The 84,943-nt window shown below is 30.8% G+C and carries 76 protein-coding genes, 3 tRNA genes and 1 other RNA gene (1 of these 80 only partly in view); 41 read left to right on the top strand and 39 right to left on the bottom strand.

Annotated features, from left to right (window positions below; genetic code table 11):
* A partial coding sequence (locus M890_RS0104030; protein ID WP_198018192.1) for an Ig-like domain-containing protein occupies positions 1–3,833 on the bottom strand: 3,833 nt, incomplete at its 3' end.
* A 385-nt stretch (positions 3,834–4,218) separates the two neighbouring features.
* Between M890_RS0104030 and M890_RS0104025 the strand changes: the two genes are divergently transcribed.
* The 4 genes from M890_RS0104025 (at position 4,219) to M890_RS0104010 (ending at position 8,346) form a co-directional block, all read left to right on the top strand.
* Complete coding sequence (locus M890_RS0104025; protein ID WP_028282296.1) at positions 4,219–4,707, top strand: SixA phosphatase family protein; 489 nt, start codon at positions 4,219–4,221, stop codon at positions 4,705–4,707.
* 40 nt (positions 4,708–4,747) lie between these two features.
* Positions 4,748–6,808 carry a polyphosphate kinase 1 gene (ppk1, locus tag M890_RS0104020; protein WP_028282295.1) on the top strand — a complete coding sequence of 687 codons (2,061 nt, stop codon included), beginning with the start codon at positions 4,748–4,750 and terminating at the stop codon, positions 6,806–6,808.
* Positions 6,801–7,712, top strand: a complete 912-nt coding sequence (locus tag M890_RS0104015; RefSeq protein WP_028282294.1) for a Ppx/GppA phosphatase family protein — start codon at positions 6,801–6,803, stop codon at positions 7,710–7,712. Before ppk1 ends, M890_RS0104015 begins: the two co-directional genes overlap by 8 nt.
* 97 nt (positions 7,713–7,809) lie before the next feature.
* On the top strand, positions 7,810–8,346 hold the full coding sequence (locus M890_RS0104010) for a porin family protein (protein ID WP_028282293.1): 537 nt from the start codon (positions 7,810–7,812) through the stop codon (positions 8,344–8,346).
* 74 nt (positions 8,347–8,420) lie between these two features.
* Here the strand turns inward: M890_RS0104010 and miaE are convergent, their stop codons facing one another.
* Genes miaE through dnaX form a run of 3 tightly spaced genes read right to left on the bottom strand, consistent with a single transcriptional unit; the run spans position 8,421 to position 11,287 of the window.
* On the bottom strand, positions 8,421–9,002 hold the full coding sequence (gene miaE / locus M890_RS0104005; protein ID WP_028282292.1) for a MiaE family protein: 582 nt from the start codon (positions 9,000–9,002) through the stop codon (positions 8,421–8,423).
* Positions 9,003–9,017: 15 nt separating this feature from the next.
* Positions 9,018–9,554: a hypothetical protein gene (locus M890_RS0104000; RefSeq protein WP_028282291.1), complete on the bottom strand. Its 537-nt coding sequence runs from the start codon at positions 9,552–9,554 to the stop codon at positions 9,018–9,020.
* A 2-nt stretch (positions 9,555–9,556) separates the two neighbouring features.
* Entirely contained in the window at positions 9,557–11,287 is a 1,731-nt protein-coding gene (gene dnaX, locus M890_RS0103995; RefSeq protein WP_028282290.1) for a DNA polymerase III subunit gamma/tau, read from the bottom strand.
* Between the two features lie 159 nt (positions 11,288–11,446).
* On the opposite strand from dnaX, the gene rnpB reads away from it, so the two are divergent.
* Positions 11,447–11,754, top strand: an RNA gene (gene rnpB, locus M890_RS16355) — RNase P RNA component class A.
* Between the two features lie 36 nt (positions 11,755–11,790).
* On the opposite strand, the gene rsmD is transcribed toward rnpB, so the two are convergent.
* The 3 genes from rsmD to M890_RS0103980 are packed head-to-tail and all read right to left on the bottom strand — an operon-like array spanning position 11,791 to position 13,893.
* Complete coding sequence (rsmD, locus tag M890_RS0103990) at positions 11,791–12,348, bottom strand: 16S rRNA (guanine(966)-N(2))-methyltransferase RsmD (protein WP_028282289.1); 558 nt, start codon at positions 12,346–12,348, stop codon at positions 11,791–11,793.
* Positions 12,348–13,169, bottom strand: a complete 822-nt coding sequence (locus M890_RS0103985; RefSeq protein ID WP_028282288.1) for a DUF3822 family protein — start codon at positions 13,167–13,169, stop codon at positions 12,348–12,350. The genes rsmD and M890_RS0103985 overlap by 1 nt, the downstream gene beginning before the upstream one ends.
* Entirely contained in the window at positions 13,153–13,893 is a 741-nt protein-coding gene (locus M890_RS0103980) for a hypothetical protein (RefSeq protein WP_051437435.1), read from the bottom strand. The genes M890_RS0103985 and M890_RS0103980 overlap by 17 nt, the downstream gene beginning before the upstream one ends.
* Before the next feature lie 122 nt (positions 13,894–14,015).
* Between M890_RS0103980 and M890_RS0103975 the strand changes: the two genes are divergently transcribed.
* Genes M890_RS0103975 through M890_RS0103950 form a run of 6 tightly spaced genes read left to right on the top strand, consistent with a single transcriptional unit; the run spans position 14,016 to position 19,187 of the window.
* Positions 14,016–15,446 (top strand): ATP-dependent DNA helicase, encoded by a 1,431-nt coding sequence (locus M890_RS0103975; protein WP_028282286.1) that lies wholly within the window; start codon positions 14,016–14,018, stop codon positions 15,444–15,446.
* Between the two features lie 35 nt (positions 15,447–15,481).
* The gene (gene kdsB, locus M890_RS0103970; RefSeq protein ID WP_036597076.1) at positions 15,482–16,210 is read left to right on the top strand and encodes a 3-deoxy-manno-octulosonate cytidylyltransferase; all 729 of its coding nucleotides are present in this window, start codon (positions 15,482–15,484) and stop codon (positions 16,208–16,210) included.
* On the top strand, positions 16,201–16,905 hold the full coding sequence (locus M890_RS0103965; protein ID WP_028282284.1) for an HAD family hydrolase: 705 nt from the start codon (positions 16,201–16,203) through the stop codon (positions 16,903–16,905). The genes kdsB and M890_RS0103965 overlap by 10 nt, the downstream gene beginning before the upstream one ends.
* A gap of 3 nt (positions 16,906–16,908) precedes the next feature.
* Positions 16,909–17,526, top strand: a complete 618-nt coding sequence (locus M890_RS0103960; RefSeq protein WP_028282283.1) for a CatA-like O-acetyltransferase — start codon at positions 16,909–16,911, stop codon at positions 17,524–17,526.
* 28 nt (positions 17,527–17,554) lie between these two features.
* Complete coding sequence (locus tag M890_RS0103955; protein WP_036597074.1) at positions 17,555–18,637, top strand: iron-containing alcohol dehydrogenase family protein; 1,083 nt, start codon at positions 17,555–17,557, stop codon at positions 18,635–18,637.
* A 1-nt stretch (position 18,638) separates the two neighbouring features.
* Entirely contained in the window at positions 18,639–19,187 is a 549-nt protein-coding gene (locus M890_RS0103950) for a 1-acyl-sn-glycerol-3-phosphate acyltransferase (protein WP_028282281.1), read from the top strand.
* Between the two features lie 183 nt (positions 19,188–19,370).
* Here the strand turns inward: M890_RS0103950 and M890_RS0103945 are convergent, their stop codons facing one another.
* Positions 19,371–20,825, bottom strand: coding sequence for a hypothetical protein (locus M890_RS0103945; RefSeq protein ID WP_028282280.1), 1,455 nt, complete (start codon positions 20,823–20,825; stop codon positions 19,371–19,373).
* A gap of 93 nt (positions 20,826–20,918) precedes the next feature.
* On the opposite strand from M890_RS0103945, the gene M890_RS0103940 reads away from it, so the two are divergent.
* Both M890_RS0103940 and M890_RS0103935 read left to right on the top strand, forming a co-directional pair.
* A complete protein-coding gene (locus M890_RS0103940; RefSeq protein WP_028282279.1) occupies positions 20,919–21,680 on the top strand; it encodes an MBL fold metallo-hydrolase in 762 nt (253 codons plus the stop codon).
* 13 nt (positions 21,681–21,693) lie between these two features.
* The gene (locus M890_RS0103935; RefSeq protein WP_028282278.1) at positions 21,694–22,191 is read left to right on the top strand and encodes a hypothetical protein; all 498 of its coding nucleotides are present in this window, start codon (positions 21,694–21,696) and stop codon (positions 22,189–22,191) included.
* An 83-nt stretch (positions 22,192–22,274) separates the two neighbouring features.
* Here M890_RS0103935 and M890_RS0103930 read toward each other — a convergent pair whose 3' ends face one another.
* The 4 genes from M890_RS0103930 to M890_RS0103915 are packed head-to-tail and all read right to left on the bottom strand — an operon-like array spanning position 22,275 to position 26,434.
* The gene (locus tag M890_RS0103930; RefSeq protein ID WP_028282277.1) at positions 22,275–22,922 is read right to left on the bottom strand and encodes an alpha/beta hydrolase; all 648 of its coding nucleotides are present in this window, start codon (positions 22,920–22,922) and stop codon (positions 22,275–22,277) included.
* Positions 22,922–23,254, bottom strand: a complete 333-nt coding sequence (locus M890_RS0103925; RefSeq protein WP_028282276.1) for a hypothetical protein — start codon at positions 23,252–23,254, stop codon at positions 22,922–22,924. The genes M890_RS0103930 and M890_RS0103925 overlap by 1 nt, the downstream gene beginning before the upstream one ends.
* 4 nt (positions 23,255–23,258) lie before the next feature.
* Positions 23,259–24,509: a dihydroorotase gene (locus M890_RS0103920; RefSeq protein WP_028282275.1), complete on the bottom strand. Its 1,251-nt coding sequence runs from the start codon at positions 24,507–24,509 to the stop codon at positions 23,259–23,261.
* On the bottom strand, positions 24,506–26,434 hold the full coding sequence (locus M890_RS0103915) for a vWA domain-containing protein (protein WP_028282274.1): 1,929 nt from the start codon (positions 26,432–26,434) through the stop codon (positions 24,506–24,508). Before M890_RS0103915 ends, M890_RS0103920 begins: the two co-directional genes overlap by 4 nt.
* A gap of 151 nt (positions 26,435–26,585) precedes the next feature.
* Here M890_RS0103915 and M890_RS0103910 point away from each other — a divergent pair, with 151 nt between their 5' ends.
* Together M890_RS0103910 and M890_RS0103905 are read left to right on the top strand one after the other, a co-directional pair.
* Positions 26,586–28,475, top strand: a complete 1,890-nt coding sequence (locus tag M890_RS0103910; RefSeq protein WP_028282273.1) for a M61 family metallopeptidase — start codon at positions 26,586–26,588, stop codon at positions 28,473–28,475.
* Positions 28,476–28,576: 101 nt separating this feature from the next.
* Positions 28,577–28,900 carry a DUF6799 domain-containing protein gene (locus M890_RS0103905; RefSeq protein WP_028282272.1) on the top strand — a complete coding sequence of 108 codons (324 nt, stop codon included), beginning with the start codon at positions 28,577–28,579 and terminating at the stop codon, positions 28,898–28,900.
* Between the two features lie 49 nt (positions 28,901–28,949).
* On the opposite strand, the gene M890_RS0103900 is transcribed toward M890_RS0103905, so the two are convergent.
* The 6 genes from M890_RS0103900 to M890_RS0103875 all read right to left on the bottom strand — a co-directional run bounded on the left by M890_RS0103900 (position 28,950) and on the right by M890_RS0103875 (position 35,376).
* Positions 28,950–30,146: a sensor histidine kinase gene (locus M890_RS0103900; protein ID WP_028282271.1), complete on the bottom strand. Its 1,197-nt coding sequence runs from the start codon at positions 30,144–30,146 to the stop codon at positions 28,950–28,952.
* A gap of 67 nt (positions 30,147–30,213) precedes the next feature.
* Positions 30,214–30,978: a TIGR02757 family protein gene (locus M890_RS0103895; RefSeq protein ID WP_028282270.1), complete on the bottom strand. Its 765-nt coding sequence runs from the start codon at positions 30,976–30,978 to the stop codon at positions 30,214–30,216.
* Positions 30,979–30,981: 3 nt separating this feature from the next.
* A complete protein-coding gene (locus tag M890_RS0103890) occupies positions 30,982–31,461 on the bottom strand; it encodes a hypothetical protein (RefSeq protein ID WP_157243252.1) in 480 nt (159 codons plus the stop codon).
* Positions 31,462–31,653: 192 nt separating this feature from the next.
* Positions 31,654–32,199 (bottom strand): CPBP family intramembrane glutamic endopeptidase, encoded by a 546-nt coding sequence (locus M890_RS0103885; protein ID WP_028282268.1) that lies wholly within the window; start codon positions 32,197–32,199, stop codon positions 31,654–31,656.
* A 3-nt stretch (positions 32,200–32,202) separates the two neighbouring features.
* Complete coding sequence (locus M890_RS0103880; RefSeq protein ID WP_028282267.1) at positions 32,203–32,862, bottom strand: ABC transporter ATP-binding protein; 660 nt, start codon at positions 32,860–32,862, stop codon at positions 32,203–32,205.
* A 60-nt stretch (positions 32,863–32,922) separates the two neighbouring features.
* Positions 32,923–35,376 carry a DUF5916 domain-containing protein gene (locus M890_RS0103875; protein WP_028282266.1) on the bottom strand — a complete coding sequence of 818 codons (2,454 nt, stop codon included), beginning with the start codon at positions 35,374–35,376 and terminating at the stop codon, positions 32,923–32,925.
* Positions 35,377–35,551: 175 nt separating this feature from the next.
* On the opposite strand from M890_RS0103875, the gene msrA reads away from it, so the two are divergent.
* From msrA to M890_RS0103860, 3 genes are read left to right on the top strand one after another with little or no spacing between them, the layout of a single operon-like run.
* Positions 35,552–36,118 carry a peptide-methionine (S)-S-oxide reductase MsrA gene (gene msrA / locus M890_RS0103870; protein ID WP_028282265.1) on the top strand — a complete coding sequence of 189 codons (567 nt, stop codon included), beginning with the start codon at positions 35,552–35,554 and terminating at the stop codon, positions 36,116–36,118.
* A complete protein-coding gene (gene folE, locus M890_RS0103865; RefSeq protein ID WP_028282264.1) occupies positions 36,108–36,704 on the top strand; it encodes a GTP cyclohydrolase I FolE in 597 nt (198 codons plus the stop codon). Before msrA ends, folE begins: the two co-directional genes overlap by 11 nt.
* A 53-nt stretch (positions 36,705–36,757) precedes the next feature.
* Positions 36,758–37,060 carry a hypothetical protein gene (locus M890_RS0103860; RefSeq protein ID WP_028282263.1) on the top strand — a complete coding sequence of 101 codons (303 nt, stop codon included), beginning with the start codon at positions 36,758–36,760 and terminating at the stop codon, positions 37,058–37,060.
* A gap of 30 nt (positions 37,061–37,090) precedes the next feature.
* Here the strand turns inward: M890_RS0103860 and M890_RS0103855 are convergent, their stop codons facing one another.
* From M890_RS0103855 to M890_RS0103845, 3 genes are all read right to left on the bottom strand, one after another.
* Entirely contained in the window at positions 37,091–37,858 is a 768-nt protein-coding gene (locus tag M890_RS0103855; RefSeq protein WP_028282262.1) for a CDP-alcohol phosphatidyltransferase family protein, read from the bottom strand.
* 41 nt (positions 37,859–37,899) lie between these two features.
* Positions 37,900–38,367 (bottom strand): DMP19 family protein, encoded by a 468-nt coding sequence (locus M890_RS0103850; protein ID WP_028282261.1) that lies wholly within the window; start codon positions 38,365–38,367, stop codon positions 37,900–37,902.
* An 84-nt stretch (positions 38,368–38,451) separates the two neighbouring features.
* Positions 38,452–38,853, bottom strand: a complete 402-nt coding sequence (locus M890_RS0103845; protein ID WP_028282260.1) for a hypothetical protein — start codon at positions 38,851–38,853, stop codon at positions 38,452–38,454.
* Positions 38,854–39,020: 167 nt separating this feature from the next.
* On the opposite strand from M890_RS0103845, the gene M890_RS0103840 reads away from it, so the two are divergent.
* Positions 39,021–39,665 (top strand): SDR family oxidoreductase, encoded by a 645-nt coding sequence (locus tag M890_RS0103840; protein WP_028282259.1) that lies wholly within the window; start codon positions 39,021–39,023, stop codon positions 39,663–39,665.
* 65 nt (positions 39,666–39,730) lie between these two features.
* On the opposite strand, the gene M890_RS0103835 is transcribed toward M890_RS0103840, so the two are convergent.
* The 4 genes from M890_RS0103835 to thrA all read right to left on the bottom strand — a co-directional run bounded on the left by M890_RS0103835 (position 39,731) and on the right by thrA (position 44,963).
* On the bottom strand, positions 39,731–40,111 hold the full coding sequence (locus tag M890_RS0103835) for a VOC family protein (protein WP_036597071.1): 381 nt from the start codon (positions 40,109–40,111) through the stop codon (positions 39,731–39,733).
* A gap of 46 nt (positions 40,112–40,157) precedes the next feature.
* Positions 40,158–41,450 (bottom strand): threonine synthase, encoded by a 1,293-nt coding sequence (gene thrC, locus M890_RS0103830; protein WP_028282257.1) that lies wholly within the window; start codon positions 41,448–41,450, stop codon positions 40,158–40,160.
* Positions 41,451–41,532: 82 nt separating this feature from the next.
* Positions 41,533–42,456: a homoserine kinase gene (locus M890_RS0103825; protein WP_028282256.1), complete on the bottom strand. Its 924-nt coding sequence runs from the start codon at positions 42,454–42,456 to the stop codon at positions 41,533–41,535.
* Between the two features lie 65 nt (positions 42,457–42,521).
* Positions 42,522–44,963: a bifunctional aspartate kinase/homoserine dehydrogenase I gene (gene thrA / locus M890_RS0103820; protein ID WP_028282255.1), complete on the bottom strand. Its 2,442-nt coding sequence runs from the start codon at positions 44,961–44,963 to the stop codon at positions 42,522–42,524.
* Between the two features lie 224 nt (positions 44,964–45,187).
* Here thrA and M890_RS0103815 point away from each other — a divergent pair, with 224 nt between their 5' ends.
* Complete coding sequence (locus M890_RS0103815) at positions 45,188–46,744, top strand: bifunctional ADP-dependent NAD(P)H-hydrate dehydratase/NAD(P)H-hydrate epimerase (protein ID WP_028282254.1); 1,557 nt, start codon at positions 45,188–45,190, stop codon at positions 46,742–46,744.
* Positions 46,745–46,806: 62 nt separating this feature from the next.
* On the opposite strand, the gene M890_RS0103810 is transcribed toward M890_RS0103815, so the two are convergent.
* Positions 46,807–47,859, bottom strand: a complete 1,053-nt coding sequence (locus M890_RS0103810; protein ID WP_028282253.1) for a TlpA family protein disulfide reductase — start codon at positions 47,857–47,859, stop codon at positions 46,807–46,809.
* A 126-nt stretch (positions 47,860–47,985) separates the two neighbouring features.
* On the opposite strand from M890_RS0103810, the gene hutH reads away from it, so the two are divergent.
* Entirely contained in the window at positions 47,986–49,494 is a 1,509-nt protein-coding gene (hutH, locus tag M890_RS0103805; protein ID WP_028282252.1) for a histidine ammonia-lyase, read from the top strand.
* Here hutH and M890_RS0103800 read toward each other — a convergent pair.
* Positions 49,486–49,869, bottom strand: a complete 384-nt coding sequence (locus tag M890_RS0103800; protein ID WP_028282251.1) for a hypothetical protein — start codon at positions 49,867–49,869, stop codon at positions 49,486–49,488. The two genes, hutH and M890_RS0103800, sit on opposite strands and share 9 nt — an antisense overlap.
* A 73-nt stretch (positions 49,870–49,942) precedes the next feature.
* Positions 49,943–52,498 (bottom strand): ATP-dependent Clp protease ATP-binding subunit, encoded by a 2,556-nt coding sequence (locus tag M890_RS0103795; protein WP_028282250.1) that lies wholly within the window; start codon positions 52,496–52,498, stop codon positions 49,943–49,945.
* A gap of 260 nt (positions 52,499–52,758) precedes the next feature.
* On the opposite strand from M890_RS0103795, the gene gyrA reads away from it, so the two are divergent.
* Positions 52,759–55,311: a DNA gyrase subunit A gene (gene gyrA / locus M890_RS0103790; RefSeq protein WP_028282249.1), complete on the top strand. Its 2,553-nt coding sequence runs from the start codon at positions 52,759–52,761 to the stop codon at positions 55,309–55,311.
* A gap of 31 nt (positions 55,312–55,342) precedes the next feature.
* On the top strand, positions 55,343–56,578 hold the full coding sequence (locus M890_RS0103785) for a tetratricopeptide repeat protein (protein WP_028282248.1): 1,236 nt from the start codon (positions 55,343–55,345) through the stop codon (positions 56,576–56,578).
* Positions 56,579–56,635: 57 nt separating this feature from the next.
* Here M890_RS0103785 and M890_RS0103780 read toward each other — a convergent pair whose 3' ends face one another.
* Complete coding sequence (locus tag M890_RS0103780) at positions 56,636–57,385, bottom strand: C40 family peptidase (protein WP_028282247.1); 750 nt, start codon at positions 57,383–57,385, stop codon at positions 56,636–56,638.
* A gap of 9 nt (positions 57,386–57,394) precedes the next feature.
* The gene (locus M890_RS0103775; RefSeq protein ID WP_028282246.1) at positions 57,395–58,573 is read right to left on the bottom strand and encodes an acetyl-CoA C-acyltransferase; all 1,179 of its coding nucleotides are present in this window, start codon (positions 58,571–58,573) and stop codon (positions 57,395–57,397) included.
* Positions 58,574–58,699: 126 nt separating this feature from the next.
* Here M890_RS0103775 and M890_RS0103770 point away from each other — a divergent pair, with 126 nt between their 5' ends.
* The 5 genes from M890_RS0103770 to M890_RS0103750 all read left to right on the top strand — a co-directional run bounded on the left by M890_RS0103770 (position 58,700) and on the right by M890_RS0103750 (position 62,026).
* A complete protein-coding gene (locus M890_RS0103770; protein WP_028282245.1) occupies positions 58,700–60,742 on the top strand; it encodes an HD family phosphohydrolase in 2,043 nt (680 codons plus the stop codon).
* A gap of 97 nt (positions 60,743–60,839) precedes the next feature.
* Positions 60,840–60,928, top strand: a tRNA-Ser gene (locus tag M890_RS0103765).
* Positions 60,929–60,967: 39 nt separating this feature from the next.
* Positions 60,968–61,042: transfer RNA gene (locus M890_RS0103760), tRNA-Pro, on the top strand.
* A gap of 13 nt (positions 61,043–61,055) precedes the next feature.
* Positions 61,056–61,129: transfer RNA gene (locus tag M890_RS0103755), tRNA-Arg, on the top strand.
* Positions 61,130–61,603: 474 nt separating this feature from the next.
* Positions 61,604–62,026, top strand: coding sequence for a hypothetical protein (locus M890_RS0103750; protein WP_028282244.1), 423 nt, complete (start codon positions 61,604–61,606; stop codon positions 62,024–62,026).
* On the opposite strand, the gene M890_RS0103745 is transcribed toward M890_RS0103750, so the two are convergent.
* The 7 genes from M890_RS0103745 to tsaD form a co-directional block, all read right to left on the bottom strand.
* Positions 62,023–63,213 (bottom strand): THUMP-like domain-containing protein, encoded by a 1,191-nt coding sequence (locus M890_RS0103745; RefSeq protein WP_036597067.1) that lies wholly within the window; start codon positions 63,211–63,213, stop codon positions 62,023–62,025. The genes M890_RS0103750 and M890_RS0103745 overlap by 4 nt on opposite strands.
* Positions 63,206–64,300 carry an AI-2E family transporter gene (locus tag M890_RS0103740; protein WP_028282242.1) on the bottom strand — a complete coding sequence of 365 codons (1,095 nt, stop codon included), beginning with the start codon at positions 64,298–64,300 and terminating at the stop codon, positions 63,206–63,208. Before M890_RS0103740 ends, M890_RS0103745 begins: the two co-directional genes overlap by 8 nt.
* Before the next feature lie 26 nt (positions 64,301–64,326).
* On the bottom strand, positions 64,327–64,833 hold the full coding sequence (locus M890_RS0103735; protein WP_028282241.1) for a TrmH family RNA methyltransferase: 507 nt from the start codon (positions 64,831–64,833) through the stop codon (positions 64,327–64,329).
* A 127-nt stretch (positions 64,834–64,960) separates the two neighbouring features.
* Positions 64,961–65,602, bottom strand: coding sequence for a DUF4159 domain-containing protein (locus M890_RS0103730; RefSeq protein ID WP_028282240.1), 642 nt, complete (start codon positions 65,600–65,602; stop codon positions 64,961–64,963).
* A gap of 3 nt (positions 65,603–65,605) precedes the next feature.
* Positions 65,606–66,310 (bottom strand): 16S rRNA (uracil(1498)-N(3))-methyltransferase, encoded by a 705-nt coding sequence (locus M890_RS0103725; RefSeq protein WP_028282239.1) that lies wholly within the window; start codon positions 66,308–66,310, stop codon positions 65,606–65,608.
* Between the two features lie 6 nt (positions 66,311–66,316).
* Positions 66,317–66,946 carry a peptidylprolyl isomerase gene (locus tag M890_RS0103720; protein WP_028282238.1) on the bottom strand — a complete coding sequence of 210 codons (630 nt, stop codon included), beginning with the start codon at positions 66,944–66,946 and terminating at the stop codon, positions 66,317–66,319.
* An 84-nt stretch (positions 66,947–67,030) separates the two neighbouring features.
* On the bottom strand, positions 67,031–68,053 hold the full coding sequence (gene tsaD, locus M890_RS0103715) for a tRNA (adenosine(37)-N6)-threonylcarbamoyltransferase complex transferase subunit TsaD (protein ID WP_028282237.1): 1,023 nt from the start codon (positions 68,051–68,053) through the stop codon (positions 67,031–67,033).
* Positions 68,054–68,214: 161 nt separating this feature from the next.
* Between tsaD and M890_RS0103710 the strand changes: the two genes are divergently transcribed.
* The 5 genes from M890_RS0103710 (at position 68,215) to M890_RS0103690 (ending at position 76,119) form a co-directional block, all read left to right on the top strand.
* Positions 68,215–72,624, top strand: a complete 4,410-nt coding sequence (locus M890_RS0103710) for a translocation/assembly module TamB domain-containing protein (RefSeq protein ID WP_232219123.1) — start codon at positions 68,215–68,217, stop codon at positions 72,622–72,624.
* 157 nt (positions 72,625–72,781) lie between these two features.
* A complete protein-coding gene (pfkA, locus tag M890_RS0103705) occupies positions 72,782–73,768 on the top strand; it encodes a 6-phosphofructokinase (protein WP_028282235.1) in 987 nt (328 codons plus the stop codon).
* Positions 73,769–73,798: 30 nt separating this feature from the next.
* Positions 73,799–74,800 carry a type I glyceraldehyde-3-phosphate dehydrogenase gene (gene gap / locus M890_RS0103700; RefSeq protein WP_028282234.1) on the top strand — a complete coding sequence of 334 codons (1,002 nt, stop codon included), beginning with the start codon at positions 73,799–73,801 and terminating at the stop codon, positions 74,798–74,800.
* 92 nt (positions 74,801–74,892) lie between these two features.
* Entirely contained in the window at positions 74,893–75,756 is an 864-nt protein-coding gene (locus M890_RS0103695; protein ID WP_028282233.1) for an N-acetylglucosamine kinase, read from the top strand.
* Complete coding sequence (locus M890_RS0103690; RefSeq protein WP_028282232.1) at positions 75,757–76,119, top strand: methylglyoxal synthase; 363 nt, start codon at positions 75,757–75,759, stop codon at positions 76,117–76,119. It begins immediately after the preceding gene.
* Here the strand turns inward: M890_RS0103690 and M890_RS0103685 are convergent.
* The gene (locus M890_RS0103685; protein ID WP_028282231.1) at positions 76,112–76,492 is read right to left on the bottom strand and encodes a Rid family detoxifying hydrolase; all 381 of its coding nucleotides are present in this window, start codon (positions 76,490–76,492) and stop codon (positions 76,112–76,114) included. The genes M890_RS0103690 and M890_RS0103685 overlap by 8 nt on opposite strands.
* A gap of 33 nt (positions 76,493–76,525) precedes the next feature.
* Positions 76,526–79,300, bottom strand: coding sequence for a putative LPS assembly protein LptD (locus tag M890_RS0103680; RefSeq protein ID WP_028282230.1), 2,775 nt, complete (start codon positions 79,298–79,300; stop codon positions 76,526–76,528).
* Between the two features lie 87 nt (positions 79,301–79,387).
* Between M890_RS0103680 and M890_RS0103675 the strand changes: the two genes are divergently transcribed.
* From M890_RS0103675 to serB, 8 genes are all read left to right on the top strand, one after another.
* Complete coding sequence (locus M890_RS0103675) at positions 79,388–80,500, top strand: N-acetylmuramoyl-L-alanine amidase family protein (RefSeq protein WP_028282229.1); 1,113 nt, start codon at positions 79,388–79,390, stop codon at positions 80,498–80,500.
* A 54-nt stretch (positions 80,501–80,554) separates the two neighbouring features.
* Positions 80,555–81,502, top strand: coding sequence for an MlaD family protein (locus M890_RS0103670; RefSeq protein ID WP_028282228.1), 948 nt, complete (start codon positions 80,555–80,557; stop codon positions 81,500–81,502).
* 30 nt (positions 81,503–81,532) lie between these two features.
* Positions 81,533–82,846, top strand: a complete 1,314-nt coding sequence (locus tag M890_RS0103665; protein WP_028282227.1) for a 4Fe-4S dicluster domain-containing protein — start codon at positions 81,533–81,535, stop codon at positions 82,844–82,846.
* A gap of 107 nt (positions 82,847–82,953) precedes the next feature.
* On the top strand, positions 82,954–83,136 hold the full coding sequence (locus M890_RS0103660; protein ID WP_028282226.1) for a hypothetical protein: 183 nt from the start codon (positions 82,954–82,956) through the stop codon (positions 83,134–83,136).
* 9 nt (positions 83,137–83,145) lie between these two features.
* The gene (locus M890_RS0103655; protein ID WP_232219122.1) at positions 83,146–83,463 is read left to right on the top strand and encodes a hypothetical protein; all 318 of its coding nucleotides are present in this window, start codon (positions 83,146–83,148) and stop codon (positions 83,461–83,463) included.
* Positions 83,464–83,471: 8 nt separating this feature from the next.
* Positions 83,472–84,263, top strand: coding sequence for a (Fe-S)-binding protein (locus M890_RS0103650; RefSeq protein WP_028282224.1), 792 nt, complete (start codon positions 83,472–83,474; stop codon positions 84,261–84,263).
* Entirely contained in the window at positions 84,263–84,454 is a 192-nt protein-coding gene (locus M890_RS0103645) for a hypothetical protein (protein ID WP_036597063.1), read from the top strand. The genes M890_RS0103650 and M890_RS0103645 overlap by 1 nt, the downstream gene beginning before the upstream one ends.
* A gap of 31 nt (positions 84,455–84,485) precedes the next feature.
* A protein-coding gene (gene serB / locus M890_RS0103640) for a phosphoserine phosphatase SerB (protein ID WP_028282222.1) crosses the window boundary here: on the top strand, positions 84,486–84,943 show its beginning. 766 nt of this gene lie beyond the right edge of the window; the window shows 458 of its 1,224 coding nt (coding positions 1–458); it begins with the start codon at positions 84,486–84,488; the stop codon falls past the right edge of the window.

The raw sequence follows: 84,943 nt of genomic DNA, 5'->3' as shown, positions 1-84,943 counted from the left end.
CCTTCAGGAGTTGTAGCAGTATCAGCATTAGCAATAGGAGCTTCGTTTTCAGGACCACTTTCCGGTAAAACTTCGATATAAACAGTAGCAGTATCACAAGCCTCAGGATTACCATCATCACAGATAGTGTAAGTAAAGGTATCTTCACCAGTAAAACCAGCGTTAGGCGTATAGGTGTAATTACCAGCAGCATCAATAGTTACCGTACCATTAGATGGATTAGTATTAGCAGTTACTGTTTGGTTATCGCCTTCAAAATCTTCATCGTTAGTTAACACATTACCAGAGACTGGTTGTCCAACAAATGTGTTGTTTATGTCAGTGATGGCATCGGTACAATTAGAAAGAATTTCTGCTAATAAAGTAGTAGAACATTCATTAGCGTCTAATACTATTATAGAGTAATTGCCAGCTGCTAAATCATTTATAGTAGCGTTTGATGTATATGTTGTACCTCCATCAATAGAATACGTATAAGGTAATGAACCTCCAGAAACAGAAATAGTTATAGTACCAGTAGCTTCAGTAGAACATAAAATATTAGTTACAGAATCAATTGAGGCAGTTAAGACAGGTTGGTTAACTGTAATAACTTGAGTATGAGTTGTTGCTAAATTACAAGTATCTGTGGCAATCCATTCTCTTGTTATTGTTTGGTTACCAGTACAAATGTCTCCAACAATTTCCTCATTAAATGTAACTATGGCATCACCACAATTATCAGTCGCTGTTAAAATATGAGCATCAGGAATATTATTTCCATCTACTGTTGTATTAGTTGGTAAAGCCTCGACAAAAGTTGGAGGAGTAGTATCTTGAACATTTATTGTTAATGTTCTGATAGTTTCATTTCCACAATCATCAGTTGCTGTCCAAGTTCTTTCTAAAGTGTAAGTGTTTGGACAATCACCATCAGTTCTTATTTCGTTAAAAGTTACTGTTGCATTACTACAACTATCAGTAGCAGTAAGTACTTCAGGATCTTCTAAATCACTACATTCCAGTGTTATTTCATCAGTTATTGTACTAGGGTTAGTGTAATTGGAAATACAAGTAAACTCTATATTATGCTGTCTTAAATTACCTGATATATTAGCTTTTCTAGCAACAATCCCTACTCTAAATTTAAATGAGGCAGTATTTGTGTTTCTAGTAGTAATATTGGCTTGAGGATATATATTAGTAACACCTGTATACTCAGTTGTCCCTGCAGTTGCTACAATCCAAGGACCTTCTTCAGTAATAGTTAAATCTGTTGGATCATTTACCGTGTAGCTATTTGTAAATTGTGTCCAATTTACTTCACCAAAATTTGCATTTCCATCAATATCACTAAAAGTCGTATAAAATTCTGGTAAAGGTGTTGGTTGATTAGTTGTATTATCAATAAAATCTATTTGATATTCAGTGTAAGCTCTATCACCAATATTAGTTAAATTAAATGCGGTTTGAGGTCTAAATGAGTCTACACTACCATTACCATTATCATCTAATAAAGGTACTGTTGTATTTACTGTAGCAAGTATTGTTACTACAGCATCTACACCTGGAGATACGTTAGTAAATCTAAATTTTTCACCTTGTAAAAAGGTGTTGTTATTTCCATCTCCTAAAATTTCAGTATAATTTGAGAAACTTAAAACAGGCACACCAACGCAAGAGGGTTGATCATTATTATTGTCATTAGGAAAACCATCAAAAGTTGGACCAACAGTATCTTCAATTGTGAAAGTTGCTGTAGTTGAAGATGAATTTCCACAAGCGTCAGAAGCGGTAAAGGTAACCGTAGTAGATCCTGTTGTACCACAATCATCGCTAAAGTTATTATAATTATTTGACCATGTTACAGCACCACAATTATCGGTAGCAGTAGCACTACCATTGGTAGCTAACCAATTATTAAATGCAGCCTGACTATTTTGATCACATTGTACTGTAAAGTCAAAAGCATTTGTATCTATAACTGGAGCTGTAGTATCTTTGACTGTAATTATTTGAACATAATTAGCAATTGTACGTCCACAAGAATCAGTAAAATTCCAAGTATTAGTATAAGTACCTAAAGTTGGACAATTATTAGAAGGAACAAAATTACCTGAAGTTTTGATTGGAGTTAAACCTGGACACGATGATACAGGTGCTAACGCTTGTGCATTATTTAAAGCTGTTGGATTGTTACATTCTATTTCTCTGTCTAAAGCAGAAGCAGCAGTTACCCATGTTGCAGGAGCAGGTGCATTGATAGTTACAATTGTATTTAAAGAATTACCAATACCACACCCATTAACTCCATTATGACTACCACTAGTTAAATTTTTAGGATTTATTTGTCCAATGTAAGTGGCTACCAAATTAGAGTCAAACGTACCAGAACAATTATTTTGTAAATAATAACAATTATCGTTAACAGTTAAATTATAACTTAAACTAATAGATTGATTTGCTTCCAAAACTCCATTTGGAACCATAAAAGTTAAAATTCTGCTAGTGTTATTGTAAGTGTAAGTAATACCAGATGATAAACCCGTAATTGGAAGATTAAGTTCTGCTCCATTAGGTATTACTGTTGTTAATGATACACCATTAGCATTATCATTTCCAACGTTAGTTACATTTGCTGTATAGGTTATAGTTTGTGGACTATTTGTTGGTGTAATTAATGTTGGTGAAGCTGTAAAAATTGTCTGTAATTCTGGTTGATATATTTCAACAGAAAAACCTAAAACAAACAAACCATAGGTTTCTTGATTAGACGTTAATCTAAGAGTAGTAGAAGTCTGGTTATTAGTTAATAACGAATTACCAGGATTACTTAAAGGGAAAACAGCAGCATCAAAACCTAGGGTATTAGTACTTGCTGGATTCCTGTCAGTAAAATTATTTGCTCCATTACTTGGTCCTACAGTAATTCTACTATTAAAAAAGTTGTTAGAATCTCTTAATGGTGCAGATATATCAACAAATGTATTTGATGAATTTAATATTTGTAATCGGTCTCCAGTCAAAGATCTATCTCCTTCAAGCGCTCCAATAATAATGTCAGATTTTACATTACCATTTGGTACAGTTTGAAATCCAGAAATATTAATATCAAAATTATTTTGGCTACTAGTAACGTTAGCGTAACCATCAAAAAGTGTTATGTTTCTGGCTTTTAATTTGTCACTTTTATAGACCATTATCACCTGCCATCCACCAGATGTACCAGTGTTTGTGTTTTCATGTGATACTAAAAATCCAGTTTTAGCTTCTACATTGGCAACTTGATATTTACCAAAAGGGTTTCCTAAATTTTTAACACTATTAGTTATGTCCTTAACGCATACGTAAGGATCATTATTTATATGTGGATTTTGATTTTTACCTCTATATATTACCTCGTCTGCATTTATGGTAGTATATGTGGTTTGACCTGGAAGCATTAATTTTACATTGTTGTAATTCCAGTTTGGTTGATTTTCGGTTTCAATTCCAGCAACATCAATGCCTTTATCTGCAGCTGCCCAATACAATAGGACTTTTTCAATCTGTAAACAACTATCGTTTGGATATGGGTTGGTTAGATTGGCACTACTAGAGTTAAATGTACTAGCATCACTATCTATGTCAACATAAACGTTGTTCACAAAATCATGATTGTCCTGCTCTCCATTATAACTTCCTGTAGAAGTTCTGGACAACATGTTGTTACCAACCATCTTTACATCTCCATTAATAGAGGCGCTGTAACGAGGTGTAAACACTTTTTTTACTTGAGCTTGCAGACTAAAGCCAATTAAAAGGGATACTATAAATAATAACCTTTTTGTGTAATTTGTTTTCAATATTTTCAAAACTTATTAGTTTAATACTCTGTTTTTTAATCAAATAAAAATTTAAGGCAAGAAAATAGTAACCAATAAACTTATATTGGCATTATAGTTAAAAAGAGAATCGTTTGTTCTCATAACATAATTTTATTTTACTGCGTTAAATTTCATATTTTTAACTATTCATAAAAGCTAAAAAATTGCTACAGTTTAAGGGAGGTTTATCAAAAATGATAATTGTAGGTTTTTTATATTTACTCTATATTCAGGGATCAAAATTAATTAATAGCATAACAAAAGAAACACGATTTAAATATCAAATCAAATAAAAGTGTTATAGCACCTATAAAACCGATAAATGGTATTTTAAAAAACAATAAACGAATATTAAAGCACTTTAACGATAGTCATGAGCAAAATTATACAATTTATTAGACATGCCAAATCTTCATGGCAATTTAATGTTACAGATCACGATAGGCCATTAAAAAAAAGAGGTGTCAAAGATGCCAAATTGGTTTCTAATCATTTAAAAACTAATTTTTTAAAGCCAAATTTAATTTTATCTAGTACTGCAAACAGAGCAAAATCGACAGCAATGCTATTCGTCGATAATTTAAAGTTAAAAAACATTCATTTTGAGCAAAAAAAAGCACTCTATGACTTTTCTGGAGACTCAGTTTTAGAGGTCATAAAAAACTGTGATGATACTGTTGATGTTTTAATGATTTTTGGACACAACTATGCGTTGACTAATTTATGTAATTCTCTAGGAAATACAACCATTGACAACGTAACAACATCAGGTTTTGTGCAACTAGAATTTGAACAAAATTCTTGGAAAAACATAAAAAAAGGAATAACCACAAAAATTGTCTTCCCAAAACATTTAAAATAGACAATCTATTTAGATATATTTGTAGTAAATTTTGCTTTAAATGACTAACCATATTATAGATAATAAATACATAAACAGAGAGTTAAGTTGGCTACAGTTTAACCATCGAGTTTTACAAGAAGCAGCTGACGAGTCTGTACCTTTGATTGAACGATTACGTTTTTTAGGGATTTTTTCTAATAATTTAGACGAATTTTTTAAGGTTAGATACGCAACAGTTAAACGTATCGATTATGCTGGTAGAGCTGGAAAAAGCCAACTTGGTGGTATAAAAGCTTCTGACTTGTTGGAGATTATTACTAACATAGTTATAAAACATCAAACCGAAAGTTTAAAGATTTTAAGTGATATTCAAAAAAAGCTGGAAGCAGAAAATATCTTCATATTAAGAGAATCTAAAATTACAAAATCTCAAAAACAATACCTTAGAAAGTATTTTATTGAAAAAGTTAGTCCTGCATTAGTAACAATAGTTTTAAATACCGAAATTAAGTTACCTAATCTAAAGGATAGCGCAGCCTATCTTGCAGTTAATATGCATTTAAAAGATGGCGAAAATCAATACGCTTTAATAGAGATTTCTAAAAATATGGACCGTTTTATCGTGTTACCAAAAGTTGGTGATACTGATAATGTAATCTTGTTAGATGATTTACTTAGGCTGTTTTTAAACGATATTTTTAACATTTTTGAGTATAATAAAATTACTGCTCACATGATTAAAATCACTAGAGATGCTGAGTTAGATTTGGACAGTGATTTGTCCAAAAGTTACATGGAAAAAATCAGTGATGGAGTAAAAGAAAGACAAGAAGGTGAGCCAGTACGATTTGTTTATGATAAAACCATAGACAAAAAAACATTAGAGTTTTTAATGGACAAAATGGGTATTGATAATACGGATAGTATTATACCAGGTGGACGTTATCATAACCGAAGAGATTACATGGATTTTCCTAGTTTAGGACGTACTAATTTATTGTATGATAAAATAGTACCATTACCAGTTAAAGGTCTAAGTTTAGAGGGTAGTATCTTTGAAACAATAGCCAAAAAAGACTACTTACAATACGCTCCATATCATACATTTTCTTACGTTGTCAAGTTTTTAAGAGAGGCAGCTTTAGACCCTCAAGTTAGAGCTATTAAAATTACTATATATAGATTAGCACAAATTTCTCATGTAGCAAGTTCCTTAATAAACGCTGCTAAAAATGGTAAAAAAGTAATGGTCTCTATGGAGATTCGAGCACGTTTTGATGAGGAGGCTAATATTGCTTACGCAGAACAAATGCAACGTGAAGGTGTACAGTTAATCTTTGGTGTACAAGGTCTTAAAGTACATAGTAAAATGTGTATCATTGAAAGAGAAGAGGATAAAAAAATAAAGCGCTATGGCTTTATAAGTACAGGTAATTTTAATGAGTCTACAGCTAAAATATATACAGATTATACATTATTTACAGCTAATCAAAAAATATTAAAAGACGTCAATAAAGTGTTTAACTTTTTTGAAGTTAATTATAAAATATATAGATTTAAGCATATAATAACATCACCTCATTATACAAGAAACAAGTTTTTTAATCTTATTGATAGAGAAATTAACAATGTAAAAGAGGGTAAACCTGGTTACATTAAACTTAAAATGAATAGTATATCTAACTATCCAATGATAGATAAATTATACGAAGCAAGTCAAGCTGGAGTTAAAATACAAATGATTGTTCGTGGTATTTGTTGTTTGGTTCCAGGAGTAAAAGGAATAAGTGAAAATATAGAAGTAATAAGTATTGTCGATAAGTTTTTAGAGCATACAAGACTATACGTGTTTTGTAATAACAACAATCCATTGGTATATATATCGTCCGCAGACTTTATGACCAGAAATATAGAAAATAGGGTAGAAGTAAGCTGTCCTATTTATGATAATGATATCAAGGAGGAATTGATAGATACATTTCATATTTGTTGGAACGATAATGTTAAGGCTAGAATATTAAATAAAGCACAAAACAATACCTATAAACGTAACGATAAACCTAAATACAGATCTCAATTTGAAGCTTACACGTATTTAAAAAATAAATTAGATGCTTAAAATTCAAAAATATGCTGCTATAGACATTGGATCTAATGCTGTTAGATTATTAATATCTAATATTGTTGAAGAAAAAGGCAGTGACACAAGGTTTAAAAAAAGTTCGTTAGTAAGGGTTCCAGTACGTTTAGGTGCGGATGTTTTTATAAATGAAGAAATATCTGAAAACAACGTACATCGTATGCTGCAAACCATGCAAGCATTTAAATTGTTAATGGAAACTCATGGTGTAGTAAAGTATAAGGCTTGTGCTACATCTGCAATGCGAGAAGCAAATAACGGTAAAGATGTTGCAAAATTAATTAAGAAAAAAACCGGAATTCAAATTGATATTATTGAAGGTGAAGAAGAAGCAGCCATTATAGCAGCTACAGATTTACAATCTTATATTGATGTCAATAAAAACTATTTATATGTAGATGTAGGAGGTGGTAGTACTGAGTTTTCAGTTATAGTTAAAGGTGAAAAAATAGCCTCTAAATCATTTAAAATAGGTACAGTTAGACTATTAAATGATATGGTTAAAAAAGATGCTTGGATTGAGCTTGAACAATGGATAAAACAACAAACCACATCATACGATAAGATAGAGGTAATTGGCTCAGGTGGTAATATTAACAAGATATTTAAAGTGTCTGGTAAAGCTATGGGTAAACCGTTATCTTACTTTTATTTGACGTCTTATTACAATATGTTGCAAACCTATTCATATGAAGAACGTATCTCTATTTTAGATTTAAATCAAGATAGAGCAGATGTTATCATACCTGCTACACGTATTTATTTATCAGCAATGAAGTGGAGTGGAGCAAAGGATATTTACGTACCAAAAATTGGATTGGCAGACGGAATCATAAAAAGCATGTATAATGACACAGTTTCTAGCCATACAAAGTTAAAATAGTACACTTTATCTATTTATTACTTTCTATTACTTAAAAAAAAATTATATTTACTCTTACATAACTTAACTCAAAAAAACCAACTAAACTTTTCAAAATATGAAAAAAACTATTTTACTATTAACGTTTGTATTAGCATCTTTTTACGGATTTTCTCAAGACGCTTTGTATGGTGTAAGAGCTGGATACAATATTTCTAATTTAGATTTTGATCCTGAAGTTCCAACAGGTGTTGAAAATGCACATAGAAATGGATTTTTTATAGGATTTTTTGGAGAGTATAGTCTTTCTAAATCTTTTTCTTTTGCACCAGAAGTACAATTCTCTGCAGAAGGAGCAAAAGACCAAGAGCTACGTATTAACTACATTCAAGTACCATTATTTTTTAAATATAAAATTGGACAAAGTTTATCTATTGGTGTAGGTCCTCAAGCTAGTTTAAAAGGTCACTCTTATGAAGATGGATTACAAAACTTAGGTTTTTCTGCTTTAGGAGGATTAGAATATATGATTTCTGACGAGTTCTTTATTGACTTCAGATATTCTTACGGATTAACTAATGTTATTGATGATAACGCGATTGGTTTAGAAGCTAAAAACACAAATATGCAAATAGGTTTAGGAGTTAAATTCTAATTCCTGTATTAACAATATAAAAAAAGCCAATTCTATTAGAATTGGCTTTTTTTTATAGCTTTTAATTAATCATGTTAACCATGAATAGTTTCTTTTTTACTTAGATTAACCATTATTTCAGCTTCAAACTCAAGTAAATCATTCCACTTTTTATCGACTTCTTTACGGTCACCATATTGTCTTGCAAAACCTAAAAACATGGTGTAATGATTAGCTTCACTGACCATTAATTTACGGTAAAATTCTGCTAAAGATTTATCTTCCAATTCTTCAGACAACAATCTAAAGCGTTCGCAACTTCTAGCTTCAATTAAAGCAGCATAAAGTAATCTGTGGACTAATTGTGTTGTTCTACTTCCTCCTTTAGGAAAAAAGGTTATAAGCTGTAATACATAATCATCTTTACGGTCACGACCTAAAACCCATCCATTTTTTAAAATTAAATCATGGACCATTTTAAAATGGCTAATTTCTTCTTTAACTAAAGCAACCATTTCTTGAACCAAATCTGTATATTCAGGAAAACTAACTATTAACGATATTGCTGTACTTGTTGCTTTTTGCTCACAATAAGCATGATCTGTTAAAATATCTTCTATGTTTTTTTCTACAATATTAACCCATCTTGGATCGGTTGGTAATTTTAGTCCTAGCATAATATTATTAGTGTATTAACTTTGTCGTTTTATAGTATAATCGCCTGAGGTATTAATGGCTATACGGTAAGTATTACAGTCTTTTGTGTTTGGTATACAATGTGAGGCTATTAATTGTAGCGTGTTAGTTTGTAAAGATTTTAATTCATCTATATAAATTTCAGTATTTACATAATTGCTTTTGTTTTCTAATAAAAAGTCTTCGTTAATGTTATTTTTAAAAATAATTTTATCATTATTAAAAACTTCAATTTCCGAGATTACTTCTCTATAATACTGTTTAGACTTTATAGAATTTACTGAGGTGTATCCTAAAACAGAATGATTCATATCTGTATAGTTTTTAATTTTAACCCTAAAACCATTGCTTAAAATAGTATCAGTTGTTGTTTCAGTATAGTTCTCTGGAAAAAAGGTTACTTGTTTTTTAAACGTTTGGAATAGATTACTTTCTGATTGTTTTTGAGCATTTGTTTTTTTTACACGATCGCGTCCATCACAACTTAAAAAAGCAACAAGTACAGTAAATATTAAGACAACTAATTTATTCATGATTAAACATCTAAGTCAAAGATTTTACGTAATAGCTCTAAGTTAGGGTTTTTTTCTTTAAGCTTTTCGTATTTTTCAATTGGTGTATAAGCGTATTTGGTATCTAACTCTTCATTTACAGTTATATCCAAAGCAATGTCGTAGTTTTTTAAGTTTTTTCTTAAATAAGACATTAAGTCAAAGGATTGTCTTTCGACTTCAACTTTATTTGTTGAGTTTGGAAACGTCAATTTAATTGAAAAACCATCCTCTGCTAAAGTTGGTTTATCAATGGATAAGATTGAGGCTAGATTAAATTTACCTTCTTTTTCTATTTGGCTAACAAAAGCATTCCAAACCTCTGTTAATTCATCTTGGTTAAAAGGTTCTCTTGGTAAATTTTCTTCATCTACAACAACATCTAATTGTTTTATTTGATGTTCCTTTTTAGCTCTTATACTTTTTAAAGATAAACCAGAGGTCCTTTTTTTATTAGAAGCAAGCCCTTTGTCTAAAACAATTTTTGGTTTAGCAGGTTGTGGAGGGTTTTGTATTTCTGGCTTAGCAGTTGTACTATTTTGTTGAGTGGTTGCTGTGCTTTCAACTTGAACAGGTTTAACAACTTTAATAGGCTTAATGCCTATTTTTTTAAAGTATGAAGGTGGTATTATGAACCGACTACTATTTTTTTTTTCTCCATCAAAAGTGATAGAGGCAAGTTGCATAAGTGTTAGTTCTACCAACAATCGTTGGTTTTTACTGCTTTTATATTTCAAGTCGCAGTCATTGGCTAGATTAATCCCTTTGATTAGAAAGTCTTGTTCCGCTTTTTTAGACTGCTCTAAATATTTATTTTTAGTATCCTCACCAACTTCTAACAACTCAATAGTTGATGGATTTTTACAAACTAATAAATCTCTAAAATGAGAAGCTAATCCAGCTATGTAATGATGTCCATCAAACCCTTTTGCTAGCGTTTGATTAAATTGAATTAAAAGTTCTGGAATTTTATTTTCTAAAATGTAATCTGTACTTTCAAAATAGGTTTCGTAATCTAAAACATTTAGATTTTCTGTAACCGATTGTCGTGTTAAGTCTTTACCAGAAAAACTTACAACTCTATCAAAAATGGATAAAGCATCACGCATAGCTCCATCTGCTTTTTGAGCGATAATATGTAAAGCATCATCTTCAGCATTTATACCTTGCTCTTCAGCGATGTATTTTAAATAATTTTTAGCATCCTTAACAGTTATACGTTTGAAATCAAAAATTTGACAACGAGATAATATCGTTGGTATAATTTTATGCTTTTCGGTAGTTGCTAAAATAAAAATACAATGTTTTGGTGGCTCTTCTAATGTCTTTAAAAAAGCATTAAAAGCAGCTTGAGATAACATGTGGACCTCGTCAATAATATAGACTTTATATTTTCCAACTTGTGGTGGAATCCTAACTTGGTCTGTTAAGTTTCTGATATCGTCAACAGAGTTGTTTGAAGCAGCATCTAATTCAAAAATATTAAATGCGTAATCCTCTTCACCTGTTTCATTACCATCACTATTTATCATTTTAGCCAAAATACGAGCGCAACTAGTTTTACCAACACCTCTTGGTCCTGTAAAAAGTAAGGCTTGTGCTAAGTGATTGTTTTCAATAGCATTTAGTAAAGTGTTTGTAATAGCAGTCTGACCTACAACATCCTTAAAGGTTTGTGGTCTGTATTTTCTGGCTGATACTACAAAATGCTCCATGACTAAATTTTGAACAACAAATTTAAAAAATAGCAGGTTAAAAAGGAAGTCTTAACCTTGATTTTATTTATAGTTATCAACAAATTTAAAATTTTGGTAATGGTTAAAAGTATTTAAGGTTTCTAGTATTAAAAATGTATAATTTGTTGTAATTTTGCAGTAGTAAATCGCCTTATCGCTTTAAATTTATTTTAAAGAGGAAAGTCCGGACACCATAGTGTAATCATAGTGGCTAACAGCCATCCATCGAGAGGTGAGGAAAAGTGCAACAGAAAGTATGTACAGGTCATGCTGTAGTGAAACCAGGTAAACTCTATGAGGTGCAATACCATGTATACTAACGTTTGAGCGTACACGCGCGATTGTTAGAGGGTAGGTAGCTAAAGCGTGTTGGTAACAGCAAGCTCAGATAAATGATAAGGGCTCTTTAGGGAGTACAAAATCCGGCTTATAGATTTACTTATCTATAAAAAAAACCATCTATTTCTAGATGGTTTTTTTGTTTATTCTTCTTCATCTGAAGTTTCATTTTCAAAAAAGCTAAATACATTTCCTCCATAGCTTTTGGAACGTACAAACTGCTTTAAATTTGATAAGTCTGTATGCTTGGAATGTTCTATAATTAATAATCCTTCGGACTCTAAAAGGTTGTTTTCAAAAACAAGCTCTGGGATTTTAGAAAATGCTTCTTCTGTAAAATCGTATGGTGGATCTGCAAAAATGATTGTATGTTGTTGTTTTGTTTTTTCTAAAAATTTAAAAACATCACTTTTTATGGTTTGTATATCCATTTCAAAACTCTCCGCAGTATCGTTAATAAATTTTATACAACCATGGTCTTGGTCTACACACAAAATATCTTGGGTACCTCTAGAAGCAAACTCGTAACTTATGTTACCTGTTCCAGCAAATAAGTCTAGTACAGAAATATCATCAAAGTAAAATTGATTATTTAATATATTAAACAATGCTTCCTTAGCCATATCTGTTGTAGGCCTTACAGGTAGCTTTTTAGGTGCTGTAATTCGTCTTCCTTTAAATTGTCCTGATACAATGCGCATTATAAGCTTTTTAGTAAGGTGAAATATGAGTAGTTTGTCGTTGGTGTTTTTGTAAAATTATAGGTATCCATTCTATTTCCAAAAGAAACGTTTCGGATGTATTTATAAGTAATGCTATATAAATCATCTTCTTTATTAATTAATCCTAGCAAAACTAGTTGTAGCGTTTCTGGATTAAGCTGTAGTTGTTCTAAAGTAAATAAAAGATAATAAATGTAATCTTCTTTTGTGTGATATTCAAAGGTGTTGTAAAGTAGTAATGCACCTTGTTTAATGGCTATAATTTCAAAATTATTGGTATCTATGTTAACATAAACTTTTGTTATGCTAGAGTGTTTTTCAATAACTAATAGTTGCTCTATTAAAACTGTAGAAAAGTGTTTGTAAGTAAAACTACCATACTTGTCAAAGATATAGTTATTTACGTTAGTAAACGGAACGTAAATATTGACACTTTCATTGGTAATAATCTCATCAAAAGTAATAAAGTCGGTTTTTAAAATTTTGGTATTAAATTTTAAATAATCTGCTAAATACTCTTCTTTAAATAATGCTTTTGGTACTAAGGTTGACCAATCATTAACATGTATTATGTTTATAGAGGAGAAGCTATTGTTTAAAATATCTTCCGTATTAAAAAGATGTATTACTGCGTCTAGAAGTTCTGTTGGTGTTTTTTTTATTCCAAACACCTTAGATTTTAACTCTATTATAGTCTTTGTATCTGGATTTAAGACACAAAAAGAAAGTCCACTCAAACTAATTTGAATGGACAGTTCTAGGTTGGTTAAATGATTATATTCCTTATTCGTTTGAGCCATAAGTTTTAGGCCAGTTTCCGATTGTTTTAGCAGAACTCATAGATCCTACACGTAAAGCATCACCATTAACACCTTCAACAGATATTACTTGGTTTTCTTTAAGTACTAAATTTTTATCTTGGTCAAAAAGGATGTCATCTTTTTTAACAAAAGCTTCAAAAACAGGGATTTTATTACCATTTTCATCTTCAATCTCTCCTGCGTCCATTGTAAACTTAGTACCTTCTTTACCTACAGGTACATTCATCATTTGTTTATATCTGTCTGTACCTTTAAATAATCTTTCTTTAACAGATTCAAATCCAATAGTATCCGTAATAACAATATCTTTATAAGACGTTACACCACCATAAGCTTTAGTTCTTTCTTCATCAACTACACTAGAATCTCTTCTTTCAATGATTGTAAATTTACCATTTTCGATAAATTTAATTAAAGAGTCGTAACTTTTAGTAAACTTACCAGTTACAGTTCTGTGAGCTAATTGAGAATCTCTAATATCAATTAAACGGTTAATAGCTGCAGCATATCTTTTTTCTTTTAATTGATTGAATTTAATCTCACCATAAACAGAATTAAAAGTTAAATAGCCTAAGAAGATAATAAGGCCCCAAAGAGCAATTGTAATAATAGGTTTTGCTTTTGTTGGAACAAATTTATCAATAAGCCAAACAATTAAAATGGTTAATAGGATTGCTCCAATTATAATAAGTGCTAATTTCATAGTGATTTATTAAATTTAATTAAGGTCTGTGACAAATCTACAATTTTTTTTTATTCGTAAAAACCATTGTTGGTAAAAATGATTTATATATTTGATAAAAAGTTTTCAATCCACACTATTTAATGACCAGTTCGCAATTTTATTCCCTTATAAAACAGCATTTTCCGTTTAATCCGACGTCAAAACAAGATATTTTACTTTTACAACTTTCTGAGTTTATTTTAAATGATAAAGAAAATGGCGTCTTTTTATTAAAAGGGTATGCTGGTACTGGTAAAACTACCATTATTGGTACGATTGTGACCAATTTATGGCAAGCAAAAAAAAGTGCTGTTTTAATGGCTCCAACTGGACGAGCAGCAAAAGTTATCTCTAATTATTCTAAAAAAGAAGCCTTTACCATCCATAAAAAGATATATTTTCCTAAAAAGGAAAAAGGTGGTGGCGTAAAATTTGTTTTACAACCAAATAAGCATAAAGACACCATTTTTATAGTTGATGAGGCATCTATGATACCAGATTCACCTAGTGATTCTAAACTCTTCGAAAATGGTTCGTTATTAGACGACTTAATGCAATATGTTTATCAAGGTCATAGGTGTAAATTACTATTAATAGGTGATACTGCACAGTTGCCTCCAGTAAAATTAGATTTAAGTCCTGCGTTAGACGAGAACACCTTAAGTTTAAACTACAACAAATCTGTTACAAAAATGGAGTTGGATGAAGTAGTTAGACAAGGTGAAGACTCAGGAATATTAGAAAATGCAACCTTGTTAAGAGAGACCATTGCTGGAAGTTTTCATGACAGTTTTAAATTTAATTTAAAATCTTTTAAGGATATTGTTAGGTTAGTGGATGGTTATGAGATTATGGATGCTATAAATGACTCCTACAGTAATTTAGGATATGAAGAAACTAGTATTATAGTTAGAAGTAACAAACGTGCTAACCTATACAACCAACAAATACGTAGTCGTATTTTATTTAATGAAAACGAATTATCTGCAGGAGATTTTTTAATGGCTGTTAAAAACAATTACTTTTGGCTTAAGCCAACCTCTGAAGCTGGTTTTATTGCAAATGGTGATATTATTGAAGTTCTTGAAATTTTTAGCATAAAAGAATTATATGGTTTTAGATTTGCTGAAGTAAAAGTTAGAATGGTGGATTATCCTAAAATGATACCTTTTGAAACCGTTTTAATGTTAGATACCATAGAGGCAGAAACCCCATCTTTACCTTACGAAGACTCCAATAGATTATATCAAGAGGTCCAAAAAGACTATGAAGATGAAAGTAGTAACTATAAAAAATTTATGAAAATTAAAGGTAATAATTACTTTAATGCACTTCAAGTTAAATTCTCTTATGCTATTACATGTCATAAATCTCAAGGTGGACAATGGAATACCGTTTTTGTGGAACAACCTTATTTACCCAACGGAATTGATAAAGATTACTTAAGATGGCTATATACAGCTATAACTAGAGCAAAAGAAAAATTATATTTAATAGGTTTTAAAGACGATTTTTTTGAAGAAGACCATTAAATTATTATATTTTTATACTCCAATTTGATTCTTAGATGAAAATAATAGCAATGATTCCTGCACGATACAGTGCGACGCGATTTCCTGGTAAATTAATGAAAGATTTAAACGGAAAACCTGTAATTACGCGTACCTATGAAGCTACAGTAAACACAAATTTGTTTGATGACGTTATCGTAGTGACTGATAGTGATATCATTTATGACGAAATTTCTAAAATTGGAGGACATGTCATGATGAGCCAAAAAGAGCATGAGTGTGGTAGTGACCGCATTGCAGAAGCTGTTGAAGATTTAGATATTGATATAGTTATTAACGTGCAAGGCGACGAGCCTTTTACAGAAGTGGAATCGCTTAAAAAATTAATTCAAGTTTTTAAAGAAGATAAAGAACAACACGTTGATTTAGCATCATTAATGGTGCATATTACAGATTGGGATGAAATTAAAAACCCAAATACCGTTAAAGTAATTGTTGACCAAAATAATTTTGCACTATACTTTTCAAGAAGTCCTATACCTTATCCAAGGGACGAAACAATATCTGTTAATTATTACAAACATAAAGGCGTATATGCTTTTAGAAAACAAGCCATTTTAGATTTTTATAAGCTACCAATGCTTAGCCTTGAAGCTTCAGAGAAAATAGAATGTATAAGATATTTAGAATACGGTAAACGTATTAAAATGGTTGAAACCAATGTACAAGGTGTAGAGATTGATACACCAGAAGACCTAGAAAGAGCAAAAAAATTATGGAAATAGATTACAGTCAAATAAAGGTTATTGGTTTTGATGCTGATGATACTTTATGGATTAACGAAACCTATTTTAGAGACGCAGAGTTAGAGTTTGCAAAATTACTAAGTCCATTTGAAACTGCTAACAAAATAGACCAAGAACTATTTAAAATGGAGATGAAAAATCTTCCAGTGTATGGCTATGGTGTTAAAGGCTTTGTTTTGTCAATGGTTGAAATGGCTTTAGAATTATCCAATAATACAGTATCAAATCAAACAATAGCTAGTATTTTAGATATTGGTAAAACAATGATTAATAAAGAGGTCGAGCTTCTGGAAGGCGTTGAGCAAGTACTACAACAATTATCTAAAAAATATAAATTGATAGTCGCTACAAAAGGCGATTTACTGGATCAAGAACGTAAACTTGAAAAATCAGGATTATTAGATTATTTTCATCACATTGAAGTATTAAGCGATAAAAAAGAAGCAAATTATTCAAAATTATTAAACCATTTAGATATTAAACCATCTGAGTTTTTAATGATAGGTAATTCTTTAAAATCAGACATATTACCATTAATTAATATAAAAGCAAGTGCAATTCATGTACCATTTCATACCACATGGTTGCATGAGCAGGTGGATGTAAATAACAACCAATCAAAACAATATAAGACAATTAAAAGTCTGTTAGACTTACCAAAACTATTACAATAATTAGTGAAGACTTTAGATATAAATACTTGGAACAGAAAAGAACATTTTCAACACTTTTCAAAGCTAAAAGATCCCTATTTTGGAGTGACTATACCTTTTCAAGTAGATAACGCTTACCAGTATGCAAAAGATAATAAGGTCAGTTTTTTTGGCGTATATCTTCATGCGTGTATGCAAGCAATTAATGCTGTAGATAATTTAAAATATAGAGTAGTAGAAGATACCATTCAAATACATGATATTATACATGCGTCTGCTACCATTATGAGAAGCGATAAGACATTTGGATTTTCATTTATAAATTACACTGAAAATTTAGAAGGATTTTTAAACAACTTATCTAACGAAGTATATAGAATAGAAAATAGTGCTTCACTTTTTCCTCCTGTTAACGGTTTAAACTGTGTACACTGTTCTGCTATACCTTGGCTTAATTTTTCTGGTCATAAAGAACCCGTTTCTGGAGACATGGAATCTGTACCTAAATTAGCATTTAGTAAAGCTGTTAGACAGGATAATAAGTTAATCATGAATGTTGCTATTAATGTAAATCATGCCTTAGTTGATGGATATCACCTAGCATTATTTTCAGAAATGTTTCAAAAAAACTTAAATAAGTAATAAATTTACAAATTAAGACGAAAAGTCAATGAGTTATAAAAATTTTCCAATGGTGTCCAAAGTAATTTTTGGACGAGGTAGTTTTAATCAATTAAGCGATATTATAGAGCCTAAGCGGTTAAATACTAGTGCGCCATTTATCTTTTTTGTAGATGATATTTTTAAAGGAGATGCCTGGTTAACTTCCAGAATACCATTATCCTATCAGGACAAGGTTGTTTATGTATCTACAATAGAAGAGCCCAAAACAGAACAGATTGACCAATACGTTGAGGATATTATTTTAAATTTTAAAGAGCGACCATCTGGTATTATTGGTATTGGAGGTGGATCTTTATTAGATATCGCTAAAGCAGTAGCTATTATGTTAAATAATGATGGCGAAAGTAAAGATTATCAAGGTTGGGATTTAGTTAAAAATCCAGCGGTTTATCATGTTGGGATTCCAACAATATCAGGTACAGGAGCAGAAGTTTCAAGAACAACTATATTAACAGGACCAGAACGAAAATTAGGAATCAATAGTGATTATACACCATTTGATCAAGTTTTATTAGATCCAGAATTAACTAAGGATGTACCTAAAGACCAATGGTTTTACACAGGAATGGACTGTTATGTGCATTGTATTGAGTCTCTAAGCGGAACGTACCTTAATGCATTTAGTCAGACTTATGGCGAGAAAGCTTTAGAGTTATGTCAAGAGATATTTTTAAGTGATGATTTATCAGAACAAGAATCTCAGGATAAATTAATGATGGCTAGTTGGCATGGTGGTATGAGTATTGCTTACTCTCAAGTTGGTGTTGCACATGCTATGAGTTATGGTTTAGGATATCTTTTAGGAGTTAAACATGGTATTGGTAATTGTATTGTTTTTGACCATCTTGAAGCGTATTATCCAGAAGGTGTAGCTGAATTTAAAAAAATGAAAGCCAAACATAATATAACTTTACCTCAAGGGATTTGTGCAGATTTATCTGACAAGGATTTTGATACAATGATTAAAGTTGCTTTAAGTTTAGAACCACTTTGGGAAAATGCAATTGGTAAAAACTGGAAAAAAACAATTACACACGACACGCTAAAAGCGTTATACCAAAAAATGTAATATGTACTGGTTAGCTAAACTTATATATTTTAAAATATTAGGATGGAAAGTTGTTGGTAACACCAACTTCTCCAAGGATACTATAAAAAAAGCAGTAATTATCTCTGCACCTCATACTAGTAACATAGATTTTATAATTGGTATTTTATTAAGAAAGGTTACACAAGTAAAAACTAACTTTATTGGTAAACAAGAATTATTTACATGGCCATTTGGGTATTACTTTAGAGCAGTAGGAGGTGTACCTGTAGATAGAAAAAATAAAGAAAACAAAGTACAGACAATTGCTAAATTATTTGAAAACAAAGACGAGTTTAGATTAACATTGGCACCTGAAGGAACAAGAAGTAAGGTTGACGAATGGCGAACAGGATTCTACTATATAGCTAAGCAAGCAAACGTACCAATTATAATGTTTACTTTAGATTTTGGAAATAAACAAAATACTGTGTCAGAACCTTTTTATCCAACAGACAACATAGAAGAAGACTTTAAGTATATGAAAGCTTTTTTTAAAGATGTAAAAGGTAAAATTGAAAAAAACATATAGTTTTTATAAAAAAAACAATCAATTTTTAATTTTTGGTATAACATTTGAATTGTATTACAATGTAGTACATAATGAAACATAAAGTAAACTGTAAGTCCCTAAAAAGAAACATTTACGACTACAAAGCAAAAGCGACTTTAATAAATAATTAAAGTCGCTTTTTTTTATGTAAAATTATAGTAATTAATTTTTCTGATGTATTTCTTCAGTTTCGCAACCAAATAGACTTTGTTGCATAATTAATTTAGAAACGCCTTCTGGTAACATGCTTTGCCAACCTTCTTCACCATCACAAATCATACGTAAAACAGTTCTAGAAAATACATTTAATGTGTTTGGGTCGTAATCTGTAATATCTACAACTTTTCCATTGTATTTAAAGAATTTATACAATTCTTTCATTCTTGGATGTACTTTTAAGTTGTCGCTTGTAGTTAATGATCCATCTTCATCACGCATTGGATATAGATATACACGTAAGTCTTTGAAAAATAATTTTCCAAACGCTTCTAATATACCACCACTTAAGTGTCTATAATATTTTTCGTCAAATATGTCTACTAAGTTGTTAACTCCCATTGCTAATCCCATTCTGCTCTTAGAGTATTGAGAGAAGTACTCGACTAATTTATAATATTCCTGGAAGTTAGATATTAAAACCGTATGACCTAAGGAGCAAAGTAGTCTTGCACGATCCATAAAATCCTGCTCATCAATTTCACCTTCAGCTCTTAAATTAGATAAGGTAATTTCAAAAATAACTTGCGTGTTGTCCTCATCAACTTTGTTTTCTTTAATAAACATCTCCAATGACTTTTCGTACATGTCAATGTTTACTTTAGTTACAGGTCTAAAACTACCACGTAAGGCTAATATATTTTTTTTGTAAAGGACTCTAGCAGGTAAAACGTTATTTCCGTCAGGAGCAAACATGACAGCATCTGTCATTCCATTTTTAACAAGTTGTAAACTCATTAATCTGTTATCTACATCTTTAAATACTGGACCAGAAAAATTAATAGTATCAATTTCTATTTGGTCTTTATCTAAATGGTCATATAAATAACGTAATAATTTTCTTGGTTCATTATACTTGTAAAATGCACCATATATAAGGTTAGTCCCTAAAATCCCTAGGGTTTCTTGCTGTAATCTAGCATCGTTTTCTTTAAATCGAAGGTGTAATACAATCTCATTATATTCTTCTTCTGAAGGATCTATTTGGTATTTAATTCCTACCCATCCATGTCCTTTATATTTTTTTGCAAAATCTATTGTAGCAACAGTATTTGCAAAACTAAAAAACATTTTGTTTGGATTTTTTTTACGGTCAATTCGCTCTTCAATAAGTTTTATTTCATGAGAAACCATTTTACGTAAACGCGCTTCCGTGACGTAGCGTCTATCATTTTCAATACCATAAATAGCATCACTAAAATCTTTGTCATAAGCAGACATTGCTTTTGCAATAGTCCCAGACGCACCTCCAGCTCTAAAAAAGTGTCGTACAGTTTCTTGTCCTGCACCTATCTCGGCAAACGTACCGTAAATATTTTCGTTTAAGTTAATACGAAGTGCTTTGTCTTTTAAAGAGGGAATATTTTCAAATTCTTTATCTCCTTTTAGCGTAATTTCCATATAAAAATCCCTATGATGTTAAGTTTTACAAAGGTACCAAATAACTATATCAAACAAAAAAAATAACTTATTTTTGTGAGAAATCGTCAGCAATTGAAAGTAACATTTTTAGGCACAGGAACATCACAAGGCATTCCAGTAATTGGAAGCACACATCCAGTATGTTTAAGCAACAATCCTAAAGACAAACGTTTACGAGTTTCGGTAATGGTAGAATGGGAGGATAGTACGTTTGTAATAGACTGTGGGCCAGATTTTAGACAACAAATGTTACGTGCTAATCCCGAAAAAATTGATGCGCTTTTATTTACGCATGAACATGCAGATCATACAGCTGGTTTGGATGACATAAGACCGTTTTGCTTTAAACAAGGCGAATTACCAATATATGCACATCAACGTGTAATTGAGCAACTTAAAATAAGATTTGAATATGTTTTTGCTACAGAAAACAGATATCCTGGCGCACCAACTGTTGCCATTAATATAATTGAAAATAAGCCATTTACCATTAATAATCTTCCTATTATACCTATTGATAGTTTACATTATAAACTACAGGTTTTTGGTTTTAGGTTTGACAAATTTGCTTATTTAACAGATATTAAAACCATTACTAAAACTGAATTAGATAAACTTAAAAATTTAGAGGTGTTGGTAATTAATGCTTTAAGAGAAAAGGAACATATTTCGCATTTAAATTTAGAACAAGCCTTAGAGATTATTAATATTATAAAACCTAAAAAGGCCTATTTAACTCATATTAGTCACCTATTAGGATTTCATGACGAAGTACAACAAAAGCTACCAAAAAATGTATTTTTGGCTTACGATCAATTAGAAATTACTATTTAAAATATTTATTAAAATGAAGAACAAAATCTTTATGTACCTGTTTATTTTTACATCACTAATTGTGGTGTTTCAATATGTAAATTCAAAAAAAATATTGGATGACAGTGCAAAACGAATGGAAATGCTAAAGGAAAAAACAGTTGTTTTACAAGATTCCTTAAATCTTCAAAACGAAGAATTATCAGATTTAACTTTATTTGATTTAAGATACAGTCAAGAAGCTCAGGATTACTTTTACAATAAAAAATTGGATACTGATGCTATGATTCCGTTTATCAAAAACGAATTATATAAATTAAATGAAGCAGATGGTGACCATCCGTTAATCCCATTTGCTGCTTCTGAAGGTAAAAAAATGCAGTTCAATACTATTAAGATGTTAAATCATAGATGGATTATTGCAGATTTTTCTGATGGTAGTTATTGGGGAGAATTACTTATAAAATACTTTGTTACTGCAGATCAAAAAGTTGACTTTGAAGTCTTAGATTATCTACTTTATACTAGATAAAATTATTTTGATTACTAAAAAAAAGCCCAAATTAAATACTAATTTAATTTGGGCTTTTTAAGTTTAAGATAAATATCTTGATGTTATATTAATTGTTGTAACCAGTCTTTAAATTCGTAAAAATTTTGAGGTGCCACACCATGTCCAACAGGAAACTCGCTAAATTGGTGCTTAATATTTAAAGTAGCTAAAAATTTAGGCGCTTGTCTTGCCCAATCTACAGGTATCACTTGGTCCACAGTACCATGTGAACAATAAAAGTTTAAATGTTTGTAGTTAGAAGCATCTTTAACTGTAAATAAATCTTGATTAACATAACCACTTAAAGCTATAATGTTATTTACTTTTTCAGGATAAGTTAATGCAACAGCATAACTTAAAATACAACCTTGACTAAATCCTAGTAATGATACATTGTTTTTATCTACTGGATAATTAGCTATAGCTTGATCTATAAAAGTTGCTATTAGGTCTCTAGACTGTTTTGCTTGCTCATTATCACTCCATTTACCTTGGTCTGCGTCAAAGTTAATAGCATACCATGCATTACCATAGGGTTGCATAGGATAAGGCGCTCTAACAGATATTATAAAAAGCTCTTCTGGTAATTCTGCTGCAAAGCTAAACAAGTCATTCTCGTCACTTCCATAACCATGAAACAAGATAAGTAATGGCGCATTATCCTTTAAAGTTGATGGTCTAGTTATATGATGTAAGTTAAATTTTTCCATTAGTTGCCAAGTCCTTTAAATAGTTTTTGAAAAATTGGTCCAACAAAAGGTATAGGTTTCATTGTTCCGTTTATGGCAGTTATAACACCTAAAAATAAAAGTGCTCCCATACTTACCCAAAAAGCAATTGAGATTTGCATATTATCAAATTGACTAACAAAGTAGCCAATAATCATCCATAGTAGACATAAGCCTAAACCTTGTCGGTTATGAAAGCTTGTAAAGTCGTTTTTCTTTTCGCCATTCATTATTATTGCTATGACACTACCAATTATGGTTAGGTAGCTTAAAACAGCTAATGATTTGCCTTCTTCAATTGTTTGTTGATTCATTGTATTATAATACTATTTTGTTATTTGCAATTATTCCGTAGGCTTTACCTTTTAATTCTAGTCCTAAAAAAGCACTATTTTTAGATTTTGAAACAATATCTGTTTCCGCGAAAGCGTATTTTATATCTGGATTAAAAAGGGTTAAATTAGCCATTTGTCCTTCTTCAATACTAGTGTTACTTTGTCCAAATCTACTTTTGCCTTTTGTTAGTAATTGAATGGTTTTTTTTGTAGTAAATAAGGTGTTTAAAGCACCAAAAGCACTTTCTAATCCTATGGTACCAAATGATGCATGATCAAATTCTACTTTTTTATCTTCAATGGTCATTGGATTATGATCGCTTGTAACCATATCTATCGTACCATCTTTTAAACCTTCAATTAAAGCCTCTATATCTTTTTGTATCCTTAGTGGAGGATTTACTTTATAGTTAGTGTCAAACTCTTCCAAAACAGCATCTGTTAAACATAAATTGTGGATGGCTACACTGCAGGTCACGTCTAGCTTTTTTTGTTTAGCTTCTCTGATTAATGCTACACTTTCTGCTGTTGAAATTGTGGGTATATGTAATTTTCCACCAGCATATTCTAACAAAAATAAGTCTCTAGCAACTTGCATAGCTTCGGCTAGATTTGGACTACCTTTTAAGCCTAGTGATGTACTGGTTAGTTCCTCGTTTACAATTCCTTTTCCAGAAATTCTTGTTTCTAAAGGGAAAGAACATACTAATCCATCAAAATTACTTGCATATTGTAGGGCTATTTTTAAAAGATTAGGATTAGTTATTGGCTTTTTATAATCCGAAAAGGCAACAGCTCCTGCGTTTTTCATATCAAAAAGCTCAGCTAAGTCTACACTGTCACTGTTTTTAGTTAAAGCGCCAATAGGTAATAGTTTAACAGCATGGTTTTGAGCTTTAGACAGTACAAATGCAATATTAGCATTAGTATCAATTATTGGATTAGTGTTTGCTTGTAATGCAATACTTGTAAATCCTGATTTAGCTGCTGTTTTTAGTCCATTTTCAATAGTTTCGCGATCTTCAAATCCTGGTTCTCCAAAACAAATACTACTATCAAACCAACCTTGAGATAGGTGTAAGTTATCTAAATTAATGGTTTTATAATTGTTAGTATTATCAATGCTTGAAGCAATTTTACTAATCTTACCTTTTTCGATTAATACGTCACAAACCTTATTATGAAAAGGGCTTGCGGAATCAATTATTGTTGCTGTTTTTATTAAGACGTTCATTTAAAATATTTTAAGATGAGCATTTCTAAAATTAATAGACCTAATGCCAAAATTACAAACCATTTCCATAGTTCGTTAAATTTAGTGTCGTTATTTATTGTATCAAAAATACTAGCTATTGAGTCGCTAATGGTTATGTGTTTGTAATTATCTAGGTTTATATATGTTAAATCACTTTCTGACCTGTCGTAATTATAACTTATGTTTTGAATGATTTCGGTTTTGTTTTTTAAATCGTAGATGCCTGCTTGTTCTGGTAAATCACTAGTTTTAATAACTACTTTGTTATTAAAATAGTTTTGTTCTGGTATGATTTTGTTGTCGCCTTTAACCAAAGTTAATACAGCGTCTTGTTGTAAATTGATTGCGACATCGTAATTATTATTTTGTCCAATGGTAAAATATAAGGTTGCAGTATTTAAACTTTGTTTAGCAATGTTGTAAAACGTTGGTACAATTAAATTGATATTTTTAAAATTAGAATTAGTGTCGTTTATTGGAGCAGAGAACACAAATAAATTGCCTTTTTGAGATAAAAATGATTTGTTATCTTCAAATTGTAAAATACTTGAAGCTTGTAAATTATTTTGAGGAAAGTAACGCTCTACTTTTGGATATTGAAAATTATCTACACGCTTTTCAAAGACACCATTAGCATATAAAGGATGACTATAATTTATGGTTGTAATACGCTTTTGTGAAGTCAGTATTGGATTAAAAGGTGTCGTATTAAAACGCTGTAAAAAAGTATTATAATCTTTAAGGTTACCTTGGTCTGATGGGATAAAAACTACTGCACCACCTTTATCCGAAAAAGCTTTTAAGGCTGTTGTTAGACTTATGGGTAACGCTTCAATTTCATTAATAATTACTAGTTTTTGTGCATCAAAAAGACTGTAATCTAATGCGTTGGATTTTGTATAAGTATAGTTAAATTCGTCTTCAGTAAAAATTCTATTTAAATAATCAGCATTACTATCACTGATTGCTAAAACATTAATTTTTGAGGGTGTATTTATATTAAAATACAAGGTATTATCAAATTGTAATTGCGTATCGTCAATACTAATTTTTCCTTTTATAATTTGATTATTTGGTAACGAAAACACAGTAGTACCTTGACCATTGACGTCCACTGAGGCTTTAGAAAGTAAATTATCGTTATTATACAACGACACTGGAATATTACTAACTGCTGAATCATTGTTTTTTAAGACTACAGTAAGCTCTAAATTATTTGCATCTTGTTTTGATACATATACACTATCAACGGTTATATTAGTGTTGTTTACAGGTTTTAAATTAACTAAATTTAGAGTAGAAGTTGAGTCTGGTGTAATATTAAAATCTGTGTTTTTTTGTTGAAAATCAGATATAAATATTATGTTTTTAAGTGTGTTTGTTTGATTAGATAAAGACTGTTTTGCTTTTAATAAAGCAGCATTATAGGTTAATTGGTTAGAAGAATATTCTAATTGTAACAGCTCGTTTTTTATAGCTTTTATGCTTGTGTTTTTATAGCTCTGTGTATTGGTTATTAGCGAGAATGTTTCGGTTTCAGGAATGGTTTCAATTAAATCTTGAATAGCACGCTTAAGTAATTCGCCTTTATCTCCTTTAGCTTGCATACTAAACGAGTTATCTAGATAAATAACGGTTTCCTTTTTTGCATTAAACGTGTCTGTTTTAGAGGTAAAAGGTTGCGCAAATGCAATTATTATAGCAGCTAAAAGTAACAGTCTAGTTAGTAGTGTTAGCCATTTTTTTATGGTTGCACTTTTTCGGGTTTGTAATTGGATTTTCTTTAAGACAGCAACATTAGTAAAATATTCTTTTTGAAATTTTCTAAGCTGAAATAAATGAACAATAATAGGAATAAGCAGTAAGAAAAGCGCGTATAAAAGTTCGGGATATTTAAACTGCATTAAATTTAAAGTTTGTCAAAGATAATAATTGCATTTATATAAAGCCTATTTCAAAATTAACAATTTAACAAAAACTTAGTGACAAGATTATGTAACAAATTATATTTTTGAGCGTCTTCTAAGCAGGACCATTAACAAATAAACTTAAAAAATGAAAAAACTTTTAGTAACAACTATTGCAACAGGGCTAATATTGGTTGGATGTAATAGTACAAAAACATCTGATAAATTAGCGTCGCAGTCGCCAATAGTAACTTCTATTGATTTGTCTAAAGTAATTAATGACAAAGCACCTGTAACAATTAATCCAGGTCGTTTTACGCAAGAAACAGTAACGTATAGATTGCCAAGAGTAGTACAAGGAACTTACTCTGTAAGTGATTTTGGAAAATATGTAGACGATTTTAAAGCGTTTGATTATAAAGGAAAAGAATTACCAACCGTTAAAGTTGACACTAATACTTGGACTATTGCTAATGCAACACAATTAGATTACATTACTTATAATACTAATGATACTTTTGATCAAGAAGTAACAGGTGGAATAGGTGGTGAAGCACCTTTTTCTCCAGCAGGAACAAATATAGAGCCTACTAATTATGTATTAAATTTACATGGTTTTATTGGTTATTTTGATAGCTTAAAAGATAGCCAATACAGTTTAGATGTTACTGCACCTGTAGATTTTAAACGTACCTCTGCTTTACAAGAAACAGGTAAAACAGTAAGTAAAGATGGTAAATTAGCAACTTCAAGTTATTTTGCACCACGTTATTTTGACATTACAGATAATCCAATGTTTTACGGAGATTTAGATGTAGAAGAATTTCAGGTTGGAGATATCAAAATTGTATTAAGTGTTTATTCACCAAATAAAGTACATAGCGCAGAAAGCATTAAAGCTGTAATGCAAAAAATGATGCAAGCTCAAAAAACGTATTTAGGTGATATTAACAGTACACCACGTTATGATATTTATTTATACTTATCAGAGGGTAAACCAGAATCTCCTAAAGGTTTTGGGGCTTTAGAACACCATACGTCTACTGTTGTGGTTTTAGGAGAAGATATGCCTTTTGAAGCTTTAGCTGAAAGTATGATTGATGTAGTATCGCACGAGTTTTTTCATATTGTAACACCATTAAGTGTGCACTCTGAAGATGTACACTACTTTGATTACAATCAACCTACATTTTCTAAGCATTTATGGATGTATGAAGGTGTAACAGAATATTTTGCAACGTTATTTCAAGTTGATCAAGATTTAGTAGACTCAGAAGAGTTTTATGGAGATATCTTAGGTAAAATCCAAACTGCAGCTAACCTAAATGATAGCATGAGTTTTACTGAAATGAGTGAAAACGTTTTAGACGAGCCATACGCACCGCAATATTATAACGTATACATGAAAGGTGCCTTAATAGGTATGTGTATTGATATTATTTTACGTGAAGAGAGCAATGGTAATAGAGGTATTTTATCTTTAATGAAAGAATTATCTAACAAGTACGGAAAAAACAAACCGTTTGAAGATGATAAGTTAATAGAAGAAATTACTGCAATGACTTACCCTAGTGTTGGCGAATTTTTAAACACGCATGTTGTTGGTGGTACACCAATTGATTATTCGGTTTACTTTAAAAAAGTAGGATTAAGTTTAGATACTGGAAAAGTTAAAACTAACTACATCCAAAATGATGGTACTTTAATTTTTGCTCCAGATAGAGCTACAATGACTATTCCTTTTAGTGAAGCTGTTAAGGATAATAGTTTTTGGAATGACAATGGTGTTTTACCAGGCGATGTTTTAAAATCAGTAGATGGTAAAGAGTTAACTTTAGCTACAGCACAACAAATCTTAACTGCTATGTACATGTGGCAACCAGGTACAGATATTAATGTTGTTTTAGATAGAAAAGGTGAAGAGATTGTTATTAAAACCAAATTAACACAATCTTACACTACGGGAACCAAATTAGTTGAAGATGTTAATGCTACAGAGGCACAAAAAGCAATAAGACAAGCTTGGTTAAAAGGCTAAATATTTAATAAAAAGTTTGGCATAAAAGTTGAAATGTTTAACTTAGAGAATGATTTACAACTAATTATAAAATCATTTGGCTAAACTTAAAAATATATAAAATGAAAAAATTAATTCTTATTGCCTTTACCGTTTTTCTTGGAATCAATACTATGATGGCTCAAGATGCTAAACAAATTGAAGATTCTAATTACGTTATACTTTTAGACAGTAAAGTGTTTCATTATACAACAGATGGTGTTGTACAATTAAAAGGAGATTTAAAACTTAATGACGGAACCGTTGTTAAAAGTGATGGTACATACATTGTGGATCAAAAATCTTTACAATTAAAGGATGGTCAATGCTTAGGAATGAGCGGGACGCTTTATAAAGATCAAGAAACTTTGACTAAAAAGCTTATAAAGCAGATGAAAAAATCTTAGTTAATCAATTAAGACTATTAAAAAGCCTAATCTTTCGATTAGGCTTTTTTTATTTAGAGATGGTAAAAGTAAAGGTGCTGCCTTTACCAATTTCAGATTTTAAAACAATATCTCCATTAAGCTTTTTGACTAAGTTTTTTACAGTAAATAACCCAATTCCAGTGCCTTTATTTCCTTTTACATCTGTTTGATTGTTGTTATTAAACAGTTTAAACACTTCGTTTTGTTGCTCTTGTGCTATTCCAATACCATTATCTGTTACAGAAAAAATATGAAAGTTTTTATTTTCAGAATAGTTTAGTGTAATTTCAGGATGCTTACTGCTATTATACTTTAAAGCATTGTCTACTAAATTTATTAAAATTTGAGTTACAGCTGCTTTATTAATAAACACATTTTTATCCCTTGTATTACTTTTAAAATGTGCATCATCTAATAGATGTATTCGTTTTACTTCTTCAAATAAATCATTTAAAGCAATGGTTTGTTTGTCTTCATTTAATAGCTCGTTAGATTTATAATGAATTAGTATACCGTCAATATAATTTTTTAGAGAGTCCGCAGATTCTTCTATAAAATTAATGTATTCAACAGATTCTTCTGTAAACACATTTCCTTCTTCTTCTTTTAAAAAAGTAGTTAAAGAGATAATATTTGCTAGTGGTGATTTTAAATCATGAGACACGTGACTAGCAAATTTACTAAGCTCTGCATTTCTTTCAAGTAGTTCTTTTTTAGACTCGTCTAAAAGTCTATTGTTTAATCTTAAATCAAACAAGTTCATGACTTGTTTTCCTAAAATTATAAGTGCTTTTTTCTGTACTTCTGTTAGTTGTTTAGGTTTGTGATCATATACACATAAAGTCCCTAAAGCTAAACCATCATTATTACGTAGTGGTACACCAGCATAAAAAATTGCTTTAAATTGATCTATTAATGGGTTGCCTATAAATCTACTGTCTTTTCTAGAATCTTCAATTACAAAAATATCTTCGTTTTGTAAAATAGCGTGACCACAAAACGAGATGTCTCTAGGTGATTCTTGAATGTCTAAACCATGATGAGACTTTAAAAAATTACGGTCTGTATCAAGCAGTGTTATTAACGAAATTGGCACATCACATATAGTGGCTACCAAACTGGTTATATTGTCAAAATCACTTTCTGGTAAGGTGTCTAATAATTTGTATTTATTTACAACAGATAGTCGTTCAATTTCGTTTTGGGGAAAATCGGGTTTAATCATAAAGGGCTAATTCTTCATACATTTAAAAAATTATTTACGAAAATAACTATATTATAGTTTTAAAAGATTAAAATTTTTCAAAAACTCCTAAACCAAACAAAGCAAAATCATATTTTACCGGATCGTTAGGGTCTAATAATCTTAAACTTGCATCTAATTCGGCTAAAGCTTTACCATCATTTTGTTTTCTATGTAACAATCCTAATTTTCTAGCAACATTCCCAGAGTGTACATCTAAAGGACATGATAATTGAGCAGGAGAGAGGCTTGTCCAAATCCCTAAATCTACATTAGTATTATTGGGTCTAACCATCCATCTTAAAAACATATTGATGCGTTTTGCAGCACTGTTTTTTAAAGGATCACTAATATGTTTTTGTGTACGTGGTAAATGTTGGATTTCAAAAAAAGTATGTTTAAAATTATGAATTGCTTTTTGTAAACTTGCCTTTTCTGCATGTTTTTTAAACACGGACTCTAAACCATCATGATTTAAGTAAATATGCTGTAACCCTTTAATAAAGGTCATAAAATCTGTACCATTAAACGTTCGATGTACAAAAGATTCTAATTTTTCTAAATCTGAATCTTTATGATTTACAACAAAATCATAAGGTTCTTGATCTAAAAGTTGCATCATTTTATGAGCATTGTTGTTGATACTTTTTCTGTTTCCCCAAGCAATTGTAGCACTTAAAAACCCAGCAATTTCTATGTCTTCTTTTTTACTAAATAAATGCGGAATTTGTATTGGGTCACTATCAATAAAATCCGGTTTGTTATATAAATAGACTTTGGCATCTAGAAAATCTTTTAGGTCTTTTTTATTCATTAATTATTCAATTATATAGGTATTGGATGTAAAAGTATAAGTTATTTCATTAGAGGTTTGAACTGTAAATGTTAATTTAAATTGGGTATTGGCAGGAATGTCTTGATCAAATACAAATAATAATGTCTCAGGTGCTTCTGGTGTATAAAAATCCTCATTATTTGTAGGATTATAAAATTGACTAATGTCTAATAAATCATCAATATTATTATAAGAAAACTTCATAATACTATTTAAACTAAGACCAGCTTCAATACCATTAATATCTGCATCAGCTGTAATATTTAAGTCTGTAAAACTAAAATTATAATTATAGATATCGTTGGGACAAGTTGTTGCTAAAGCAGTATTAAAGTTAAAATTAGAATTTAAGATAGATGCCACTTCATCATAATTATAAACAAAATCTAGATAAACAATTAAATCTTCTGATGTAACGGTTTGTGCTTCATTGTTGTCGTAAATAATCTTTATGTGTTGCAAATCAACATTATAAGTTTTTTCTTTACAGCAAGAATATAACACAACCTGTATAACAAGAAAAAATACAATAGACCACCCAATTTTTTTAAACATCTTTTTTATTTATAGATACAAATTTAGTCTATTGGTTGCGTAAGATTAAGCGTTTATTTTTAGCTTTAATAATCTGTAACAGTATTATATTATTTACGTTTAGTTTATAAATAAAATAGCAGGAATCACTAAAATACCATTATAGCAAGCATGTAATAACATAGAGTAAACTAATCCTAAACGCACACGTACATAACCAAAAACAGATCCTACTGCTAATTGTGGTGCAATTAATAATGGAGATAATAATATTATTTCTGGCGTAATTTCAAAATTAAAAATATGTACATAACCAAAAATGATAGTTAGTGCGTAAAACCCTATTTTAAAATATTTTTTATTAAATAAGGTCATTGGTCCTCTAAAGATTAATTCTTCAATAACAGGAGCTAATATAACAGCACTAAATATAATACTTATTTTAGATTGCTCTTCTAATAATTTATTAAAGGCATGAGAGTCAGAACTGTATAGACCTAATGCTTCTAATATAATAGTTAGTAGTCCAAATCCCAGACCAAGCATAATGCAAAGTGGCAGACATTGTAAAACTAGCTCCAGTTTTTGCTTAATAGTAATATGCTTTAAAGGTTTTAATCGTGGATTTTTAATATAATTAAAAACAGAGTTAAAAAGTATAATCATATTTTAAACGATTTTACCATCAACCATGGTTAATTTACGATCTGCTAGGTTAGCTAAGTCTGCGTTGTGAGTAACAATTACAAAGGTTTGTCCAAATTGATCACGTAATTTAAAAAATAGATTGTGTAAATTTTCTGCACTTTCGCTATCTAAGTTACCTGAAGGTTCGTCTGCAAAGATTAACTCTGGGTTATTTATTAATGCTCTTGCTACAGCGACACGTTGTTGCTCTCCACCTGATAATTCACTAGGTTTATGGTTATAGCGATGTGATAATCCTAAAAAATCAAGTAGTTCCTTAGCACGTTTTTCGGCATCAGATGTATTAGTGCCTTTAATAAATGCAGGTATGCATACATTTTCAATAGCAGTAAACTCAGGTAATAGCTGATGAAATTGAAAAATAAAACCAATATTTTGATTTCTAAATTGTGCCAATTGTTTTTCGGTCAATCCTGTAATCTCTTTTCCGTTTATTATTAATTGACTTTCGGTTTTATTTTCAATAAAATCTAAGGTTCCTAAAATTTGTAACAATGTTGTTTTTCCTGCACCAGAAGCACCAACTATGGATACAATTTCACCTTTTTTAATATGTACATCTACACCTTTTAGTACATGTAAGTCATCGTAATATTTGTGTATATTTTTTGCTTTAATCATAGTCTTTTATAAAGTTTGGAAATTACCACTTTATAACGTATTAGACAACTTTAAGTTGTTTTAGCTTTTTCTTTGAAACACCTTTTTTAAGTCGTTGTAATCTATAAAATAAACCATTCTTAAAGAAAATGTATTACGTTGTTCTTGTTTGAATAAATCAGAGGTACTATCAAAAAAACCAGCTTCAGAGTCGTTTGAAAAATTAAAAATCTGATTTCGGTATAAGGCTGTTAATTGACTACCAGGAGCAAATTGCCACGTGTAGCTTAAATCTAAATTCCAAGTATTAAAATTTATGTCTGGATCAAAATCTAGATCGCTACTTATATTGTTTTTTGTGTATATGTCAGATCTGTTTAAAGATCCATCACCTTGTAAGGTATACATGCTGTCATCATAGGTAACAGTACTTAAATAATTTCTAAAACTTAATGTTAAAGCATTAAACGAATTAAAGTTATAACTACCAGATATGCTGGCAGTCATATCAATTCTGTCACGTTGACCAAAAATAATTTCGTCATTCACTTCTTGACCATTAACATAACCTCTGTCGGCAGTATAATTGTCATAATCAAACCCTAAAACCATTAAAAATTTGTCATTAAATTTAAAACGTGGATTTAGTCCAAACCAAATGTTGTTAAAGTTTTTACGATCATCGTTAAAAAAGCGACCATAACCTAGATTTGCATCTAATGCAAAAAATAAATTGTAGTTACTAGAAATCCACATATTAGATTGTGCATAATTTTCTGTTACAAAATAGCTATCAAAACCGTTTCGTGGTTCAAAATAGTCATATTGTTTTCCAAAATTCCAATTTCCATTAATACCAAGGTTATGTAATGTTTTGGTCTGACCATTAAAATTAAAACCAGTATTTGCACCTGTAAATGTATTTGGATTAGATAATTGGTTATAATTTAACCAAGTTCCAAAATAGGTGTTATTAAAGTTTTTAGTAGGCTCAAACGTACGGTAGCTAACTTCTGCATTATAGTTGCTGTAGTTGTTTCTAAATAAAATACCTAAATCATTAATGTCATAGTTTTCATCTGCATAATCATAGGTTAAACTATATCTTATTTTTCCACTATTTTTACCAACACCAACTCTTGCAGTATATCCATTTTCTGTATTAGGAACATCATTAAATGTACTCATTTTAACTTCGGCTATTGCGCCATAAGTGTTTTTCTTATTTACTAAATCTAATAGTAAACCTGTAACATTAGCATCTCTAAATTCTCCATCTCTAGTAACATTAGTGTTAATTAAGGTTACTGAAGAGTTTTTATTAAACTGCTGGTCCAATACCATGATATTGTAATTAGCAAGTGGTTCTACAATTTGGCTACGTTTTTGACCAGTTAAGGTATTGGTAATATCAACTTCTGTTTTTTTAGTTATTGCATTAAAAAAACCAATACCTAATCCATTTTTAGTACGTCCTGAGACTTTAACTGCATTTAGTAATTGGACTTTTTCTGGATATTCCTCTATTGATTCGTCATTATTTAGGTTTAATCTTCCAGAAGGACGATCTCCAATACGTCTAGAATAAAATAAATTACCTTTACTAAACAAGTCTACACCTTCAGTAAAAAACTGACGTTGTTCTGCAAATTGTTGTTCAAAAGGCCCTAAATTTAATTGGACATCATCAAAACCTGCTTGACTAAAATCAGGTATTAAAGTGGCATCTAAAGTTATATTTTCTGTAATTCCGTATTTAATATCTAAACCAGCAGCAAAATCACTTTCAGTTTCGCCATCAAATGTACTTACTAATCCAGAAGCGTAAGGAAAAAAGCTTAATCTAGTTGGAGGTGTAATATTTTTAATTCCTTTTAATTCGGCATTATATAACCCAATGTTTCCTTTGGTAACATCAATAGCGTTCCACGTCATTTGTTCGCGTGTTTTTCTGTAATGCCTATGAAACTGAATGCCCCAAGTAGGGTCTTCTTGTTGTGTAAAACGTAAAGCTCTATAAGGTATTTTAATTTCAACAATCCAACCGTCATCTACTATTTGGACACTGCTTTCCCAAACCGCATTCCAACCAAAATCTTCTCCATAATTTGGGCTTTCAACAGCATCAGCTTGCGTACCTGAACTAAACACAAAAAACTCGGTATTGTTTTGTGCGTCGTTATTTGGATTAAATATTAAACCAAAAAAATCAGATTGTCCAAAATTATCACGTTGCGTAAATTGACGCATAATATCCTCTGGATTGTCATAGCAGTAAGCTGACACGTAAATACCAGAATCGTCATAAGTCATTCTGACTTTGGTTGTTTTATTTGCAGCAGCAGTATCTCCAACATCAGGTCTAAACTCTGTAAAGTTAGTAGCAACTTGTGCATCTTTCCATGCAGTATCGTCTAAAACACCATCAATTTTTGGAGGTGTTTCCGTACGTTTTATCTGATATGATTTTTTGTCTTGGGCTAGTGATTGATTAGATACTAGTAATGCGAAAATTAAAATAAAAAAAGGTTTCATTTGGCTTTTTGATTGATTGTTACTGTGTTAAAGACAGCTATTTTTTTGCTTTGTTACAGTTTACAAATGCAAATCTAATTTTGAAGTTAAAATAAAGTCATAATTAAACGTTAAAACTCGCTTCTGTTATAGTTTTGAAAAAGAATAGTTAAACAGAATTAGTTATTTTTATAAGATGAAAAAAGAAAATTTAAAAGTAGCCACTTTTGCTGGAGGTTGTTTTTGGTGTACCGAAGCAGTTTTTTTAAGGTTAAAAGGGGTAGAAAAGGTTGTTTCTGGATTTACAGGAGGCGCAATTAAAAACCCTGCATACCGAGAAATTACTACAGGTAGAACAGGACATGCAGAAGGTATTCAGATATTTTTTGATGATACTGTGATTAGTTATGTAGAATTGTTAGAAGTCTTTTTTGCAACTCATGATCCAACGACATTAAATAGGCAAGGACATGATATTGGGACACAATATAGATCTGCAATTTTTTATAATTCCGAACAACAAAAAGAAGAAGCTTTAGGTTTTATTCAGTTTTTAGAAAACGAAAAAGTATTTGAAAACAAGGTGGTTACAGAGGTGACTGAGTTAGGTCCTTTTTATATAGCTGAAGCTGAACATCAAACATTTTATGATCGGAACAGAGAAGCATCTTATTGTCAGTTTGTAATCGACCCAAAAATCACTAAATTGAAAACCTATTACAGTAATAAATTAAAAGAAAACACCTCAAAAAATGCCCTATAAAAAATTTGAAGAGTACAATATCAAAGTGACAGATGATGTCAAAAATAGATATAAAAATATTATTGAAGATTTAGGTGAAGATACGTCTCGTGAAGGCTTAATAAAAACTCCAGAACGTGCAGCAAAAGCCATGCAGTTTTTAACGCAAGGCTATAACCAAGATGCAGCAAACATCTTAAAAGGTGCCATGTTTAAAGAGGAATATAATGATATGGTAATTGTTAAGGATATCGAGTTTTATTCGCTTTGCGAACACCATATTTTGCCATTTTTTGGTAAAGCTCACATTGCATACATACCTAATGGACATATTGTAGGTTTAAGTAAATTACCACGCATTGTAGATGTTTTTTCTAGGCGATTACAAGTACAAGAGCGTTTGACACATCAAATTTTAGATTGTATAAACGACACGTTAAAGCCAGAAGGTGTTGCTGTTGTTATTGAAGCTAGTCATATGTGCATGCAAATGCGAGGTGTACAAAAACAAAATAGTGTAACGACAACCTCTGGTTTTAGAGGTGCTTTTGAAAACATTGAAACACGAACTGAGTTTTTAAACCTAATTAGTTCTAAATTAAGTTAGATTTTTTGGAATACTATTTGCTTTATCTAAAATAGAATTACAAAATAACATCAATGAATTTTAACAACACAAACAAATACACTAAACTATTTTTAGGATTAATCTTTGACGCTTTAGGTTATGTTTCTTTTATTATTCCAGGAATAGGTGAGTTTGCAGATATCGTTTGGGCTCCAGCATCTGCTTGGTTAATGACTAAACTATATAAAGGAAGAACAGGTAGGATCGCAGCAGTCTTTTCTTTTATAGAAGAAGCATTGCCAGGTTTTGATATCATTCCATCTTTTACATTAATGTGGATATATACCTATGTATATAGTAACAAATCGGATAAAAATACTGTAACCACAAGATAATTTATAACAGCACTTTTTTAAGTGCTGTTATTATTTATAAAAGCTTTTTCTAATTGCAATAAAAATTAATATCATTCCAGAATAGGCTACAAAAAAGGGGATAATTATGTGTTTTAATCCTAAGACTAAAAACAAAGCAATTAGTAATAACTGAAATCCTAATCCAAAGGTTGATATACTAGTCATTAACCATTTAGGAAATACTTTTCCATATGCAGCTCTTGGATCCAAAAAGTAAATGGTTTTATCAAATCCACCATAAAGCAATTTATATAACTTAAAAAGAATATTTACGTTGCTTTGCTTCTCGCCAGCTAAGGCTGTAGGCGTTTTAGTTTCAAAAATGCGACTTGTGGTATCACCTTCAAACTTATTTCTTAAAATCACATAATAGTAATTATATAAAGTACCTTGTAATTGTACACCCAAAAAAGCTAAAATGGTTAGCCAAAGGGAAGCATTAGTGACATACCAAATGGCACTAAATATGATGGCGTTTAAAATAATATCTGCAACCGAGTCTAAGTAGCGTCCAGTATAAGAAGGTGTTTGTTTTATTCTAGCTAACTCACCATCTGCAGCATCTAAAATAGATTTAAGGATTAAAAAAAATGCAGCTAACCAAAACAGATTTTCAATGATACAATAAATAGCTATTAAGCCCGAAATTATAAAGGCTAAGGTGACGTGCACTGGAGTAAAATTAGTGTATTTTAAACGGTTTGCAATTTGTCTGGCTATTGGTCTTCCATAATCAGAAAGATCAACAAATTTATGCGCTTTGGGTAGTTTTGACATGTATAGTCATAAGATAGAAAGGTGTTGCGGAATATACCATGTTAATATTCAAAATAGGTTTTATTAATTGTAATGTAATCAATAAGTAAGGTTACAATAGCTTCTTCAGAAATAAAAAATTGAGTTTCAAGTTTTTCCCATTCATCTAATACAGTTTGCTTTAAATTAGAGAGTAATTGTCTCCTAATAAAAAGATCTTTAGATACTGGTAAATCTGGAAACAAGGCTATAGCTTGACTTACAATTGCAGTGGATTCCTCAGCACCAATTGCTTGATAAGCATCCAACACTTGATGGGCAAAAGCTCCAGATGTATTATAAAAAAAGTCAAATAAACCACCATTATTTAATTCGCCTTCAAAAATATCAATGTAAACAAACGTTTTTTCAGGTTCAGAAAGTTGTTCAAAACTACTAACTTCACTGGCTTTGTTCCATAAAACAGTACCTACCAATTCTATGATTTCGGTGTCTTGTTTTTGGCTTAGCGCAAAGTCTATTTCTGTCATTAAAACATTTAAATTTAAAGAGGATGCAAAGATACGACATTATTTTAGCTAAGTAATAAGTAATCAAACTGCTAACAATTAATTTTATTGCTGTCTCAATAATCTAATAAAAACATATAAAAAGAAAACACAAAACAACCAATCGTTTATTCCATAAATAGAGTAAAAGATGCCAGCCATTTTATCCTCATCGTAAACTTTGCTAACATCATTAGTTGTCATCCATTGTAACCAGACACAACCATAAATTAATTTTTCGATAGCAAAAATCAAAACTAACCATTTTACATTCTGAAATTTATACGCAACAGATATGTAAGCTAATCCCCAAATTAAAATCATCACCATACCAAAATTGGACATTACATCTGGATCGTAAGTGTTAATAGTCTTGTTGGTAAAACCTCTAGAAAAAAGTAATACTGAGCAATTCATGATACCAGCAAGTATAAATCCTTTGCTAATTAGTTTATTGTTTATAGTCATAATTGATTTTTTGAGGTTTTTAATTTTATAAGGTCGTTATTATAATTGACAACTTCAAATGTTAAAAAAATTAATATAAGTTTAAATAACCTTACTTAATCTATTAAACTAAAGTTAAACCAATGTTTGTTTTTTGGTATCCAAGCGATTAGCTATTATCTTTAAGTATGGAAAATATATTAGTAGCAGGTGCAAATGGTACCACAGGAAAAAAAATAGTAAATCTTTTAAACGAATCTCAATATTTTAACCCAATTGCAATGGTTAGAAAGGAAGAACAAATCGCTTATTTTAAAGCTAAAAATATCGAAACAGTTTTAGCAGATTTAGAGCAAGATGTTTCTGTTGCTTTTAATAAAACTATTGATAAAGTTGTTTTTGCTGCAGGTTCTGGAGGAAAAAAAGTAGTTCAAGTTGATCAAGAAGGTGCAAAACGACTAATTGATGCATCCAATAAAAATAATGTTAAAAAGTTTGTCATGTTAAGCTCTATGGGAGCAGATCAACCACAACAAGCTGAGCAGTTACAAGACTACTTGAAAGCTAAACATAACGCAGATGAGTACTTAAAATCTAGTGGACTAAATTATAGTATTGTTAGACCTGGATCTTTAACTAACGGAGATTTAACTAACAAAATACAATTAGAAACTAAGTTAAATAAAAGCGGAGAGATAAGCAGAAATGATGTTGCTCAAACTTTAGTAAGATCATTAAATGACGATGTTGCAAATAATGCTACATTCGAGATTTTAAAAGGTGAAACTTTAATTGGTGATGCTTTAAACAAGGTGTCCACAGTTAACGGATAAACATTAAATTGTAATTCAAACTTAAAAAAAAAGCTACCATTGGTAGCTTTTTTTTATTGTTTTTACTATTCAGCATTATTTACCTCTATCCAATAACCATCAGGATCTTGAAAGTAAATTTGCTTAACACCATCATCACGAACATAATCTTTTTTAGGTGTATCACGCCAATCAGAATAATAAATATCTAAACTTTGAAGGTATTTTACAAAAGCGTCAAAATTAGGTGTGGCTAAAGCAAAATGAACCGCTTTATTGGTTTTAACTTCTAATTCTGGTCTAGGTATTAAATGGATTTGTTTTTGATCCGTAAGTGCAAGCCATCTTGTTTTAGAGGTAGAAGCTGTGTTTTTAACTTCTTTTAAATCAAAAATACGTTGATAAAAATTAACCGATGCGTTAACATCCTTTACAGATAAAGCAATGTGATCATGTTTAAACGTCATTGTAATGTGTTGTTTTAGTATAGTTAACTAATCAAAAAACCTGTTATTACTCAAGTAAAAACGACTTTAAACCAGCATAATCACTAATTTTAGTGGCTACTTTAGTTTTGTCCATAACTGCTTCAATTTGTGGTGGTAAGGCTTGTTTATCTTTAATAACGTCTTCAACAACATCTAAAAATTTAGTTGGATGTGCAGTTTCTAAAAACACGCAATGTGACTTAGGATTCTTTTTTAAGTAGGCTTTACAGCCTAAATAACCAACTGCTCCATGTGGATCTGCAACGTAATTATAAGTATTATATAGCTCTTTTAAAGCCACTTTTGTGTCTTCATCTGTAAAGCTAAATGACGATAAGTTTTCCTTTAACGTACCAAAGTTATTTTTATAAATTTCCTGAATACGAATAAAGTTACTAGGATTACCAACATCCATTGCATTACTAATGGTTTGCACAGATTGTTTTGGTGAATATTGCTCCGTTTTTAAGTAGTTAGTAACCACGTTATTTTGATTATTAGACGCAATAAAATGTTTTATAGGTAAACCTAATTGTTGTGCCATCATTCCTGCACATACATTACCAAAATTTCCACTAGGTACAGAAAACACAATGTCTTTATGTGATTTGTGTAATTGTTTATAGGCAAACATAAAATAAAGTAGTTGTGGTAACCAACGTGCTACATTTATAGAGTTTGCAGATGTTAATTGCATTTTACTAGTTAACGTATCATCCAAAAAAGCACGTTTAACCATGTCTTGACAATCGTCAAATACACCATCAACTTCCAAAGCTTTAATATTTTGACCTAGCGTTGTCAGTTGTTTTTCTTGAATATCGCTTACTTTTCCTGAAGGATACAAAATAACAACATTAACACCTTTAACACCTAAAAATCCATTGGCAACAGCACCTCCTGTATCTCCAGAAGTAGCTACTAATACTGTAACTTGATTAGTATTATCTTTATTAAAATAACCTAAACAACGTGCCATAAATCGGGCTCCAACATCTTTAAAAGCCATGGTTGGTCCATGAAAAAGCTCTAATGTTGAGATGTTATCATTCAGTTTTACCACAGGAAATTCAAACGATAAGGTTTCAGCAATAATAGTTTTTAAAACATCCTTAGGTATATCTGGACTCACAAATTGTTGTAAGGCTTCAAACGCAATAGCGTTGTAACTTAAATGATCTATATTTTCAAAAAATGAAGCAGGTAAAGGTGTTATACGTTCTGGAAAATACAATCCTTTATCTGGCGCTAATCCTTTTACAACAGCATCTTTAAATGTTGTATTAGGTGCTTTATGGTTTAATGAGTAGTAGTTCATTTTTTTTGTTTTTTGTTTGTCTTTGTCAGGACACAGGATATGGTCATCCGTTTATAATATTTTAGTTTACTAGTTATGATAATTAACTTAGTATTTTCATGCCTTCTGTGTTAATCTTTGACACATAAGTAATAAAATTAATGTCTGTTTTAGCATAGATAGTGGTCATTGCTTTAGCTACATTTTCCGCAGTATTTTTACTTTTTGATAAAGCGAATATTGACGGTCCAGAACCAGAAATTCCAGCGCCTAAAGCACCTGCTTTTATGACTTCGGTTTTAACCGAATTAAAATGAGGTATTAATTGACTTCTATAAGGCTCTACAACTACATCATTTAATGATTGACTAAGTAAATTGTAGTCGTTAGTATGTAAAGCATGTACCAAGCTACCAACGTTTGACCATTGTGTGATGGCATTTTGCAACGGAATCTGTTTTGGTAAAATAGCACGTGCTTCAGAGGTTTTAACTTCAATTTGTGGATGGATAATCGTTACAAATAAATCTTCTGGTGTAGGCAATTGTAAAACTTGTAAAGGTGATGTGCTTTTTACTAAAGTAAAACCACCAAATAGGGCAGGAGCAATATTATCTGCATGCTCGCAACCACTAGCAATAGCTTCACCTTTCATAGCAAAATTAGTTAATTGGGTTTCATTATATGGTCTGCCTAACAGCTCGTTTATAGCAAATACACTTCCAGCTGCACTTGCAGAACTGCTTCCAATTCCGCTTCCTGGTTTAATATTTTTATAAATCTCAATTTCAAATCCACAATCAGGATTAGCGTCATTATATAAGGCTAAAGCCGAAACACTAGCAACATTTTTATCTGTTTCAAAAGGAAGATTTGCACCAATTATTTTAGTGATTTTGATTCCTTTTTCAGTGGTTTTTCTAATCACCATTTCGTCACCAATAGTATCTAAGCAAAAGCCTAATACATCAAATCCGCAAGCAACGTTAGCTACTGTTGCTGGTGAGAATATTTTGATTTCGTTCATTTAAAACTTCTTTTTATAATTTCCGCGAAAGCGATATTTTTTTACTATTTAAAGCCTTTTTTTACTTATTTATTCCCTATTCTGATAATATCTGCAAATAATCCAGATGCAGTCACATCTGCTCCTGCACCAGCACCTTTAACTATTAAAGGCTGTTCTGGATAGCGTTGTGTGTAAAACATAACGATGTTATCTTTTCCTTCAAGATTATAAAAAGGATGTCCTTCTGGCACTTCTTGTAATCCTACTTTAGCTTTTCCATTTTTATATTCGGCAACATATTTTAGCTGACATTTGTTGGCTTTAGCCGAAGCATATAGCTTTTGAAAATGTGCTTCATCATTAATTAAAGTGTCATAAAAGTCGTCAACAGAGTCGCTGTTTAAATTAGCTTCGGTTAAAAAAGAATCGTTTGTAATATCTTCAATTTCCATCGGAATTCCGTTTTCTCGAGCAAGAATTAATATTTTTCTAGCCACATCAATTCCGCTTAAATCAATACGTGGATCAGGCTCTGTATACCCTTCAAATTGTGCTTGTTTTACTGTATCATGAAAATTCTTTTTATCACTAAAATTATTAAACACAAAATTTAAACTACCTGATAATACAGCTTGTATACTAATGACTTTGTCTCCAGAAGCAACTAAGTTATTAAGCGTATTAATGATTGGTAAACCTGCACCAACATTAGTTTCGTATAAAAATGGCGCATTATATTTAAGCGATAAATCTTGCAGATTTTTGTAATTAGCAAATGTATCCGAACAAGCAATTTTATTACAAGCCACGACTGCAACACTTTGCTTTAGGTAGTTTTCATAAACAGAAGCAACGTCTTTATTTGCAGTAACATCTACAAAAATGCTGTTTCTAAGATTAAGCTCTATTACTTTTTGATAAAACCCTTCGATGCTTGATTTGTCTGCATGATGAAACGGTTCTGTCCAATTATTTAAATCTATTCCGTTAGGATTAAAAATCATTTTTCTGGAGTTAGACATTCCAACAATTTTGACATCTAATTTTAGATTTTTCTTTAAAAAGTTATATTGTTGTTTGATTTGATCAATAAGTTTTTCGCCAACATTTCCAATACCTGTTATAAACACATTTAATTGTTTAGTATTGACTTCAAAGAAACGCTCGTGTAAGCTATTTAAAGCTTTTTTTACATCACTTTGATTAATTACTGCAGAGATGTTTTTTTCTGATGCACCTTGTGCTATTGCTCTAACATTAATATTGTTTTTTCCTAAGGTACTAAAAAGTTTTCCGCTAATACCTTGGTGACTCTTCATGTTATCACCAATTAAAGCAATGATAGACAAGTCTTTTTCAACAATAATTGGGTTGATTTTGTGTAAAGAGATTTCGTATTCAAATGCATTATTAATGGCTTGTTCAGCTTGTTCTGCATTATTAACATCAATACCAAAACAAATAGAATGTTCTGAAGATGCTTGTGTTATAAATATGATGTTAATTTTTTCGTTAGCTAAGGTTTCAAATAAGCGCTTAGAAAATCCTGGAATACCAACCATACCACTACCTTCTAAAGTTAGCAAGGCTACGTTGTCAATATGGCTAATCCCTTTAACGGTAAGGTGGTTTTCTTTTTTATGATTAGAAATTACAGTTCCGAAAGCCTCAGGATGTAATGTGTTTTTTATATGTATAGGAATTGCTAAGTTTAAAACAGGCTGTACAGTTGGAGGATATAATACCTTGGCTCCAAAGTGAGATAATTCCATAGCTTCTTGGTAGGATAAATTAGCTATAGGATAAGCTTGTTTAACCAGTTTTGGATTAGTAGTGTACATACCACTAACATCTGTCCAAATTTCTAATTGCTCAACTTTTAAAGCAGCAGCTATAATTGCTGCAGTAAAATCTGATCCACCACGACCTAAAGTAGTAGTTTCTCCACTTTGTGATTTAGCAACAAAACCTGGTAAAATTGTGATTAATTGATTGGCTTTATTAAAGTAATCTATAATATTTTTATTAGTGATGTCATAATTAACTTCTGCTTTTGTAAAATTTGTGTTAGTTACAATTAACTCTTGACTATTTTTTAAAACAGTATTTAGATTTAAGTCTTCCATTACTTTAGCAATAATAAAAGAGGACAATAATTCGCCATAACTAACTAGTTTATCTGACGTTTTAGGAGATAACTCGTTAATTAAATAAATTCCATTTAACAATTGTTTTAAGTTTTCAAAAGTAGCGTCTACTTCTTTAAGTATTGATTTTGGATTATTTGCTAAGCCTTCAATAACTTTAAAATGAATGGTTTTAATTTTTTCAAAAACAGTGATATAGCTTTTGTTTTTTTGTTTAGCTAATTCACCAGCTTCTAACAACTTGTCCGTTATACCACCAACAGCAGATACAACGCAAACGATTGGACTAGAAAGCGATTCTTTTTGAAGAATGGCTATGACTTTTTTTATGTTTTGAGCAGAACCTACAGAGGTTCCTCCAAATTTTAATACTTTCATTTTAAATTATTTTAAGATAGGAATTGTAGTTAAAAAACTACCCAAACGGAAGGATATATAGTGATTAACCCAAAAGGGTAATGGTCATAATTAACGTAAAAATAGTGTGTCTTTTTTTCATTTTATGCATCTATACCTATCAAATGTATTACTTTTACTTTTATCAAAAAAACGAAACATCAATTTTTGCGAGATTGATAATTAATAGCCAATATATTATTAAAATGAAAATATTTTCGAAAGAACAAATTTATGAAGGCGATGCCTTAACCGCTAAAAAGCAAGGTATTACTTCCACAGATTTAATGGAGCGTGCAGGAACGCAGATATTTAATTGGTTGCATATGCGTATGCAAGGTGCACAAGTACCTATACACGTGTTTTGTGGAATTGGTAATAATGGAGGAGATGGGTTAGTGGTTGCTAGGCACTTAACAACCCATGGTTATAACGTTAAAACCTATATTGTTAACCATAGTACAACACGATCTAAAGATTTTTTAAATAATTACGAACGCATAAAAAATACGACTAAAGATTGGCCTATATTATTAAATGATGCTAGTGAGTTACCTGCTATTAACGACAAAGATATAATAGTAGATGCCATTTTTGGTATTGGTTTAAATAGACCTGTTGAAGGTTGGATTAAACAATTGTTTAATTATTTTAGAGCTACAAAAGCTTTTGTACTATCTATAGATATACCTTCAGGTTTAGCAACAGATGCTGCACCAATTGATGAAGAGAGTGTTGTAAATGCTGGTTACACACTAAGTTTTCAAACTCCAAAACTAGTTTTCTTTTTACCTGAAACTGCTAAATATACAGTGCAATGGGAAGTTTTAGATATTGGTATTGATCCTGAATATCTTTACACCACACCAACCGAAGCAGAATTAATTGGAAAAAATGAAGTCTTACCATTATATAAACCAAGAGAAAAATATAGTCATAAAGGAAGTTTTGGTCATGTTTTAGTTATTGGAGGTAGTTACGGAAAAATAGGATCTGTCACTTTAGCTAGTCAAGGTGTACTTGCAATTGGAGCAGGAAAAGTAACAGCTTATACACCTAAATGTGGTTATATACCATTACAAGTCGGTTTTCCAGAAGCAATGGTTATTACAGATACTGACGAAGAAAAAATTACATCAATAGCATTTGATATACAACCAAACGTTATCGCTTTTGGAGTAGGTGTTGGTACTGATGCTCAAACAATTGATGCTTTTGAAGCGTTTTTGAATGTCAATAAAACACCATTAGTAATTGATGCAGACGGAATTAATATACTTTCTAAAAAGAAAGCATTATTAAAACTTTTACCAGAAAACACGGTTTTAACTCCGCATCCAAAAGAGTTAGAGCGATTGCTAGGTCAATGGGAAGATGAGTTTGATAAACTTAAAAAAGCTAAAGCGTTTTCTAAAAAATATAAATGTATTATAGTTATTAAAGGAGCTAATACTATCACTGTTTTTCAAGATAAATTATATGTTAATGCCACAGGAAATCCAGGTTTGGCAACAGCAGGTACTGGAGATGTTTTAACAGGTATAATTTCTGGATTGATAGCCCAAAGTTATGATCCATTAGTAGCAGCTATATTTGGAGTGTATCTACATGGTAAAGCAGCAGATTTATTAGTAGAAGATTTAGGTTATCAAAGCTTTATTGCTAGTCATGTTATAGAAGGTATCCCTTTAGCTTACCTAGATTTATTTAAACAACCAGAGCAACCTGAAATTGAAAATGCAGATAGCGAACCCAAAAAATAATGCAATAAAAAAAGCGAACTTTAAAGTTCGCTTTTTTTTATACTATAAATTTAAATAATGATTTAAATTCCAAATGAAGTTAAATACTCTTTAATTTTTGGATACGATGGTCTAGGAGCATCTGCATTAACAATGTTTCCGTTTGGATCGATTAAAATAAATCTTGGAATAGAGTTAATTTTATAACCAGTTACAAAATCAGATTCAAATGCTTTGTCAGCAAATAATTGGATACCTCCCATTTCTTTTTCTTCAATCATTTTTCTCCAACCTTCTTTAGATAATTTAAAAGATTCTTCTTTAGAATCGGCTCTGTAACCTCTACCATCATCTGTTGATAAGCTTACAAAAGCAATATTTTTATCTTCTAAATCTTTTTCTAATGCTTTTAAAGCAGGAATTTCTCCAATACAAGGACCACACCAAGTTGCCCAAACATCTATGTAGACAAACTTACCTTTTAAGTCAGATAAAGATGTTGTACCACCTTTATAGTTTTCATAGTTTTCAAAAGTAGGAGAAGGTGATCCTGCAGGAAATTCTTCTTTAAGTTTAATACCACTTAAAACATAACCTTTTAATCCTTTTAACATTGGATCTACTTGCTTTCTAGCTTCTGATATAATTGTAGAATCTATTGCTGCATTTTTGTCATAATAAGCAAGCATTTTAGTTTTAATGTCTTCTAAACTAGAATCTAATTTAGAGGCTTCAAGATTTTTTAAAGCTTCAACATCTACTAAATCTTGTTCAAAATTAATTCTATCTACTAAAAAAGTAGATTTTTCAGCACCTTTTCCACTAAATTTAATTGACTCGTCAAATGTTTTTGCATCTAAGGTCATTTTTAAATCCATGTCATTGGCTAAAAATATAGTTGTCTGCTCTTTACCATCGTATACTCCAAAAACACCAGTAGTAACTTTTAAGGTATCACTAAACGTTCCGTCTTCATTAACTTTAATTGTTTTTTTAAAGTCTCTACCTTGGTATACAAATAAAGAATCGCTGTTTTTGTTTTCTATTTTACCAGAAAATGTTGCGTAATCCTTTGGAGCTTCTTTTTTACAAGCAACGATAGATAATGCTGCTAAGCAAACTAATAGTTTTTTCATTATTTAAATTTTAATTTTCTCAAAAATATATAGAATAATACAAGTTTTAAAGTATTTGTTTAATTATTAACAAATACTTGCATATTATTTAAGTTATGATGACTTTTGAACAGATAAAAAACACAAATGAATACAACTCACATTATATCTTCAAAGTCATTAGATTTAGCAACTATTCAATCTATAATTTTAGAACAAAAACAATTGGAATTATCTACAGATTCTGTAGATAAAATCAATCAATGTCGCACGTATTTAGATGAAAAATTAAAATCAGAGACCAGACCTATTTATGGTATAAATACAGGTTTTGGATCACTATATAACGTTAAGATTAGTAAAGAAAACTTAACCAAATTACAAGAAAATTTAATGATGTCTCATGCTTGTGGGACAGGAGATTTAGTACCAGAACCAATTGTAAAATTAATGCTGTTATTAAAAATCCAATCTTTAAGTTATGGTCATTCTGGAGTACAATTACAAACTGTAAAACGTTTAATAGATTTTTATAATAACGACGTTTTACCTCTAGTTTATACACAAGGATCATTAGGTGCTTCCGGAGACTTAGCGCCTTTAGCACACTTATCTTTACCATTAATAGGAAAAGGAAAAGTAACTTTTAAAGGTGACGTTTTAGAAGCGGAAGACGTACTAAAACATTTTGATTGGCAACCAATTACTTTATTATCTAAAGAAGGTCTTGCCTTATTAAATGGAACGCAATTTATGAGTGCTTATGGGACTTATTTATTGCTTAAGTCTTATAAATTATCCTATTTAGCAGACTTAGTTGGAAGTGTGTCTATTGATGCGTTTGATGGTAGAATAGAACCATTTAATGAATTAATACATTTGGTAAGACCACATAATGGACAGTTAGAAACTGCAAGTAGAGTTAGTGCATTTTTAGAAGGTAGTCAAATTATAAATCAAGAAAAGCAACACGTTCAAGATCCATACAGTTTTAGATGTATACCACAAGTGCATGGAGCAACTAAAGATACTTTAGCTTTTGTAGCCAAAACGTTTACAACCGAAATTAACTCGGTGACTGATAATCCTAATATTTTTGCTAATGAAGATGAAATCATTTCTGGAGGTAATTTTCATGGGCAACCTTTAGCGCTGGCTCTAGATTATCTTAAAATTGCTATGGCAGAACTAGGTAATATATCTGAAAGACGTGTGTTTCAACTTGTTTCAGGATTAAGAGGTTTACCAGCATTTTTAGTAGATAATCCAGGTTTAAACTCAGGATTTATGATTCCGCAATATACTGCTGCTAGTATTGTAAGTGCTAACAAACAATTGGCATCACCAGCTAGTATAGATAGTATTGTATCTAGTAATGGTCAGGAAGATCACGTAAGTATGGGAGCCAATGCAGCTACACAAGCCTATACTTTAATTAATAATGTAGAGCGTGTTTTAGCTATTGAGTTGTTTAATGCTTCTCAGGCTTTAGGATTTAGAGCACCTTTAAAATCAAGTGATTTTATTGAGCAATTTTTATCTAGTTATCGTGAAATGGTTCCTTTTATTAAAGAAGACGAAATTTTACATGATGATATCCAAGCATCCATTGAATTTATTCAAACTTTAGGTATTGATTCTGAAGAGTTATTTTAATTCTATAGTTTTATTTAGTATTTGAATTGCCCAAAGTTTAGCATCTTCTAAATCTGAAAATATTTCAAAAGGTTTATTTAAAAATAGGCGCTCAATTTCAGCATTTCTAGCAGATAGCGTAGTGGACACTACAGCAAATCCCTTTAGTGTTTCAACTTGTGAAACACCTTTATATATTGTTGGGTCTACTGCGTATGAATTTATTCGGTTTGTGATATATACAAACGGATTGTTTTTAAAAACAACACTTGAAAAATAGATGATGTCGTCAGACATGTCTTGATTCAATACAACGCCTTCATTTATTTCTGCTATTATTATATTGTCAGAAGTTAAGAGTGTACAAAAAGATAATTTAGTTTTAGTAAAATTCATCAAATATAATTAATTAAAAAAGCTTCACTTAAGTTAGTGAAGCTTTTAGTAAAATGCAAATATATTTTTTATTTTAAGATTCTGTAGGTTTTTCTGCCTTTTCAATCTCTATTGTAATTTCGTCAGTTTTACTGTCTAAATCCATTACAATTTTATCGCCTTCTTGTAATTTAGAAGTTATGATTTCTTCAGCTAAAGCATCCTCAACATACTTTTGTATAGCACGCTTTAAAGGTCTTGCTCCATATTGCTTATCAAATCCCTTTTCTGCAATAAAATCTTTTGCTGCTTTGGTTAATTTTAATTTATAACCTAAACCATCAATTCGTTTTAGTAATTTTTCTAATTCAATATCAATAATCTTATTAATGTCTTCTTTTTCAAGAGCATTAAATACGATGACATCATCAATTCTATTTAAAAACTCTGGTGCAAACGATTTTTTAAGTGCATTCTCAATAACGCTTCTAGAATTAGCATCTTCTTGAGCTTTTTGTGATGCTGTACCAAATCCAATTCCTGTACCAAAATCTTTTAATTTTCTGGCTCCAATATTAGAAGTCATAATAATTATAGTATTTCTAAAATCAATTTTACGACCTAAACTATCTGTTAAATAACCATCATCTAAAACTTGTAATAACATGTTAAAAACATCTGGATGCGCTTTTTCGATCTCATCTAAAAGAATTACAGCATAAGGTTTGCGACGTACTTTTTCAGTCAATTGTCCACCCTCTTCATAACCTACATATCCTGGAGGTGCACCAACCAATCTTGAAATCGCAAATTTTTCCATGTATTCGCTCATGTCAATTCTAATCATAGCTTCTTCGCTATCAAATAATTGATTAGATAACACTTTGGCTAACTGTGTTTTACCGACTCCTGTTTGACCTAAAAATATAAACGACCCAATTGGCTTGTTTGGATCTTTTAATCCTGCACGATTACGTTGTATGGCTTTTACAACCTTAGCAACAGCATCATCTTGACCAATAACCTTACCTTTGATTAAATCTGGTAATAGGGCCAGTTTATTGCTTTCGGTTTGGGCAATACGATTAACAGGTACACCTGTCATCATGCTTACAACATCCGCAACATTATCTTCTGATACTATTTCTTTATGTAGTTTAGTGTCTTCTTCCCACTTTTCTTGAGCGACAGCTAATTCTTTTTCTAAACGTTTTTCGTCATCACGTAAACGTGCTGCTTCTTCGTACTTTTGTTTTTTAACTACCGAATTTTTAGTTTCTCTAACCTCTTCTAGCTTTTTCTCTAATTCAATAATTTGTTTTGGCACATCTATATTAGTAATGTGTACTCTTGAACCAGCTTCGTCTAAAGCATCAATCGCTTTGTCTGGAAGAAAACGCTCAGTCATATAACGATTAGTTAACTTAACACAAGCTTCAATAGCTTCATCGGTATATGTTACATTATGGTGATCTTCGTATTTAGCTTTAATGTTGTTTAAAATCTCAATTGTTTCTTCTACAGTTGTAGGTTCTACAATAACCTTTTGAAAACGTCGCTCTAAAGCACCATCTTTTTCTATATATTGTCTGTACTCATCTAAAGTTGTAGCACCAATACATTGGATTTCTCCTCTTGCTAAAGCAGGTTTAAACATATTGGAAGCATCTAAACTTCCTGTCGCTCCTCCAGCACCAACTATGGTATGAATTTCGTCTATAAAAAGAATAACATCGTCATTTTTTTCAAGCTCATTCATTACTGCTTTCATACGCTCTTCAAACTGCCCTCTATATTTAGTACCAGCAACTAAGCTAGCTAGATCTAGGGTTACAACACGTTTGTTAAATAAAATACGCGAAACTTTACGTTTAACAATACGGTTAGCCAGACCTTCTGCAATTGCAGATTTACCAACACCAGGTTCACCAATTAATAAAGGGTTATTTTTTTTACGTCTAGAAAGTATTTGAGACACACGCTCAATTTCTTTTTCACGTCCAACAACTGGATCAAGCTTACCTTCTTCAGCCATAGCTGTCAAATCACGTCCAAAATTATCTAAAACTGGTGTTTTAGATTTTTTGTTGCCTTTAGCTCCAGGTGTGTTAAATATGTCTTTAGAACCAGAGTCTTCTGCAGAGGAATCATCCTGAAATGACTCAGCTTTTGGAGCTCCAGTTATATCTTCGAAGTTATCGTCGTTTGTTATCATTGACTTAAATTGTTCTTTAACGTTATCATAATCTACTTTTAACTTATTTAAAAGTTTTGTTGTAGGGTCGTTTTCGTTTCTTAAAATACATAATAACAAATGTGCAGTATTTATTGATGTACTTTGAAACAGTTTAGCTTCTAAAAAAGTAGTCTTAAGCGCACGTTCTGCCTGACGTGTTAAGTGTAAGTTTTTCTTTTCGTTAGAAGTTATTGTGGTATTAGGATTAGCAGGACTTAATATTTCTACCTTACGTCTTAAGTGATTTAAATCAATATCCAACGCATTTAAAATATTTATTGCTTTTCCGTTTCCGTCTCTTAATAAACCAAGCATTAAGTGTTCTGTGCCTATAAAGTCGTGTCCTAAGCGTAATGCTTCTTCTTTACTATAGGCAATGACGTCTTTTACTCTTGGTGAAAAATTATCATCCATATATTTATTCCTTTCAGCTTTAAAAATAGTAAACATAATTAGTAATGGCAAAAACTATACCTTAAATAATATGTTAATTGTTTGAGGTTTGAAAGTAGTGAATATTTCAAAATAAAGCACAATTGAGTTATTAACTAAAAAGCTGCGCATAATTGTTAATAAAAAACATCAAAAAAGAGACTTAAAAGGCTTATCGTTACTAATGAAAGTTTTATATTAGCGTGTTTTGAAATAATGAATAAAACTAATTAAATTTATATATGGCAGAAGGAGAAAAGGTCATTCCAATTAATATTGAAGATGAAATGAAGTCGGCTTACATTGATTATTCAATGTCAGTCATTGTGTCACGTGCTTTACCAGATGTAAGAGATGGTTTAAAACCAGTACATAGACGTGTACTTTACGGTATGCATGAACTGGGTGTTAGAGCTAGTTCGGCACATAAAAAATCAGCAAGAATAGTTGGAGAGGTTTTAGGAAAGTATCATCCACATGGTGATACATCAGTTTATGATGCAATGGTACGTATGGCTCAAGAGTGGAGTTTACGTTATATGTTAGTTGACGGTCAAGGTAACTTTGGATCTGTAGATGGAGATAGTCCAGCTGCAATGCGTTATACAGAAGCACGTATGCGTAAAATATCTGAAGACATGTTGGCAGATATTGATAAAGAAACTGTAGACCATAAATTAAATTTTGATGACACTTTAGAAGAGCCAACGGTTTTACCTACACGTATACCTGGACTTTTAGTTAATGGAGCTTCTGGTATTGCAGTTGGTATGGCTACCAATATGCCTCCTCACAACTTAACAGAAGTTGTAGATGGTACAATTGCATATATTGAAAACAATGATATTGAGATTGACGAATTAATTACACATATTAAAGCACCAGATTTTCCAACAGGTGGAACTATTTATGGTTATGATGGTGTAAAAGAAGCTTTTCATACTGGTAGAGGACGTATTGTAATGCGTGGTAATGCTATTATTGAAGAAGTGCAAGGTAGAGAGTGTATTATTGTCACAGAAATACCTTACCAAGTCAATAAGGCAGACATGATTAAAAAAACTGCCGATTTAGTAAACGAGAAAAAACTGGAAGGAATTGCTACTATTAGAGATGAATCTGATAGAAACGGTATGCGTATTGTTTACGTATTAAAACGTGATGCAATTCCTAACATTGTATTAAATAAATTATACAAATACACTGCATTACAATCATCATTTAGTGTTAATAATATTGCATTAGTTAATGGTAGACCACAACTTTTAAATTTAAAAGAATTAATTCATTATTTTGTTGAGCATAGACATGATGTCGTTGTTAGGCGTACAACTTACGAGTTGCGTAAAGCAGAAGAACGTGCTCATATATTAGAAGGATTGATTATTGCTTCAGACAATATTGATGAAGTTATAGCAATAATTCGTGCATCATCAAATGCAGATGAAGCAAGAAATAATTTAATTGAACGTTTTAAACTTTCTGAAATACAAGCAAAAGCTATTGTAGAGATGCGTCTGCGTCAATTAACTGGCTTAGAACAAGACAAATTACGTAGCGAGTATGAAGAAATAATGAAAACTATTGAAGACCTTAAAGATATTCTGGATAAAAAAGAACGCAGAATGGAAATTATTAAGGAAGAATTAATAGTTGTTAAAGAGAAGTATGGTGATGAGCGTCGCTCTGTAATTGAATATGCAGGTGGAGATTTAAGTATTGAAGATATGATACCTGATGCTCAAGTAGTAATTACTATTTCTCACGCAGGTTACATCAAACGTACGTCTCTAACAGAATACAAAACACAAAATAGAGGAGGAGTAGGACAAAAAGCTTCTACAACTAGAAACGAAGATTTCTTAGAACATTTATTTGTTGGTACAAACCACCAATACATGTTATTCTTTACTCAAAAAGGTAAATGTTTCTGGATGCGTGTTTATGAAATCCCAGAAGGAAGTAAAACATCTAAAGGTAGAGCTATCCAAAATCTTATAAATATTGAGCAAGACGACAAAGTAATGGCGTTTATATGTACCCAAGATTTAAAAGACGAAGAGTATATCAATAGTCATTATGTGATTATGGCAACTAAAAAAGGTCAAGTTAAAAAGACTGCTTTAGAGCAATATTCTAGACCAAGAACTAATGGTATTAATGCTATTACTATTAAAGAGGATGACGAACTATTAGAAGCTAAGTTAACCACTGGAAATAGTCAAGTAATGATCGCACTTAAATCTGGTAAAGCTATTAGATTTGAAGAAGCTAAAACTAGACCAATGGGTAGAAACGCTTCTGGTGTAAGAGGTATAACTTTAGCGCATCCAAAAGATGAAGCTATAGGTATGGTAATCGTAGAAAATCCTCAAGAAGAAACAGTACTTGTGGTGTCTGAAAATGGTTACGGTAAACGCACCTATATTGATGATCCAGAAGATGGTGAAGCTGTATACAGAATTACAAACAGAGGAGGAAAAGGAGTTAAAACAATATCTATTTCTGAAAAAACAGGAGATTTAGTGTCAATCAAAACAGTTACAGATACTGATGATTTAATGATTATTAATAAATCTGGAATAGCAATACGTATGGCTGTAGAAAGTTTACGTACCATGGGTAGAGCAACACAAGGTGTAAAATTAATTAACCTTAAAGGAAAAGACTCAATAGCAGCTGTTGCTAAAGTAATGAAAGACGAGGACGAAGAGCTTGATGAAACTCTAGAAGGCGTTGATAACAGTACACTTACTGAAGGTGGCACAACTATTGATAATACAGAAGAAGAATAATTTAAAATTTAACAATTAAAAAAAACTAATAATGAAAAAACAATTAATTCTTGCGATAGCATTACTTGTAACAGTATTTTCTTTTGCTCAGAAAAAAGAAATTAAAGCATTAGAAAAGGCAGTAAATAAGAATAATTATGCTGAAGCTAAAAGCTTAATCACGCAATTAGAGTCTATGACAGGGTCAATGGATGATAAATTAAAGGATAAGTATTATATAGCTGCAGCAACTGCATATTTTGCAAACGGAACGTCTGGATCAGAAGATGTTTTAAAAGCAACGTCGTTTTTAGACAAAGTATCTCAAAATAATAACGAGGTTACTATGTTAAGAAGAGATATTGAAAATGACTTATTAACTAAAGCAAATGGTTATTTTACAACTAAAGAGTTTGGTAAAGCTGCAAAAGCATTTGAAAACCTATACAATGTAAATAATGAAGAGCAAGTGTACTTGTATTATGCAGCATCTAGTGCGATTAATAATCAAGATATGGATGGTGCTTTAAAATACTATTTACAACTTAATGATTTGGGTTATACAGGTGTTGGTACAGAGTATTTTGCAACAAACAAAGTTAATGGTGAGGAAGAAATTTTAGATAAAAACACCAGAGATAATTATGTTAAATTAGGAACTCATGAAAATCCAGGTGAAAGAACAACAGAATCTAAGGCTGGTGAAATTACTAAAAACATTGCTTTAATATACGTTAATAAAGGTGAAAACGATAAAGCATTAGAGGCGATTGCTACAGCAAAAAAGAACAATCCTGATGATGTTAATTTAATTATTAGTGAAGCTAACATTTATAACAAATTAGGTGACACTGCCAAGTTCCAAGCGTTATTGCAAGAAGCAGCTTTAAAGATGCCTAACGATCCAATTATCCATTATAACATTGGTGTAGTTTATATGAATAATAATGAGATAGCTAAAGCAAGACAATCTTTTGAAAAGGTTTTAGAATTAGATCCAAAAAACTCGGACGCTGCTTTAAACTTATCAACTTCGTACATTACAGAAGGTAATGCATTAATTGAGCAAATGAATAGCTTAGGAACAAGTAAAGCTGACAACTTAAAATATGATCAATTAAAAAACCAAAAAGGTCAGTTATTTAATGATGGTGCAAATACGTTATTAAATTACATTAAAATGGATCCAAAAGCACCTAATGCAATATATGAGCAATTGGCTAATATATACAATGCTTTAGGAGAAACTGATAAAGCAAAAGAAGCTAAATCGCACATAAATAAGTAATAAGTATTTTATATAGTTATAAAAAAAGCCTTCATTTAATGAAGGCTTTTTTTGTTATTATATAATCTTTTTAATGACTCTAAGTTTATGGGTATGCATTCGCTTATCAGAATTGTAAATACCACTATGGTCTAAACGGTCAATTCTAACTTTACCATGCGCGTGAATAATGTAGTTGTCTTTCATAATAATACCAACATGTGTAATAACACCTTCGTTATTATCAAAAAAAGCTAAATCACCTGGCTCACTTTCTTCTATAAAACTTAAAGCTTCACCTTGACTTGCTTGTTGCGAGGCATCACGTAATAGTTTATAACCATTTAACTTATAAACCATTTGAGTAAATCCACTACAGTCAATACCAAAAGGTGTTTTGCCTCCCCAAAGATATGGTGAATTAAGATATTTAAATGCAGTAGAAATTATTTCAGATTTAGGATTTTGTTTTTCAACATAAACGCCTTCAAAAGTATGGTTTAATAAACTTAACCCATTTAAAGTTGAACCTAAGACTATCGTATTTAATAGCTGATTTTCATCTTGAACAAATTCAACTAAATCAGACGATAGTTTCAGAGTTTCTAGATTTAAATTTTTGTAAGAGTCTTCAGTAATTTCTAAATACTGTTTATTATCAATCCAACCTTCATATTTATCATAGGCTAATCTAATCTTACTCCATTGTTTACGTTGTTCCAAAACCTTAAATATATCGCCATAAAGTACTTGCGAAACTAATTCGCTAGTATCAGATGGTTCTAATCTTAAAGGTAAAATACTTAAATTACAAATTCCGAACTGCATTTGTTGATTTTAGTGACGTTTAATAACCATAGCAGAAGCACCACCACCACCATTACATATAGCAGCAGCTCCAATTTTAGCGTCATTTTGTTCTAAAACGTTAAGTAAGGTAATCAATATTCTAACTCCAGAACAACCAAGTGGATGACCTAGTGATACTGCACCACCATTTACGTTAACATTAGAATCGTTTAGTCCTAAAATTTTCATATTTGCTAAACCAACAACAGCAAAAGCTTCATTAAATTCAAAATAATCAACATCTTTTATATCTATTCCAGCTTTATTAATTGCTAAAGGTAAAGCTTTAGCAGGAGCAGTTGTAAACCATTTTGGCTCTTGAGCTGCATCAGCATAACTTAAAATTGTTGCAAGAGGTGTTAATCCTAATTCTTCAGCTTTTTCAGCGCTCATTAATACAACAGCTCCAGCACCATCATTAATGGTAGATGCATTTGCAGCAGTTACAGTCCCATCTTTACTAAAAGCAGGTCTTAAGCCAGGTATTTTATCCATTTTAACATTAGTAAATTCTTCATCTTTACTAACAATAATAGGTTCTCCACGTCTTTGTGGAACTTCTACAGGAACGACTTCGTTATCAAATTTTCCGGCTTCCCAAGCAGCAGATGATCTGTTATAACTTTGTATGGCATAAGCATCTTGATCTTCTCTTGAAAAGTTATATTCTGTAGCACAAGCATCTGCACAAACACCCATTGCGTTTTGATCGTATGCGTCTACCAATCCATCTTTTTGTAATCCATCAATTAATGTGGCAGGACCAAATTTAGTTCCCGTTCTAGCGTGTAAATAATGCGGAATCATACTCATATTTTCCATACCTCCAGCAACAACAATATCATTATCACCTAAAGCAATACTTTGTGCAGCTTGCATTACAGTCTTCATTCCTGAAGCACATACTTTATTAACTGTAGTACAAGGAACAGTATTTGGGATTCCTGCATAAATTGCAGCTTGTCTAGCTGGTGCTTGACCATTACCAGCCTGAACAACATTACCCATCAATACTTCTTGTACTAACTCAGGATTTAAATTTATTTTATCTAAAGCTCCTTTAATAGCTATAGCTCCTAATTTTGTAGCAGGTATAGTACTTAAAGCTCCTAAAAAACTACCTATTGGTGTTCTAGCAGCAGAGACAATAACGACTTTTTTACTCATAATTTTTGTGTAATATATTAGTCCCACGAAATTACTAATTTTTTAATAAAATTTAGGTTATTCTTGGTATTATAACTTAATAATAGGGTTATAATTTGTTACATTTGATAAACACGAGATTAAAGCATGAAAGATCAAATTAATACCATTTATAAAAACCATTCTCAGTTTTATAAAATATTATTGTTTTTAACAACAACATTTTTAATCGTTTTTATTTTTCCTAAAAGTGGACGTTTTAAGTATAATTTTGAAAAAGGAAAACCTTGGCAGACCGAAAATTTATACGCTCCATTTAATTTTGCAATTCAAAAATCAAAGCTTAAAATAGCTGAAGAACAAGAGCTTATAAAATCTCAGACCACCTATTTTTTTGATAAAGATATTAGTGTAGAAGACAAAGTTAAAAGCGATTATGATGTTGCATTTAATAAAGTGTTTAATGATTCTATCTCCAATTTTAATCAATTAAAATCTAAGGGAGTTGCTATTTTAAATAGTTTTTATCAATATGGTATTTTAAATGAAGATCTAAAACTTAACGATAATAGCAGTGTTGTAATATTAGTTGATAATGTTGAAAAAAAATCCACAACATATTCTAAATTACAGAAACAAGGAAAAATAAAGGATCATATTGAAAATGAATTAAAAGAAGGTAATTTATTGCGCTATACCAATAAACTTACAGCTTTATTTTTTGATGTAATACAGTCTAATTTAATTTACAATAAAACCCTTACAGACAATGTTTTACAAGAGTCTTTAGATAAGATTTCTAGCAACAGAGGTGTAATTGATAAAGGTACCTTAATAATATCAAAAGGAGAAGTAGTTAATGATGACAAATACCAAGTGTTAAACTCCTTATCAAAAGAGTATGAATCTCAGGTTTGGAGTAAGTCAAGTTATAATTGGATAGTTTTTGCTTATACGTTGTTAGTCGCATTAGCTCTATTAATGTTGTTATTATTTATAAGAAAATATAGATTGGATGTCTATAAAAATAATACCAAAGTAACTTTTATATTTTTTAATGTATTGGTAATTGTTTTATTAACAACGTTAGTTATTAATTATAATTCAGAGTATGTTTATTTAGTACCAATAGCCATTTTACCATTAGTACTTAAAGCTTTTTTTGACGCTAGATTAGGCTTGTTTACACATGTAATTACTGTTTTGTTATTAGGCTCAATTGTACCAAATAGTTATGAGTATATGTTTCTTCAAATCATTGCAGGAATAGTAACTATACTTACGGTTTCAGAGTTATATAAAAGAGCAAACCTTTTTATATCAGTAGGACAAATAACACTGGTTTATATTATTGCTTACTTCGCCTTTTTTGTAATCCATGAAGCAAGTATAGATAATTTAAAATGGGAAACTTTTGGTTTATTTATATTATGTGGATTAGCAACATTGTTTGTACAACCATTAATCTATGTTTATGAAAAATTATTTGGCCTAGTATCTGACGTTTCTTTATTAGAATTGTCAGACACCAATTCTAAACTTTTAAAAGAACTATCTAATAAAGCACCAGGAACGTTTCATCATTCATTAAATGTAGCAAATTTAGCAGAGGCATCTGCTAACGAAATTGAAGCAAATGCCATGTTAGTTAGGGTAGGAGCTTTGTACCATGATATAGGAAAAATGAAATCCCCTACTTATTTTACAGAAAACCAATCCTCAGGTATTAATAGTCATGATGAATTATCTCCAAAAGAAAGCGCCAAAATAATTATTAATCATGTTTTAGATGGAATTGAAATAGCTAAAAAGTATAACTTACCTGACCGCGTAATAGATTTTATAAGAACACATCATGGTACAAGCCAAGTCTATTATTTTTATATGAAAGAAAAAGCTAAAAACGAAGCTGTAAACATCCAAGACTTTACTTATCCAGGTCCTAAGCCTTTTAGTAAAGAAACAGCAATATTAATGATGTGTGATAGTGTAGAAGCTGCATCTAAAAGTTTAAAAGAACCAACATCTAGCAAAATTGATAATTTTGTCGAAAATATCATTAATAAACAAAAAGATGATGGACAATTCTTAAATGCAAACATAACTTTCAAAGAAATTGAATCCATTAAAAAAGTGCTAAAGCGCAAGCTTGCAAATATTTACCATCTAAGAATTGAATACCCTGAATAATTTTAAAAAAAAAGACAAAAAAATGTTGTGTAATTTAAGATGATATCTTAGATTTGCACCCGCAATTAATTGCAAAGTTCATTAAAACATAATTACCGGAGAGGTGCCTGAGTGGCCGAAAGGAGCGGTTTGCTAAATCGTCGTAGGTGGAAACACTTACCCAGGGTTCGAATCCCTGTCTCTCCGCTATTATTTTCTCAAAATTTTTATTTTGATAACCTTTTTCGGGGTGTAGCGTAGCCCGGTTATCGCGCCACGTTTGGGACGTGGAGGCCGCAGGTTCGAATCCTGCCACCCCGACTTTTAATGCTACGGGCTCGTAGCTCAGCTGGATAGAGCACCTCCCTTCTAAGGAGGCGGTCACAGGTTCGAATCCTGTCGGGCTCACTTAAAGCTTCACTAGAAATAGTGAGGCTTTTTTGTTTTATATGGTTTTTCTTATTTTCTAGTATTTTCGATTTTTTTAATATAAATAATTATTTCTACATCTTTTAATAATTAATCTTTGTACTGTATTTTGGGACATTAAGCGTTATCTAAATTCTTTATTAATTGCGCATTTTATTATTTTTTAAAGTTTAAATATTGGTTAACAATATTATTTGTGATAAGAAAAGTTAAATGAATAAAAATGGGCTAACATATGGCTTTACTAGAAATAGAGAGGCTTTTTTGTTTTATGTGTGTTTTTTCATTCCATTTTCACCGCATTAATTAAGTTGTTGATTTTAAATGATTTAAGAATATTTTTTGCATTTCGTCGAAAATATTAAAATTAATTATTTTGTTTTAAAATAAATAGTAATTTTGCACTCCCAAATCGATATGTAAGCAAAAGTTTACATATAATAATTTTAAAAAATGAATAACCTACTTAAATTCGTGGCATGTCTATGCCTATTTTTTTTAGCAACTAGTTGTAGTCTAGAATCTTTAGAGGATGAAAACACTAATAATTCTACAAAAATATCTAATACTACAACATCTGTTTTTTGTGATAACCAAGACCCACAATCAAGGCTAGTTAACAATGGAACGATAACTTATACCTTCACAATTATCGATACTGATCAAAATGTGATTGAAGTCTTAAATGTTGCACCTGGTACATCTTCTACTTGGTCAAGTTTTAATGAAGGACAAACAATTTTTAGTATTGATGGTACTGACAATAATATAAAAGATAGTAAAATTGTTTTAGAAATGGCTACGTGCACAAAAGTTGAGATTGTGATTAATAGTCTTAATCAAATTAATGAACCAATTATTTTAGCTTTAGATTAAATCTTAGCGCAACTGATTATAATTTTTGAGTTTTTAGAGATGGTGGTAAAAAACAAATAGTTTTTACCACCATCTTTAATTTTAAACTTCTTTCTTATTTGAGCTACTGTTTCAGGAAAATTTCTTGTAGTAACATTTGCAACATCTAAATTAATTTCTTTTTTGTAATTTTTTTTATTGTAGTCCGTCGTTTTTAAAATTTTAAAACGTCTACCAGGAAATTCTAATAAATTAATACTTGTATAAAGATGAGAGTGTTTATGTAGTTTATAAATATTTTGTTGAATTGCTACACTATTAAATGCTCCAGACTTTAAGATTGCAGCATTAGGCTCATATAGGTAGTTTAAAGGTTTACTATAAGACGGGAAAACTTCAGATTCTTGATTTAAATAAAAATTAAAATGTTGCTCTTCGGTATTTGTAATATTTACAGTTTTAATTTCGATTGGAGCGTTATATCCTTTTTCTAATACCCACAATAGTTCTTTAACTTCATTATTTACTGCGATACAATGTATGTGTTTGACATTTTTTAATTCGTTAATACCAGAGGATATATCTAAAATAGGAGATGTTTTAATCATTATGTTTTTAGAGAAGTCAAACAACGTATCTAAATACTTTGGAACATTTGGTAAGCAGTCTTTTAATAAAATAACTTTTCCTTTAATATCATTTCTTCTAGATGGATCTATGTATATCCAATCTACTTTTTTATTTATTGATTTTAATATCTGAATACCATCATTTGCATAAAACTCTATGTTATTTGTTTTTAATATAGACGCATTATACTTTACAATCTGTGATAAATTTATATTTAAATCACAATGTATTACAGATTTTACTTTTTTTGAAAAATAATAGCAATCTACGCCAAAACCACCTGTTATATCTATAATAGAATTGCCAGTTATTATATCAGCTTTATATTTAGCAGTGACCTCTGAGGAGGTTTGTTCAATATTTAGTTTTGGTGGAAAAAAGATGTTTTGTGAATTGAACCAAGTTGGTAATTTTTTTTCACACTTTTTTTTTGATTCAATTTGTGTAATTATATCTTGTTTTAAATTATGCGAAAATGGTATTCCTTTTAAAGCTAATTTAGATATATTGGAATTGATATTTTGATTAATAAATTCTTGAATTGTTAAATCTAAGATTTCTTTATTAAAACTAGTCATCTAATCCTTGTGTCAATTTATTTACGATTCTGTATTCTGATAAAAACTCTTTAGAAATTACTTTTATAGCAGTATATGTTGGAATTGCCAATATCATGCCTACAATACCAAACAGTAATCCTGCTATTATAATTACTAAAAAAATCTCCAATGGATGCGAGTTAACACTTTTAGAAAAAATAAAAGGTTGACTTATAAAATTATCTACAAGTTGTGCTATTATAAACCCAATCATGACATACATTGTTTTTGGTAGGATTACATCGCTAAAGTTTTCGCCTAAATTACTAGACATGCTTAATAGTATAAGTAAAAAGGCACTAATTATTGGGCCAACGTATGGAATAATATTTAATAAAGCACATAGTGTTGCTATAATTACAGCGTTTTCAATTCCAAAAATTAATAATACAATAGAATAAATAGTAAAAAGAATTAAAAGTTGTAATAGTAATCCACCAAAGTATCTAGTTAATAAATCGCGTATTGTGACAAATGATTTTCTAAGTCTTTTTTCGTGTTTTTTTGGAAGTACAGTTATCAAACCAGTACTCATTAATTTACTGTCTTTTAGGAAGAAAAAAGAGATAAATAGTACCGAAAATAGTCCAATACTAAAACTTCCTAATCCTGAAATAAAATAGTTTAAAAACTCTGGTATAACTCCAAAATTAATTTTAGACATTATTTTTGAATTTTTAAAAGAATCTTCAACTTCATTGCTACTTAATCCAAAGTGACTAATGGCTTCTTTATATAAGTTTTCAATATTAGATTGCAATAGGTCTATGTCTAATAAAGATAAGTTTTGACCTTGCTCTAAAATTAATGGAATAAATAGACTTATTAATCCAAAGACTAATCCTAAAAATAGAAGCATAGTTGTGACTACCGCTAAGGTGTCTGAAAATTTTAATTTGCTTTTTAAAAACACAACTAATGGTCGTCCTAACAAGGACACCACTCCAGCAATTACGACATAAACAATTACAGATTGTATTTTGTATACAAACCATATTAATAAGGCAAGTCCTATTAGGACAGCACATGCTTTTAAAATCCCGTTTGCAATTGTTTTTGATGTCATGTATGTAAATATATAATTATTGAAATTTATTTTTGCGATAACTGTTTAGTAATTTCATATAACGTAATACTTGTCGCTTGTACAACATTCATACTACTATTTTGACCATACATATTAATATGTACAATTGCGTCACTTATATTTAGTATATCTTCAGACACGCCAAAGTTTTCATCACCTATTATAATAGCGATTGGCTTTCCAATATTAAAATTTATATTGTTTAAAGCTTGACTATTGGTTGATATTTCTAAAGAAATTATAAAATAATTGTCCTGCTTTAATTTAGTTACTACATCTAATGCTGATTTTTGTATTTGGTAATTTACAGATTTTTCGGTGGATCTAGATGTTTTTGTCATTTTACGACCTAATGGAATGTCTGTTCCACAAAATATTAATTTTTCAATACCAAAAGCATCACAAGCTCTAAAAAGGCTACCTATATTAGGTGCATTTGAAACGTTTTCGCAAACAACTGTTATCGGGAACTGTTGTTGATTAAATTTGGTAGTGTAGTGTGTAAGTTGCAAATTGATTAATACTATTTAATTAATTTAGTAAATAAACTTAGTAGTAAGTTAAGATATTTTATGTTGAAATATAATTACTTAGGCTAATATAACTGAAAGTCTTTAATAGAAAATATACTTTTAAGTTTTAATTTTCAAATGCATATTTAACAATGTTGGCTCCCATTTTTAGAGCTTTAAGCCTAATGTCTTCTGGGTCATTGTGTACTTCTGGATCTTCCCAACCATCACCTAAATCGCTTTCAAAAGTAAATAAAACCACTAAGCGTTGGTCATGATACAATCCAAATGCTTGTGGACGTTTACCGTCATGTTCATGTATTTTTGGTAAGCCATCTTTAAATACAAATGCAGTGCTAAAAATAGGATGCGAGGTTGGTAATTCTTTTAATTCTTTGTTAGGAAATATTTGTTTTAATGCAGTAATAACATACGGTTGCATACCGTAATTGTCGTCAATATGTAAAAAACCACCAGATTTTAAATAGTTACGTAAATTTTCAGCTTCATCATCATCAAACAAGACATTTCCATGACCTGTCATATGTAACAACGGGAACCTAAATATATCCACACTTCCAGCATCTACAGTTTCTGGCTTATCGTTTATTTTGGTATCAATATTGGCATTACAAAATTTAATCAGATTGGGTAATGCAGTTGGATTACTGTACCAGTCTCCACCACCTTTGTACTTTAATATTGCTAAATCCTGACTGTGTAAAAAAGCTGAGAATAAAGAAAATATAATAAAGTGTCTTAGCTTCATAAATTACTCGTTTATAAAAGCAATACTATGACATGCTACAATTGCAGCAGTCTCTGTACGTAGCCTTGTTTCTCCCAAAGTTACAGGAATAAATTTATTCTGAATTGCCATTTTTATTTCTTTAACAGAAAAATCGCCTTCTGGTCCAATTAAAATTGTGATTTCTTTTTTTGGAAGTGCCTGAAATTTTAAAGATTTTTTATCGGTATCCTCACAGTGCGCAATAAATAAATCACCACTAAAGTCTTGATTTATGTAGTCTTTAAATGAAATTGGATCATTTAAAACAGGGTAGTAGCAACTTAAAGATTGCTTCATTGCAGATTGAATAATTTTATCAAATCGCTCAATTTTAACTACTTTTCTTTCGCTATGGTCGCAAATTATAGGAGTAATGCTAGTAATACCTATTTCGGTTGCTTTTTCTAAAAACCATTCATAACGATCATTCATTTTAGTAGGTGCAACTGCTAAATGTAATTGATAATCTTTAGGCGCTTGATGTGTGGTTTTTAAAATATTAACAACACAGTTTTTTTGATCAGCAATGGTTAATTCTGCTTCAAATAAGTAACCTTTTCCATTAGTAATATTAAGTTGGTCACCTGTTTTTTTTCTAAGCACTTTAACAATATGTCTACTTTCGTCTTTTGGAAACGAAAATTGAATAGTATCTGGAGCTATATTTGGATTATAAAATAATTGCATATAACCTTATTTTGCTATCACTTTTAGCACTTTAATTTCTTTAATTTTTTTAATTCTTTCGGTTTTTAAGACAATGTAAAAACCATTACTTTCTGGTACTCTGATAGTGTATAGTGTGTCTAATTTATTATCTAAATTAAAGGCTTGTTCTTCAACTTCTACAGGCATACTTCCTTCTTTTAGCCAACCAGAATCGCCACCTCGTTTTGCATTTTTATCCATTGAGTAGCGCTTAGCTAAGTCGTCAAAACTAATGCCTTCTTCGTAAGATTTAAAAATTTCATTTTTGTATTCTACAATTTGTGTCGCGTCCAATGCATTTCCATCAAAATATATGTAACTAATACGATAATGTCTTTCGTCAGTTTTGTCAATAACCTTATAATGAGTGGTTGTAAATTCAGATTTAACAACTTCTGTACTACCAACACTCGTGCTCAATAATTTTGTAGCAAGTTTTGTTTTGTGCTTTTCTTCGTTAAAAATTAAAATTTTATTTTTTCTAGATTTTTTATTTACTAAAAATTTTTCAGCTTGTTCTACAGTTACTATTGTATCTAATTCTTTTTCTAAATCTTTTTGAGCGTAAACAGAAAGGGTTAGTAGGCAAATAGTAAGTCTAATAAAGGTTTTCATTTTTTTTAAATAATTTTATTTCAACAAAAAAACAAAATTTAAGTTTAAGTGAAGCGTAATTAATGGTATTTGCTAATATTGCTGTTATATTTTTAGTCTAGAATTAGCCATAACATTTTGCTCTGCAAAGTCACCATCTAAATATTTGAGATAACCAACTATGGCTATCATTGCAGCATTATCTGTTGTAAATTCAAATTTTGGCACGTAGGTTGTCCAACCGTGTTTGGTTTCGGCTTCTTTTAAAGCTTGTCTTATTCCGCTATTAGCAGATACACCACCACCAATCGCAATATGTTTTATACCAGTTTGTTTGACTGCTTTTTTTAATTTGTCAGTCAAAATGCCGATAATGGTGTATTGTATTGACGCACAAATATCGTTAAGGTTTTCGGCTATAAAATTAGGGTTTAATTTAACTTGTTTTTGGATAAAGTATAAAACAGCAGTTTTAAATCCAGAAAAACTAAAGTTAAGACCATCTACTTTTGGCTTGGTAAAAGCAAACGCTTTAGGATTACCCAACTTTGCAAGTTTATCTATTTGTGGACCTGCTGGATAACCTAACCCTAAAATTTTACCACTTTTATCAAAAGCTTCTCCAACTGCATCGTCAATAGTTTCGCCAATAACTTCCATATCAAAGTAGTGCTTAACTTTTACAATTTGAGTGTGTCCACCAGAAATAGTCATTGCTAAAAAAGGAAAAGGCGGTTTGTTAAAACCCTCTTCATCTATAAAGTGAGCCAAAATATGAGCTTGCATATGGTTGACGTCTATTAAAGGTATGTTTAATCCATAAGCTAACGATTTTGCAAACGACGTACCTACAAGTAGGCTTCCCATTAACCCTGGACCTTTTGTAAATGCTATAGCATTAAGTTGGTCTTTAGTTATTCCTGCTTGTTTTAAAGCTTGATCAACCACAGGAACAATATTTTGTTGATGTGCTCTAGAGGCTAATTCTGGTACAACACCACCATAAGCTTCATGTATTTTTTGATTGGCAATAACATTGCTTAATATTTTTCCGTTAAGGATAACAGAAGCTGCTGTATCATCACAAGAACTTTCAATTCCGAGTATATAAATATTTTGTGAAGTCATTAGTTATTTTTAGGCATAATAATTGTTAATTTTGATGAAATGTTTAACAACTCAATTACATTTGTTATTATAATTACAAAAGTAAGTTATTCCGTATAATTTTTAACTTTAAAAGTAGTATCAAAAAAACTCTAAAAATAATAGGTAAACTGGTAGCAATATTGCTATTATTATTCGTCATTTTGGTGTTAGTTTTATCTATTCCAGCTGTCCAAACGCGTTTAGGTAAATCTGCTACTAATTGGGTAAACGACCAATATAAAACCAATATTAATATAGAAAAGGTTGGACTTCAGTTTAATGGAGACGTTGAGATTAAAGGGGTTTTAATTAGAGATTACAAAAAAGACACACTTATAAGTGCAACCGAGTTAAATACCTCAATTGTTAATTTTAGAAATTTATATAATGGAAAATTAAACTTTGCAGATATTAAGTTAGAAGATTTAGTTTTTAATATTGTAACCTATAAGGACGAAACAGATACTAATCTTGATGTATTTGTGGCTAGGTTTGACGACGATAACCCTAGACCAGAAAAAAGCACCTTTTTATTATCCTCTAGTGATGTAACAATTTCTAACGGAACGTTTAATTTTATAAACTATAACAAGGAGACACCAGAAATACTTAATTTTCATGGTATTAATTTAAATGGAACCAATTTTGTTATTGATGGTAGTGATGTCAAAACCAGAATAAATACCATGCAATTTGTAGACAGTCGTGGTTTAAGATTAGAAAATTTAACCTCCAATTTTTCTTACACATTGTCTCAAATGCGTTTTGATGATTTAAACTTAAAAACACCTGAATCCTACTTGCAAGGTGATTTAGTTTTTAGTTATAACAGAGCAGATTTTAAAGAGTTTGAAGATAAAGTTAAAGTAGAAGCTAACTTTACTGAAGGAAGTGTGTTGTTAGATGAATTAAATGTGTTTTACAACGAATTTGGTATAAACCAAAGAGCAGATTTTTCTACAAAATTATCAGGTACGCTAAATAATCTTACTGCTGAAAATTTAAAGTTAGAGACTAGCCGAAATACTAAAATTTACGGAACACTTAATTTTAAAAACTTATTTAATACAGCAGACAACAACTTTTCAATGCAAGGTAATTTTGAAAATTTATCTTCTAATTATAAAGATTTAAAAGCATTACTGCCAAATGTTTTAGGAGAGTCTATTCCTTCTATATTTGATAAGTTAGGTAATTTTAAGGTAGTTGGAAACACTAATATTACAACTCAAAAAATTAAGGCTAATCTAGAAATAAGTACCTCTTTAGGATTTGTAAATTCTAATTTAGAGATGTCTAATATAGATAATATAGATTATGCATCTTATAAAGGTAATATTATTTTAGACGAGTTTAATTTGGGTAAAATGTTAGACGACCCTAATTTAGGTAGTACCTCTTTAAATGTAGATGTTGATGGTGTTGGTTTTAAAAAAGAAAACCTAAAAACTCAACTTAAAGGAGATATTTATAGCATAAATTATAATAAATATAATTACCAAGGTATTGTAGTTAATGGTCAATACAAACAAAGTAAATTTAATGGTAAATTAGTTGCGAATGATAAAAACTTACAACTAGAGTTTAATGGTTTAGCAGATTTATCTAAAGATGTCAGAACATTTGACTTTGTTGCCAAAGTAGATTATGCCAATTTAAAAGCGCTTAACTTTTATAACAGAGATGAGCAATCAGAGTTTAAAGGTATTGTTGACATGAAAATGACTGCTAATAATATAGACGACGCTGTTGGAAGTATCAATTTTAAAAACACAGTTTATATTAACGAGAATGACACCTATACCTTTAAGGATTTTGCCATTAGCTCAGAGTTTATTGAAGACGAGCGATTTATTAAAGTCAACTCTCCAGAAATTGTCGAAGGACAATTAAAAGGAAATTTTAAGTTTAATGACCTAGAGTTGTTATTTGAAAATTCACTTAAAAGTATCTACACTAATTATGTTCCAAATAAAATTGAAGGTAATCAATATGTAGATTTTAACTTTAAAATTTATAATAAAATAATTGAAGTCTTTTTGCCAGAACTAGAGGTAGGAGCCAATACTTTTATTAAAGGACGTGTAGAGAGTAACGAAAAAGCATTTAAACTAACCTTTAAATCACCAAAAATTAAGTTGCTAGATTACTTTGCAGATGCAATTGAGGTGCAAGTGGATAATAATAACCCATTATTTAATACTTACGTAGAAGTGGATAGTGTATATACTAAACACTATAGCGTGTCTAAGTTTAATTTAATTAACGTGACTTTAAACGATACATTGTTCATGAGATCAGAGTTTAAAGGAGGTAAGCGTAATGACGATTTTTACAACCTAAGTTTTTATCATACCATCAATAAAGACAACCAATCTGTAGTTGGTTTTAAAAAGAGTGATGTTACTTTTAAAGGCAATAAATGGTATGTAAATGAAGAAAAAAACAAGTTAAATAAAGTAATATTTGACAGGGATTTTAAAGACTTTAAAATTGAGGAGTTAGTTATGAATCATGAAAATGAAGAAATTAAACTAGCAGGAATCATAAAAGACTCAACCTACAAAGACATAAAATTAAATTTTAAAGATGTTGATTTAAATAAGATTGTACCAGATTTTGATGGTTTATCCTTAGCAGGAAATATAAATGGTAAGTTAGATGTATTACAACAAAACGGAAGCTACTTGCCAAACTCCTCAATTATCATTGACGATTTAGAGGTAAACGACACATTTTTAGGGTCTTTTGATGCAAAAATTGCAGGTAATGCAACGCTATCCAGTTATGTTGTAGATGCTAAGATTAAAGATGACGATACCAATTCATTTACAGCAAAAGGTAACGTTAATGTAGCAGCAGATAATGCTTCAATTGATGTGGATTTGGACTTTAATAAATTCAATTTAAAAATTCTTAATCCATTCCTAGAAGGTGTTTTAAGTGATATTAGAGGTGATGTCTTTGGTAAAGCTAAAGTAATAGGTAGCTTGGACAAGCCTAATTTTAATGGACAGTTAAATATAAATAATGGTGGTTTAGGTGTACCTTATTTAAATGTGGATTATGCATTTCAGGATGATGCTTCTGTAACATTAAAAAACCAAAGTTTTATATTTAATACTATTAATATAACAGATACTAAAGAGGCGTCTAAAGGTGTATTAGATGGAAGTATTAGTCATACTAATTTTTCTAAATGGAAATTAGATTTAAATCTAGAAACACAACGATTACTAGTTTTAGATACGAAAGAAACCGAAGAGTCTTTATATTATGGTACTGGTTTTATTGGTGGATCAGCCTCTATTTTTGGACCAACCGAGAGTTTAAGTATTAATGTTATTGGTGAAACTAAAAAAGGAACCGTCTTTAAAATTCCTTTAAATGATAACGAATCCTTTGGAGATAATTCAATCATTCATTTTTTAAGTCCAGAAGAAAAAAAAGCTAAACAAGAAGGTGTTGTTTTAGAAAATGAGACAGATTCAGGTTTAGATTTAAATTTTGAATTAGATGTTACCGAGGACGCAGAAATAGAAATTTTAATAGACAAAACTTCAGGAAGTACTATTAAAGGTCGTGGTGTTGGTGGTTTATTAATTGAAATAAATACCAATAATAAATTTAATATGTATGGTGACTTTGTGGTGTATGAAGGGGTTTATAACTTCTTTTATGGAGGTGTTATTCAGAAAAAATTTATTGTTGAGCCTTACACTAGTAGTTTAGCATGGAATGGTAAACCATTAGACGCCATTATAAATATTAAAGCTAAATATTTAACGCGTGCTAATCCATCACCTTTATTAGATAATCCTATTAATAGAAGTATTCCTGTCGAGCTGACTTTGGCTTTAACAGATAGGTTAGAAAGACCAGAGATAGCCTATCAATTTGATTTTCCAACTACAAGCTCAACAATTAAATCAGAGCTGGATTATAGATTAGATACTAATGAAGAAAAAGAAAGTCAAGCCTTATTTTTAATAGCAACAGGTGCGTTTAGTAGTGGGTTAAATGATATTAATTTTACAGGTACCTTAACTGAAAGATTAAATGGACTAGTTAATAATCTGTTATCTAGTGGAGATGGTAAATTTGATATTGGTGTTAATTTTGAAGCTGGTACAAATAACCCAGAATATCAAACAGACAATCGTGTAGGTTTGACATTACAAACCAAAATATCTGATCGTGTATTAATTAACGGTAAAGTCGGTGTTCCTGTTGGTGGTTTAGGTGATTCTGTAATCGCTGGAGATGTACAAGTAGACTTTTTACTTAACGAGGAAGGTACACTTACAGCAAAAGTGTTTAATCGCGAAAATAGTATCCGTAATTTTGGAGAAGAGATTGGTTACACACAAGGTGTAGGTATATCCTATAGTGTATCCTTTGATACGTTTGGCGAGTTAATGCGTAAAATCTTCAATCCTAAAAAAGAAGATGAAAACGAAGGTATAATTTCTGAAGACGAAACTCCGGAAAAAAAACCTGAAAACAATTCCCCTTTTCCTCAAAATATGACCATCAAAGAAGAGGAATAACAGATTATCAATTCTGTATTTTTCTTCATTTAATAGCCTGTATTTTATTAAGTTATTAACGAAAACGTTATAGTTTTGCGCTTATTGCAAAATTTTGTTAAAACCGATGTCATATATAATATTTGTTTAGTAATTTTACTTTGATAATAAAAAATACATGTCAAAAACCATAAAAAAAATAGCTGTAATGACTTCTGGAGGAGATGCTCCTGGGATGAATGCAGCCATCCGTTCTGTAGCCCGAACATGTGCATACTATAATATAGAATGTGCTGGAATCTATCGTGGCTATGAAGGAATGATAGAAGGAGATTTTAAAGAATTAACTGCTCGTAACGTAAAAGGTATTATTAATAAAGGAGGAACTATCTTAAAATCTGCAAGATCTAAAGAGTTTCGTACTAAAGAAGGACGTCAAAAAGCATACAATGTATTAAAAGAAGCAAACATTGATGGCTTAGTCGTTATTGGTGGAGATGGTACTTTTACAGGAGCATTAATTTTTAATCAAGAATTTGATTTCCCAGTAATGGGAATACCAGGGACAATTGATAATGATATTTACGGTACATCACATACATTAGGTTATGATACCGCTTTAAATACTGTTGTGGAAGTTATCGATAAAATTAGAGATACAGCAAGTTCTCATAACAGACTATTTTTTGTCGAGGTTATGGGTCGTGACGTTGGTCATATTGCTTTAAACGTAGGTGTTGGAGCAGGAGCAGAAGAGATTTTAATTCCTGAAGAAGATTTAGGTTTAGATAGATTATTAGAGTCTTTAAGACGCAGTAAATTGTCAGGTAAATCATCTAGTATTGTTGTTGTAGCCGAAGGTGATAAAATTGGTAAAAACGTTTTTGAACTTAAAGATTATGTCGAAGAAAATATGACAGAATACGAAGTACGTGTCTCAGTTTTAGGACATATGCAACGTGGTGGCTCACCATCTTGTTTTGACCGCGTTTTAGCAAGTAGAATGGGTGTAAAAGCAGTAGAAAGTCTATTAGAAGGTAAGTCTAATTATATGGTTGGATTATTAAGCGATACCATACAATTAACACCTTTAGAACAAGCAGTAAAAGGAAAATCAAAAATTAACGAAGAATTGATACGTGTGTCAGATATCATGACCACATAATATAAACTGATTACAAATAAAAAAAATAATATGTCAACATTAAAATTAGGAATTAACGGATTTGGTAGAATTGGTCGTATCGTTTTTAGAGCGACAGTAAAACGTAGTGACGTAGAGGTTGTTGCAATTAACGATTTGTTAGATGTAGACCATTTAGCTTACTTATTACAGTATGACTCTGTACACGGAAGATTTGATGGTACTATCGAAGTAAAAGACGGAAACCTTGTTGTTGACGGAAAAACGATTCGTATTACAGCAGAAAGAGATCCAAAAAACTTAAAATGGGATCAAGCAGGTGCAGATGTAGTTGCAGAATGTACAGGTATTTTTACAACTTTAGAAACAGCTAATTACCATATTGAAGGTGGTGCTAAAAAAGTAGTAATCTCTGCACCAAGTAAAGATGCACCAATGTTTGTAATGGGTGTAAATGACGATAAATTAACAGCAGCAGATACTATCGTTTCTAACGCGTCTTGTACAACTAACTGTTTAGCACCAATCGCTAAAGTTATTGAAGATAATTTTGGAATTGAAGAAGCATTAATGACTACAATTCACGCAGCAACGTCTACACAATTTACTGTGGATGCGCCTTCACCTAAAAATTATCGTTTAGGTCGTAGTGCATTAAATAACATTATTCCAACATCTACAGGAGCTGCAAAAGCAGTAGGAAAAGTAATTCCAGAATTAGATGGTAAATTAACTGGTATGGCTTTTAGAGTACCAACAGCCGACGTCTCTGTAGTAGATTTAACAGTAAGAACTAAAAAAGATACATCTTTAGAAGACATTAAAGCAGCTATGAAAAAAGCTTCTGAAGGCGCTATGAAAGGTGTTTTAGGTTATACTGAAGATGCTGTAGTCTCTCAAGATTTTGTTAGCGAAGTGCAAACAAGCGTTTTTGATGCAGACTCTGCTATCGAGTTAAATTCTAAGTTTTTCAAATTAGTATCATGGTATGATAATGAGTTTGGATATTCTAATAAATTAGTTGACTTAGCTCAAAAAATTAATACACTATAATACGTGTAGTTTTTTATAATTTTAGCACAGTAAATAGATAAATTTTATCTAGTTACTGTGCTTTTTTTTATCTTACCATAAATATTCAAAATATGATTTTAGTTGTTGATAGTGGCTCTACAAAATGTGATTGGATTGCAGTCGATAAAGACGGGAACCAATTATTAGAAAAAATCCGTACAAAAGGTTTAAATCCTGCAATACTGAATGAAAAAAAGATTAAAAAAATCTTAAAAAAAAGTGCAGCATTAAAGGACAATAAAGAGGTTGTAACGCATGTCTTTTTTTATGGAGCAGGTTGTGGTACAGAAAAACCAAGATTGATGTTAAAAGTTATTCTGCAAGAGTTTTTTCCAAATGCAGATGTTTTAGTTGACGAGGATACTATGGCTGCAGTATATGCAACTATTAACAATCCAACAGAAGCTGCTGTAGTTTGTATATTAGGTACAGGCTCTAATTGTAGTTATTTTGATGGTAAACAATTACACCAACGTGTAAAATCATTAGGTTATAGTATCATGGATGACGCTTCTGGTAACTATTATGGTAAAGAGTTATTACGTGATTATTACTACAACCATATGCCTGAAGATATCAGAATTGCTTTTGCTGACAAGTATAATCTAGAGGCAGATTACATTAAGTATAATCTATATAAACAACCCAATCCAAATGCCTATTTAGCGCAATTTGCTGAGTTTATGATTTTAAACAAAGACTCTAAATATATAGTAGAATTAATAAAATCTGGAATTAGACGTTTTGCTAAAAATATGATTTTACAGTATAAGGAAGAATTAAAAACGGTTCCTGTACATTTTGCTGGTTCCATAGCATTTTTCTGTCAAAAAGAAATCAAAGCTGTAGCTGAAGAACTAAATTTTAAAGTAGGAAATTTTGAAAGAAGACCAATCGAAGGGTTAGTAGCTTATCATACCAATACAATTAATTAAATGGAGATAGCTATAATTGCACACGATGGAAAAAAAGCTGAAATGGTTCAGTTTTTAAATGAGCATAAAGATAAATTACTTCAAAAAGAAATCTCTTTAATATCTACAGGTACTACAGGTAAAAAAGTTAAAAAAGCAGGATTTGAAGTGGTAAGGATGTTGTCTGGACCTTTAGGTGGAGATGCACAAATTGCTGCTAGAGTAGCAGAAGGTAAATGCCATATGGTATTGTTTTTTAGAGATCCTCTAGAAAAACACCCACATGAGCCTGATGTATTAATGTTAATGCGTCTTTGTGATGTGCACGACGTACCTTTGGCTACAAATTTAGCAACTGCAGAGCTGTTAATTAAAGCTATTTAACAGCAATCATACTAATTTCTACGTTTACAAACTTAGGTAAATTAGCAACTTCAACTGTTTCTCTTGCAGGAGCAGTTTCATCTATAAAATAAGTACCATAAACTTCATTTATTTGTGCAAAGTTATGCATGTCACTAATAAATATTGAAGTTTTTATAACGTGTTCAAAGGTCATGTCAGCTGCTTCTAATACCGCTTTCATGTTTTCCATAACTTGTTTTGTTTCTGTTTTAATATCATCCATGACAAGTACTCCTGTCTCAGGATGTAATGCTATTTGTCCAGAAGTGTATAAGGTATTGCCACTTAAAACTGCTTGATTGTATGGTCCAATTGGAGCAGGTGCTTTTGATGTAGTAATTATCTTTTTCATAAAAGTAAAGTGATGTATTAGCTTAAAGTTAGTTTATAAACCTTCATCAGGTTTACGACGTTGCTCGTATTTTAAATCCTGTAATATACTAGACTTGATTCCTATAAAGAAATTCCAACGGTTATAAGTGCCAAACGGAACCCAAGTAAAATTCATTCGCCAACTTAAAAGATCTCTTTGAAAACGCAATTGAGTTAAACCAAAGCCTTTGTTTTTAAAATCATAACTAGAAGAACCTCCAATGGACCAACGTGGTGCAATATCTAAATCTCCAGAGAACATTAACGAGTGTGATGAAATTTCGTTTTGCCTAGCATTATTGGAGTAGTTTATGGCATAGGCTAATCTAAAATTCCAAGGAATTCCATAATTGTAAAGTTCACTTGGTTCTTCATCCTTGTCTTCATCTTTATCATCATCTAAAAATCTAGAGTCCGCAAAATCCTGCGAGACACCAAATAAATCATCATCACGACCACCACTTAAAAGACGTTCGTTTCTAGCATTTTCATTTTCATCTCTAGAAGCACTTAATCCTTTGCTATCAAAAGAATAACCCATGGTTAAGTTAGCACTTGTCATTCTAAATAAACTTCCGTTATTGTCAATGTTATAAGTATTGATTCTAACATTATTATTGTCTAAGGCATAAGGGTCTAAAGTGGCACCAAAGTTTATATTCATTTTATTGTTAAACAATTGTGTACCTCCTGTCACTCTAATCGGACTCCAGTTTAAAGAGTCACCAGCAACATTGTAAGATGTTGAAAAGTTTAAGTTGTTAAGTAGTATTATCTTTTTAGGTTCAACCACTGTGGAGTCCTTGTCGCGTACTTTGGCTTCAAAATTATTAGAAACTCCAATTCCAATAGAGCTAGAGTAGTTGTTGTTAGGTGTTCCAAAAAGATTGTTTTCAAAACGTGTATATTCTGATTGTGTAGTACCATCAGCGTCTATAACTTCTACTGTATCATAATAATTATCAAATGCAGGATTAATGTTATAACTAATAGATGGTCTTATTACGTGTCTTATAGCTTGCAGTTTTTTACCTTGTTTTTTCTTATCAAAGTTAAACATACCATAAATAGTTGTTCCTAAACTTGTAGAAAAATTATAAGTCCTAAAGCTGTCAAAACCATTAATATCTTCTGTTACAATTTCTTCCTCATCAGCATCATAATATTTGTTAACAGTGTTTAATGTCCAAACTTCGTTAAAGTTTGCACTAGCACTCATACTAAAATATTTAAAAACTTTAAAGTTAGTTGATAACGGTATAGTGTGTTGTGCACCTATTTTAGCATCATCAAACATTTCACTTTTAAAGAAAAATTCGTCAGTAGTTGTAATTCTATTTTCTGCTCTTAGATTGTATTGGACGTTTATATTTTCTAGCATTCCCTTTTTTGTGCCTTCTTTAGGTGCAAACGGGAAAATCCGACCAACACTACCTTGAAAGGTTGGTAAGGTCATATTAATAGCTCCTGTTTGCGTGTTTTGAGAGTGAGAAGCTGTTAAATTTATATTAACTTGTGGCTCACCTTGAAACGTTTTAGAGTAGGCAATAGAAGACGCTAACGTATTATTTTGCGTACTAGGTAAGTTAATTTGGTTAATAGATTGTTGGTAATAATTTTGACTACCTAAGTTAACGTTAGCCGAGAATCTAGCGTTTGGATTAGCTTTAGCATCTTGTTGATGTGACCAACGTAAATTATATATAGTTGTTTTTGCATAATCCGGAAAACCACGCTCACTAGTAATTAAGTTTTCATATCTAAAAGCTAGGTTACCTCTAAATTTATAACGTTTTGCGTATTTGTTTTCTACCCTTAAACCGTAACTACCATTGGTATAATAATCACCTAATAATGCTAAATCAAAATAATCACTAATGGCAAAATAATACCCACCATTTTGCAAAAAATACCCACGATTACCATCCTCTCCAAAACTTGGAAAAATAACTCCTGACGTTTGTTTTTTAGTTAAAGGAAAAAAGGCAAAAGGTAATCCTAAAGGTGTAGGGACATCATATATAAATAAGTTAGTTAGTCCAGTAATAACTTTACTACCAGGCACTAACTTACCTGTTCTAATTAAAAAATAATATTCTGGATCTTCTAAATCTTCAGCAGTTGTAAATTTTGCGTTTTTTAAGTAATAAACTGAGTCATTTACTTTTTTAGTAGTTTCTGTTATTAATGTACCACCATTTTGTTCGGTAACCGAATTATATATTAACCCTTGTTTAGTAACCGTATTAAATACAATAGAATCTGGTTCTATGACATTTTCACCCTGTTTAAATACAGGTCGCTGTTTGTAAAGTTTAGTCGAATCGTCAATTATACCTTTAGCATAAATTAAATCTTTATCAAAATCTAAAATAATATGACCAGCAGTAACCTCCATATCTTCATAAAGCACTTCAGCCTCATTATAAAGATGCATTTTGGACTCCTTTTTCTTATAGGACATGTAATCCTTAGCTTTATAAGAAACTGTACTAGATAGTAAAGGTTTGACTTTTATGGTGTCTACAGTAGTGCTGTCGCCAGATTTTTCAGACAAAAGAGGTTTGTCTTTGTCAGTTTTTGTAGTGTCAATTATGGTATTGACTTGTAATTCGGTTGTTTTTACTGCAGGTAAGTCAACGCCCTTTTTAGGGATTTCTCCTTGCGCAAAGCCTAGAGTGTTAATAAACACTGTAAAACTCAAAGTAAAAAGTATGTTAAGACTGTGTGTACGCAACGCTTTTAAATGTATTTTTGTAAAAGTATGGCTTGGTATTTGAATTGACAAAACTACATATATTTTTTTGTGAATGTTTTAATATTCGTTAAAATTTATAAATCATACTAAACGCAAAATAAATTGGTTATAACATCTATGCAAACGAACATTTTTAAACTTATAGTATCCTTTATAATAGTATTAACATTTAATAGCTTTCAAACTAGCCATGCACAAGGTGGTAATGGTAAGTTTATCGTAGTTTTAGATGCAGGTCATGGTGGGAAAGATCCAGGTAAACACGCTAAAACTGGACTAAAAGAGAAAGATATTGCTTTAAACATTGTTTTAAGTGTTGGGAAAATTTTAGAAAAAAACGATGATATTAAAGTCGTATATACTAGAAAAACGGATGTTTTTGTAGATTTATTTAAAAGAGGAAAGATTGCAAATGATGCCAATGCAGACCTTTTTGTATCAATACATTGTAATGCACACAATACGCAAGCTTCTGGATCCGAAACTTATGTATTAGGAATACACCGTAACAAAACAAATTTTGAAGTTGCTAAAGCAGAAAACGAAGTTGTTTACTTAGAAGAAAATTATAAGGAAAACTATAAGGGTTTTGATCCAAACTCACCAGAATCCTTTATAGGGTTGTCATTAATGCAAGAAGAGTATTTAGATCAAAGTATAAAATTGGCATCGTTAATTCAAAATGCTTTCACTAATAAATTAAAAAGAAAAAACAGAGGAGTTAAACAAGCTGGATTTATAGTTTTGCATCAAACAGTTATGCCTAGTGTATTGGTAGAAACTGGTTTTATTACTAATACTGCTGAAGGTGCTTATTTAAATTCTACAAAGGGTCAAAAAGAATTATCTAAGTCTATATCTGATGCAATTTTGGATTATAAAACCGAAATTGATAAAAATGTAGGTAGTATAGTTATGGAAACACCTATTGCTGATACTATTTCTATAGAAGAAAACACTATTAAAAACACTGTTTTTAAAATTCAAATAGCAGCTAGCTCAAAATCTTTAGAGCCTAAAGCCTATAATTTTAAGGGATTGCAAGATATTTCTAGAGAAAAATCAGGTGGACTGTATAAATATTATTATGGTTACACGTCGGATTATAATAAGATTCAAAAGCTACAAATAGAAGCTAAAAATAAAGGTTATAAGGACGCTTATATTGTTGCTTTTAAAGACGGAAAACAAATCAAACTGTCTGAAGCATTAAAAACCGAGTCTAATTAGACTGATTCTTTTATATTTATTTTCTAATTTTGTTACCAATCTAAATTTCATATCTTGAAACTATCACTAGAAGTTAAAACAGCCATATTAGTTATTCTTGGAATAATATTTTTCATTTTTGGATTTAGTTATCTAAAAGGGAATAATATATTTGATTCTAACAATACGTATTATACAGAGTTTGATTATAACTCATTAGCAGTATCTGCTCCAGTAACCATAAAAGGGAATACGGTAGGTAAGGTTAAAGAAATCAAATATGATTTTGAAACGGGTAAAACAAGAGTTGCTTTTTCTGTAGACAAACAATTACAGTTTTCTAAAAACAGTAAAATTAGCATGTACCAAACAGGTTTAATGGGTGGAAATGCATTAGCAATAAAACCTGCAGATGACAATCAAATGGCTAAGGATGGCGATTTAATCCAATCAGATGTAGAGGAAGGCTTAGTAACTAGCCTTACCAGTGATTTTTCTCAATTAAGTACTAACCTTGACGGAACGTTAAAAACGGTAGACACTTTAATGGGTAACCTTAATGGTCTTATCGCAGACAAATCTGAAAATGGATTACAAAACACGTTAGCCGAATTAAATGCTACCTTAAAATCTTACAAAGGATTAGCGTATTCGATTAACTCTGTAGTTAAAAAAAATGACGAAAACATAACTACAATGGTAGATAACTTTAATCAAACCAGTGGTAATCTAAACCAAATGAGCCAAAAGTTAAACCAAGTAGATATAGCAAAAACGGTTGAAGATTTACAAGCAACCTTAGCTAGCGTAAATACCATGATGGCAAACGTTAAAAACGGAGAAGGGTCACTTGGTAAATTACTTAAAGACGATGGCTTATATACAAACCTAGAAGGTGCAGCATTACAAATGGAGCAACTTTTAGAGGACATGAAACTAAACCCTAAACGTTACGTACACTTCTCATTATTTGGTAAAAAACCAAAACAATACGACGCAGAAGGAAACGAGCTTAAAGATTAAACCAAAATTAAAACTAACTAAACTAACTATATGGAATACATACCTAACATAATTTTTGCAATAATACTTTTTGCAGGTATTGGCTACTTTGCAAACAATGTAAAAAAATTAGTCAGAAACATAAAACTAGGTAAAGACGTTGACGTATCAGACAATAAACCACAACGCTGGAAAAACATGGCATACATTGCTTTAGGGCAAAGTAAAATGGTCAAACGTCCAATAGCTGGATTTTTACACGTTATTGTTTACGTAGGATTTGTAATAATAAACATCGAAGTTTTAGAAATTATCATCGACGGATTATTTGGTACACATAGAATTGGTCACAGCGTACTTCCAGAAGCACTATACGGATTTTTAATAGGAAGTTTTGAGATATTGGCAGTACTAGTATTAGTAGCAGTTATCATCTTTTGGACGCGACGTAACGTTATTAAACTAAAGCGTTTCATGAAGTCAGAGATGAAGGGTTGGCCTAAATCTGATGGTAATATTATATTGTATTTTGAAGTCGTATTAATGTGTCTATTTTTAATAATGAATGCAACAGATACAGTATTTCAAGACTATAATTCAGGTAACGTAATCAGTCAATTTATAGCTCCATTATTTAGTGGATTATCAGAAGCAGCATTGCATACCATAGAGCGTGCAGCATGGTGGATACATATTGTAGGTATATTAGTGTTTTTAAACTACCTATACTTTTCAAAGCATTTACATATCCTTTTAGCATTTCCAAACACATATTATGGTAAGCTAACACCAAAAGGACAATTTAAAAATAATGCAACAGTAACTAAAGAGGTTAAGTTAATGATGGATCCAAACGCAGATCCATTTGCAGCTCCTGCAGAAGGTACAGAAGCAGCAATGCCAGAAAAGTTTGGTGCAAGTGACGTACAAGATTTATCATGGGTAAACCTTTTAAATGCCTATACGTGTACAGAATGTGGACGTTGTACAAGTGAGTGTCCAGCAAACCTAACAGGTAAAAAGCTGTCACCACGTAAAATAATGATGGATACCAGAGATCGTCTGGAAGAAGTTGGTAAAAACATAGACGCTAATAAAGGGACTTTTGTAGACGACGGTAAACAATTATTAGGTGACTATATAACAACCGAAGAGCTTTGGGCTTGTACAAGTTGTAACGCCTGTGTAGAGGCTTGTCCAGTTAGTATTGATCCATTAAACATTATTATGGAAATGCGTCAATACTTAGTAATGGAGCAAAGTGCAGCACCAATGGAGCTTAACAATATGATGACCAATATAGAAAACAATGGTGCACCTTGGCCTTACAACCAAATGGACCGTTTAAACTGGAAAGACGAGTAGTATAATTTGGGCGTTACCACAAGGGTCGCGCTATCCATTATATCTTTTTTTGCCATATATGGCAGCAAAAAAAGGATGTCATTACTATCGCTAACGCAAACCAAAGCATGAGTTTTATATTAAATATACCATCAAAAACAAGACTAATAGTTGGCATTATAGCTACTACTTTAGGTGTGTTATCATTCTTAATTTTAGATAAATATAAGGTTGGTTTTTTAGGTGGATTATTATCAGGAATGCTTTTAGGGATAGGTGTAGGTTTAATAGTAACGTATAAAAAAATATAACGTATATAATTGAAGTATAGAATTTTAATATTAATAATCAGTAGTTTTAGTTTAACACAACTAAATGCTCAAGACTATAAAAAAGATTCACTTCAATTTAAAATTATAACACAAATAAAATACAAATCTGGAGCAGTACAAGACATAAAACTTAAAAAAGTATTATGTGACTACTGTACAGAAAAACAAACCAAACAATTAGGGTTACAAGCACTAAAGTTAGCAAGCTTAGAGCAAAACGATCCAAAAAATAAAAAGGAAAACGGAATTAAGATTTTATCCATTTATATAAGATTAGCTAAAACCGATTTTTCAGCAATTAAATAAAACAGATTATGAGCGAACAACTTATAGTGCCAACTATGGCAGAAATGATGAGCCAAGGTAAAACTCCTGATATTTTATTCTGGGTTGGATCAGCAGGAAGTTATGACGACAGAGCAAAAAAAATCACCAAAGCTTTTGTAAAAATATTAAACAAAGCAAAAGTAAATTTTGCAGTTTTAGGTACAGAAGAGAGCTCAACAGGTGATATCGCAAAACGTGCAGGAAACGAGTTTTTGTTTCAAATGCAAGCCATGATGAATATTGAGTTACTTAACTCATATAACGTAAAACGTATTGTAACCTGCGATCCGCATTCATTTAATTGTTTAAAAAACGAATATCCAGAATTAGGAGGTAATTACGAGGTGTTACACCACACACAGTTTATCAAACAATTAATAGACAATAAAGTCATTCAAATAGAGAATAGTAACTTTAATGGTAAGCGTATTACATTTCATGATCCATGTTATTTAGGTCGTGCAAATTCAGAATATTTAGCACCAAGAGATGTGTTATCTATATTAAATGCAAATTTAATCGAGATGAAACGTAACAAATCTACAGCATTATGTTGTGGAGCAGGAGGTGCGCAAATGTTTAAAGAACCAGAAAAAGGAGACAAAGATATTAATGAGTTAAGAACAGAAGATGCTTTAGAGACTAATCCAGATATAATTGCAACAGGTTGTCCTTACTGTATGACCATGATGTCAGATGGAGTAAAAGTTAAAGAAAAAGAAAACGAAATAAAGGTTATGGATATTGCCGAGCTAATTGCTAACGCACAAAATTTATAATGGATTTCAAAAAATTTATCCTATCAGGTTTAATTTCAGGAATTGTATTTGCCTTATTAATGGCAGGATGGGATTACTATAAAGAGGTGCCTTTTTCGGTTTTAAAATTTATAATTCATTTTGTGTTATTCGCTTTGTTTAATGGCTACATGTCTTACAGAACGGAAAAAAAGAAATTAAATAATAAGTAGTAGCTAGTCGCTTTTTAATAGCAGTATATTGATGACCAACGAGATCTTTCTTCTAAACATATCAGGACCAGATAAACCAGGTTTAACCTCAAGTTTAACTAACGTTTTATCCCAATATGGTGCCAAAATTTTAGATATTGGTCAGGCTAATATACACGATACGTTGTCTTTGGGTTTTATGTTTGAGATAGAAACTGGTAACAACTCAGCAGCAGTTTTAAAAGATTTATTATTCAAAGCTTACGAGTTAGGTGTCAAAGCTAAATTTACACCAATATCCTTAGAGGATTACGAAAAATGGGTAGGATTGCAAGGTAAGGATAGATATATCATTACCATTTTAGGAGAAAAACTAACTGCAGAACAAATATCTGAGGTAACTAAAGTGATTTCAGAAAAAAACCTAAATATTGACGCTATTAAGCGTTTAACTGGACGTACATCTTTAATTAAAGAAGAAGAATATCCAAGAGCATCCATACAATTATC

This window comes from Olleya marilimosa CAM030, assembly GCF_000518485.1.
In the GTDB taxonomy this organism is placed as follows: domain Bacteria; phylum Bacteroidota; class Bacteroidia; order Flavobacteriales; family Flavobacteriaceae; genus Olleya; species Olleya marilimosa.
The sequence above is the reverse complement of the archived record's forward strand: the minus strand, read 5'-3'. Positions and strand labels throughout refer to the sequence as shown.

Coding starts and splice junctions, on each gene's coding strand:
- M890_RS0104025 (WP_028282296.1), top strand. CDS start 4,219: ATGAGCAAAATTATACAATTTATTAGACATGCCAAATCTTCATGGCAA.
- ppk1 (WP_028282295.1), top strand. CDS start 4,748: ATGACTAACCATATTATAGATAATAAATACATAAACAGAGAGTTAAGT.
- M890_RS0104015 (WP_028282294.1), top strand. CDS start 6,801: ATGCTTAAAATTCAAAAATATGCTGCTATAGACATTGGATCTAATGCT.
- M890_RS0104010 (WP_028282293.1), top strand. CDS start 7,810: ATGAAAAAAACTATTTTACTATTAACGTTTGTATTAGCATCTTTTTAC.
- miaE (WP_028282292.1), bottom strand. CDS start 9,002: ATGCTAGGACTAAAATTACCAACCGATCCAAGATGGGTTAATATTGTA.
- M890_RS0104000 (WP_028282291.1), bottom strand. CDS start 9,554: ATGAATAAATTAGTTGTCTTAATATTTACTGTACTTGTTGCTTTTTTA.
- dnaX (WP_028282290.1), bottom strand. CDS start 11,287: ATGGAGCATTTTGTAGTATCAGCCAGAAAATACAGACCACAAACCTTT.
- rsmD (WP_028282289.1), bottom strand. CDS start 12,348: ATGCGCATTGTATCAGGACAATTTAAAGGAAGACGAATTACAGCACCT.
- M890_RS0103985 (WP_028282288.1), bottom strand. CDS start 13,169: ATGGCTCAAACGAATAAGGAATATAATCATTTAACCAACCTAGAACTG.
- M890_RS0103980 (WP_051437435.1), bottom strand. CDS start 13,893: ATGAAATTAGCACTTATTATAATTGGAGCAATCCTATTAACCATTTTA.
- M890_RS0103975 (WP_028282286.1), top strand. CDS start 14,016: ATGACCAGTTCGCAATTTTATTCCCTTATAAAACAGCATTTTCCGTTT.
- kdsB (WP_036597076.1), top strand. CDS start 15,482: ATGAAAATAATAGCAATGATTCCTGCACGATACAGTGCGACGCGATTT.
- M890_RS0103965 (WP_028282284.1), top strand. CDS start 16,201: ATGGAAATAGATTACAGTCAAATAAAGGTTATTGGTTTTGATGCTGAT.
- M890_RS0103955 (WP_036597074.1), top strand. CDS start 17,555: ATGAGTTATAAAAATTTTCCAATGGTGTCCAAAGTAATTTTTGGACGA.
- M890_RS0103950 (WP_028282281.1), top strand. CDS start 18,639: ATGTACTGGTTAGCTAAACTTATATATTTTAAAATATTAGGATGGAAA.
- M890_RS0103945 (WP_028282280.1), bottom strand. CDS start 20,825: ATGGAAATTACGCTAAAAGGAGATAAAGAATTTGAAAATATTCCCTCT.
- M890_RS0103935 (WP_028282278.1), top strand. CDS start 21,694: ATGAAGAACAAAATCTTTATGTACCTGTTTATTTTTACATCACTAATT.
- M890_RS0103930 (WP_028282277.1), bottom strand. CDS start 22,922: ATGGAAAAATTTAACTTACATCATATAACTAGACCATCAACTTTAAAG.
- M890_RS0103925 (WP_028282276.1), bottom strand. CDS start 23,254: ATGAATCAACAAACAATTGAAGAAGGCAAATCATTAGCTGTTTTAAGC.
- M890_RS0103920 (WP_028282275.1), bottom strand. CDS start 24,509: ATGAACGTCTTAATAAAAACAGCAACAATAATTGATTCCGCAAGCCCT.
- M890_RS0103915 (WP_028282274.1), bottom strand. CDS start 26,434: ATGCAGTTTAAATATCCCGAACTTTTATACGCGCTTTTCTTACTGCTT.
- M890_RS0103910 (WP_028282273.1), top strand. CDS start 26,586: ATGAAAAAACTTTTAGTAACAACTATTGCAACAGGGCTAATATTGGTT.
- M890_RS0103905 (WP_028282272.1), top strand. CDS start 28,577: ATGAAAAAATTAATTCTTATTGCCTTTACCGTTTTTCTTGGAATCAAT.
- M890_RS0103900 (WP_028282271.1), bottom strand. CDS start 30,146: ATGATTAAACCCGATTTTCCCCAAAACGAAATTGAACGACTATCTGTT.
- M890_RS0103895 (WP_028282270.1), bottom strand. CDS start 30,978: ATGAATAAAAAAGACCTAAAAGATTTTCTAGATGCCAAAGTCTATTTA.
- M890_RS0103885 (WP_028282268.1), bottom strand. CDS start 32,199: ATGATTATACTTTTTAACTCTGTTTTTAATTATATTAAAAATCCACGA.
- M890_RS0103880 (WP_028282267.1), bottom strand. CDS start 32,862: ATGATTAAAGCAAAAAATATACACAAATATTACGATGACTTACATGTA.
- M890_RS0103875 (WP_028282266.1), bottom strand. CDS start 35,376: ATGAAACCTTTTTTTATTTTAATTTTCGCATTACTAGTATCTAATCAA.
- msrA (WP_028282265.1), top strand. CDS start 35,552: ATGAAAAAAGAAAATTTAAAAGTAGCCACTTTTGCTGGAGGTTGTTTT.
- folE (WP_028282264.1), top strand. CDS start 36,108: ATGCCCTATAAAAAATTTGAAGAGTACAATATCAAAGTGACAGATGAT.
- M890_RS0103860 (WP_028282263.1), top strand. CDS start 36,758: ATGAATTTTAACAACACAAACAAATACACTAAACTATTTTTAGGATTA.
- M890_RS0103855 (WP_028282262.1), bottom strand. CDS start 37,858: ATGTCAAAACTACCCAAAGCGCATAAATTTGTTGATCTTTCTGATTAT.
- M890_RS0103850 (WP_028282261.1), bottom strand. CDS start 38,367: ATGACAGAAATAGACTTTGCGCTAAGCCAAAAACAAGACACCGAAATC.
- M890_RS0103845 (WP_028282260.1), bottom strand. CDS start 38,853: ATGACTATAAACAATAAACTAATTAGCAAAGGATTTATACTTGCTGGT.
- M890_RS0103840 (WP_028282259.1), top strand. CDS start 39,021: ATGGAAAATATATTAGTAGCAGGTGCAAATGGTACCACAGGAAAAAAA.
- M890_RS0103835 (WP_036597071.1), bottom strand. CDS start 40,111: ATGACGTTTAAACATGATCACATTGCTTTATCTGTAAAGGATGTTAAC.
- thrC (WP_028282257.1), bottom strand. CDS start 41,450: ATGAACTACTACTCATTAAACCATAAAGCACCTAATACAACATTTAAA.
- M890_RS0103825 (WP_028282256.1), bottom strand. CDS start 42,456: ATGAACGAAATCAAAATATTCTCACCAGCAACAGTAGCTAACGTTGCT.
- thrA (WP_028282255.1), bottom strand. CDS start 44,963: ATGAAAGTATTAAAATTTGGAGGAACCTCTGTAGGTTCTGCTCAAAAC.
- M890_RS0103815 (WP_028282254.1), top strand. CDS start 45,188: ATGAAAATATTTTCGAAAGAACAAATTTATGAAGGCGATGCCTTAACC.
- M890_RS0103810 (WP_028282253.1), bottom strand. CDS start 47,859: ATGAAAAAACTATTAGTTTGCTTAGCAGCATTATCTATCGTTGCTTGT.
- hutH (WP_028282252.1), top strand. CDS start 47,986: ATGAATACAACTCACATTATATCTTCAAAGTCATTAGATTTAGCAACT.
- M890_RS0103800 (WP_028282251.1), bottom strand. CDS start 49,869: ATGAATTTTACTAAAACTAAATTATCTTTTTGTACACTCTTAACTTCT.
- M890_RS0103795 (WP_028282250.1), bottom strand. CDS start 52,498: ATGGATGATAATTTTTCACCAAGAGTAAAAGACGTCATTGCCTATAGT.
- gyrA (WP_028282249.1), top strand. CDS start 52,759: ATGGCAGAAGGAGAAAAGGTCATTCCAATTAATATTGAAGATGAAATG.
- M890_RS0103785 (WP_028282248.1), top strand. CDS start 55,343: ATGAAAAAACAATTAATTCTTGCGATAGCATTACTTGTAACAGTATTT.
- M890_RS0103780 (WP_028282247.1), bottom strand. CDS start 57,385: ATGCAGTTCGGAATTTGTAATTTAAGTATTTTACCTTTAAGATTAGAA.
- M890_RS0103775 (WP_028282246.1), bottom strand. CDS start 58,573: ATGAGTAAAAAAGTCGTTATTGTCTCTGCTGCTAGAACACCAATAGGT.
- M890_RS0103770 (WP_028282245.1), top strand. CDS start 58,700: ATGAAAGATCAAATTAATACCATTTATAAAAACCATTCTCAGTTTTAT.
- M890_RS0103750 (WP_028282244.1), top strand. CDS start 61,604: ATGAATAACCTACTTAAATTCGTGGCATGTCTATGCCTATTTTTTTTA.
- M890_RS0103745 (WP_036597067.1), bottom strand. CDS start 63,213: ATGACTAGTTTTAATAAAGAAATCTTAGATTTAACAATTCAAGAATTT.
- M890_RS0103740 (WP_028282242.1), bottom strand. CDS start 64,300: ATGACATCAAAAACAATTGCAAACGGGATTTTAAAAGCATGTGCTGTC.
- M890_RS0103730 (WP_028282240.1), bottom strand. CDS start 65,602: ATGAAGCTAAGACACTTTATTATATTTTCTTTATTCTCAGCTTTTTTA.
- M890_RS0103725 (WP_028282239.1), bottom strand. CDS start 66,310: ATGCAATTATTTTATAATCCAAATATAGCTCCAGATACTATTCAATTT.
- M890_RS0103720 (WP_028282238.1), bottom strand. CDS start 66,946: ATGAAAACCTTTATTAGACTTACTATTTGCCTACTAACCCTTTCTGTT.
- tsaD (WP_028282237.1), bottom strand. CDS start 68,053: ATGACTTCACAAAATATTTATATACTCGGAATTGAAAGTTCTTGTGAT.
- pfkA (WP_028282235.1), top strand. CDS start 72,782: ATGTCAAAAACCATAAAAAAAATAGCTGTAATGACTTCTGGAGGAGAT.
- gap (WP_028282234.1), top strand. CDS start 73,799: ATGTCAACATTAAAATTAGGAATTAACGGATTTGGTAGAATTGGTCGT.
- M890_RS0103695 (WP_028282233.1), top strand. CDS start 74,893: ATGATTTTAGTTGTTGATAGTGGCTCTACAAAATGTGATTGGATTGCA.
- M890_RS0103690 (WP_028282232.1), top strand. CDS start 75,757: ATGGAGATAGCTATAATTGCACACGATGGAAAAAAAGCTGAAATGGTT.
- M890_RS0103685 (WP_028282231.1), bottom strand. CDS start 76,492: ATGAAAAAGATAATTACTACATCAAAAGCACCTGCTCCAATTGGACCA.
- M890_RS0103675 (WP_028282229.1), top strand. CDS start 79,388: ATGCAAACGAACATTTTTAAACTTATAGTATCCTTTATAATAGTATTA.
- M890_RS0103665 (WP_028282227.1), top strand. CDS start 81,533: ATGGAATACATACCTAACATAATTTTTGCAATAATACTTTTTGCAGGT.
- M890_RS0103660 (WP_028282226.1), top strand. CDS start 82,954: ATGAGTTTTATATTAAATATACCATCAAAAACAAGACTAATAGTTGGC.
- M890_RS0103650 (WP_028282224.1), top strand. CDS start 83,472: ATGAGCGAACAACTTATAGTGCCAACTATGGCAGAAATGATGAGCCAA.
- M890_RS0103645 (WP_036597063.1), top strand. CDS start 84,263: ATGGATTTCAAAAAATTTATCCTATCAGGTTTAATTTCAGGAATTGTA.